The following is a 114,793-nucleotide window of genomic DNA, read 5'->3' as shown; positions in this document are numbered from 1 at the left end:
TCTTCAACCTGCCGGGCGGCCCGGTCCGCTTCGCGATCGGCGCCGAATACCGCAACGAGCGGGCGTTCTACGAGCAGGATCCGTTCGTCACCGGTGGCTACACCAATGGCGTTTCGATCCCGTCGTTCCGTCCGAAGCCCTTCGAGGTGAAGGAAGCCTATGGCGAAATCCAACTTCCGCTGCTGAAGGAAGTGCCTTTCGCCTATGAACTGACGCTCAGCGGCGCGGGTCGTGTCGCGAAGTATCAGGGCAATGTCGGTACGGTCTATTCGTACAACGCCGGCATCGACTATGCGCCGATCGAGGATGTCCGCTTCCGCGCCAACTACAGCCGCGCGGTTCGCGCCCCGAACGTTTCGGAAACGGCATTCCCGCTGGTTCCGAACTTCCAGACGATCACCGATCCCTGCAACCCGGGGCAGCGCGGTACGGGCATCCGTAACACCAACTGCACGGCCGCTCTGGGCGCGCAGCTGGGCCTGCTCACCGACGTCAACCAGTCGCTCGGCATCGTCAGCGGCAGCAACCCGAACCTGGTCGCGGAAACCTCGGATTCCTACACCTATGGCGTGGTCATCCAGCCGCGCTTCATCCCGGGTCTGAACCTGTCGGTCGACTATTACGACATCACGGTGGACGGCATCATCACGTCGCTGACGGCGCAGCAGATCCTCAACAGCTGCTATGACTCGGCGTCGCTCGACAATGTGTTCTGCCGTCAGTTCAGCCGCAACCTGACCAATGCTCCGGTCAATGGCGATCAGCCGGGTCGTATTGTGACCAACTCGCTGATCGTGGCGCCGTTGAACTTCGCCCGCCGCAAGCGCGAGGGTATCGACGTCAACCTGGCCTATCGCACGGCCCTGACCGACGATGTCAGCCTGAACACGAACCTGATCTACACGCACAATCTGGCGATCAGCAACTTTCAGGACTCGGTGAACCCGGACTTCGAGAACCGTCTTCTCGGCGAACTGGGCGATCCGAAGGACGAGTTCCGCTGGGACGTCGACCTGGGCGTTGGTCCGTTCACCTTCGGATACCGGATGCGCTACATCGGGCCGATGTACCTCAACACCTATGAGGATCTGAACGAACTGAATGGCCTTCCGCCGGCGAACATCGACTATGCCGATGTCGATAAATATCCGCGCGTCTTCTACCACGATCTGCGTTTCGAATGGGACGTCAACAAGTCGTCGGGCGGTCCGAACATCAACTTCTATGCTGGTGTCGACAACGTCCTCGACAAGATGCCGCCGTACGGTTCGACCGCAACGGGCGCGGGTAGCGCGATCTACGGCTTCCGTGGCCGCAGCTTCTATGCAGGTGCCCGCGCTCGCTTCTGATCGCTCAACCTGTCGCAGAATTCGGGGGACGAGAGCTTGCTCTCGTCCCCCATTTCTTAGGCAGGACGGAATGCAGCGCGCCGCGCCGACGGTCCGTTGCGCGATGCGGCTATGCCTTAACGATATCGCTGTGCGGCGCGAAGAGCCGCGCGGTTGGGGGAGCTAGCTCCACAGCCTCGCGAACCGGATGCCAAGTCCGGTCAGCAACTCATATTGCGACAAGCCGCTCCGCGTGGCCGCCGATGGCAGGTCGTAATCGAGCGCAAGCCAGTCGCCCTCGTCGATCGCGCCGGCGTCGCTGGCATCAAAGGCGATGAGGTCCATCGAAACGCGGCCGATCAGCGGCAGCGCATTTCCTTGCCATGACGCACCGCCGCCCGCCCCGGCGTGACAACGCAGATAGCCGTCGGCGTAGCCCATATTGGCGACCGCGACCCGGCTGTCGCGCGGCGCGGTCCAGGTCGCGCCATAGCCCACCGCTTCGCCCTTGCGCACCGTGCGTAGCTGCAGCACGCGCGTCTCGGGATAAACGACCTGGCGAATATGACCCTGCGCTTCGCCGCGCGGGGTGCCGCCGTAAAGCGCGATGCCGGGACGCGTCAGGTCGAACGCATAGTCGGAGCCCAGGCAGATGCCCGCGCTGTTGGCGAGACTGTATCGCTGTGCGGGAACAGCTTCCCGAATGGCTTGGAATGCCGCGAGTTGCCGCGCATTCTGGTCGCTGTCCTCGTCGGCCGACGCCAGATGGCTGAGCAGCGTTTCGATGGCAAGCCCGTCGAGCGCGCCGCCCAGCACCTCGTCGATGCGCAGGCCGAGGCGGTTCATTCCGGTATCGACCATCACATCGCACGGACGTCCCTCGCCCGCTTCGCGCCAGCGCGCGACCTGTTCGACGCTGTTCAGCACGGGGCGCACCGGGAGGGTGCGCGCCGCGACCATGTCGCTCGCCCCGACGCCGTGCAGCACCGACAGCGATACGCCTTCGGGCAAGGGCATCAATGCCGCCGCCTCGGCCCAGGTCGCGACGAAAAAGTCTCGGCAGCCCGCAGCGGTGAGGTGCTGCATTACGGCCCGCGCGCCAAGGCTGTAGCCGTCGGCCTTGATCGCGGCGCCGCACGCCGCGCCGCCGCTCTGGCCGGCCAGCCAGCGCCAGTTGGCGACGAGGGCATTGCTGTCGAGACGGAGGCGGAGCGGCGACGGGACGTGGATCATGCCCTGCCCCTATACAGCTTCGCGGGCTGCGCCAATGGGGTGATCAGCGGGGCGCCGGCTTGTCCCACTGCCCCTCGACCGGGTCCTTGAGCATGAAGGCGGTGACGAGAAAAGCGACGAGCACGACGCCCCAGGTGTACCACAGGCCCGAATAGGCATTGCCGGTCTTCGCGATGATGAAGCTCGCGATCAGCGGCAGAAAGCCGCCGAAATATCCGGTGCCGAGATGGTATGGGATCGACAGCGACGAGTAGCGGACGTGCGGCGGGAACATTTCGGACAGCAGCGCCGCGACGGGGCCATAGGTGAAACCCGACAGCGCGCTGAGGCCGAGCAAGGCGAGGAAGATCACGGCGATGCTGGCGATGCTCGGGATCTGCTTGGCGAAGTCATAACCCATCGCCTCGAGCGCGGGCTGCAGAAGCGCGGGATCTTCGCTCGCGACTTCGCGGTCGCCGATGCGGATCTTGACGCTGTCGAAGCCGCTATCGGTCTGCGCGACGGTATAGGGGACGCCGAGTTTGGTCAGTTCGCCAAGCGTGCGGCCGCATGCCGTTTCCTGTTTCTGCGCGAACGGGTCAAAGCTGCACTGCGACCCGGTGACGGTCACCGGCGCGCGTTCGGCGGCAGTAGACAGCGCGGGGTTGGCGACGCTGCCCATCAGCCAAAACAGCGGGAACAGCAGCACCAGCGTAACGCCATAACCCCAGACGATCGGTTTCTTGCGCCCGATGCGATCGGAGAGGCGCCCCGCCCAGATGAAGAAGCCCATGCCGACCGCGGCGGCGCAGCCGACGATGATTTCGGCGGCGGTGTCCTCGACCTTCATCGGCCCTTTGAGGAACGACAGGCCCGAGAACATCGCGGTGTACCAGATCACCGTCAGCCCCGCCGCGATGCCGAACAGCGCGATGAAGATGCGGCGCGGGTTGCCGGGGTAGGTGAAGCTTTCCTTGAGCGGATTCTTCGCCAGCTCGCCTTCCTGCTTCATCGCCTGGAACACCGGGCTTTCGGACAGTTTGAGGCGCATCCAGAGCGAAATGACAAGCAGGATGATCGAGAGGAGGAAGGGCACGCGCCAGCCCCAGCTTTCCCAGATGGCGTCGGGCATCAGCGCCTTGCAGCCGAGCACGACGATCAAGCTGAGCACGAACCCGCCAACGACGCTTGCCTGGATGAAGCTGGTGTAGAAACCGCGCTTTCCGGGCGGCGAATGTTCGGCGACATAGACCGCCGCACCGCCATATTCGCCGCCGAGCGCGAGCCCTTGCAGCACGCGGAGCAGGATGACGATGATCGGCGCGGCGATGCCGATGGTGGCGGCCGACGGGATCATCCCGACGCCCGCGGTCGCGATGCCCATCAGCGTGACGGTGACGAGGAAGGTGTATTTGCGTCCGAGGCGGTCGCCAAGGAAACCGAAGAGGACGGCGCCGAGCGGACGGAAACCGAAACCGACCGCGAACCCCGCCCAGACGAGCAGCGTTTCAAGCGTCGCATTGTCGCTGGGAAAGAAAGCCTTGCCGATGATCGCCGCGAGCGTGCCGTAGATGAAGAAATCATACCATTCGAACACCGTGCCCGCCGACGAGGCGGCGATGACCATGCGGATGTCCTTCGCGGTCGGTTCGTAAACGGCGCCGGGTCCGGCGGCGGCACTCTCGGTCATCAGGCTCTCCCCACCCCGTATTGCATGGGGCTTTCGCCCTTCTCTACCGGGCAAGCGCCGCCGCGCAAGCCTTCTTGGCGTAGCGTCATTCCGGTGGCAGGATGCGGTGATGCAGTTCATCGACCTTTCGATACCGATCACCAATGACGTCGTGTCCGACCCGCCGGTGATGCGCCCCAACATCACCTATATGACCCACGAAAATACGTGGGAGCAGATCGCGATGTTCTTCCCCGGGCTGACCCGAGAGGATTTGCCCGATGGCGAAGGCTGGGCGGTCGAGATGCTGTCGCTGAGCACGCACAACGGCACGCATATGGACGCGCCCTGGCATTATCATTCGACGACCGACAGCGGCGCGTCGCCCGCCCCGTCGATTGACGAAGCGCCGCTCGACCTCTTCTTCCGTCCCGGGGTGAAACTCGATTTTTCGGATCGGCCGCACGGCCATGTCGTGAGCGGCGGCGAGGTCGAGGCCGAGCTGGCGCGGATCGGGCATGTGCTCCAGCCGCTCGACATCGTGCTCGTCCAGTCGGGCGCACTCTATGGCACCGACAATTTTACCGATCAGGGCTGCGGCATGGGCGCCGAGGCGACGCTGTACCTGACGACACGCGGCGTGCAGGTCGTCGGCACCGATGCGTGGAGCTGGGACGCGCCGTTCAGCCACACCGCGCGGCGCTGGGCCGAAACGCGCGATCCGTCGATTATCTGGGAAGGCCATAAGGCGGGGCGCATCCGGCCCTATTACCAGATCGAGAAGCTGACCAATTTGGCCGCGATCCCCGCGACGGATTTTACCTTCAGCTGCTTTCCAGTGAAGATCGAACGCGCGAGCGCGGGATGGATCAGGGCGGTGGCGCTGATCGACTAAAGGTTCGTCGTCGCCAGCATCCACAACGTCCAGAGGCCGAGTATGAGCAATGTGCCAAAGGTCGCAGCGACGCCGACCTGGCGCCCTAGCGGCGCCTTCCCCGGCTCGGACGGCGTATAGAGCCCGATCACATGCGCGATGCGGCCGAAGAGGAAAATCGCGCCGATGACCATAAGCGCCATATGATTGGCGCGCGCCGTCTCCAGCAAGCCAAGCAGGATGATGGTGATCGGCGCATATTCGGCCAGATTGCCGTGGCTGCGGCTGGCGCTGATGAGCTTCGCGTCGCCGTGATCGCCGAACGCGGCTTTCAGGCGCAGCCGCTGGCGCACCGTATCGATCGCAGTCGCAAGCAGCAGCAGCGCGCAAATGGCGGCCACGAACGCGGTTACCGGTAAAGTCATGGTCCCTCTCCCCTGTTTCCCGCGCCCAGCCTAGCCGGTCGTTCGCCGGTTGGCTATTCGCGTGGCTTGTTGCCCAGCTTGGCCTCCAGAAATGCGAGGATGCGCGTCTCGACCGGCATGCGGCTGACGTCGCTACCCAGGCTGACCGCGCCCATCGGATAGAAGTGGCCGAAGCCCGGCACCCACGCGGTCTCGGCGGCGATGCCCTTGTCGGTCAGCGCCTTGACCGCGAAGCGCGTTCCCGCCTGGATGCCATCCAGATCGTTCTGACCGACGAAGAACAGCGCCGGCGGCATGCCCGGCTGGACGGTTTGGGACGGGTTATAGCCGCCGACGGCGCCCGACAGCGCGAACACGGCCTTGACCGGCGCGCCGATGCCATAAGCGGTGTTGAGCGCGGTGATCGCGCCCGCCGAAAAGCCGCCAAGCGCGATGCGGTCGGCATCGACGCCGTACTTGCCAGCGTGACCGCGGACAAATTCGGTCGCCATCGCCATATCTTCGGCGGCGGCGAGGATGCTGCGCCAATATTGGTCGCGCGCCTGATCGTCGAGCGGCGGCAAGCCCATCCGCTGGCGCACGATTTCGATGCGCGCGGTGGCGGCGGGTGACAGGTTCACCGACTTCGGGACGAGCTTCTTTTCGTCGACGGGTTTCGCGAGGCCGGGGTCCTCCGGCGTCAGCCGATAATCGATCGAAAAGCAGGCATAGCCATCGCGCGCGAAGCGGCGGCAATAATCGGCCATCGAACTGTCCTGCGCGCCATCCTCGGTAAAACGCTCCTCGCCCTTGTCGCCGCGATGGAAAGCGCCGCCGAACGCCATGATCACCGCGGGGCGGTTCGTGAGCGGCTTGCCGTCGGCGACGGGGCGATAGACATCGACGTGCAGGTCGCGGTCGCGCGGCCGAGCCTTCGAGGCGTCTATCGGGGCGCGGCCGTACACCACATTGCGCGAGAGCTGCACGTCATATTCGCGCGGCAGTTCGGCCTCGGCCGTCGCCGATACGGGCAGCAGCGTCGCGCAAGCAGCCGCAAAGAAGGCGGCTTTCAGTGGGTTCATCGTCCCTCTCCCCTGTTTCTTTGCACCAGCCTAGCGGCGAAATGGGGCTGAGCAACAGGCGAGACGATCAGAAGAGGCGCGACCCGTTCGGAACGGGGCGGTCGGGCGCGAACAGGATCACCGCGCCTTCCTCATCGGCGAAGCCGAGCGTCAGTACTTCGGACATGAACTTGCCGATCTGACGCGGCGGGAAGTTTACGACGGCGGCGACCTGCCGCCCCGCAAGCTCTTCCAGCGCATAGCGGTCGACGATCTGCGCGCTGCTCTTCTTCACTCCGATTGCGGGCCCGAAATCGATCTTCAGCTTGAACGCGGGCTTGCGCGCCTCGGGGAAGGGGTCGGCCTCGACGATTGTGCCGATGCGGATGTCGACGCGAAGGAAATCGTCGAAGGTGATTTCATTTGCGGCGCTCGCACCCGCATTGTGATTTACGTGCATTCCAAACCTCCGTCATTCCCGCGCAGGCGAGAATCCAGCTTATCCGTGCTTTAGCTGGATTCCCGCCTTCGCGGGAATGACGAAAGTGGTTATTCCATCTCCAAAATCACCGCGTCGACCGCGAGGCTGTCGCCCTGCGCGGCGTTGACCGTCTTCACCGTGCCCGATTTTTCGGCGCGAAGGATATTTTCCATCTTCATCGCCTCGACCGTTGCGAGCGGCTGGCCCGCCTCGACCTTGTCGCCCTCGCCGACGTGCAGCGTCACGAGCAGCCCCGGCATCGGACAGATGAGGAATTTCGACAGATCGGGCGGGATCTTTTCGATCATATGCGCGGTGAGCGGCGCGATATGCCACGGCAGCACGCGGACGTCGTGGATATGCCCGCGTGTCGTCATTTTCCAGCCGGTGCGCGTCTTCGCGACCTTTACCGCGAGCTCGGTTTCGTCGATCTCGGCGACGACGAGGCGATCGCCGGGCGTATATTCGAGCGCGATGTCGATCCGGTCGCCCTCGACCTTGATATGCTTCTCGCCGATCTTGACCTTGTATGCCGTGCCATCGATCGTGACCTGCCATTTGGCGGGCGGTTCGAGCCGGTCGCCAAGCTGCCCGTCGGTGCGGCGCGCGCGATCGGCTTCGGCGCTCGCCATGAAGCCCGCGATCGCCGCGAGCGCGCGCGTGATCGTCGCATCGGTCGGCGCGCCGTGGAAGCCTTCGGGATATTCCTCGGCGATGAAGCCCGTCGTCAGCTCGCCCGAGCGGAAGCGCGGGTGCTGCATGATCGCCGAGACGAAATCGATATTATGCCCGAGACCTTCGAGTTCGAACCGGTCGAGCGCCGCGATCTGCAGGTCGGCGGCCTCGTCGCGCGTCTTCCCCCACGTCACCAGCTTGGCGATCATCGGGTCGTAGAAGATCGACACTTCGCCGCCCTCCTCGACCCCGGCATCGACGCGCACGCCGTCGACGCCGCGCTCGTCGCCTTCCCACGCCGGAACGGGGGTGCGGTAGCGCACGAGGCGCCCGGTCGAGGGCAGAAAGCCGCGATAGGGATCTTCCGCATAGACGCGGTTCTCGATCGCCCAGCCGTCGATCTTGATGTCGTCCTGCGTCATCTCAAGCTTTTCGCCCGCGGCGACGCGTATCATCTGCTCGACGAGGTCGATGCCGGTGATTGCCTCGGTTACCGGATGCTCGACCTGCAGGCGCGTGTTCATTTCGAGAAAATAGAAGCTCTCGCCCGTCGGATCGGCGCCCGAGACGATCAGCTCGACCGTGCCCGCGCTGTAATAGCCGACCGCCTTCGACAGCGCGACGCACTGCTCGCCCATCGCCTTGCGCATCTTTTCGGTGACGAAGGGCGACGGCGCTTCCTCGACCACCTTCTGGTGGCGACGCTGGATGCTGCATTCGCGCTCGTTGAGGTAGAGGACATTGCCGTGCTGGTCGCCGAGGATCTGGATCTCGATATGGCGCGGGTTGAGGATGAATTTCTCGATGAAGACGCGGTCGTCGCCGAAGCTGTTGAGCCCCTCTCGCTTGGTCGCCTCGAAGCCCTCGCGGACGTCCTTTTCGTCATAGGCGAGGCGCATGCCCTTGCCGCCGCCGCCAGCCGACGCCTTCATCATCACCGGGTAGCCGATCTCGTTCGAAATCTCGACCGCATGCTCTGTGTCGCGGATTTCGCCGACGAAGCCGGGGACGACGTTGACGCCGGCTTCCTTCGCGAGCTTCTTCGACTCGATCTTGTCACCCATCGCGGCGATCGCGTTCACCGGCGGGCCGATGAAGGCGATATTTTCCTTCGCGAGCGCCTCGGCGAAGCTGGTGCGTTCGGAGAGGAAGCCATAGCCCGGATGCACCGCCTCGGCGCCCGTCTGCTTGCACGCGGCGATGATCTTGTCGGCGATCAGATAGGATTCGGACGCGGGTGACGGCCCGATATGCACCGCCTCGTCGGCCATCTGCACAAAGGGCGCACGCGCGTCGGCGTCCGAATAGACGGCAACGGTCGCGATGCCCATGCGCCGCGCGGTCTTGATGACGCGGCAGGCGATTTCACCGCGGTTGGCGATCAGGATTTTCTTGAACATGGCCCTCAATATTCCTCAATCAAATCTTTGAGTTGTTTGGTGCGCGCTTCGGTCAGTTGCGTCTGGCAACCGCTGATCACCATCGGCTCGGCCGAGCCGCCGCGCATCGTGTAGCCCTCGCTGGCGCATTGCTTGTCGCGGTACGTCAGCCACGCGCGCTGCGCGGCGAGCAGTGTGTCGAAATAGCCGGGGCGGTTGTCCTGCGTACGGTCGAAATCGGCATCGATGGCCTTCATGCGCGCCACGGTGATCTTCCACTGGGCGTTCATCGCGGCATCGGCGCGCTCGAATTCCTTGTAGGCGCAGGTGTTGAGCTCGAACTGCGCCATCGCGTTGTCGCAATCGATCTCGGGCTCCTGCGTGGCGGCCGCCAGTGCCAAGAGGGCGGAAAGGATCATTCCGCCGCTTCCATCTGCGCGCGCATCGGCTCTTCGCTCTCCATCGGGACGATCCCCAGCTTGGCGAACAGCGCCGCGTCGGCATTGTCGCCGCGGTTGCCGGTGGTGAGCAGCTTGTCGCCGGTGAAGATGCTGTTCGCACCCGCCATGAAGCAGAGCGCCTGCGTCGCCTCCGACATGCTCTCGCGCCCCGCCGACAGGCGGACCATCGATTTCGGCATCGTGATGCGCGCGACCGCGATCGTGCGGACGAATTCGATGTCGTCGATCTTGGCGAGCGGGGTGTCGGCGAGCATGTCGCCGAGCACGGTACCCTTCACCGGCACCAGCGCGTTGACCGGCACGCTTTCGGGATGGCGTTCGAGTGTCGCGAGCGCGTGGATGAAGCCGACGCGATCCTGCCGGTTCTCACCCAGCCCGACGATGCCGCCCGAGCAGACGTTGATCCCGGCGTTGCGGACCTCCTCGAGCGTGTCGAGGCGGTCCTGGAAGGTGCGGGTCGAGATGATATTCTCGTAATTCTCGGGGGAAGTGTCGATATTATGGTTGTAATAATCGAGCCCCGCGACCGCGAGCGTCTGCGCCTGTTCCTTGGTCAGCATGCCGAGCGTCATGCAGGTTTCCATACCCATCTGGCGCACGCCCTCGATCATCTCGACGATCGCGGGCATGTCGCGCTCCTTGGGGTTGCGCCAGGCGGCGCCCATGCAGAAGCGCTTCGAGCCCGAATCCTTCGCCTGCGCGGCGGATTGCAGCACCGCGCGGACGTCCATCAGCTTGGTGGCTTTCAGCCCGCTGTCGGCGCTCTTCGACTGCGAGCAATAGCCGCAATCCTCGACGCAGCCGCCGGTCTTGATGCTGAGCAGCGTGCAAAGCTGGACTTGCCCATGCGCATGATGGCGGCGGTGGACGCCCTGCGCCTCCCACATCAGTTCGTCGAACGGCAGGTCGAACAGTTCGGCGATTTCCTCGCGCGTCCAGTCGGTCCGCGGCTGATCGTCTTGCGTTGCAGGTTGGGAGAGGTTCATGGATCGTCGACCTTCTTTGATGTTATTTGCAGAAGCGCTCGAGCGCGGCGCCGTAAAATTCGATCGTCGGCGTTTCGCCGGACATGTCCTGATAATTGCCGTCGGCCCATGGCCGGCGATCGCCGTAGCTGATCGTCACCTGCCGCCCGGTTTCGGCGCCGCCATATTCGCCGACGCCGTAGAGCGTGAAGTCGATGTCGGCTTCGGGATCGTCGCAGTTGAGGCGGATCAGCCCCTTGTTCACATATTTATCGCTCGTCTCGAAATAGATGTCGCGCCAGGGGCCCTCGCTCTTTTCGAGGCGGCCGTTCCAGTCGGTGAAATAGACATCGTCGATCTGCTGCCGGTAGATGAACTCGACCGCGACATCCTTGCGATATTCGCTCGGGCGGCTCGCAGGCTCGGCGTGCGCAGCAATCGCCGCTACGGCGCCAAGTCCGGCGATCATCAGGCGAAACGATCGGTTCAAGCGGCATCCTCCAGCGGCGGCATATTGTGGCCGAGCAGGCGCAGCACGTCGGCGGCGCATTCGACCACGTTCGAGCCGGGCCCATAGATACCCTGCACGCCCGCGTCGCGGAGATACTGATAGTCCTGCGGCGGGATGACCCCGCCAGCGATCACCTTGATGTCGCCCCTGCCCGCTTCCTTGAGCTTGCCGATCAGTTCGGGGATCAAGGTCTTGTGGCCCGCGGCGAGGCTCGACGCGCCGACGACATCGACGCCGCTTTCGAGCGCGAGCACGACGGTTTCGTCGGGGGTCTGGAACAGCGGGCCGGAGACGACGTCGAAGCCCATGTCGCCGAACGCCGACGCGATGACGTTCGCGCCGCGGTCGTGCCCATCCTGCCCCATCTTGGCGACGAGCAATTTCGGTTTGCGCCCCATACGGCGCTCGACCGCCTTCACCCCGTCGAGCACCTGTTGCCAGCGATCGTCGCCTTCATAGGGCGCCGCATAGACGCCCTTCACCGGAGTCGGCTGGGTGCCGTACCGGTCGAAGCTTTCTTCCATCGCAGACGAGATTTCGCCGAGCGTCGCGCGGGCGCGGGCGGCTTCGACGGCGAGTGCGAGCAGGTTGTTCTCGATGCTCGAAGGCTGCGCCGCACCGTCGCGGAGCGCCTTGAGCGCCGCAGCACATGCCGCCTCGTCGCGGCTTGCTTTGATGCGGTTGATCCGCGCTATCTGCCCCTCGCGCACCTTGGCGTTGTCGACTTCGAGCGTTTCGAGCAGATCTTCGTCCTTCAGGCGATATTTGTTCACCCCGACGATCACATCGTCGCCGCGGTCGACGCGCGCCTGCCGGGCGGCAGCGGCGGTTTCGATCATTGCCTTGGGCCAGCCCGCGGCGACGGCCTTCGCCATGCCGCCTTCCTTCTCGACGCGCTCGATGATCTCCCACGCCTTGTCGACGAGTTCCTGCGTCAGCGCCTCGACATAGTAAGAGCCGCCGAGCGGGTCGACGACCTTGGTCATCCCGGTCTCTTCCTGGATGACGATCTGCGTGTTGCGCGCGATGCGGGCCGAGAAATCGGTCGGCAGCGCGATCGCTTCGTCGAGCGCGTTGGTGTGGAGCGACTGCGTCCCGCCGAGCATCGCCGCCATCGCCTCGATCGTCGTGCGCATGACGTTGTTGTACGGGTCCTGCTCGGTGAGCGAGACGCCCGAGGTCTGACAGTGGGTGCGCAGCATCTTGCTACGCTCGTCCTTGGCGCCGAGATTGGTCATCACGCGGTGCCAGAGCACGCGCGCCGCGCGGAGCTTCGCGATCTCCATGAAGAAGTTCATGCCGATCGCGAAGAAGAAGCTGAGGCGCCCCGCGAACTTGTCGATATCGAGGCCGCTCGCGACACCGTAGCGCACATATTCGGCGCCGTCGGCAATGGTGAAGGCAAGCTCCTGCACCTGCGTCGCGCCGGCTTCCTGCATATGGTAGCCGCTGATGGAGATGCTGTTGAACTTGGGCATCTCGCGGCTGGTGTAGCCGAAGATGTCCGAGATGATCCGCATGCTCGGCTCGGGGGGGTAGATATAGGTGTTGCGGACCATGAACTCCTTGAGGATGTCGTTCTGGATCGTCCCGTCGAGCAGCTTGCGATCGACGCCCTGCTCCTCGCCCGCGACGATGAAGAAGGCAAGGATCGGGATCACCGCGCCGTTCATCGTCATGCTGACCGACATCTGATCGAGCGGAATGCCGTCGAAGAGGATCTTCATATCCTCGACGCTGTCGATCGCGACGCCCGCCTTGCCGACGTCGCCGACGACGCGCGGGTGGTCGCTGTCATAGCCGCGGTGCGTCGCGAGGTCGAAAGCGACCGATAGGCCCTTCTGTCCCGCGGCGAGGTTGCGGCGATAGAAGGCGTTCGATTCCTCGGCGGTCGAGAAGCCCGCGTACTGCCGGATCGTCCACGGGCGGCCCGCATACATCGACGCGCGCACGCCGCGCGTGAAGGGCGCGAAACCGGGCAGGCCGGGGTCGGTCTGGACGTCCTCGGCCGTGTAAAGCGGCTTGACGTCGATGCCCTCGGGCGTCGCCCAGGTGAGGTCCTTGCCCTTCACTTCCTTGTCGGCGGCGGCGGTCCATTGGCCCAGCGTTGGCTTGTCGGTCATATGCAGTCTCTTGTCCCTAACCCCCTCTCCCCTTGCGGGAGAGGGTTGCGAAGACTTGGCGGCCAGCCGCCTAGTCGAAGCTGGGAGAGGGTGCGTGAGCCACCGGCTCGCAACCCGCACCTCTCCAAGTTCCGGTAGGGGACACGTCCCCAACCTTCATTCTCCTCTCCCGCAAGGGGAGAGGAGAATGTTCAATGCGCTTCCTTCGGCGTCTCCATAATCTCGGTCAGCACCCCGCCCATATCCTTGGGGTGGACGAAGAAGATCAGCGTCCCATGCGCCCCTATCCGCGGTTCGCCGAGGACGCGCTTGCCTTGTCCCTCGAACTCGGCCTTGGCGGCGTGGATGTCGGGCACTTCGCAACACAGATGATGCTGGCCTCCTGCGGGGTTCTTTTGCAGGAAAGCCGCGATCGACGCATTGCCCGGCAATGGTTCGATCAGCTCGATTTGTGTGCCGTTGAGGCCGCTGTCGGTGGGCGTATCGACGAAGCACACCTTGACGCCCTGCTCGGGCAGGTCGAACGGCTCATGGATCTGCGTCGCGCCCATCACGTCGCGGTAAAAGACGATGCTGTTGGCGATCGACGGCGTCGCGACGCCGACATGGTTGAGGCGTCCGAGTTTCATGTCACCACCTCGATCGGGAATTTGACGCTGTTGGCGATAAAGCATTGGTCATGCGCGTCGTGGTGCAGGCGTTCGAGCGTTGCGGCGTCGGGCGCCGCGCCCTGCCATTCGATATCGGGGGAAAGCTCGACCCCGGTTATCTGGACGCGCCCGTCGTCAGCCTTCGCCATCGTGCCCACCGCGGCATCGCGATAGGATTGAACGGCATAGCCCGCCTTGGCCGCGAGATAGAGGAAGGTCAGCATATGACAGCTCGACGCGGAGGCGACCAGCGCCTCTTCGGGGTCGACCGCGGCTTCGACCGACCAGGGCAGCGGCACGACATGCTTCGACGACGACGCCGGAACGCTCACATTCTCATCGAACGTCCAACGATGGCCACGGCCGTATTTGCCGCCCGGAACATCGTCGGTGGCCGACGCTTCCCATTCGATCAATGCGTGATATTTCGCCATTTTCCTATCCTCAGATCCGCCTTAACACCCCGGAACCTGGTCCTTGCCGACCAGTTCGTACTTGCCGTTCTTGAGCACATATTGCTGCTTGATCGCGCGTGTCCCCGTATAGGTGACGGTAAAGCTCTTGTCGGGAACGGCCGCGGTGATCTGCCCGTCGAAGCTCTGCTCCTTCTGGTTCAGACCGGCCCCCGAGCTCATGCCGTCGGTGAAGCTGCCGCGATCGACCGGTGCATCGGGTGCCAGCTCGGTCAACGTCGCGCTGCTGATCGCGCAGCCCTGCCACACGCCGCCGCCCGAGGTGACGAGATAGGGATTCTTGCCGAGCGCGTCGCTGAAGCCCCACGCGGTTGCCGCATTACCGACCGAGCCGACCGCACCGAGGTTCAGCCACTCGCCCTTGCGCTGCCAGCCCGACGGGCCGCCCTGCAGATAATGGATCGCGTTGATCCCGCCCTCGCTGTGCCCGGCTTCGTCGAGGCTGCCGAGGCTCAGCAGCACGCCGACCCGGTTCGGCAGCAGGTGGATGGCGGCGGGGCGGAATGTGTAAGTGCGCCCGTCGATCTCGCGCGCGGCCGTCGCTTCGGCCCCTTTCGGAAGTCCGAAAGCCGTCCGGAACGCGAGGCCGATCGTGCTGTTCTCTTCGCTGTCCAGCGTCACCGGAAAAGCGGGTTTCGGCTCGCCGACAGGGGTATCGGGATCGAACGCAAACGCCGCCGGCGAAGCCAGCAGGGCGGGAGCAATCAGAGCACCAAGAAGGAATTTACGCATCTTCAAACCTCTTTCGGAATCAAGGACATGGCGGCCATGTTCTAACCGCCTCCCGTCCTTGCCTCCAGTCCGGTATTTCTCATGTGCCGGGCATCACACACACGGATATTATCCGCGCCCCCGCGATCAGAGCGGAATATTGTCGTGCTTCTTCCACGGGTTTTCGAGTTGCTTGTTCCGGAGCTTGCGCAGACCCAGCGCGATCCGCTTGCGCGTATTGTGCGGGTGAATGACCTCGTCGATATAGCCGCGCGATGCCGCGACAAACGGGTTCGCGAAACGGTCCTCATATTCCTTCGTGCGCTGCGCGATCTTTTCGGGGTCGCCGATGTCGCTGCGGAAGATGATCTCGACCGCGCCCTTCGCGCCCATCACCGCGATCTCGGCGGTCGGCCAGGCATAGTTCAAATCGCCGCGCAGATGCTTCGACGCCATCACGTCGTACGCACCGCCATAGGCTTTGCGCGTGATCACCGTGATCTTCGGCACCGTCGCCTCGGCATAGGCGAAGAGCAATTTCGCGCCATGCTTGATGATGCCATTATATTCCTGCGCGGTCCCGGGCAGGAAGCCGGGGACGTCGACGAAGGTGATGATCGGGATTTCGAACGCGTCGCAGAAGCGGACAAAGCGCGCGGCTTTCTTGGACGAGTTGATGTCGAGCACGCCCGCGAGCACGAGCGGCTGGTTCGCGACGATGCCGATCGTGCGCCCTTCGATGCGTCCGAAGCCGCAGATGATGTTCGCGGCGTGCGCCGGCTGCACCTCGAAGAAATCGCCCTCGTCGACGGTCTTCCGGATCAGCTCGTGCATATCGTACGGCTGGTTCGCGTTCGGCGGGATCAGCGTGTCGAGGCTCGCCTCGGCGCGGTCATAGGGGTCGCTCGTCGGGCGCACCGGCACGCCGCTGCGGTTGTTCTCGGGCAGATAGTCGAAGAAATCGCGCGCCGCGAGCAGTGCCTCGATGTCATTCTCGAACGCGAGGTCGGCGACCGAGCTTTTGGTCGTGTGCGTGATCGCGCCGCCGAGCTCTTCCTGCGTCACGACCTCGTTGGTCACGGTCTTCACCACATCGGGGCCGGTGACGAACATGTACGAGCTGTCCTTCACCATGAAGATGAAGTCGGTCATCGCGGGCGAATAGACAGCGCCGCCCGCGCACGGCCCCATGATCAGGCTGATCTGCGGCACGACGCCCGATGCGAGTACGTTACGCTGGAACACTTCGGCATAGCCACCGAGCGAGGCGACGCCCTCCTGGATGCGCGCGCCGCCGCTGTCGTTGAGGCCGATGACGGGCGCGCCGACCTTCATCGCATTGTCCATCACCTTCATGATCTTCTCGGCGTGGCGCTCGGACAGCGAGCCGCCGAAGACGGTGAAATCCTGGCTGAAGACATAGACAAGGCGGCCGTTGATCGTGCCCGAACCGGTAACAACGCCGTCGCCCGGGACGATCTGGTCCTGCATGCCGAAATCGGTGCAATTATGCTCCACATAAGTGTCGAGCTCTTCGAACGAGCCTTCGTCGAGCAGCACGTCGAGCCGTTCGCGCGCGGTCAGCTTGCCCTTGCTGTGCTGTGCATCGATGCGTTTTTGCCCGCCACCCAGAGCGGCTGCGGCGCGGCGGCGTTCCATTTCGGCGATATTGGCGGACAAGGCGACTCTCCACTGGATTTGGAAGAGCGTCGTCTGCTCCGATTGCGCCGCCCACGCAAATGTGAATTTGCAAAGTTGTAAATTGATACTTTGCAAAGAGCCGTATATTGTCCGCTCATTCGTTTTAAGGGTGTCGAGACGTCGCAATACCCCTCCCTAAACCCCCGCGGCGGCTCGACACCCATCGCAATGGAGCGCATTTCGATGGCACGGCAGCGCATTTTTGCCGGAGCAAAGCTCCGCGAACTCCGCATCGCGCGGGGAGCCAAACAGGCCGATTTTGCGGGCGGGCTCGGCATTTCCATTTCGTACCTCAGCCAGATCGAGCATGATGACCGCCCGCTGACGCCGGCGCTGCTCGACCGGCTGCAAAAGCTGTTTCCGCTGGAATGGGAGGAAGTCGCGGCGGACGCCGGCGACCGCCGCGCGGGAGCGCTTCGCGAAGCTGCGGCGGACCCGCTCTTCGCGGCGTCGCCGCTCGCCCCCGAACAGCTCGAACGCGCCGCGCTGCAACAGCCGCAGCTCGCCGACCAGTTCGTCGCGCTCCACGCCGCCTATCGCCGCGCGGGGCAGCGATTGCAGATCATCGACGAGGCGCTGACCGGCGGCACCGCCGAGGGCAGCCGCCTGCCGTGGGAAGAGGTGCGCGACTGGTTCCACGACGCAGGCAATTATGTCGACAGCATCGACCGCGCGGCGGAGGCGCTGGCGGGCCAGCTGCGCGGGCGAGACCCCTCGCCGCCCGTCGAAACGATCGAGCGCCGGCTGCGCGATGCGCTCGGCATTTCGATCGTTTACGGCCAGACGCAGGCGCTGCGCGATTTCGACGCCACGATGCGGCATCTGGTGATCGATCCGTCGCTGCCCGCCGAAAGCCGGCGCTTCCAGCTCGCGCACCAGCTCGCCGCGCTCGCGCTGGTGAACGAGATTGCGGCGGTCGTCGAAGCATCGCCGCTGCGCACGGCGGCGGCGCGGCAACTGCTCCATGTCGGCCTTGCCAACTACGCCGCGGGCGCCGTTCTGATGCCCTATGCGCCCTTTCGCGCCAGCGCGCGCGCGGTGCGGCACGATATCGACCGTCTGCGGATGCAATATGGCGTGAGCTTCGAACAGGCGTGCCACCGCCTTTCGACGCTGCAGCGCCCCGGCGCGCGCGGCATCCCGATGTTCTTCTGCCGCGTCGACATGGCGGGCAATATCACCAAGCGGCATTCGGCGACGCGGCTGCAGTTCGCGCGCTTCGGCGGCGCCTGCCCGCTGTGGATCGTCCACGAAGCCGCGGCGATTCCCGACCGCATCCTGTTCCAGCTTGCCGAGACGCCCGATGGCCTGCGCTATGTGTCGATGGCGAAGGGGTTGGTGAAGCCGTCGGGCAGCTATGCGCGCAGCCCGCGCCGATACGCCGTCGCGCTCGGCTGCGAGGCGCAATATGCGGGCGATTTCGTCTATGCCGACGGGGTCGATGTCGCCGCGCCGCAGGCGGCAACGCGCATCGGCCTGTCGTGCCGCATCTGTCCGCGCGACGATTGTGACCAGCGTGCGTTCCCGCCGAGCGACCGGCCGATTTTGGTCGATCCGGATCGCAGGGACGTGGTGCCGTACCGGATCGGGTGATCTTCTCCCCTCCCGCTTGCGGGAGGGGTCGGGGGAGGGCCTGTTACAGTTCGCGCGGGGCAGACATGCCCTCCCCTAGCCCCTCCCATAAATGGGAGGGGGATTCTCAGACCTTCACGATCCCGCGCTCGATCAGACTATGCGCGGTCGCGAGGATCGCCTCCTCGGGCGGGCGCATCGTCCATCCCAATGTCTTCATCGCATGGCTGCTGTCGCCGCCGCGGACGTTGCCGAGTTCGGCGACGAGCTGCTTGAGTTCGGGGCGCACCAGCGCGAGCAGCTTGAGCAGCCAGTCGGGCATCTTCCGCTTCGGCACTTTTCGCGCCTGTTCGCCCAGGTTCGCGCGGAGCAGGTTCGCAACATCGATCATCTTCAGGAATGGACCCGAGCAGACGTAGCGTTCATCGCGCATATCGGGCGCGGTCAGCGCGCGATAGTGAAGGTCGGCGACGTCGCGGACGTCGATGATCCCGAAGCCGATGTCGGGGCACATCGGCACCTTGCCCTCGAGCAATTGCTTCACCAGCTCGATCGAGGTCGAAAGGTCGTCCGACAGCAACGGCCCGAACACCGCGGCGGGATTGACCGAGGCGAACTCCATGCCGCCGCCGTCCGCCCTCGCCCAGTCGCGCGCCGCGTGCTCGGCGACGGTCTTCGAGCGCGGATAGGGCATGACCTCGGGATTATCGAGATTGGTCCAGTCGGCTTCGCTATAGATGTCGCGGCCCTTGCCATGACCATAAGCGATCGCCGCCATCGATGAGGTCAGGACGAACCGCTTGACCCCAGCCGCTTTGGCGAAGCGCAATGCGCGGAGCGCGCCCTCGCGCGCCGGAACAATTAGCTCGTCGGCATGGTTCGGCACGTCGAGCGGAAAAGGCGACGCGACATGTGCGACATGGCTGCACCCTGCCATCGCCTCGGCCCAGCCAGCGTCGTTTTCGAGATCGGCGGCGAAGAAGTGCAGCCTCCCGTTGTCGACGCCCAGCCAGCCACGAACCTCGGCTTCGCGCTTCAGGCTGCGAACGGTCGTGTGGACGGTCCAGCCGTTTTCGATCAGCTGCCGGATCAGGAAGCCCGCGATATAGCCGCTGCCCCCAGTGACCAATGCCGTGCCCGTCATGCGCCCCTCCCCTCGCTCCTTATGCGGGGAAGATAGCGCATGCGGGTTGCGGGCCGAAACCTTATTTCAGCAGCACCAGTTCCTCAGCCATGCTCGGGTGGAGCGCGACGGTGGCGTCGAAATCGGCCTTGGTCAGCCCCGCCTTCACCGCGATCGCCGCCGCCTGCAGGATTTCGGGCGCGTCGGGGCCGATCATGTGCAGGCCGACGACCTGGTCGGTCGCGGCGTTGACGATCATCTTGTACAGCGCGCGCTCGTTGCGGCCCGCGAGGACATTCTTCATCGCGCGAAAATCGCTGGTGTAAACGCGGATCGAGCCGAGCTTGTTGCGCGCCTCGGCCTCGGTCATCCCGACCGCGCCGATCGGCGGATGGCTGAACACCGCGCTCGGGACATTGGCATAGTCGACGACGGTGGGCTTGCCGCCGAACACCGAGTCCGCAAACGCCTGCCCTTCGCGGATCGCCACCGGCGTCAGCTGGATGCGGTTGGTGACGTCGCCGACGGCATAGATGCTCGGCACCGACGACTGGTTGGTCTCGTCGACCTTGATCGCGCCATCCTTGTCGAGTTCGACGCCGACGTCTTCGAGGCCGAGCCCCTTGGTATTCGGCACGCGCCCCGCGGCAACGAGCACCGCGTCGGCCTGGATCGGATCGCTATTTTCCAGATGGACGGTCAGCGAACCGTCGTCATTCTTTTCGATCGACTGGAAGGGCGCGTTGAACTTGAACTCGATGCCCTTGGTCATCGAGATCTGAAGCAAGCGGTCGCGGATCTGCTCGTCATAGCCGCGCAGGATCGTGTCGCCGCGGTTGACGATCGTCACCTTGCTGCCGAATTCGTTGAAAATGCCGGCGAATTCGTTGGCGATGTAGCCGCCGCCCGCGATCACGACGCGCTTCGGCAGCGTTTCGAGGTGGAAGACCTCGTTCGACGTGATCGCATGTTCGCTGCCCGGGAATTCGGGGACGTGCGGCCAGCCGCCGGTCGCGATCAATATCCGCTCGGCGCTGATTTCCTGCCCGTCGGCGAGGCGGACCTTCTGCGGGCCGATCACGGTCGCGCGCGTCTTGAACAGCGTGACCTTATGGTTGTCGAGCGTCTGGCCGTAGAGGCCTTCGAGCCGATCGACCTCGGCGAGCACATTGTCGCGGAGGCGATTCCAGTCGAACTTGCAATCGGGGACGTCCCAGCCGAACTGGCGCGCGTCCTTCAGATCCTCGGCGAAATGCGCGCCGTAAACGAGCAGCTTCTTCGGCACGCAGCCGCGGATGACGCAGGTGCCGCCGACGCGATATTCCTCGGCCAGCGCGACGCGCGCGCCGTGCGAAGCGGCGATGCGCGAGGCGCGAACCCCGCCCGACCCGGCGCCGATGACAAACAGGTCGAAATCAAACTCGCTCATTCAAAACCCCTGATCCTTATGGTCGCGTGTAATTCGCGTCGGCGGCCTATGTGGTTACCCCGGCATGCGATGCCAATCGAATTTTGCGGTCACAGTGATGGAGCGGAGGGCTATTCGCCGCGCGCGGCCTTCATCAGCGCCTGCGTCGCGGCGTCGAATTCGACCGTGCCCTCGGCAAGCCCCTTCGCCATTTCCTTGCCCAGCTCGACCCCGAACTGGTCGAACGGGTTGATGCCGAGCAGCACGGCATTGGCGAACACCCGATGTTCGTAGAAGGCGATCAGCGCGCCGAGGCTGCGCGGCGTGACCTGGTCGAGCAGGATCGTCGTCGACGGACGGTCGCCCGGATAGTTGCGCGCGCCATCCTCGCTGGCGCGCCCCGTCATCAACGCCGCGCCCTGTGCGATGCAGTTGGCGACGAGCGTTTCGTGATGCGCATCGTCGAGCAGATGGTCGGGCTCGCGCGCGACGACGAACTCGACCGGGGTCAAGTGCGTGCCCTGATGCAGCAGCTGGAACACCGCATGCTGCGCGTCGGTGCCGACCCCGCCCCAGGTGATCGGCGCGCTTTCGCGGCCGACGGGCTGGCCGTCCAATGTAACCGACTTGCCGTTCGATTCCATTTCGAGCTGTTGCAGATAGTCGGGAAGCAGACGCAGCCGTTCGTCATAGGCAAAGACCGCGCGCGTCTGGCAGCCGAGGCGGTTCGCATAAATCTGGTCGGCGAAGGCGGCGAGCAGGCAGATATTGTCGGCGCCGTCGGCAAGGCGGAAATGGCGGTCCATCTCGGCAGCGCCCTCGAGCAGGTCGGCAAAAGCGTCCCAGCCGAGCGCGAGCGCGGCGGGAAAGCCGATCGACGACCAGAGCGAATAGCGCCCGCCGACGCTTTCGTTGAACGGCAGGATGCGCGTTTCGTCGATGCCCCACTCGATCGCGCGTTCGGGCTTTGCGGTCAGCGCGATGAAGCGGCCGAGCGGGTCGGTAACCCCGGCTTCTTCGAGCCAGAGCAGCGCCGAATTCGCGTTGAGCAGGGTTTCGGTTGTCGTGAAGGTTTTCGAAGCGACCGCGACCAAAGTATGTTCGGGGCTGAACCGGGCGAAGGCTTCGTCGAGCGCAGCGCCGTCGACGTTCGACACCACCGCGACGTCATAACGGTCGCTGTGGCGGCCGAGCGCGTCGATGAGCAGATCGGGGCCGAGCGCCGATCCGCCGATGCCGATGTGGAGCAGATGGCGGATCTCGCCGAACGCGCCGGCCTCGATCGCGTCGATCATCATCCGCATCCGCTGGTGCAGCGCCTGCGCGGCGTGGACCGACTCCGGCGCACCGTCGCCGCGTTCGGCGCTATGCTCGGCGGCGCGGTCTTCGGTCGGATTGGCGATGCCGCCCGAGAAGAGCGTCTTGCGCCGGCCCCCGAAATCCTGCGCATCGGCGAGGCCCGAGAGAATATCGACAGCCGCCGCATCGAGATGCGTCTTGGCAAAGTCGAAACGGATGTCGGCGACGCTCCGCACCAGCGCCTGCAGGCGCGTTTCGGGGTCGGTGGCGACCAGATCGGTCAGCTTCTGCGGCTGCCAGTTCGAAAGGGCCTGCCAGGCGTCGGATGCGGTTGTCATCGTCTATTGTCCTCGAAGGGGGAGTGAATCGCGGACTTTCTCTAAGCCCACGGCCACCCGCGCGCCAGTGTCGTCCACCGATATTTGCTTGACGTGGCAACCTATTCATCGCCAATGCGCGGCATGACCCAAGCCAGCTTTACCGCCGATGTCACGCCCCCGACCGGACCCGCGCCGTCGTCCCCGACCCCGGCACCGGTGTCCGCCAAGGAAGAGGCGGTCGACACCGTCCGCTTCCTCGCGCTGCTCGCGATCGCGGTGCTGATTTTCCGCAGCTTTTTCCTGTCGCCGTTCAATATCCCGTCGGAATCGATGCAGCCGCGGCTGCTGATCGGCGACTATCTGCTCGTGAACAAGATGGCTTATGGCTATTCGAAATACAGCCTGCCGTTCAGCGCGCCGCTGATCCCGGGCCGGATTTTCGCGCGCACGCCCGAACGCGGCGACGTCGTCGTGTTCAAGGCGCCGCCGGTCGCCGACAATGATTATATCAAGCGCGTGATCGGCCTGCCCGGCGACAGTGTTCAGGTGAAAGAGGGCATTGTCTGGCTGAACGGCAAGCCGCTGAAGCGCGAAGCCATCGCCGATTTCGTCATTCCGGTGACCCCGAACATGGTCGAAGCCTCGCGCATGACGGGCACCCTGCCCTGCTATTCGCCCGAGTTCGAGGAAGTCGCCGCCGACGGCCAGCGCCAGTGCCGCTACAAGCAGTTCAAGGAAACGCTGCCGAGCGGCAAAAGCTATAATATCCTCGACATCACGACGATCCCCGAGGACAATACCCCGCTTGTCGTCGTGCCTGCGGGCCATCTGTTCCTGATGGGCGACAACCGCGACCGCAGCGCCGACAGCCGTTTCCCCGCGATGGAAAATCAGGGCATCGGCCTCGTTCCTGAGGAAAACCTGGTCGGCCACGCACTGGTCGGCATGTTCTCGACCGACGGATCGGCGAGCTGGATCAACCCGATCAGCTGGTTCACCGCCGCGCGCTGGGGCCGCATCGGGGACGGTTTTTGAACGATCCGCTTAACACCGGGGCGCTCGCCGAGATCATCGGCTGCACCCCGGACGACCCGGCGCTCTACGATCTGGCGCTGACGCACGGCAGCACCGGGCGTGCCGATTATCAGCGGCTCGAATTCCTCGGCGACCGCGTGCTCGGGCTCGTCATCGCCTCCGAGCTCTACACGCGCTTTCCCTCGGCGAGCGAGGGCGAGATGTCGTCGCGCCTGCACGTGCTGGCATCGGGCGCGACCTGCGCCGCGATCGCGCAGCGGCTGAAGCTCACCGACCTCGTCCGCTTTGGCGCGCAGGCGCGGAGCGATGGCGGGCGTTACAGCGACAATATCGCCGCTGACGCGATCGAGGCGCTGATCGGCGCGATCTATCTCGACCAAGGCGCCGATGCCGCGCGCCGCTTCGTCCTCACCCACTGGGATGATATGATCGACGGGCAGCAGGAAGCACCCAAGCATCCCAAGGCGGCGCTTCAGGAATGGGCGCTGGCGCGCAAACGCCGCCCACCCGAATATGAAATCATCGCGCGCGAGGGCCCCGACCATGCGCCGCGCTTTCGCATCGCGGTCAGTATCGGCAAGCTCGCGCGTGCCGAAGCCGAGGGCGCCTCAAAACAAGCGGCCGAAAAAGCCGCGGCGGCGGCCTTGCTCGCCGAACTCGAAGGAATGAAGTTATGACCCACCGTTGCGGATTTGTCGCCGTCGTCGGCGCGCCCAACGCGGGCAAATCGACGATCGTCAACGCGCTCGTCGGCCAGAAGGTCGCGATCGTCAGCCCGAAGGCGCAGACGACGCGCACCCGCCTGATGGGCGTTGCGATGGACGGCGAAACGCAGATCGTGCTGATCGACACGCCGGGCATCTTCGCTCCGACGCGCCGGCTCGACCGCGCGATGGTCGCGGCGGCGTGGAACAGCCTCGACCAGGCCGAGGCGATCCTCGTGATGATCGACGCCGCGGCAAAGCTCGGCGAGCGCGCCGAGCGCGTGTTGCAAGGGATCGAGGGGCGGCCCGAAAAGAAGTTCCTCGTCCTCAACAAAGTCGACCTGACCAAGAAGGACAAATTGCTGACGATCGCGACGCAGCTCAACGAGCGCGTCAAATTCGACGAAACCTTCTTCATCTCGGCGAGCACCGGCGACGGCGTTCCCGAACTCAAGGCGACGCTGGCGGCGCTGATGCCCGAAGGCCACTGGCATTTTCCCGAGGACGAGGTCAGCGACGCGCCTGAGCGTATGCTCGCGGCCGAAATCACGCGCGAGCAGCTCTATCGCCAGCTCCACGAGGAACTGCCGTACCAGTCGACCGTCGAGACCGAGAAGTTCACGACGCGCCCCGACGGCAGTGCCGAAATCCACCAGCAAATCCTTGTCGCGCGTGACAACCAGCGCGCGATCATCCTCGGCCACAAGGGCGAGCGGATCAAGGAGATCGGTAGCAAGTCGCGCGCCGAGCTGACCGAGTTATTGGGGCGCAAGGTCCATCTGTTCCTGCACGTCAAGGTCAAGGCGAACTGGGACGAGGACCGCGGCGTCTATCGCGACATGGGGCTTGATTGGGTCGATTGACCCTTTTCTCGTCATTCCCGCGAATGCGGGAATCCCGCCTTTTCCTCGCGGTCGCCGAAACTTGATCCCCGCCTCAGCGAGGATGACGAACAGAGGAGTTAAATCCGCCGGCAGTCGTTCGGCGGCGGGTTGCCATCGAAGCGCGAGGTGATCCAGCCGATCGTTTCCTGCGAACTTTCGCGCGCGCTTGCCCCGTGATCGCCGGTCATGTCGATCCAGCGCAGCGGCGTTCCGCGCCGGCAGACCGATTTGGCGAACTTGCGCGTGACCGCCGGTGCGACGATCGTGTCGTTGCGGCTCTGCGCGATCAGCAGCGGTCCCGGCACGCGCGCGGGATCGACGCTGTTGGTGCGCGCGAAGGAGCCGAAGGGCTCGATCTGCGCGATATCCTTGTTCTTCGTTGCGCGGACGATGGTGAGGATGCCGAGGATGGTGCCGAGCTTCGGCTTCTTGTCGAAGCTCACGCAATTATTCTCGGCGAGCCGGTGAATGATGCCCTGGTTCGTACGGTTGGCGATCGAGTCGAGGGAAAAGCCGTAGAGCGTCGACCAGCTGTGCAGCGTGAAGGACAAGAGCAGCGCGCGCGCATTCTTGTCGCTGCCTTCGCGGAGATTGGCGGCGAGATCGGTTGGCGGGGCCGCCGCCGCGGTCGCGATGAGCCGCAAATCGGGGGCATAGGACCGCGCGGCGATTGCGGTCCAGAGCGCTGCATGGCCTCCCTGCGATTCACCCCAGACCGCAAAATCGGCGCCGGCAGCAGCGCCGGGGATTTCGCGCGCCGCACGCACGCCGTCGAGGACCGACTGCGCTGTGTCCGGGCCGACGAGGAACGGATGCATCGTCGGGTTGGCAAGGCCGATATAATCGGGCGCGACGACGACATAACCGCTGCGCACCGCATCGATCCCCGCGGTGGCGGCGAAGAAATTCGGGCTGAGCGAGGGCGCGCATTTCTCGGCGACGCCCCAGGCGCCGTGGGTCCAGGCGATCACGCGGCGCGGACGCGGCGGGATCGCCTCCATCGGCGCAGCGACAATGCCGGTAACGGCGAAGCGCGTCCCACTTCCGTTGGTGGTCCAATATTGCACGCGCCACGCCTGCACGCCCGGCGGCGCGTCGGTCATGGGCTGGGCGGAGATCAAATATCGGGAAGACTGCGCCGCGGCGGGCAACGAAAATACCGAGAATATGGTAAGCAGGGCGGCGGCAAGCAGGTGGCGCATGGACAGTCTCCCGGGTGACCACCGTAACACGGCTTGGCAGCGACGGGAACGCGGACTGTAACGTCCCCCAAAAATTCGTCATTCCCGCGAAAGCGGGAACCCAGCGAGCAACTGTTGCAGCTGGGTTCCCGCTTTCGCGGGAATGACGAGATAAAGGGGCGAACGCCTGTCCGCCGGCGTTATTCGGCCGCCTTCTTCTTCGCCGGAGCCTTCTTTGCAGGCGCTTTCTTGGCTGGGGCCTTCTTCGCCGCAGCCTTCTTTGGCGCTGCTTTCTTCTTGCCCTTCGCCGGCCCCTTTGCCGCGCGTGCGTCGATCAGCGCGATCGCCTCTTCGAGCGTCAGCGTCGCGGTGTCGGCGCTCTTGGGCAGCGTCGCGTTGGTCGTGCCGTCGGTGACATAGGGACCGAAGCGTCCTTCCATCAGCTTCATCTCGCCGCCGCTCGTCGGATGCGGGCCGAAGGTGTTGAGCGGTTCGGCCTTGGTGCGGCCGCGCCCGCCGCCGGCTGCCGCTTCGGCGATGCGGACGACCGCGGTGTTCATGCCGATGTCAAAGATTTCGGCGGTGCCGGTCAGCTTCGCATATTTGCCGTCGTGAAGCAGATAGGGGCCATAGCGCCCCAGCCCCGCCATGATCGGCTTGCCGCTTTCGGGGTGCACCCCGACCTCGCGCGGCAGGTTCAAGAGCCGGCTCGCATAATCGAGATCGAAATCCTCGCCCGGGATATCCTTCGGGATCGACGAGCGCTTTGCCTCCTTGCCGTCGCCGAGCTGGATATAGGGACCGAAACGCCCGCTGCGCTTGGTAACCTCCAGCCCGGACTCGGGGTCGGTGCCCATCGTCTCGGGGCCGGTATCGGCACCGTCACTGCCGCCCGGCTGCGCAAATTTCCGTGTATATTTGCAGTCGGGGTAATTGCTGCACGCGATGAACGGCCCGAACTTGCCGCCGCGCAGCGCCAGCTTGCCGGTGCCGCAATTGGGGCAGATGCGCGGGTCGCTGCCGTCGCCCTTGTCGGGGAAGAGATAGGGGCCGAGGAATTCGTCGAGCGCCGCGGTAATCTCCGACGGCTTCTGCTCCATCACCTCGCCGGTGCGCGGCTTAAAGTCGCGCCAGAAGCGTTCGAGCACCGCCTGCCACTGTGCGCGGCCGCCCGACACGTCGTCGAGCTCTTCCTCGAGCCCGGCGGTGTAATCATATTCGACATAGCGCGCAAAAAAGCGTTCGAGGAACGCCGTCAGCAACCGCCCGCTTTCTTCCGGAATGAAGCGATTCTTTTCGACCGTCACATAGGCGCGATCCTTCAGAACCTGCAGGATCGCCGCCCAGGTCGAAGGACGCCCAATCCCCAGCTCTTCCATCTTCTTGACCATGCTGGCTTCGGAATAGCGCGGCGGCGGCTGGGTTTCGTGGCTTTCGACCTCGACCCCCGTCTTCGCGGGTGCATCGCCCCTGGCCATGGCGGGCAGCAGGCGTGCGTCGTCATCGTCGTTGCTGTCGTCGCGGCCTTCGTCGTACAGCGCCAGAAAGCCGGGAAATTTGATGACCTGTCCGGTGGCGCGCATCATCGTTTTTCCGGTGCCGTCGGTCAGGTCGATGCTGGTCCGCTCCAACCGCGCCGAGGCCATCTGGCTCGCCATCGCGCGCTTCCAGATCAGCTCGTACAGCCGCGCATGATCGCCGCTGCCCGCCTTGTCTTTTGAAAAGTCGGTCGGACGGATCGCTTCGTGCGCCTCCTGGGCATTTTTTGCCTTGGTCTGATAGAGACGCGGCTTGTCAGGGACATAGCCGCCGTCATAGCGGTTCGCGATCGCGGCACGCGCCACGCTGATCGCGGCACCGTCCATCTGGACGCCGTCGGTTCGCATGTAAGTGATCGCGCCGTCTTCATAGAGTCCTTGCGCGACCCGCATCGTGTGGCTGGCGGAAAAACCCAGCTTGCGCGCGGCCTCCTGTTGCAGCGTCGACGTCGTGAAGGGCGGCGGCGGGTTGCGCGTGAGCGGCTTGGTCTCGACCGCATCGACCGTGAAATGCCCCGCCTTCACATCGGCTTCGGCGGCGCGCGCATCGGCTTCGCTGGTGATCGACAGCCGCTCGATCTTGTCGCCGCGCCATTGCGCAAGGCGCGCCTTGAACGGCGTGCCCGACATTTCGAACAGGCCGGTGATCGACCAATATTGCTGCGCAACAAAGGCTTCGATTTCGCGCTCGCGTTCGACGATCATGCGCAGCGTCACCGACTGGACGCGGCCCGCCGACTTGGCGCCGGGCAGCTTGCGCCACAGCACCGGCGACAGGGTGAAGCCGACGAGATAGTCGAGCGCGCGGCGGGCACGATAGGCGTCGATCAGATCGTCGTCGAGCGCGCGCGGCTGCGCCATCGCGGTGAGCACCGCATCCTTGGTGATCGCGTTGAAGGTGACGCGGTCGACCTCGGCGGGGAGCGCCTTTTTGCTGCGCAGCAATTCCTGCACGTGCCAGCTGATCGCTTCGCCCTCGCGATCAGGGTCAGTCGCGAGAATCAATCGGTCGGCGGTCTTCGCCGCGTCCTGGATTTCCTTCATCCGCTTCGTCTTGTCGGGATACAGCTGCCACTGCATCGCGAAGCCGTCGTCGGGATCGACCGACCCGTCCTTGGGCGGCAGGTCGCGGACATGGCCGTAGGACGCCAGCACTTTGAAATCGCGCCCCAGATATTTCTCGATCGTCTTCGCCTTTGCGGGCGATTCCACAATTACCAATTGCATGAAAAACCTTTAGTCCTAGCTGTCCCTTACGTACGTACGCGTGAGGGTGGCGCCGACGGGCGCCGCGTCAACCGAAAATTTCCTGTAACGTCGATGCCGGTTGCTCGATGTTCAAGAGCAGCGCCACCGCGGCCAGATAGCTCCCCACAATACCGATCGCCGCGGCCAGATTCGTCGCCACCAGCCACCCGAACCCATATTCAAACGCCAGAGCCGGCGCCGCGATCTCGACCGCCAACGGCGCCACCGATAGCGCGAACAGGATCAACCCGACGCCAAGCGCGGCGGGCCAATGCACCGCAAGCATATCCCAGCTCCGCTGCATCGCCGCGCGGCGGCCGCCCTCGTCGCGCACGAGCAACGCGCCGGCGAGATACCAGCGCGCAAAGACATAGAGCCCGGGCAATATCAGGAGGACGAGCCCCAACAACACGCCGAGCCCGACCAACAGGCCCTGCAAATAGACGCTCAGCGAATTGGCGGCCGACATGGCGGCGGCAATTCCAGCCTGCGCAAGGGCTTCGCGGGTGATCCAGACCTGAACGAAGGTGATGGCAATGCCATAGACAATCAGGATTCCGCTGCCGTTGCCACCCGTCCGCTCGATGGCAACATCCGACGCAACCCCCGCTGTCGCGGTTGCCAGCCAGGCAACCAAAACGGTGCCCGGCATGGCGACCGCCATATCCCATGTCCGCCGCAAAGTGGGGACGAGCAAACTCGCATCATATTGCATTTACCGACGTTCCCCCTTCGCCCGACTGCGTGCGAGGGTGGCGGGGATCGCTTGATTCCGTCAAGCCGGATTTTGCATCAACTGCCTGCCATTTGAAATCGGTGGGCAGGAGGCATTTGCCCGCGTCATATTTGCCGACGCTGCGGATGATTTCCCGATCGTCGGGTCATACGAGCGAAATCTTCGCTCCGGCATGGCGCTCGACGCGCCCCGCCAGCTCGAGTTCGAGCAGGACGAGCTGGACGGTCGCCGCCGCCTGCCCCGACTGCCGCACCAGCTCATCGACCGCGACGGGCGTCGGGCCGAGCAGGTCGATCAGCGACCGGCGTTCGCCCTCGCCGGCATCGATCGGCGCGGGCGCGGCGGCGTAACGCTGCACCGGTTCGCGGACCATGCGCGCGTCGATCGGCCCGACCGCTTCGAGCACATCGTCGACCGTCTGGATCAGCGTCGCGCCCTCGCGGATCAGCATGTTGCAGCCCTGCGCGCGCGGGTCGAGCGGCGAGCCCGGCACCGCCATCACCTCGCGGCCATAGTCGCCGGCTCGGCGCGCGGTGATCAGCGATCCCGACCGGGGCGCGGCTTCGATTACCACCGTGCCGTGCGCGATCCCCGCGATGATGCGGTTACGCGACGGGAAGTGACGCGCGAGCGGCTCGGTTCCGGGCGGCTGTTCGGCGATCAGCAATTGGTCGCTCGCGATCTTTTCCTGCAGCGCGGCGTTTTCGGGCGGAAAGGCGATGTCGATTCCGCTCGCGATGACGCCAACGGTCGATCCGCCGAGCGCGCCGATATGCGCGGCGGTGTCGACCCCGCGCGCCAGCCCGCTAATCACGGTCACGTCGCGCGCCGCCAGATCGGCGGCGAGCTGCCGCGCGAAGCGGCACGCGATCGCCGACGCATTGCGCGCGCCGACGATCGCGACGCACGGGCGCCGCAGCATCGCGGTATCGCCGCGCACGACGACGACGGGCGGCGCCCCCTCGACCTCGCGCAGCATCGGCGAATAATCATCCTCGTCGCTGAAGATATGGCGCGCGCCCAATTGGGCCACGCGCTCGATCTCACGCTCGGCGACCTCGACCGGTGCGATGCGCGCCTTCCCTGCCCCGCCGCGCAGGACGAGATCGGGCAGCGCATTGAGCGCGGCCTCGCCCGACCCGAAACGCAGCATCAACTGGTGCCAGCTGACCGGGCCGACATGCGGCGTGCGGATCAGCCGCAGCCGCGCCAGCCGTTCGGCGTCGGTCACGCTCCGCCGGCTCCTTTGGGGCCGTCTTTCTTTCCGCCGACCCGCGGCTCGGTCCCGGCGCGCAGCCGTGCGATATTTTCGCGGTGCCGCCACAATACGATCACCGCGAGACCGGCAAGGCCAATGGCATAGACCTGATGGCCGAAGGCGAGCGCGGCGATCGGTGCCGACACCGCGCCGAGTATCCCGCCGAGCGACGAGATGCGGAGCAACAGGACGGTGCCGAGCCACACGACGGCGAACACCAGCCCGATCGGCCAGGCGAGCGCGAGCGCAAGGCCCAGCAATGTCGCAACGCCCTTCCCGCCGCGGAATTTCAGCCACACGGGATAGCAATGGCCGATCATCGCCGCGGCGCCCGCGATCATCGCGGCATGGTCGCCGAGTTCGGGGACGAAATGGCGCGCGAGCAGCACCGCGACAGCGCCCTTTGCGCCGTCGAGGATCAGCGTCGCCGCCGCCAGCCCCTTGCGCCCGGTGCGCAACACATTGGTCGCCCCGATATTGCCCGACCCGATCTGGCGGAGGTCGCCCGCACCGAACAGGCGCGTCAGGATGACGCCGAACGGGATCGATCCCAACAGGTAGCCCGCGGCAATCAGCAAATATAAAGTCATGACGCTCCCCGCTCCGTTCGGCGCCAGTGTGGCGATGTTGGACGATGCAATCAACGGATTCGAACAAGTTGGCCGCCAAAACGGATTAACCCGTCGCCCCCGCGTTCGAGGGGCGACGGGAAGCAATTGAGCACCGCTCTTTGCGCTGCTAGGCGAAAGCCCATGAACGCTCCCGCGCCCGATGCCCCCATTCTCTTCTTCGACAGCGGCCTTGGCGGGCTCACCGTGCTGGGTCCAACCCGCGCGCTGCTTCCGACCGCGCCGTTCGTCTACGCCGCCGATTATGCCGGGCTGCCCTATGGCAAGAAGAGCAACGACGAACTCGCCGCGCGGGTGCCCGCGCTGCTCGGGCGACTCGTCGAACGCTATCAGCCACGGCTCGCGGTCATCGCGTGCAACACCGCTTCGACGATCGCGCTCGCCCATGTCCGCGCCGCACTCGACCTGCCGATCGTCGGGACGGTGCCCGCGATCAAGCCCGCCGCCGAGCTGACCAAAAGCGGCGTCATCGGCGTGCTCGGGACCGAGGCGACAGTACGCCAGCCCTATGTCGACGACCTCAGCGCCAAGTTTGCCGCCGGCAAGACCGTGCTGCGCCACGGGAGCCCCGGCCTCGTCACCGGCGCCGAGGCGAAGCTGCGCGGCGAGGCGGTCGATCCCCACGTGATCGCGCGCGCGATTGCGGGCCTGCGCGACCAGCCCGGCGGCGACCGGATCGACGTGATCGTCCTCGCCTGCACGCATTTTCCGTTGTTGCAGGACGAATTGCAGGCTGCGGCGGGGCCGGAAGTGACCCTGATTGATGGCGCCGCGGGCATCGCACGGCGCATCGCCTATCTGACCGAAGGCCAGCCGTGGCCCGCCGCGGCCGCCCCCGGTGTCGCGGTCTTTACCCGCAGCGACGACCACCCGCCCTCGCCGCTCGCCGCGCTGGCTCCCTATGGCATCGGCTCGATCGAGACGATCTGATAGGACAATTTGTCCCATAAGTTGCGAATCGTTCGCACTGGATTTCAGCCAGATTCGGCGTTATTGGCCCGCCTGTTAATAACCGCCGGAGGGAGCGGTTAAACAGCTGCATTAGCACCTGACTGCGGGGCTGAAACGTGAACTATAACGACATCTTCGCTCGGGCAATCGACCGGCTGCATGAAGAAGGACGCTACCGCGTCTTTATCGACATCCTGCGTAATCGCGGTGCTTTTCCGAACGCACGCTGCTTTGCCGGCCATAACGGGCCGAAGCCGATCACCGTGTGGTGCTCGAACGATTATCTCGCGATGGGCCAGCATCCCAAGGTCATCGAGGCGATGGAAGGCGCGCTGCACGACGTCGGCGCGGGTTCGGGCGGTACGCGCAACATCGGCGGCAATACGCACTACCATATCGACCTCGAGCACGAACTCGCCGACCTCCACGGCAAGGACGGCGCGCTGCTCTTCACCTCGGGCTATATCTCGAACGAAGCGACGCTCGGCACGCTCGGCAAGCTGCTCCCGAACTGCATCATCTATTCGGACGAACTCAACCACGCGTCGATGATCGCGGGCATCCGCAACTCGGGCTGCGAAAAGCGCGTGTGGCGGCACAACGACCTCGAACATCTCGAGGAACTGCTCGCCGCCGACGATCCCGAGGCGGCGAAGCTGATCGCGTTCGAAAGCGTCTATTCGATGGACGGCGACGTCGCCCCGATCCACGCGATCTGTGACCTCGCCGACAAATATAATGCGCTGACCTATTGCGACGAAGTCCATGCCGTCGGCATGTACGGCCCGCGCGGCGGCGGCATTTCGGACCGCGATGAAGCGGCCGATCGCATCACCATCATCGAGGGCACGCTCGGCAAGGCGTTCGGCGTGATGGGCGGCTATATCGCCGCCGACAAGAATATCATCGACGTGATCCGCAGCTATGCGCCGGGCTTCATCTTCACGACCAGCCTGTCGCCGGTGCTCGTCGCGGGTGTGCTCGCGAGCGTGCGCCACCTGAAGGCGTCGAGCGTCGAGCGCGACGCGCAGCAGGAAGCCGCGGCTTACCTCAAGCAATGCTTCCGCGACGCCGGCCTGCCGGTGATGGATTCGACGACGCACATCGTCCCGCTGATGGTCGGCGACCCGGTGCGCGCGAAGAAGATCAGCGATATCCTGCTCGCCGAATATGGCGTCTATGTGCAGCCGATCAATTTCCCGACCGTGCCGCGCGGCACCGAACGCCTGCGCTTCACCCCGGGGCCGGCGCATGACGAGGCGATGATGCGCGAGCTGACGAGCGCGCTGGTCGAGATCTGGGACCGCCTCGAACTGCAGCTTCAGAAGGCCGCGTGACGACGGCACCCGGTTTCGATGACGTCGTCGTCGGACGCCGCTCGATCCGCGGCTTCCTCGACAAGCCCGTACCCAAGACGCTGATCGCCGAGATCCTTGAGGTCGCGATGCGCGCGCCCTCCTCGTTCAATAACCAGTGCTGGAATTTCTCGGTCGTCACCGGCGCGCCGCTCGCGGCGATCCGGCGGGGCAACACCGAAGGCATTCTTGCTGGGAAGCCCGACAGCCGCGAATTTCGCCGCTTCGACGGCATCGCCGACGATCATCGCGGCCGCCAGATCGAGATCGCCAAGCAACTCTTTGGCGCAATGGGAATCGCGCGCGACGACAAGGATGCGCGGCAGGACTGGGTGCTGCGCGGTTTCCGCCAGTTCGACGCGCCGGTGAGCGTCGTCGTCACCTATGACCGCGTCCTGCTCGGTAGCGACATCGCGCCCTTCGATTGCGGTGCCGTCACCAACGCGCTGGTCAACGCCGCCTGGTCGCGCGGGCTCGGCTGCGTGATCAACAGCCAGGGCATCATGCAAAGCCCCGTCGTGCGCGAACATGCGCGCATCCCCGACGATCAGGTCATCATGATCTGCGTCGCGATGGGCTGGCCCGATGCCGATTTCCCGGCCAATGCGGTGGTATCGAACCGCAAGGGCGTCGATGACGCGGTGCGCTTCGTCGGTTTCGACGATTAGCGCCCCTTCGACAAGATCGGCATGACTCGATAGGGTGTGGGGCGAATCCCTCCCTGCTCGCGAAAGATTATCATGCCGACACAGCGTTATAGCTATACCGCCATCACGCTTCACTGGCTCATCGCACTGCTGCTGGCCTTCCAGATCGCGCTCGGCTGGGCGCTCGAGGGGAACAACAGCCCCGAATTGTTCGCGCGATACCAGTTGCACAAATCGATCGGCATCACGATCCTGCTGCTCAGCCTTGCGCGCCTTGCGGCGCGCCTGTTCACACCGCGCCCGCCCGCATCCGACGGCCCGGTATGGACGCGCGCGCTCGCCAGCACGGTCCACTGGCTTTTCTACCTGGTGATGATCCTCGGCCCCCTCACGGGGTGGCTGCTCGTCTCAACCGCGCGGGTTCAGGTGCCGACTTTGCTCTACGGCCTCATCCCCTGGCCACACCTGCCCGTTGGCCGGAGCTGGCACGAGCCCGCGGAATCGATCCACGGCGCGATGGCTTGGCTCGCGATCGGACTGTTCGCGCTCCATATCGCGGGTGCGCTGCGTCACCAGTGGCTGCTCGGCAAGCCCGAACTCCAACGAATGCTTCCCTTTGCGCGCGGCAAGGCCGCGGGGGTCGCCATCGGCGCGCTGGCGCTCGTCGGTGCTGCTTTTGTCGCGGGCCAGACGGTCTATCCCGAACGGCCCCGGCCCGCTGCCGAAAAAGCGGCGCCGCCTCCGGTCGCCACGCCAACCACATCGGCTACCGTTCCCGTAGCGAAGGATGACGAAACGACGGCGATCGAGGCGGCGGAGGAAGTGCCGGAGGATACAGCCCAGCCGCTCGCCGACTGGACGGTCGCGCCCGGCGGACGGCTCGGCTTTACGGCGCGTTGGAACGGCGAGGCGGTCGATGGCCGTTTCGATCGCTGGCGCGCCGCGATCCGTTTCAGCCCCGACGAGCTTGCCAAATCGACCATTCGCGTCACGGTCGACCTCGCTTCGGCCGACACCGGCGACGGCCAGCGCGACGATTCGCTGAAGAGCAGCGATTTCTTCGATGTCGTCGCGCACCCGAGCGCGGTCTTTGCCGCGCGCGACATCCGCCACCTTGGCGGGGACAAATATGAAGCGCGCGGCACGCTCGACCTGCGCGGCGCCAGCAAGCCCGCGACCCTGCGCTTCACGCTGCGTATCGACGGTGACCGCGCGCGTGTTTTCGGAACCGCGCGCATCGACCGCACTGCCTTCGGTGTCGGCCAGGGCGAATGGGCAGCAACCGACGCGATCGCCGCCGCGGTGGATATCGCCTTTTCCTTCAACGCGACGCGCCCGGCGTCCTGATCGATCAGGATGACGGGCGCTTCATGCCCCAGAAATGCGGGCCGCCGGGGACGTCCCACTCCACTTGCGTGATGAAGCCCAGCCGCTCGTAGAGAGGTACATTTTCGGGCGTCGCGGTCTCCAGCCAACAGGGCAGACCTTCGGCATCCGCAACAGCGGTCTGCGCGCGGATAATCCGCCCGCCATGCCCCTTGCCCTGATGCCCGGGGCGGACGCCGACATAATGGAGATACCAGAAGCGCCCCTTGGGCCGGTGGGCATCGATGCTGCCCTGCACCTTCAGCCCGCGCGGCAAGGCGGTGCCGAAGGTCGCAACGAGCGGGATCACGGTGCGCAGGAATTCGACTGTACCGCTATGCGCCTGTCCCGGTGTGCGCCAGAGCGCCGCCGCCTCGTCGTCCGGCGAGCGCAGCGCGATCCCGGCACGGGCGTCGGCAGGAACGAGGGTCCGAAACAGGCTGCGGAGCGCGCGGGCGCGATGATCGGGATCGGGCAAGATCCACGATAGCGCGGGGTCGGTCTGAAAGGCCTGCGCCAGCGTTTCGGCAATCGACGGCAGTTCGGCGACCCCCGCCGGCAAGATCATATCGGTCATTGCGCCTCCCCCAAATGAGAGGAGCAGCTGTTGCGCCGCTTGGCAAGGCTAGCGCGGGCGTTTGTCGAGCCGCAGCGCCCACGCATAGCCGCGATAAAGGCGCGTCACCGCGAGCCGCGCGCCGGCGTCGTTCGCAGCCTCGCGCGCGGCTTCGATCAACAGCGCGCGCGGCTCGACATGAAAGCGTGCGAGCCAGGCGAACAGCGCACCGCGGAACCAGTCGGGCATATCCTCCTGTTGCCCGAAATCGACAATGTGCAGCGATCCATAGGTCGACAGATGGCACATCGCTTCGCGGATCGCGCCTTGCCAGTCGGGGATCATCGACAGCGTATAGCTTTGAAAGATGCGGTCGAAACTAGCGGTGCGGAACAGCGCGTTCGGATCGAAACCCGTCGCGTCGGCCTGCGCCACGCTCACCCTTCGGGTCAGCCCCGCGTGGGCGATCGCGGCGCGCGCGGTCTTCAGCATTTCTTCCGAAATATCGATGCCATGGAATTTCGCGCCGGGCCAGCAGCGCGCCGCCGCGATCAGGTTGCGCCCGGTGCCGCAGCCGATTTCCAGCACATGCCCGCCGACCGGCGGCGTCAGCTCGTCGATCAACCGGTCGCGCCCCAGCAGATAATATTTGCGCGTCAGGTCATAGATATGCCGCTGACCGCGATAGACGCCGTCCATACGTGCGGCGTGACCCTCCCCCCCGGTCATGGCATCAGTCTTTCAGGATATAGAGATGGACCCCGCCATAAATGGCCGAACGATCGCGCCGCGTAAATGCAAGCGATTCAGCCGCGCGATAATCCCACCGCCGCAGCAGATCGTCGGGGAGCCGCCCGGGGAGCAACGTCGGTTCGGCAGCGGTACGGAAGAGAACGCGCGCGCCGGGACGCGCGGTGCGCGCGACCTCGCTCCACAGCGCGGTCAATTGCGCGTCGCTCATCCAGTCCTGCGCGTCGAGGAAGATATAGCGGTCGAAGCTCGCGGCGTCGGCGGCCGCCAGCATGTCGGTCATATTCGCATGCAGCATTGTGACCCGCTCGGCGCGCGCGCGGACGGCGGCATAATGGACTGCCTGCAAATAGGGCGGCAGCGACGCCGCTGCTCCCTTGCCATAGCCGCGGCCAAATGCCTGCCACGCGAAATAATTGTCCTCGAGCGGGAAGTCGCAGGTTAGTTTTTCGAGGCGTCCGCGCAGAACATCGGCCATCGGCTTTCCGTCGGCCAGCGTGTCATATTGGGCCGGCGGGATGCCGAGCCCGAACAGCGACGATCGCTGGTCGGTGACCCAACGAATGAACTTGCGGTCGAAGAAAGGCGCAAACTTCGTCTCGAAAATCGCGCGCTGTTCCTCGATCGTCCTGGCTTCGAGGAACTGGCGCGGATCGATGCGATGCATCCGCGCGACCAGATGGGCAAGCCCGATAAAGCTGCCGAGCAATCCGCGCTTGTAAAGCCCGTGCGCAAAGCCGTTGATCCGGCGCCGCCCGACGAGGTCGCGGCCCTCCCAATAGCGCCGGCTCACCTCGTCGAGATGCGGACGGACGAAGGCGCGATAGTCGGCGATGTTCCCGCTGCTGTCCGCGTCGGCAAAAAAGCGGCGAAGGCTGGCGTGATCGGGCAGCCGCTGGATCGCGACGCGTTTTAGATTGTTGAGGGCAACATGCGCGGTGTTGAGGTCGACCGCGACGATCTCCACCGGGTCGGCCGTCAGATAGGAAAAGACGTTGCAGCCCCCGCTCGCGATCGTAGCGATCCGGTTGCCCGGCGCGATCGCCAGCGCCTCCATGTCGACGACCGGGTCTTCCCAGATCTGTGCATAGACAAGGCCCTTGAACGCCAGCGCAAAAGCGCGGTCGAGCAGGCGTTGTTTCTGTTCGCCATCCTCGCGAACGACGGCGGCGACGATTTTGCGATTGGGTAGGCTGGCCATTCGAATGGGTTCCCCGGACAATGTTGATCCGGGGCCGCGCATGGCAGGCTTTCATGCGATTTCCGTGCCGGTTCGATGACAATCCGGCGACATGGGTGAAATTCTTTCCTCGTCATTCCCGCGAAGGCGGGAATCCCGCTTTTGTCGCATTAGCGGGATTCCCGCCTTCGCGGGAATGACGAAGATATGTTAGTCGCGGCAATAGCCTTCGCCGGTCTTGACGATCAGGCATTCCTTCTTGCCGAAGAGATTTTTGAGGCCGGTTTCGTCGCCGTTGCCGCGATGCAGACTCAGTTCCTCGGCGCCGCGCTTGAACTTGATGCCATGCTCGCTGTCCTCGCCGTCATAGGTCCCCTTTGTGTCGAGGTCCGACTGCATCTCCAGCGTATACTTGCCCGGTGCGGCGGGGGTGATCGTGGCGTACATGCCCTCGACCCCGGTCCATTTGCCCGCCCAGCTCGCAAAGCGATGCGGCGCGGTCGCGGGATCGGTCGCCTCGGCGCCTTCGGGCGGCATGGTTTCGACCGGAACCTCGGTGGTCGTGGCATCGGTCGGCGCAGGCGCGGGCGCCTCGGCCTTTTCGCAGCCCGCCAACAGCACCAGCGCCGCGGCGCTCGCCAAAATTACACTCTTCTGCATCATGCTTCTCCTTCCCCGTTCAAACGCTCGGGCGCGGATAAGTATCCGCGAGCCTATTCGGTGATAATCTCCGCGAACTTCAACGGGTCGACATTGCCGCCCGACAGCGTGACGAGCGTCGCGTCGGTCAGTGGCACCTTGCCCGCGAGTACCGCGGCGAGCGCGGCGGCGCCGCCAGGCTCGACGACGAGGTGCAGTTTCTCGAACACCGTCCGCATCGCATGGCGCACTTCGCTCCGCGTCACGACGACACCGCGCACGCCGCGCGCCTGCAGCACCGCGAAGTTGATCGGCCAAGTCTCGGGGGTCTGGAGCGCGTCGCACTCGGTCGGATAGGCCATATCCTCGACCGACAGGATTTCGCCGGCGGCAAGGCTGCGCGTCACATCATCCCAGCCCTCGGGCTCGACCGCGACGATCTCGGCATCGGGAAGCGCAAGCGCGAGCCCCGCCGACAGGCCGCCGCCACCGCAGCACGCAACGACCTTGTCGGGACCGCCAATCCCGCGCGCGGCCATCTGTGCCTTCGCTTCGGTCCCGGTGCTGCCCTGCCCCTCGATGATCCACGGGTCGCCATAGGCATGGACGAGCGTCCCGCCGCGCTGTTCGAGCAATTTCGCCGCGACCGCATCGCGCGATTCGGTGACGCGGTCGTAAAGCACGACCTCGGCGCCCAATTGGCGCGTCGCGGCGAGCTTCATCGCCGGCGCATTGCTCGGCATCACGATCGTCGCCTTGATCCCCAGCCGCTTGGCGGCCCAGGCGACGCCCTGCGCGTGATTGCCGCTCGACACGCCGACGACGCCCGCCGCCGCCTGTTCGGGCGTCAGGTCGGACAATCGGTGCCACGCGCCGCGGATCTTGAACGCGCCGACGGGCTGCAGGCATTCGGCCTTGCACCAGATGGTCTTGCCGTCGACTTCGAGCGGCAGCAGCGGCGTTTGCGGGAGCAATGCAGCGACTTTCGCCGCGGCGCGTTCGACCCCTGCAAGCGTGGGTGCGCGGTTCGGATCGAGCAGGGGATCGGGGCTTTGCTGTGTCATGGCTTCGTCCTATAGGGCCGGCCATACAAGACAAGCCACATAGCTAGGCGCAGGAGATTTTTCGATGAGCAAGGTTCTGGTGATCGGCGCAGGCGGCGTCGGTTCGGTCGCGGTGCACAAGATGGCGATGAACCCCGACATTTTTCCCGACATCACGCTGGCGAGCCGCCGCAAGTTCAAGTGCGATGCGATCGCCGACTCGGTGAAGGAACGCACCGGTGTCACGATCAAGACCGCCGAGGTCGACGCCGACCATATCGACGCGACCGCGGCGCTGATCCGCTCGATCGGCGCGACGCATGTCGTGAACCTCGCGCTCCCCTATCAGGACCTCACGATCATGGAGGCGTGCCTGTCAACCGGCGCGCATTATATGGACACCGCGAACTACGAACCGCGCGACGAGGCGAAGTTCGAATATCACTGGCAGTGGGCGTATCAGGACCGCTTCAAGGACGCCGGCCTGATGGCGCTGCTCGGCTCGGGCTTCGATCCCGGGGTGACGAGCGTCTTCACGACCTGGCTCAAGAAGCATCATTTCGACCGCATCGACACGCTTGACATCCTCGACTGCAACGGCGGCGACCACGGCCAGCATTTCGCGACCAACTTCAATCCCGAGATCAACATCCGCGAAGTCACCGCGGTCGCGCGTCACTGGGAAAATGGCGACTGGGTCGAAACCCCGCCGATGTCGGTGAAGCAGAAATTCGACTTCGAAGCGGTGGGCGAGAAGACGATGTACCTCATGTATCATGAGGAGATCGAAAGCCTCAAAACCCACCTGCCCGAAATCAAGCGCATCCGTTTCTGGATGACCTTTGGCGAAGCATATATCACCCACCTCACCGTGCTGCAGAATGTCGGCATGACGCGCATCGATCCGGTGATCTACGAAGGCCGCGAGATCGTCCCGCTGCAGTTCCTGAAGGCCGTCCTGCCCGAACCGTCGAGCCTCGGCGAGACGACCAAGGGCAAGACCAACATCGGCGTCATCGCGACCGGCCTTGGCAAGGACGGAAAGGAAAAGACGCTCTACCTCTACAATATCTGCGACCATGAGGACGCCTATGCCGAAACCGGCAATCAGGCGGTGAGCTACACCACGGGCGTGCCCGCGATGATCGGGGCGGCAATGATGGTCACCGGCACGTGGAGCGGCGACGGCGTGTTCAACATGGAGCAGATGGATCCCGATCCCTTTATGGAGATGCTGAACCAGCATGGCCTGCCGTGGCAGGTGAAGGAACTCGACGGTCCGCTGGATTTCTGATCGACCTTCCATTTTCGTCATTCCCGCGAAAGCGGGAACCCAGTAGCCACGGCGGAACTGGGTTCCCGCTTTCGCGGGAATGACGAGAGGTGGTTGATATGAAATTGCGAATTGCGGCGTTCGCGTTGCTTGCTGCTTTCGCCGCGCCTGCGGCGGCCCAACCCGACGACGCCTATGCCCCCGCCCGCGCGATCGTCGCCGACATCGGCAAGATCGTCACGCCGAACGGGGTACAGGAAACCTTCGAGGTCACGCTGGGCGGCGCGCGGCAGGTTGTGAACGTGCGCGGATCGGACCGCGACAATCCGATCCTGATTTTCGTCCATGGCGGCCCCGGCGCGGTCGAAATGCCTTTTGCGTGGGCGTTTCAGCGTCCGTGGGAAGATGTCTTCACGGTCGTGCAATATGACCAACGCGGTGCGGGGCGCAGCTATCCGCTCAACGATCCCACGACGCTCGCGCCGACGATGACGGTCGAGCGTTATCGCGACGATGCCATCGAGCTTATCGAACTGCTCAAGAAGCGCTACGCGAAGCGCAAGGTCGTGCTGATGGGTCACAGCTGGGGCTCGATTGTCGGCTTGTCGGTCGCGGTCAAACGCCCCGACCTGCTTCACGCCTATGTAGGCGTCGGCCAGGGCATCGATTTTCGCGAGGGCGAGAAGGCCGGCATGGCGTGGACGCGCGCCAAGGCGCTTGCGGCGGGCAACAAGGAAGCCGTCGCCGCGATCGACGCGCTCGCACCCTATCCGCAGGGCGACTTCACCATCGCCAAGGCGGATGGCTGGCGCAAATATGCGATCCCCTATGGCTCGCTGATCTACAACAAGCCCGATCTCAAATATTATTTCCAGACCCCGCGCCTTTCGCCCGAATATAGCGAGGCCGATCGTCAGGCGTGGGGCAAAGGCAGCGAGTTTTCGGTGACGACGCTCTGGCCGCGCCTCGCCGACGTCAGCTTCACGAAGGTGAAGAAGGTCGAGGTTCCGCTCGTCTTCCTGCTCGGACGGCACGACTATACGGTCCCTTCGCCGGTGGCGGCCCAGTGGTTCGGACAGGTCAAGGCACCCTCGAAGAAGCTCGTCTGGCTCGAGCATTCGGCGCATATGCCGATGGTCGAGGAGCCGGGGCATTTCTTCGCCGCGCTGCTCCGCGACGTACTGCCGCTGACGAAAGAAAAGAAATGACCGCCTATCTCGCGCCGATCGGCCTGTTGTTCGTATCGAACATCTTCATGACCTTCGCCTGGTATGGACAGCTCGGCGCCGTGTCGCGGCCGATCTGGCTCGCGGTGCTGATCGCATGGGGAATTGCCTTTTTCGAATATTGCCTCGTCGTGCCGGCGAACCGCATCGGTTACGGCGTTTACACCGCCGCCGAACTCAAGACCTTGCAGGAAGTGATCACACTGGTCATATTCGCCGGGTTCGCGGTCTTCTGGCTCGGTGAGAAGCTGACCTTGAACCACCTCGTCGGCTTCGGTTTGATTGCGGCGGGGGCGTTCTTCATCTTCAAGGGACCGATTGCGGTCTGACAGGAATATACAGCGACATGGAAACCCGTGCCGGCGACCCCGGAGCCTTTGCCCGCTTCGACCTGACCAGCGTGCCCTCTCCCGCCTTCGTCGTCGATGCCGCGAAAGTGCGCGCGAACCTGGCGGTGCTCCGCCATATCGGCGATGCGTCGGGCGCGCGCGTGCTTGCGGCGCTCAAGGCCTTTTCAATGTGGTCGCTTGGACCCGTGGTCGCCGAATATCTCGACGGCGTCTGCGCGTCGGGCCTCTACGAAGCCCGGCTCGGCCGCGGCGAATATGGCGGTGAAGTCGCGACTTATTGCGCCGGCTATAAGGAAGCCGACCTGCCCGAGATCGCGGCGCTGTCGGATCACCTCATCTTCAACTCGCCCGGTCAGATCGCGCGTTTCCGCCCGCTGCTCGACGAGCTTCGCGCCAAGGGTGTGACCTTCGACATTGGCCTGCGCATCAATCCGATGCACAGCGAGGGCGAGGTTGCCAAATACGACCCCGCCGCGCCGTGCAGCCGCCTCGGCTTCCCGGTGACCCAGCTGCTCCCCGAGCATATGGAGGGCATCGACGGCGTGCATATGCACAGCCTGTGCGAGCAGGATTTTCCGCCGCTCCAGCGGACATGGGAAGCCGTGCAGCCGATGCTGCGTCCCTTCTTCAACCAGCTCAAATGGATCAACTTCGGCGGCGGGCACCATGTCACGCGCGCCGACTATCAGGTCGACGATTTGATCGCCTTCCTGAAACAGGTTCGCGCATCGACCGACTGTGACGTGATGATCGAACCCGGCGAGGCGATCGCGCTCGACGCCGGCATTCTCGTGGGCGAAATACTCGACCTGTTCGACAATGGCATGCCGATCGGCATCACCGATATTTCTGCCACCTGTCACATGCCCGACGTGATCGAGGCCCCCTATCGCCCCGCGATGCTGAGCGAAGGCAGCGAAGGCATGCCGACACGCCTCGGCGGCCCGTCGTGCCTCGCAGGCGACGTCATCGGCGACTATCGTCTGCCCGGCGGCGCGCGCATCGGCCAGCGCTTCGCCTTCCTCGACCAGGCGCATTATTCGATGGTGAAGACCAACACCTTCAATGGCGTCCCGCTGCCGTCGATCTGGCTTTGGGACAGCGAAAGCGATAAGCTCCGGCTGATCCGCGAATTCGGTTACGAGGATTTCAAGACGCGGCTGGGTTAGCGACGAGCCGCGCGACGGCGGGAGTGGAGCGTTGGATCGACGGCATTTTCTGCGCGCCGGCGCGGGCGCGGCATTGGCACCCGCGATATGGGCCTGCGGCGAGGTGAACGACAATATGGTCCAGGCCGGCGCCCGTTACGAAATGCCGCTGGAATCGGAACCGCACGAGCGGACGCTGATGCAATGGCCGGTCAATCTGGACGTCTATGACCGCGCGTCGTTAAGGCGCGTACAGCGTGCCATCGCACGGATCGCCAACACGATCGTTCGCCATGAGCCCGTCGCGATGCTGGTGGCGAACGCCGATGCGGCGAGCGCACGCGCCCTGCTGGCCTGCGAGGTCGAACTTTGGGACATCCCGACCGACGACCTGTGGTGCCGCGATTCGGGACCGACCTTTGTTCGCGACGCTTCCGGCAAGCTTGCGGTCGCGCATATCCGGTTCAATGGCTGGGGCAACAAACAGCCGCATGCCAATGATGCCCGGATAGCGGGGCGCGTGGCCGAGCGGCTGGGAATGCCGCTGATCGAAACGGGACTTGTCGGGGAGCAGGGCGGGGTCGAACATGATGGCGCGGGAACGCTGCTCGCGCATGCAAGCTGCTGGGTGAATCCCAACCGCAACCCGATGAGCCAGGATGAGGTCGGCGAAAAGCTGCTCAAGGCGCTCGGCGGCGAGAAAATGATCTGGGCGCCCGGCATCGCGGGCAAGGACATCACCGACTATCATATCGACGCGCTGGCGCGGTTCGTCGGGCCAGGCAAGCTGCTGATCCAGTTGGGCGACGAAATCGACCCCGATGACCCATGGTCGGTGTCGGGGCACGAAACGCTGGAAATCCTGCTGCGGTCAACCGACGCGCGAGGGCAAAAGCTCGAAATTCTTCGCCTGCCCGATCCGGTCGACATCCGGTCGGCCGAGCCCGATTTTGTCGCCAGCTATGTCAATTATTACGTCTGCAACGGCGCGGTCATCGCGGCGCAGTTCGGCGACACGGCCGCGGACGGCCGCGCGCGCGAAATGCTGCAATCGCTCTATCCCGGGCGCACGATCGAGATGATCGAAATCGATGCGATCGGCGAATCGGGTGGAGGCATCCACTGCGCGACGCAGCAACAACCGAAAATCTGAGAGCGAATTCGGGAAGTCAAAACTCCGCTGCACCGATCTCCGCAAGCGCCTGATGGATATCGCTGACCACCACCGATCCCTCGCCCACCGATGACGCGACGCGCTTCACCGATCCCTTGCGCACGTCGCCGACGGCATAGATTCGCGGCCAGCTCGTCTCGAACCGGCTCGGCATGCGGTCGAGCGACCAGCCCGCCTTGACCAGTTCGAGCGGCGCGATGTCGGTGCCCGTCTTCACGAAGCCGCGCTCGTCGCACACCATTTCCTTGGGCAGCCAGGTCGTGTTCGGGCTCGCGCCGAGGAAGAGGAACAGGAAGCCGCAATCGCAATGCCCCTCGTCGCCCGTTTCGCGGCAGCGATAGGTCAGGCCGGCGAGCCGGTCCTCGCCGTGCAGCGCGATGACATCGGTCGACGGGATGATCTCGATATTCGGATGCTCTTCGAGCCGCTTGACGAGATATTCGGATATCGTCTCGCGCAGGCTCCCGCGGCGGAAGATGACATGGACCTTCTTCGCGACGCTCGCGAGATAGATCGCGCCCTGCCCCGCCGAATTGCCCGATCCGACGATCGTCACCTCGGCGTCGCTGCACAGCTGCGCTTCCATCGGCGTCGCACCATAATAGATGCCGCGGCCTTCATAAGATTCGATGCCGTCGATCGGCAGGCTCTGATATTTCGCGCCGCTCGCGACGACGACCGCGCGGCTGCGCAGCTTCCGCCCGTCGGCGAGGTGCAGGCAATAGGCGTCGCCGTCGCGATTGATCGACGCCGCGCGCACCGGCGATACCAGCCGCGCGCCAAATTTCTGCGCCTGCACCGTCGCGCGGCGCGCCAGCTCGTTGCCCGAAATCCCGGTCGGGAACCCGAGGTAGTTCTCGATCTTCGAAGAGGTCCCCGCCTGTCCGCCGGGCGCGAGCGAATCGAGCGCGATCACCGTCAGCCCTTCGGACGCGGCATAGACCGCCGCCGCGAGCCCGCCGGGACCGCTGCCGACCACGAGCACATCGGCGGTCGCGCCGTCGGGCAACAGGTCGAGCCCGAGCCCCGCCGCGAGCTGTTCGGGTGTCGGCTGGATCAGCACGTCGGCAGCGCCGAGGATGGCTACCGGAAGCTGGTCTTCGCTCAACCCGCGCTCCGCCAGCAGATGCGCGGCGACGGGGCCGTCGGCGGGGTCGAACCAGCGATGCGCGACGCCATGCTTCATCAGTAGGTCGCGCAGCGCATAGACGCTGCGGTCCATCGCTGCGCCGATCACGATCGTCACTGCAAAGCCGCGATGCTTGCTGAACTCGCGCCGCGCCGACAGCACGCGAACGAAAATGTCCGAATAATGGCTGTTGCCCGCGATCAGGCGCTGGAAATCGGTGTGGGCGATGCGGATGATCTCGCCGTCGGCGCCCATCTCGACGCGCGACAAATGCCGTTGCCCGGTCAGCACCGACAGGTCGCCCGCGAATTGCCCATGCTCCATCCAGCCGACGCGCTTGCGGCCTTCGTCGGTCGACGCAAAGATGTCGGTGTGTCCCGACAGGGTGATGATGCAATCGGGCGCCATCGCGCCTTCCTCGACAATCAGATCGCCCGCTTTGTGCGATTCGACCGTGCCGAATGCCGCCAGTTCCTCAAGTTCCGCGTCGGTGAAGTTATGATTGACGTCGGCGCGGGAGACCATGCTAGCGAATCCTCTACTTTTCTGACCCGTCACCCCGGCGAAGGCCGGGGTCTCGACGATGCGACATTACGCGATGTTGAGATCCCGGCCTTCGCCGGGATGACGGAAAGCCTTAGCCGCGTCGCTTGGCTTTGTCTCGCATTCGCGCGGTTTGGCGCACGCCCGCCCCGGTTCGCCCTTCATGTTACCGCGCTATTACAAAATTGCGCGATAGGGTCTTTACAGGGGGGACCCCCCTGCATATATCGCCCTCCGCTGCCCCAGGGGGACTTCCAATAACCGCAAGGCAGCCTTTGTGTTGAACGTTATTTTTGGGGGTCCCTTGAGTTGCACCAGCATCATAGCGCCCACGGGCTGATTCAGGCACTTTCGCCGATCGAACCTGTTACGCTTGTCCGCCCGCACGCCGCGCGGCGCGCAGCGCGTTTCTTCATCGAGCGTTTTCCCGGCACGACCATGTATGCGGTCAAGGCGAATCCGTCGCCCGACCTGCTGCGCGTGCTGTGGGATTCGGGTGTCACGCATTATGACGTCGCCTCGATCGCCGAGGTCCGGCTCGTTGCGCGCACGCTGCCGCAAGCGACGCTCTGCTTCATGCATCCGGTAAAGGCCGAGGAAGCGATTTCCGAAGCCTATTGGAAGCATGGCGTGCGCACATTTTCGCTCGACACGCTCGACGAACTCGAAAAGATCGTCCGTGCAACCGAAGGCGCGGCCGACCTGAACCTGCTCGTTCGCCTCCGCGTTTCGTCCGACCATTCGAAGCTCAGCCTCGCCGCCAAGTTCGGCGCCGAGGCCGACGAGGTCGTCGAACTGCTGATGGCGACCCGCCAGGCGGCCGATGCGCTCGGCATCTGCTTCCATGTCGGCAGCCAGGCGATGACCCCGCACGCTTATGCGCAGGCGATGGAACGCGTCCGCGCGGCGATCGTCGCGGCGTCGGTTACCGTCGACATCATCGATGTCGGCGGCGGTTTCCCGTCGTCTTATCCGGGCATGGAACCCCCGCCGCTCGACGCCTATTTCGACACGATCCACCGCAGCTTCGAAAGCCTGCCGATCAGCTATTCGGCGGAACTCTGGTGCGAACCGGGCCGTGCGCTGTCGGCCGAGTATAGCTCGCTGATCGTGCGTGTCGAAAAGCGCCGCGGCGACGAGCTCTACATCAACGACGGCGCCTATGGCGCGCTGTTCGACGCCGCGCATGTCGGCTGGCGCTTCCCGGTGTCGCTGCAGCGTGACGGCGAAAGCGACGCCGAGATGGTGCCGTTCAGCTTCTATGGCCCGACGTGTGACGACCTCGACCATATGGCTGGGCCTTTCTTCCTGCCCGCCGACATCAAGGCGGGCGATTTCATCGAGATCGGCATGCTCGGCGCCTATGGCTGCGCGATGCGCACCAAGTTCAACGGCTTCGGCGCCGACGAAACCCATGTCGTCAGCGACGAACCGATGGTCAGCCTCTACACCGGCGAAGTCGAGCAGGAACGTCGCAGCGCGACGGTGACCAAGCTGTTCTGACGAACGGCCACACGAAAAACCGGGGCCGGCGCAGCGATGTGACCGGCCCTTTTCCTTTTGAACCAAGTCGCTAGATTGCGCGGCGCATGCAGCCCTTCCATCATCTCCTCGCCAATAATCTGGTCGCCAACATCACCAATTTCACGGTGTGGTTCGCGCTGACCTTCTGGACCTTTCTCGAAACGCAGTCGGTGTTCGCGACGGGAATGATCGCGGGCATCTATCTCGTCCTGACGTCCGCGCTCGGCATCTGGTTCGGCAGCCTCGTCGACCATCATGGCAAGCGTAACATGATGATCGTGTCGAGCATGGCCTCGCTGCTTCTCTACGCCGCCGCTCTCGGCGGCTATGCGCTCGATCCCGCGATCCGGGCGGCCGAGGTGCAGAGCCTCGCTTTCTGGCTTTTCATCCTCGTTTCGATGTTCGCCGTGATCGCCGGCAACATCCGCATGATCGCGCTGCCGACGCTCGTGACCTTGCTGGTGCCCGAGGACCGGCGCGACAAGGCGAACGGGCTCGTCGGGATGGTGAGCGGGATCGGTTTCCTCACGACCTCGGCGATCAGCGGCTTCCTCGTCGCGTGGGGCGGGATGGTCGCGACGCTCGTCTTTGCGATCGCGCTTTCGCTGCTTGCCGCGATTGACCTGCTCTTCGTCCATATCGACGAGCCGCGCGAAGCGGAAGAACATGCCGAACCGCGCCGTATCGACCTTGCCGGCACCTTCCGCATCGTGCTGGGCATTCCCGGCCTGTTCGCGCTGATCCTCTTTTCCGCCTTCAACAATTTGCTCGGCGGCGTCTTCATGGCGCTGATGGACGCATACGGCCTGTCGCTGATGAAGGTCGAGGCATGGGGGTTGCTGTGGGCAGTGACATCGAGCGCCTTCATCCTCAGCGGCGCGCTCATATCGCGGACGGGGCTCGGCACCAACCCGGTGCGAACCCTGCTTCTTGTCAATCTCATCACCTGGGCGGTGGCGGCGGTCTTCACCATCCAGTCGTCGATCATCCTGCTGACGATCGGCTGTTTCATCTGGATGTTCTTCGGCCCCTATGCCGAGGCGGCCGAACAGACGACGCTGCAAAAGGTCGTGCCGTTCGAGCGGCAGGGCCGCGTTTTCGGCTTCGCGCAGTCGGTCGAACTCGCCGCCTCGCCGCTCACCGCCTTCCTGATCGCGCCGCTGACGCAGTTCGTGTTCGTGCCCTTCATGACCGACGGCGCGGGCGCGCAGGCGATCGGCGACTGGTACGGACGCGGTCCCGAGCGCGGGATCGCGATCGTCTTCACCATCGCCGGGCTGCTGGGCTTGATCCTCACGATGATCGCCTTGCGTTCGCGCTCTTATCGCAAGATTTCGGCCGCCTATGCTGCCGGAAATGGCAGTGGTGAAACGGCGCCCGCTGCGGCGTAAGGAAAATCGCGGAAGCCTCTTCCGTTTTACTTTGCAATCATTCTATCCTGCGCGCCGGAAGAGGAGGAGCTATGCCTATGCTGTCGGGGATCCGGATCGTCGACCTCACCACGGTCATCTTCGGACCCTATGCGACGCAGATGCTCGCCGACCTCGGCGCCGAGGTGATCAAGGTCGAAACGCCGGGGACGGGCGATATCTCGCGCTATCTTGGCAGCGGGGTTCCCGACCCGACGATGGGGTCGATCCACCTGACGGTGAACCGGGGGAAGCGATCGATCGCGCTCGACCTCAAGAAGCCCGAGGATGCCGCGACGCTGCGCGATCTGATCGCGACCGCCGATGTGTTCTTTCACAATGTCCGTGGGCGAGCGATCGCGCGCCTCGGCTTCGACTATGAAGGCTGCAAGGCCATCAAACCCGACATTATTTACGTCCATGGCACGGGCTTCGGACAGGACGGGCCCTATGCCGATCTTCAGGCGTATGACGACGTCATCCAGGCGGCAACGGGGACAACCAGCCTTCTCCCGCGCGTCGACGGAAACCCCAGCCCGCGCTATTTCCCCTCGCTCATCGCCGACAAGATCGCCGGCCAGTTCGGCGCGCAGGCGATCCTCGCCGCGCTCGTTCACAAATTCCGGACTGGCGAAGGCCAGCAAGTCGAAGTGCCGATGTTCGAGTGCTTCGCGTCGTTCATGCTCGTCGAGCATCTCCGCGACGCGACACTCGATCCGCCGATCGGGCCCGCGGGTTATCCGCGCCAGCTCGACCCGACGCGCCAGCCCTTCCCGACCAGCGACGGCCATCTCGCGATCGTCCCCTATACGCCCGAATCAACCGTCCGGCTGATGGCGCTGCTCGGGAGCGCCGACCTGCTCGAAACGCCCGAATATGCGGCGGCGAAAGCGAAGGGCCAGCACATGCCGGTCATCTATAGCGAAATCGCGCGCAAGACCCCGGCGAAGACCAGCGCCGAGTGGCTCGAACTTTTCGCCGCGAACGACATTCCCGCAATGGCCGCGCGCGACCTTCAGGATATCAGGGAGGATCCGCATTTCGTTGCGACGGGTTTTTTCCGCCACCGCACGCATCCCGATGTCGGCGCCTTCCACGAAATGCAGCCGCCGGTGAAATATGGCGCGATGCCGCCGCGCGATATGGGCTTCGCGCCGCGCGTCGACGGCGACGGAAAGGCGATCCGGGCCGAACTCGATCGCTGAACTTCGCCGGTTGCAATGTCCGCGCCGCGCCCTAGCATCGCGGCCAAACGGACGCCGCCAAAGGAATAAGGGGGAACCAGAATGCCTGAAAATCTGCTCGCGCCCGGCGCGGTGCTCGCGCTGTGGACGCTCGTCATGCTCGGCTGGGCCGGGGTGACGCGCTTCCTGGGATTTTCCAAGGTTGGTATCGACCTGAAAGCCGCGCCGCCGGGTGGGCGCGGGGTCGATCTGGAGGGGGTGTTGCCGCCGCTCACCAACTGGAAATCGCATAATTACACGCATCTGTGCGAACAGCCGACGATCTTCTACGCCATCATCATCTTCCTGCACCTGTCGGGCGGCAGCACCGACCTCACGCTCGGGCTGGCGTGGGCCTATGTCGTGCTGCGGATCGTCCACAGTTTCTGGCAGTCGACGGTCAATCGCGTGCCGGTGCGTTTTGTCATTTTCACGCTCGCAACGCTGTGCCTCTTCGCACTGGCATTGCTGGCGGTGATCGCCACTTTGGGTTGAGGGGGAGAGACGATGGAAAACAACGCGATACTAGGGCCGGTCGCGACGCTCGCGCTCTGGTCGATGGTCATGTGGGTGTGGATGTACGCGACGCGTATCCCCGCGATGAGCCGCGCGAAGATCGATATTCCGAACCTGACCGGCGGTACAGGGGGCAATCTGGAGGGCGTACTGCCGCCCGAGGTCCAGTGGAAGGCGCACAACTATAATCATCTGATGGAACAGCCGACGGTCTTCTACGCCGTCGCGCTGGCGCTCGCGATCGGCGGCATGGGCGGCGGGCTCAACGCGCAGATTGCCTGGACCTATGTGGGCCTGCGCATCGTTCATAGCCTGATCCAGGTCACGGTTAACCGGGTGCTATGGCGCTTCGCCGTCTTCGTGCTGGCGAGCCTCGCGCTACTCGCCCTGTGCGTACACGCCTTCATCGGTTTCGTACTGCATTGAGCAAAACCCTTCCCTGAAAGGGAGGGGGACTATTTCGAAAATCTCGCGGCCAGTTCCACGTGGGTCGACCAGCGGAACTGGCCGACGGGCTGCACCCAATCGAGCGTGTAGCCGCCTTCGATCAGTGTTTTCGCGTCACGCGCGAAACTCGCCGGATTGCAGCTGACATAGGCGATCACCGGCGCCGCCGAGGCCGCCAGCTGCTTCACCTGCTCCTCCGCCCCCGCGCGCGGCGGGTCAAGGATGATCGCACCGAAGCGGTTCAGCTCGGCGGGAATGAGCGGGCGGCGGAACAGGTCACGATGCTCGGTCGCGACGAGCGCCCGCGCGCGATTTGCCGCTCCCGTCAGCGCCGCGATCGCATCGCGCGCGCCTTCGGCGGCATAGACCTTGCGTCCTTCCTGTACCGACAGCGCAAAGGTTCCGACGCCCGCGAACAGGTCGGCCACCGCGGCGGCATCACCGATCGCTTTGGTAACCGCTTCGATCAGGGTGGCCTGCCCCGCACTCGTCGGCTGCAGAAAGGCAAACGGCGGCACTTCGACCGTCACGTCACCAAAGCGCATCGTCGGCGGCTCGGGCTGCCACAGGATCTCGAGCCCGTCACCCTGATCGATCGCAAAGCGCGCCAATTTATGCGCGCCCGCGAAATCCTGCAGCGCCATCGCGGCATCGAGCCCCTCGGCCTTCACGCCTTCGAGTATCAGCTCGACGCCCTGATCGAGCATCTGCAGCTTGACCTTCACCGGGCGCCGCGGCTGCGCGATCATCACCAGCAGGTCGCGCACCGGCGCGATCAGCGCAAAGAGTTCGGGGAGCAGCAGCGGGCACATCCGCATGTCGACGATCTGGTTGCTCTGCGCGGCGTTGAAGCCGATCGCGACCTGCTTGCCGGTACGAAGCGCAGTCAGGACAGCGCGGCGGCGGCTTTGCTCGGGTGATAGCACGGCGGGCAAGACCTGAATGCCCGTCACTTCCTGCCCTTCCAGCCCGCCTACCACGCGGTCGCGAACGAAGTCGGCGAGCGCGGGTTCGGCGACATGCTGCAACTGGCAGCCGCCGCATTTGCCGAAATGACGGCACATGGGATCGGTGCGGTTCGGTCCCGGAATGATGATCCCGTCGTCGCGGATGCGGTCGCCCGGCACGCCGCCCGCCACATGGCGGCCGTCGCCCGTCACGCCATCGCCGCGCGCGGCAATGCGCTCGATCAGCGCAGCTTCAGTCATTTCATTCCCTAACCAGATCGTCGGCGACAAGGCCGGGGCCTATACGCGCGGCCTGCGCAATATGCCAGCCCACCGCCGCGACCGCCGCATCGAACGCATCGCCGCCGCGCGCGAGCATCGCACCGCACGCCCCCGCGAGCACATCGCCCGTCCCCGCCGTCGCGAGCCAGGGGCTGCCCGGCCAGGCGGCGGCGACGCGACCATCGGGCGCGGCGACGATGGTGTCGGCGCCCTTGTAGATCACCACCGCCTGCGTCCGCACCGCGGCCGCCTTCGCGCGGTCGATCTTGCTGCCGTAAAGCTGCGGGAAAGCGCGCGCGAACTCGCCCTCATGCGGGGTCAGGATCGCCTTGCGCGGCGTTTCGGACAGGCGCGGCAGCGCGGCATCGATCGCGGCCGCGTCGAGCACCAGCGGCTTGCCCGAATCGAGCGCCGCCTCGACATCGAACAGCAATTCGTCGCCCGCCGGAAACCCGGGTCCGATCACGACCGCGCCGACGCGCGGATCGTCGAGCCGCTCGCCGAATTTTTCGTCGCTTTCGGTAATGATCGCCGACAACGGCGCGCGCTGGGCGCCGTCGAGCACGACATAGCCTGCGCCCGCGCGCAGCGCCGCCGCCGCGGTCAGTCCGGCGGCGCCGCGCATCGGCCCGGCGAAGACAAGCACCATGCCGCGCGTGAATTTGTGCGCCGTCACATCGGGCTTGGCCGTCTGCGGCGCGGGCAAGCTGCGCATCGCCTTGCTCGCCGATATGCCGATGGGTGCGAGCAAGACGCGTCCGCACCCCGGCGCGGTCGGCAGCAGGACATGCGCGGGCTTGAGCGCCCCCAGCGCCAGCGTCACATCGGCGGCGAGCGGCGGCATCCAGTCTTCGGCGCCATCGCTCTCCACCCCGCTCGGAAGGTCGACCGCCAATATGCGCCGGTCGGAAAAATGCCGGAGGATTATGGCCAGCCCGTCCGGGATCGGCCGCGACAGCCCGACGCCGAACAGCGCGTCGACGATCAAAGGCGCAGACGCAAGACGGCCGTTCAGCGGCTCGACCGGCCCGCTCCACCCTGCCCGCGCAGCCTTCGCCAGATCGGTTGCCGGCTCGGCCAGCGCCGCGACGCGCACGGCGGCACCGCGCGCCGCGAGCAAGCGCGCCGCGACATAGCCGTCGCCGCCATTATTGCCGGGGCCGCACAGGATCAGGATAGGGGCCCCCGCCGCCATTCGCCATGCGGTATCCGCGACTGCCGCGCCCGCAAGCTCCATCAATTCGGTGAGCGATGTGCCCTGGATCGCGCACGCTGCCTCGGCCTCGCGCATCGCCTTGGCGGTCAGGATCGGGGCATCGGCGGGAACGGACATGAGGCGTGCCCTATCACGATCGCGCGAAAGCGCCTACTTCGCGCCGCCCGTATTGGCAGGCAGGCGATAGCGGTCGTTGTCGATCGCGACCTCGATCACATTATCGCCGACGATGCTCACTTTCGCGGGTTCCGCGCCGTCGGCGGACACCACGCCGCGTCCGTCGGTGGTGATCTGCAGGCGGCGATAGCCGACGTTGCTGCGCCCAACGACGAGCACCGCCCCGCCCTCGCCGCTCATCTCCTCGACGGTGCAGGTGCGGTTGAACAATTTGGCGCCCTCGAGCGCGCATTCGATGCGGCCGTTTTCGGCGGCCTCGCGCGACCCGCGCGCTTCGGCTTCGGCAAGATCGCTGTTGTCCGACGTGCGATTGCAGCCCGTGAGGGCAACCAGTGCCAGCAATGCCCCCCCGAGTTTTCTCATCCCTTGCCCTTCAGCTGCGACAGGTCGCGCACCGCGCCGCGCGCGGCACTCGTCGTCATCGCGGCATAGGCTTGAAGTGCTACCGAAACCTTGCGCGGGCGCGGCTTGGCGGGCTGCCAGGCGGCATCGCCCTTCGCTTCCATCGCCGCGCGGCGCTCGGCGAGCACATTGTCGGCGACCATCAGGTTGATCGTGCGCTTCGGAATATCGATCTCGATCAGGTCGCCATTCTCGACCAGCCCGATCGTTCCGCCCTCGGCGGCTTCGGGTGAAGCGTGGCCGATCGACAATCCCGACGTGCCACCCGAAAAGCGCCCGTCGGTGACCAGAGCGCACGCGGCGCCCAGCCCCTTCGATTTCAGATAGCTCGTCGGATAGAGCATTTCCTGCATGCCCGGCCCGCCCTTTGGCCCTTCGTAGCGGATGACGACGACATCGCCCGCCTCGACCTGCCCCATCAGGATGCCCGCAACCGCTGCGTCCTGGCTTTCATAAACCTTCGCCGGGCCCGTGAATTTCAGGATGCTCTCGTCGACGCCCGCGGTCTTCACGATGCAGCCGTCGCGCGCGATATTGCCCGACAGCACCGCGAGCCCGCCGTCCTGGCTGAAGGCATGCTCGGCCGAGCGGATCACGCCCGCTTCACGGTCGAGATCGAGCGAGTCCCAGCGCCGCTCCTGGCTGAACGCCACCTGCGTCGGCACGCCGCCGGGCGCAGCCATGAAGAATTTCTGCACCTCGGGGTCGTTGGTGCGCGAGATGTCCCATTTGTTGAGCGCATCGCCCAGCGTCGCGCTGTGCACCGTCGGCAGATGCGCATGGAGCAGCCCCGCGCGCTCAAGCTGGCCGAGGATCGCCATGATCCCGCCGGCGCGGTGGACATCCTCCATATGGACGTCCGATTTGGCGGGGGCGACCTTCGACAGGCACGGCACGCGCCGCGAGAGCCGGTCGATGTCGGTCATCGTAAAATCGACCCCCGCCTCGAACGCTGCGGCGAGCAGATGGAGCACCGTGTTGGTCGACCCGCCCATCGCGATATCGAGGCTCATCGCATTTTCGAACGCCTCGAAGGTCGCGATATTGCGCGGCAGCACGCTGTCATCGTCCTGCTCATAATGGCGCTTGCACATCTCGACGACGATCCGCCCGGCGCGCAGGAACAGCTCCTTGCGGTCGGCGTGCGTTGCCAGCGTCGAGCCATTGCCCGGCAGTGAAAGGCCCAGCGCTTCGGTCAGGCAATTCATCGAATTGGCGGTGAACATGCCCGAGCATGAGCCGCACGTCGGACACGCCGCGCGCTCGATCTCGTCGACCTCGGCATCGGTATATTTCTCGTCGGCAGCGGCGACCATCGCATCGACCAGGTCGAGCGCGACCTCCTTGCCCTTGATCACGACCTTGCCGGCTTCCATCGGCCCGCCCGACACGAACACGACCGGGATATTGATCCTGAGGGCGGCCATCAGCATGCCCGGCGTGATCTTGTCGCAGTTCGAAATGCACACCATCGCGTCGGCGCAATGCGCGTTGACCATATATTCGACCGAATCCGCAATCAGGTCGCGCGACGGCAGCGAATAGAGCATGCCGTCATGCCCCATCGCGATGCCGTCATCGACCGCGATCGTGTTGAATTCCTTGGCAACCCCGCCCGACGCCTCGATCTCACGCGCGACCATCTGACCGAGATCTTTCAGGTGGACGTGGCCGGGCACAAACTGCGTGAAGCTGTTGACCACCGCGATGATCGGCTTGCCGAAGTCGCTGTCCTTCATCCCTGTCGCGCGCCAGAGGCCGCGGGCACCGGCCATATTGCGGCCGTGGGTGGTGGTGCGCGAACGATATGAAGGCATTTCAAACAGTCCTGATAATTTTATTTCAAAAATAAGCGAAGAGACGCGCCTCTACACGCCTATTTGGCCAGATTCAATGCAACTTTGCTGCACATGCGAGAAAGCCGTTCGGCAAACAGCGTCTGCCCCGCCGCATCGCCGACCAGATCCTGCCGCATCTCGATCCCGACATAGGGAATCCCATTGCCCTCGGCATGGCGGTTCATCGTCGCGTTGAGCAGCTTGCCCGAATAGGGCTGCTGGTCGCCGACGATCATGCCTTCGGCTTCCAAGGCCGCAATTGCCGCCGCCGCAAGCCGGTCGTCCTCATTATAGAGCACCCCGACGTGCCACGGGCGCGCCTGATCGGGATGTGCGGCAAGCGATGGCGTGAAGCTGTGTAGCGACAGGATCATCGCCGGGCGCTGCGCGGCGATCGTCGCGGCGATATGGTCGTGATAGGGCCGGAAAAAGCGCGCGAGCCGCGCCTCGCGCGCCGCATCGCCCAGCGCATTGCCCGGCACCGCATGCCCGTCGCTGGCGATCGGAAGCACCCCGGGCGCATCCTCTTCGCGATTGCAGTCGACGACGAGCCGCGACACGCCGCCTAGGATCGCCGCATCGACCGCGCCGCTTTCGACGAGCAGCGCCGCAACCTCGGCAACACCGATGTCGATCGCAATATGATTGCTCAGCAGCGCGGGATCGATGCCGAGATCGACGTCGCCCGGCACAAAGGCCGAGGCATGGTCGGCGATCAGCAGGATGCCGCCCGCACGTGCTTCGCCGATCTGCCGCCACGCTTCGCTCATCGCAATGTCCCCGCCATCGACCACCAGCCCGGATGCCGTTCTGCCAGTATGGCGGCTGCGGTATCGCGCTCGGCCGCCGCTTCGAACAGCGCAAAACAGGTCGCGCCCGACCCCGACATGCGCGTCAGCCACGGGCGCAGTCCGCCAAGTTCGAGCAAGATGTCGGCAATCGCCGGGCATTGCGCGATCGCCGGACGCTGCAGATCGTTGCGCGCGCTGAACAACCCGGCGCGCAGGTCGGCACCGGTAAATAGCGGCCCGCGATCGATCCCGTCCCACGCTGCAAAAACCGGCCCCGTCGCGACTGGCTGGCGCGGATTGACCAGCAGCACCGGCGTTCCGCCAAGCCGCAACTCGGGCACGGCGCTCAATTCTTCCCCGACGCCGACACCCAGACAGGTCGTGCTCGCGACACAGGCGGCGATATCGGCGCCGAGCGGGCCGACGAGCCGCGCCAGCGCCGTATCGCCCAGCTCGGGCAGGAAATGCGTCCGGATCAGCCGCGCCATCGCCGCAGCGTCCGCCGACCCGCCGCCGATCCCCGCCGCGACCGGCAGTTTCTTGGTCAACGTCACCGCAAGCTGCGGCACCCGCTCCGCACCATAGCGTTCGCGCAGCAACGCCAGCACCTGCATCACCAGATTCTCGCCGCCCGTGCTCAATCCCTCGGCGAATTCACCGTCGATCGTCAGCGCATCACTATCGGCGAACTCGGCGGTGATCGCGTCGCCGTCGTCGACGAAAGCGAACAAGGTCTCGATCGCATGGTAGCCATCGGCCCGGCGCCCACGGACGTGGAGCGCGAGGTTGATCTTGGCCCAGCCCGTCTCGCGAAACGCGGTCACGGTGCGGTGGTTGCGGGGGTCAGCCCGTCGCGCAGCTTCGCCTCCAGTCGCGTCGCCATTTCGGCTTCGGCGAGCAGCGCGGCGGCGCGCCAATTGTAGCGCGCCTGAAACTTCTGCCCCGCCTTCCAATAGGCGTCACCCAGATGCTCGACGATCACGGCATTCCCGGGTTCGCCGAGCTGCGCCTTTTCGAGCAGCTTCACCGCGTCGTCGGTACGACCGGTCAGGAAATAGGCCCAGCCGAGTGAGTCGGCGATGCTCGCATTCTGCGGTTCCTGCGCCCACGCCGCCTCGATCCGCGCGAGCGACTGCTTCACATCCTTGCGCCGTTCCAGCGCCGAATAACCTGCGAAATTGAGGATCGATGCATCATCGGGCCGCAGTGCGACCGCCTTTTCCATCAAAGGCGCCGCCGCATCCCACCGCCCCGCCTGCAGCAACAGTTCGGCGCGGGCGATCAGCAACGTGCCACGGAGCATATTGTCGCCCCCGCTGTTCCCCAGCGAAGCTTCGAGGCGCTCATAGGCGCGTGCCGCCGCCGCCGGATCACCCGATCGGCGCGCGATATCGGCAAGACGGACGAGCATGCTGCGCGCGTCATTATCCTTCGCAGCGGCCTCAGCCAGCTTGGCCGCACCGGGCAGGTCGCCGGCATCGGCCATCAATTCGGCGCGCCGCATTGCGAGAACCGGCGGGAGCGGTGCTCGCACGGTTTCGAGCAGCGCCATGGCATCGCCCCGCTGGCCATTGCGATCGAGCGCCTCGACGAGCGTCGTCCGCACCGCCAGATCCTCCGCGTTGAGCCAATAGGCGGCGCGCGCGAACAGCAGCGGCAGCTTGGCGCTGCCCCCCGGCGTGCGGGCCAGACCATCGGCGAGCAGGCCAAGCCATTGCGCTACACCCGCCTGCGGCGTCGAGACGGGCTGATCGGGTAGCAACAGCATCGGGTCCTCACGCTGTCCCGACGCGAGCGCGATCCGCCCGCGCAGCCGCTGCGCCGTATCCTGTTGCCCCGCCTTGTCGAGCGTTGCCGCCACGCGCAGCCCGACGAGTTGGCTGGTCCGGTCGGTCAAGGTTATGCCGTCGGTCAGCGTCGCCGCCTCGCCGACCCGCTTGGTCGCGATCTGAACGAGCGCGACCTGTAGCGTCAGCGCCGGTTCGGGACGCGTGCGGCTGTTCACTGCAAGCAAATGCTGTTCAGGCATTTTTTCGCGGGAACCGACATCGATCCAGGCGTTCACCGTGGGCAGGATCAACCGCCCGATCGTGTCGGCCCCCGCCTTGTCGATCCGGCCCGCCGCATAATCGCGCGCGGTCTTCCAGTCCGACCGGCGCATCGCGTCGACCATCAGCACGAGCTGTGCGTCGAAGCGGCGGTCGCCCGTCGTCCATAGGCGCAGCGCCGCGGCGCGTGCTGCCTCCAAATCGCCCGCCTCGATCGCCTGTTCGAGCATCCGTCCGCGCAGGCCCGGCAGGTCGGGCGCGACGCTCGAAACCGCGGTCAGCGCCGACAGCGCGGCAGCGGGCTCGCCGCCTTCCTCCGCGAGCCGCGCCCGCACCAGCGCGTTCAAGGCCGCGCCATTGTCGTCGACGGCATGCGCCGGAACCGCCGCCGCAATCGCGGCGACGATCAGAAAGAAGCGCGCGTGCTTACATGTTCGGGTAATTGGGGCCTCCGCCGCCTTCGGGGGTGACCCAGTTGATATTCTGGGTCGGGTCCTTGATATCGCACGTCTTGCAATGGACGCAATTCTGCGCGTTGATCACGAATTTGGGATCGCCCTCGGCCTCGCCGACAATCTCATAGACGCCTGCCGGACAATAACGCTGCGCAGGCTCGTCATAGAGCGGCAGGTTGTACGCGACCGGAATCGACGGATCCTTGAGCTGAAGGTGGACCGGCTGGTCTTCCTCATGGTTGGTGTTCGAGACGAACACCGACGACAGACGGTCGAAAGTCAGCACGCCGTCGGGCTTGGGATAATCGGGTTTCGGCATGATGTCGGCCCGGTACAGGCTCTCATTGTCCGGATGATGCTTCATCGTGAAGGGGACTTTGATCTTCAGCGTTTCGAGCCACATCGTGATACCCGACAGGAGCGTCCCCGCCAAATCGCCATATTTTTCGACGAGCGGCAATACGTTGCGGACGACACTGAGCTCTTTCTTCACCCAGCTGTCGTCAAAGGCGGCCTGGTAGGCGTCGAGCGTGTCGCTGCTCCGACCCGCGTTTACTGCGGCGAACGCCGCCTCGGCCGCCATCATGCCCGACTTCATCGCGGTATGCGTCCCCTTGATGCGAGGGACGTTGAGGAAGCCCGCGGTGTCGCCGATCAAAGCGCCGCCCGGGAAGGCAAGCTTGGGCACCGACTGCAGCCCGCCATCGCTGATCGCGCGCGCGCCATAGGAGACGCGCTTGCCGCCCTTCAGGATTTTCGCGATCTCGGGGTGCGTCTTCCACTTCTGCATCTCCTGGAACGGGGAGATATGCGGATTGCGATAGTTGAGCCAGGTCACGAAACCGAGTGCGACCTGTCCGTTCGCCTGATGATAGAGGAAACCGCCGCCATTGGCGTTTTCGTCGAGCGGCCAGCCCTGCGTGTGGATCACGCGGCCCTCGGCGTGGTTCTCGGGCTTGATGTCCCAGAGTTCCTTGACGCCAAGGCCATAGACCTGCGGCTCGCAATCGGCGTCGAGCGCGAACTGCGGCTTGATCATCTTGGTCAGATGCCCGCGCACGCCCTCGGCGAAGAAGGTGTATTTCGCATGGAGTTCGAGGCCGGGGGCATAGTCGCCCTTATGGCTGCCGTCGCGCGCAACGCCCATGTCGCCTGTCGCGACGCCTTTGACCGAACCATCCTCATTGTAGAGGATCTCGGCGGCGGGGAAGCCGGGGAAGATTTCGACGCCAAGACCTTCGGCCTGTTCGGCGAGCCAGCGGCAAAGATTGCCGAGGCTGCCGGTATAGGTGCCCTTGTTGTGCATGAAGCCGGGCGAGATGAATTCGGGAAGCGCGAATTTTTTCGCCTTCGTCAGCACCCAATGCTGGTTGTCGTTCACGGGAACTTCGGCAAGCGGACAGCCCTGCGTGCGCCATTCGGGAAGCAGTTCGTCGAGCGATTTGGGATCGATCACCGCCCCCGAGAGGATGTGCGCGCCGACCTCGGACCCCTTTTCGAGGATGCACACCGACAATTCACTGCCCGCGTCATTCGCCAATTGTTTGAGGCGGATCGCCGCCGAAAGCCCCGCCGGCCCTGCGCCGACGATGACCACGTCATAGGGCATCGATTCCCGTTCGCTCACCGCAAATACCTTTCTGCCGTCCCCGCGCGGGATCATTCATCGTGTCCCGCGCTCATTCTGTCACGAAATGCGATGCCCGCCAATTGACGCGTCCGTCAACTGCCTGTTTGAAACAAATTCATGGGTGGGCAAAATTCAGCCTTGATGGCGGAAAGCTATAGCGACTGGTGGTCGCTGGCGGGCGTCGACATGCTTGTCGGTGAGGAACCGGCGGGCTGGCTTGCCATGCCGCCGGCAAATGACGCTGCGGCGCCCAAGCCGAAACGAGCCATAAACGCCGAACCCGAACTGCCCCCGCTCCCCGCCGCGCTCCAGCGACAGGAAGCGCCCGAGGTGGCTGAAGCCAAGGGTCCGGTCGTGTTCCCGGAGGATTGGGACGAATTTCAAAGCTGGCTTGCGACGAGCGACGATGTGCCGGGCAGCCAGTGGGACGCGCGCCGCGTGCTTCCGGTCGGCGATGCAGGCGCACCGCTGATGCTGCTCACCGCCTGGCCCGAAATCGACGATCAGCGCGACGGCACGCTCTTCGCGGGGCCGGCGGGCAAGCTGCTCGACGCGATGCTGCAGGCGATCGGCAGGGCGCGCGGCGATTGTTATGTCGCCAGCCTCGCGGTCACGCGTCCTGCGGGCGGGCGCTGCGACGGCGAAGAGGCGGCCGAGCTCGACCGGCTGCTCTGGCATCACCTGCGGCTCGCGAAACCGGGACGTTTGCTGCTGATCGGCGGCGACATCGTCCGCATGGCCGCCGGCCTGCCGCTGCCCGATGCGCGCGGAAAGTTACTCAATATTAACCAAGATGGCGGCAAGATGGAGGCCGTAGCAGTCGCCCATCCCGCGATGTTGCTGGCTCGGCCCGCGCAGAAAGCGGCGGCATGGGATAGCCTGAAACTGTTCAACCGGGGACGTTGACGGATGCAGAATATGACCAAAACCCTGATTTCATGCGCCGTTCTGGCGATCTCCCTTGGCTCCGCACCGGCGTTCGCCGCCGATGCCGGCAATCGCGATCTCGCGTCGGCGCCGCAGACGGTGCCCGACATCTTGTCGTCGAAACAGAAGCAGCTCTACACGCAGGTGCTGACCGCGATCCGCAGCGAGCGCTGGGCGGAAGCCAAATCGCTGCTCGATGGCGCGGACAATGGCCCGCTGGGTGATTTCCTGCGCGCCGAGCTACTCACCGCGGCGAACAGCCCGCGCGCCGAAGTCAGCGACATCATGCCGATCCTTTCGCGATCGCCTTTCCTGCCGCAGGCCGAACAGCTTGGCCGGCTGGCGACGCGGCGCGGTGCAACCGACCTTCCGGCGCTGCCGTCGCAGTCGCGGCTCGCCTGGTCAGGCAGCGCCCCGCGCCGTCTTGGCGCCGATGCGATCAGCGGTGACCCCGCGGCGGCCGCGCTCGCCCGCTCGATTCCGGACCGGATCAAAAATGACGATCCCGCGGGCGCCGAAGCACTGCTCAACGCCGTCGGCGACCAGCTGAGCCCCGAGGCGCGCAACGAATGGCGGCAGAAGGTCGCCTGGTCCTATTATATCGAGAATGACGACGCCAACGCGCTCCGCCTCGCCAGCGAGTGCAGCGAGGGTCAGGGCGCCTGGTCGACGCAAGGCGCGTGGGTCAAGGGACTCGCTGCGTGGCGCACCCGCGACTATCGGACCGCGCTGACCGCGTTCGACCGCGTCGCGAAGGAGGCACCCGACAGCGAACTGCGCGCCGCGGCCTATTATTGGGCCGCGCGTGCTGCCGTCGCCGCGGGCGAACCCGCGTCGGTCCAGTCGCGCCTCCGCGCTGCTGCTGCCAACGAGGAGACCTTCTACGGTCTGCTCGCGGTCGAAACGCTGGGCGTCGAAGTGAACCGCCAGCGCGAGAATGTCCGCGCCGACCGCAGCGCCTGGCGCGCACTCGAAGATCTGCCCAATGTCCGCGCCGCAATGGCATTCGCCGAGATTGGTGAGGATAAATATGCCGGGGCGCTGCTCCGCCATCAGGCGCTGATCGGCGACGTGCGGCAGCATGAACAATTGCTCGCGATGGCGGGCGCGCTCAGCTTGCCCGAGACGCAGCTCTATCTTGCACACAACACGCCGCAGGGCCGCAAGCCTGCCGCCCAAGCCCGCTATCCGCAGCCGAAATGGGAGCCGAACGGCGGCTGGCGCGTCGATCCGGCGCTGGTCTTTGCCCACACGCTCCAGGAATCACGCTTCCAACGCGGCGTCGTGAGCCCGGCGGGCGCTACCGGGCTGATGCAGGTGCGCCCCGGCACTGCGCGCGATATCGTGCGTTGGGAAGGCGCAGTCGCGGCACTGGGCGACCTCAAGACGCCCGCGGTGAACATGGATCTCGGCCAGCGTTATCTGCAATATCTCAGCCGCGATCCTGCGACGGGCGGCCAACTGCCCAAGGTTATCGCCGCCTACAACGCCGGTCCAGCGCCCGTCGCGCGTTGGCAGACCGAAATCCGCGATAACGGCGACCCGCTGCTCTACATGGAATCGATCCCCTATTGGGAGACGCGCGGCTATGTCGGCATCGTGCTGCGCAATTACTGGATGTACGAGGCGCAGCAGGGCAAGCCGTCGGTCAGCCGCGCCGCGCTTGCGCAGGGCAAATGGCCGCGCTTCCCCGACGGCAAGGACCGCACGCGCCTGACCTACGCCGGCGGCGGTCTTGCGAATGCCGATTGACGAGAGTCTCGCCTTCAAGCCCGTCCGCATCGCGCTGCTGACGATATCGGACAGCCGCAGTGCTGCGGATGATCGGTCGGGCGACAAGCTCGAGTTATTGCTGACCGGCGCAGGGCATATTCTTGCCGCGCGCGCGATCATCAAGGACGAGACCGACCTGATCGTCTCGCGCCTCCATAACTGGATCGACGACACGCAGGTCGATGTCGTGATCACCACTGGCGGCACGGGGCTGACAGGACGCGACGTCACGCCCGAGGCGCTGCACCGGCTAGACGGCAAGGACATTCCCGGATTCGGCGAGCTGTTCCGCTGGCTCAGCTATCAGACGATCGGCACTTCGACGATCCAATCGCGCGCCTGCGCCGTCGTCGCGCGCGGCACTTATATCTTCGCGCTCCCCGGTTCGACCGGCGCGGTGACCGACGCATGGGAAGGCATTTTGTCGACGCAGCTCGACAGCCGCCACAAGCCCTGCAATTTTGTCGAACTGATGCCGCGGCTGACCGAGTAACCGTCGCCCCCGCGAAGGCGGGGGCCGCTGGTGACGCAGCGCAAGGCCGATAGCGGCCCCGGCCTTCGCGGGGGCGATGAGAATGTTCTTTATTTGTTCTCACCGGGCGCGTAGTTTGGCCCGATGGAATCGCCCAAACCCCTCCCCCCGATCGCGGGCCGCGGCGCGCCGACCAATTTGCGGCCGACGCGCACCGGATCGGCCGAGCGCGTTCTCGACGGCGACTGGCTCGACGCAGCGGAGGAGATCGACGGCGACGCCCCGCCGCTGCGCACGACGGTCACGGTCGAGCACCCGAAAACGATCATTTCGCGTAACAAGTCACCCGACATCAGCTTCGACCGCTCGATCAATCCCTATCGCGGCTGCGAACATGGCTGCATCTATTGCTTCGCGCGCCCGACTCATGCGTTTCACGACCTGTCACCGGGGCTCGATTTCGAAAGCAAACTCTTCGCCAAACCCGACGCCGCAAAGCTGCTGCGCGCCGAACTGGCAAAGCGTGGGTATACGCCGGCGCCGCTGGCGATCGGCACCAACACCGACGGCTACCAGCCGATCGAGCGCGACTGGGGCATCACCCGTTCGATCGTCGAAGTTCTTGCCGAAACGCGCCACCCGCTGATCATCACCACCAAGTCCGACCGCGTCCTGCGCGATATCGACTTGCTCGCCGACATGGCGCGCGACAATCTGATTGGGGTCGCGGTGTCGGTGACGACGCTCGACCCTGCCATCGCGCGCACGCTCGAACCCCGCGCACCGCACCCGCGCCGCCGCCTTGCCGCGATCCGCAAGCTGATCGATGCGGGCGTGCCGACGCAGGTCAATATCTCGCCGATCATCCCCGCGATCACCGACCACGAGATTGAGGCCATTATGAAGGCCGCCGCCGAAGCAGGCGCGATCCGTGTGTCCTATATATTGATGCGCCTGCCCTTCGAGGTGGCGCCCTTGTTCCGCGCCTGGCTCGCGGCGCACTATCCCGACCGCGCCGACAAGGTGATGCATATGGTGCAGGACATCCGCGGCGGCCGCGACAATGATCCCGATTTCTTCACGCGGATGCGGGGCCACGGCGTCTGGGCCCAGCTCATCCGCACCCGCGTCAAACGCGCCGCCCGCGAACATGGCATGGACCGGAGCTTCCCCCCGATCCGCAGCGACCTGTTCAGGCCACCCGAGCGCGACGGGCAGATGGAGCTGTTCTAGCAGAAACAATCGTCGCCCCTGCGAAGGCAGGGGCCGCTGTGGTCATGGAGCTGATTTTGATGGGACGCGCCTATGTCTACATCATGACCAATAAGCCGATGGGCATCCTCTATATCGGCGTAACAGCCGATCTCCCTGCCCGCATCTTTATGCATCGATCAGGGACCGGCTCGGATTTTTGCAAGAAATGGGATCTGACGCGCTTGGTCTATGCCGAGCCATTCGGTCGGATCGACGAAGCTATCGTCCGCGAAAAAGCCCTGAAGAAGTGGAAACGCGGATGGAAGCTTCGGCTGATCTCGGAGGCCAATCCCGAATGGGCCGACCTTTTTGAACACATCAACGGCTGAGCGATGCCGACAGCGGCCCCTGCCTTCGCAAGGGGCGACGCCTTTTACGTCGCGCGCTGGATCATGCCCCCACCAGCGACTTCAGCTTGTAATCCTTATAATCGTCGCGGATCTGGCGTTTCAAAATCTTGCCCGTCGCCGTGTGCGGCAGTTCGTCGACAAAGACGATCTCGTCGGGCAGCCACCATTTGGCGACCTTGTCCTTCAGATAATCGACGATCGCCGCCTCGCTCACCTCGGACCCCGGCTTTTTGACGATCAACAGGATCGGCCGCTCGTCCCATTTCGGGTGATAGACGCCGACCGCTGCCGCCTCCTGCACCCCGGGCGCACCGACCGCAGCATTTTCGAGTTCGATCGAGCTGATCCACTCGCCGCCCGACTTGATCACATCCTTGGCGCGGTCGGTGATCTGCATGACGCCGTCGGGGTGCAGCACCGCGACATCGCCGGTGTCGAACCAGCCGTCGCCATCGGCGGCGTCAACATCGGCCTTGAAATAACGCTGGATGATCCACGGTCCGCGGCACTGTAGCCGCCCGCTGGTCACTCCGTCGCGCGGCAAGTCCTTGTCCTCGTCGTCGACGATGCGCAGCTCGACCCCGAACGGCGGGCAGCCCTGGCGGCACACGATGTCGACCTGTTCGTCAAAGCTCAGCTCGTCCCAGTTCCACGGCCGCTTGCCCATCGTCCCGATCGGGCTGGTTTCGGTCATCCCCCACGCATGACCGACCGCGATTCCCGCCCGCATGAAGCGTTCGATCATCGCGCGCGGCGCCGCCGATCCGCCGATGATCACGCGTTCGAGCTTGCCGTAACCGATGCCGGTCGCATCCATATGCGCGAACATCGCGATCCACACCGTCGGTACACCGGCGCTGTGGGTGACCCCCTCGTCGTGCATCAGGTCGCACAGCACCTGCGCATCATTGGTCGCCGAGAACACCAGCTTGGCGCCGACCGTCGCGGCGGCAAAGGGCACGCCCCAGCTGTTGGCGTGGAACATCGGCACGATCGGCAGAATCACGCTGCGATTCGACAGGCCGAATACGTCGGGCTGGATCTCGGTGATCGCATGGATGACGTTCGAGCGATGCTCGTAGAGCACGCCCTTGGGATTGCCCGTCGTCCCGCTCGTATAGCAAAGACCGACCGGATCGCGCTCGTCGAGCTGCACCCATTCGAAGCTGCCGTCCTCGGCGTCGATCAGGTCGCGGTACGAGAGATAGCCTTCGCGCGCCGGTGCATCGAACAGGATGAAATGCTCGACTGTTGGCAACTGCGGGCGCAGCCGCTCGACGATCGGCAGGAACATCGCGTCGAACAGCAACACACGGTCATCGGCATCGTTGACGATATAGACGAGCTGCTCGTCGAACAGCCGGGGGTTCACTGTATGAAGCACCCCGCCCATCCCCGCGCTGCCGTACCAGCTGACGAGATGATGGCCATGGTTCATCGCGAGCGTCGCGATGCGGTCGCCCTTGTTCATCCCCAACCGCGTCATCGCCGCGGCGAAACGGCGCGCATCCGTCCCGACCTCGCCCCACGTCGTGCGTGTCACGCTGCCATCGGCCCAGCGCGACACGATCTCGCGGTTCGCATGTTCGCGCGCGGCATGGTCGATCAGGCTGGTGACCAGCAGCGGCTGGCTCTGCATTCCGGACATCAGGCATTCCTCTCATTTCTTTGCCCTAGGGATAAGGCGAGGAATGCGGTTTACGCAAGCGTCAACGGATCGGCCGGCGCGAAAACTGCGACGCGATCAGCCGGGAAGCCCGCCGATCTTTGGAACCGTTTCCAGATCGGCGTCCCATCCGGCGCGGCTGTCACAACAGATATGCGCGGTCGGCCGGATATCGATCGCGCTGTCGATGCTTCCGGCCGGGACGACGAGCATCGCTCCCTGCATCACTTCGCGCGGCAACCCCGACCCGCATTCGGTGCAGAAGTCTCTTTGATGGCGGGTCGCAGGAAGGTGATAGGATTTCACCTTGTCCTCTCCCGACAACCAGCTGAGCTTTGCCGTTGCCGAGAACAGGTTTGCGCCATGCGCCGACCCGCTACCCTTGCGACATCGCGAACAATGGCAAAGATAGAAGGCGTGAAATTCGCCGACAATCTCGAAACTGACCGCACCGCAAAGACATGCGCCGGCAATCGTTCGGGTCATTCCGTACCTCCTGTTTCATGCTGGATGGTTACCGAAGGAGCGCGGCGACCGTGGATCGCTAACGCGCCCGAAAATCCTTGGGAGTGAACAGCGACAGCGTCACGTCGCTGACACCCGCGACCGTTTCGAACCGCGCGACGAGATCAGGACCCAGCGCGAAACCGCGGCCGAGGTTGATGCGAAGTTCGTCGCCGGTGTCGGGATCCTCGGTCAGAACGAACACGCGGCCGCGCGCATCGTCGCGCCGCTCGAGCAGGCGCGCCATCTCCGCGATCGCATCGGGCAATGCGACGCGGCATGTCAGTTCCAGCGCCGCGGTCGCCGCCATTTCGGCCAGCGGCTGCGCGCCGCGTACCGTGACGCGCGGCGTTTCTTCGCCCTCGAGCAGGTCGAGCTCGACCGACAGGATCGCGCAGCCGCCGTCGGCCGCGAGTGCTTCCAATATCTTGCCGGCCTGTTCGTCGAAACAACTCGACTGGAATTGCCCGCTGCGGTCGGAAAGCGTCAGGTTGAGGAAACGATTGCCGCGCTGCGACACGCGCGGCCGCGCGCTTTCGACCATGCCCGCCATCGTCATCGGAATGCGCGTACCCGGCGTCATTTCGACATTGGCGCAGATGTCGCCATAGGACCGCGCGCCGCGCGCCGCGACGATCGCCTCATATTGCTCGACTGGATGCGATGAGAAATAGAAGCCGAAGGCGTCCTTCTCGCGCGTCATGCGTTCAGCGAGCGTCCACGGCTCGGCGGCGGGCAGCTGCAACGCCGGTGCGATCGCGATATCGCCGCCGAACAGGCCGCCCTGACCCGTCGAGCGTTCGTGCGCCGAGCTGTTCGCGCAGGCGAGCAGGCTTTCGGCGCCGGCAAAGGCGCGCGGACGATCGGGCTCGATGGGGTCGAACGCCCCCGCCCCCGCCAGCGCCTCGATCTGGCGCCGGTTGAGCAGCTTGGGATCGATGCGGCTCGCGAAATCGTCGAGCGACGCAAAATCGCCCTTGGCGCGCTCGGCGACCAGCGCTTCCATCGCCTTTTCGCCCACGCCCTTGAGCGCGCCGAGCGCGTAACGGACCGTCAGCCCATCGTCGTCGCGGCCGACCGAGAAATCGGCCTCGCTGTCGTTGACCGACGGCGGCGCGATTCCGACGTCGAGGCGCCGCATATCGTCGATGAAGATCGACAATTTGTCGGTCTGATGGCTATCGAACGACATCGATGCCGCGAAGAATTCGTGCGGATAATGCGCCTTCAGCCACGCGGTCTGGTACGACAGCAGCGCATAGGCGGCGGCGTGGCTCTTGTTGAAGCCATAGCCCGCGAACTTGTCGATCAAGTCGAACAGCTCGTTCGCCGCCTTGGGAGCGATCTGGTTATGCTCGCCGCAGCCCTTCACAAAGGTCTCGCGCTGCGCGTCCATTTCGGCCTGGACCTTCTTGCCCATCGCGCGGCGCAGCAGGTCGGCGCCGCCGAGACTGTAGCCCGCCAGGATCTGCGCCGCCTGCATCACCTGTTCCTGATAGACGAAAATGCCATAGGTTTCGGCAAGGATGCCTTCGAGCAGCGGGTGCGGATAGGCGATCGCCTCGCGCCCGTTCTTACGCGCGCCGAACAGCGGGATATTGTCCATCGGACCAGGACGGTAGAGCGCGACGAGCGCGATGATGTCGCCGAAATTGGTCGGTTTCACCGCCGACAGCGTGCGCCGCATGCCTTCGGATTCCAGCTGGAACACCCCGACCGTCTCGCCGCGCTGGAGCAGCTCGTAAACCGCGGTATCGTCCCACGCCAGCGTGTCGAGATCGACGTCGATCCCGCGCAGCGCGAGCAGGCGTCGCGCCTCCTTGAGCACCGACAAAGTCTTGAGCCCGAGGAAGTCGAATTTTACCAGCCCCGCGCTCTCGACATATTTCATGTCGAACTGTGTCACCGGCATGTCCGAACGCGGATCGCGATAGAGCGGGACGAGCTGGTCGAGCGGGCGGTCGCCGATCACAACACCCGCGGCATGGGTAGAGCTGTGCCGCGGCAGGCCTTCCAATTGGCGCGCCATATCGAACAGGCGCCGCACCCCGTCGTCCTGCTTATATTCGGTCATCAGCTCGGCGACGCCGTTCAGCGCGCGTTCGAGCGTCCAGGGGTCGGTCGGATGGTTCGGGACCAGCTTCGCGAGCCGGTCGACCTGGCCATAGCTCATCTGGAGCACGCGCCCGGTGTCCTTGAGCACCGCGCGCGCCTTCAGCTTACCGAAGGTGATGATCTGCGCCACCGTGTCCCGGCCATATTTCTCCTGCACATAGCGGATCACTTCGCCCCGCCGCGTTTCGCAGAAGTCGATGTCGAAGTCGGGCATCGACACGCGTTCGGGATTGAGGAAGCGTTCGAAGAGCAGGCCGAGCTTCAGTGGATCGAGGTCGGTGATCGTCAGCGCCCAGGCGACAACGCTGCCCGCGCCCGAGCCGCGCCCCGGACCCACCGGAATGTCGTGATTTTTCGCCCATTTGATGAAGTCGGCAACGATCAGGAAGTAGCCGGGGAAGCCCATTTGGACGATGACGCCAACCTCGAAATCGAGCCGTGCGATATAGGCGTTTCGTTCGTCTTCGCCGAGGTCGGGATAGAGCGCGAGCCGTGCCTCCAGCCCCGCGCGCGCATCCTGTGCAAGCTGCGCCGCCTCGCCCTCGCGGTCGCCCGCGAGGCTTGGCAGGATCGGCGCGCGCTTCGGCGCCATGAACGCGCAGCGCTGCGCGACGACCAAACTGTTGCGGATTGCCTCGGGCAGGTCCGAGAAGGCGTCTTCCATCGCTTCGGCGGGTTTCAGCCAGGCTTCGGGGCTCGAAACGCGCCGGTCCTCGCTCTCGACATAGGCCGACTGCGCGATACACAGCATCGCGTCGTGCGCGGGATGGAAGTTCGGTTCGACGAAATTCGCCGGGTTCGTCGCAACGATCGGCAGCGCGCGCGCATAGGCCAGATCGATCAGCGCCGCTTCGGCCGCGACCTCGGTCGCATCGCCGCGCCGCGAGAGTTCGATATAGAGCCGCCCGCCGAACAGCGCTTCCAGTTGTTCGACATAATCGTCGGCCGCGCTCTTCTGCTCGCCCGCGAGCAATCGCGCGAGCGCACCCTCGCCGCCGCCGGTGAGGCAGATCAGCCCGTCGGTCCTGCCCGCGATGTCGGACAGCAGCACATGCGGGTCCTGCTCGACCGGACGGCCGAGATGCGCCGCCGACACGAGCGCGCATAGATTGTCATATCCGGCATTGTCCTGCGCATAGAGCGCGAGCCAGTCGATGATCGGAGCGCCGTTCGCGAGGCGCTGTCCGGGGCGTGCGACGCTCAGCAGCGTGCCGACGATCGGCTGCACCCCCGCCGCCTTGCACGCCTCGCCAAATGCCATGACGCCGTAAAGCCCGTTGCGATCGGCGACCGCGATCGCCGGAAACCCGCGTTCGCGGGCCGCCTTGGCGATCAACTTGGGCTCGATCGCCCCTTCGAGCATCGTGTAGCTGGAAAAGACGCGAAGGGGGACAAAGGGGCTGAAGGCCATCGAATGACGCTACAGTGACAGCACCGATTCTGCCAAGGCTTAACCCAGCAGTTCCTCAATCTCTTTGCGCAATTGTTCGGGCTTCGTCGTCGGCGCGTGGCGCGACACCGTCTTGCCATCGCGACCAACCAGGAATTTGGTGAAATTCCACTTGATCCCGCTGCCGAGGAGACCGGTCTTTTCCTTCTTCAGATGCTTGAAGATCGGATCGGCGTCGTCGCCATTGACGTCAATCTTGGCCATCAAAGGAAAGCTGACATCATAGGTCAGCGAACAGAAATTCGCGATTTCCGCCGCATCGCCGGGCTCCTGCGCGCCGAACTGGTTGCACGGAAAGGCAAGGATCTCGAGCCCGCGGTCCTTATAGTCGCGGTAGAGCTCTTCCAGCCCCTCATATTGCGGGGTGAAGCCGCATTTCGACGCGGTGTTGACGATCAGCAGCACCTTGCCGCGATAGTCCGCCAGCGATTGCGTGCCGCCGCCGGGCAGCTTCGCCGAAAGATCGTATAATGCCATAGTCCGTCCCCTTCTGACCAATCCGTTCGTGTCGAGCGAAGTCGAGACACCCCTCAGCTTGGCGCTTGATCGATGGGCATCTCGACTTCGCTCGATGCGAACGGAAACTGGGTCTGTAATAGCTCTGACGAGCCTACGCCTCGATCCGCCCATCGTGCAAGCGCAGCACGCGGTCCATCCGCGCCGCGAGCCGCTCGTTGTGCGTCGCGACCAGCGCCGCCGAGCCATGGTCGCGCACGAGCTTGACGAACTGGTCGAACACTCGATCGGCCGTCGCTTCGTCGAGATTGCCCGTCGGCTCGTCGGCGAGCACGAGCAGAGGCCGGTTGGCCAGCGCGCGCGCCACCGCGACGCGCTGCTGCTCGCCGCCCGACAGCTTGCTCGGCTTGTGATGCAGCCGCTCGGCCAATCCCAGTCGCCCGAGCAGGTCCGCCGCGCGTTCTTCGGCCTCGGCCTGTCCCGCGCCGCGGATCAGCTGCGGCAGGATCACATTCTCGATCGCGTTGAAATCGGGGAGCAAATGGTGAAATTGATAGACGAAGCCGATCTTCTCGCGCCGCGTCTTCGTTCGCTCTCCCTGATCGTATCGCGTCACGTCATGGCCATCGATGCTGATCGTCCCGTCGAACCCGCCTTCGAGCAGGCCCACGGCCTGCAGCATCGTTGACTTGCCCGATCCCGACGGCCCGAGCAGCGCGACGATTTCGCCGCGTTTCAGATGGGCATCGACCCCGCGCAGCACGTCGATGGTGACGTCGCCCTGCGTGAAGCTGCGCTTCAGTGCGTGAAGCTCCAGAACCTTGTCACTCATAACGCAGCACCTGCACGGGGTCGGTATTGGCGGCTTTATATGCAGGATACAGCGTCGCGAGGAAGCTGAAGACGATCACCATGATGACGATCGCTGTAATCTCGAACGGATCGGGCTTCGACGGCAGTTCGGTAAGGAAGCGGATCGACGGATCCCACAGGGGCTGGCCGGTCAGGAACTCGACCCCGCGCAGCACGCCCTGGCGGAAATAGAGCAGCGAGAAACCGACGATCATCCCGGCGATCGTTCCCGCAACACCGATCGAAAGCCCTATCGCCATGAAGATACGCATCACCGCGTCGCGCGGCGCGCCCATCGTGCGCAATATCGCCATGTCACGCGTCTTTGCGCGCACGAGCATGATCAGCGACGAGACGATGTTGAATGCGGCGACGAGGATGATCAGCGACAGGATCACGAACATCGCGACGCGCTCGATCGACAGCGCCTCGAACAGGCTCGCGTTCATCGAACGCCAGTCGGACACGACCGCCTGCGCCGCGACCTTTTCGGCGAGCGGCCGCAATATTTCGCCGACCTTGTCGGGATCGCTGGTCTTCACCTCGATCATGCCGACCTGGTCGCCGGTCAGCAGAAGCAATTGGGCATCCTCCATCGGCATGACGACATAGGCCTTGTCGAAATCATAGACGCCGATCTCGAAAATCGCGGTGATCCGATAGCTGATCTCGCGTGGCACGGTGCCGAAAGGGGTCGAGCGCCCCTGCGGGTTGATGATCGTCAGGTTCGACCCGACAGTCGCGCCGAGATTGCGCGCCAGTTCGCTGCCGATTGCGATATTGCCCGTACCGGGGGTCAGCGTATCGAGACTGCCTTGCAGCACCTTACCATTCAGTGTTTCGTTGTTGCGGATGTCGGGCACCAGCATGCCGCGCACCAATATCCCTTCGACGCGCCCGCTGAAGCTTCCGAGCAGGGGCTGCTCGATCAGCGGCGTCGCCGAAACGACGCCCGGCGTCGCCTTCGCCTGTTTCAGCACATCCTGCCAGTCGTCGAGCCGCCCGCCAAAGCCCTGCACGACCGCATGGCCGTTGAGGCCGACGATCTTGTCGAACAGGTCGCTGCGCACCCCGTTCATCACGCTCATCACGATCACCAGCGCTGCGACGCCGAGCATGACGGCTGTGAAGCTGAACGCCGCCGCGACGAAGATGAACCCTTCGCCGCGCTGCGGAAGCATATAGCGTTTGAAGATGGTGCGTTCGTACGGACGCAGGATCATGGAGCGATGTGCCTTTGCGGCGCATGAGGAATGACACGCATAGCGCCGCTTTAGGCAGCCCTGCCACCGCTGGCAATGGTCGCCGGCATGGCGTCAAACCGCAAATGATTTGCTGAATGTGTTGCCGATAGGTCACAGCGCCCGGCAAAAGCAGGACCAACTGCCCGTCAGAGAGTGACAAAGCCCCCCCGCGGACCTACCCACGCTGCTTCTGGTTCAACGCGGCCCAAAGGCCCGGCTCCAGGGAGTGCAGGCCTTTCGCCAGGCCTGCAACAAAGGGGGATGGCGAGTGTTCGTCACAGGCGCCCGGGTTTCGCAAAGCGAGGCCCGGGCGTTGTGATTCCGGGCCGATCATAACGAGCTCCAACATTCGTCATTCCCGCGAAAGCGGGAACCCAGTTGTGACGCTGGCTCGCTAGGTTCCCGCTTTCGCGGGAATGACGAGCGTTTGTTACCCCTCGCTCTCGCTGATATCCTCCAGCATATCGGCATCGAGCACGCGCACGCGCCCCTGCTCGAGCGAAATCACACCCGATTCCTCCCAGCTCTTGAGCTGGCGGTTGATATGCTCGCGGCTCATCCCGGCAAAATTGCCGAGTTCGGTCTGGCTGAGTTCGACACGCTGCGATGCCTCGACATCCTTGCGAATCAGGCGCTTGAGGTAACGCGCAAGCCGCGGTCCCGACGCGTAAGCCCGGTCGCTTTCGATCGTCTGATCGGCGGTGCGCAACCGCCGTGCGAGCTGCTGCATCAGCGACCAGGCGAATTCGGGATGGCTCGCGGCGAAATCCTTGAGCGCATTGCGGCCAAGCTGGAGCGCGCTCCCGGCGCTCGTCGCGGTCACCGATGCGGTGCGCTCGCCGCCGTCGAGCAGCGCGATCTCGCCCAATATCGCGCCGGGTTCGGCATAGGCGAGCACGATTTCGCGCCCGCCCGAGGTCAGCATCGACACACGCGCGGTGCCTTCGGTCAGGATCAGCATCATGTCGCCCGGGTCGCCCTGGACGAGCAATTCCTTGCCCTTGACGAAATTGACCTGCACCGCGCGGCTGGCGATTTCGGCCCAATCTTCGACCGAGAGCCCGGAAAAGATGCTGTCGGGGCCCTGCAACTCGGCGAGTCTCGCGTGATCCATGCCCCTACACCCCTTTTTCCCGGCGCTAGACCAGCCGGCTCTGCTTCACCGCCGCTTCGATGAAACCCGCGAACAAGGGATGCGGATCGAACGGCTTCGACTTGAGTTCCGGATGGAACTGCACCCCGATAAACCACGGATGGTCCGGGCGCTCAACGATTTCCGGCAGCATGCCGTCGGGCGACATGCCCGAAAAGACGAGACCGCCCTTCTCCAGGCTTTCGCGATAGGCGTTATTGACCTCGTAGCGGTGGCGATGGCGCTCGCTGATGTCGTTCGCGCCATAGACGCTCGCGACATGGCTGTTCGGCGACAGTTTCGCCTCATAGGCGCCCAGCCGCATCGTGCCGCCCAGATCGGTGTCGGCGCCGCGCTTCTGCAAGCCTTCGTCGCTCATCCATTCGGTGATCATCCCGACGACGGGCTCGTCGGTCGGGCCGAATTCGGTGCTCGACGCGTCGGCGATGCCGCTCGTGTTTCGCGCGCCCTCGATGCACGCCATCTGCATGCCGAGGCAGATGCCGAAGAAGGGCACATTGCGTTCGCGCGCGAAGCGGACGCTCGAAATCTTGCCTTCGGACCCGCGTTCGCCGAAGCCGCCCGGGACGAGAATGCCGTGCATCGGTTCGAGATTGGCGGCGAGATCCTCGTCGCGCTCGAACATTTCGGCGTCGAGCCAGCGGATGTTGACCTTGACGCGGTGCGCCATGCCACCGTGGACCAGTGCTTCGTTGAGCGACTTATACGCGTCGGGCAGCGACACATATTTGCCGACGACGCCGATCGTGACTTCGCCTTCGGGGTGCTGCTTGCGGTCCATGATGTCGTACCAGCGCGACAGATCGGGCGCGGGCGCGTCGTGGATGCCGAACGCGCGCAAAACCTCAGTGTCCAGCCCTTCGCCATGGTACTGGACCGGGACCGAATAGATGCTGTCGGCGTCGAGCGCCGGGATCACCGCTTCCTTGCGGACGTTGCAGAAGAGCGCGATTTTCGCGCGTTCGCTCTCGGGCAGCGGCTTTTCGCAGCGACAGAGCAGGATGTCGGGCTGGACGCCGAGCGACGCGAGTTCGCGCACGCTGTGCTGCGTCGGCTTGGTTTTCAGTTCGCCCGCGGCCGCGATGTAAGGCACCAGCGTGACATGGACCGAGATCGCGTTTTCGCGTCCCTCTTCATTCTTGAGCTGGCGGATCGCCTCGATGAAGGGCAGCGATTCGATATCGCCGACCGTCCCGCCGATCTCGCACAGCACGAAATCGAGGTCGTCGATCTCGGCGCGCGCAAATTCCTTGATCGCGTCGGTGACGTGCGGGACGACCTGCACCGTCGCGCCCAGATAGTCGCCGCGGCGCTCCTTGGCGATGATGCCCTGATAGATGCGGCCCGAGGTGACATTGTCGCTCTGCCGCGCAGCAACGCCGGTAAAGCGCTCATAATGGCCAAGGTCGAGGTCGGTTTCGGCGCCGTCGTCGGTCACATAGACCTCGCCGTGCTGATAGGGCGACATCGTGCCCGGATCGACGTTCAGATAGGGATCGAACTTCCGGATACGGACGCGATAGCCCCGCGCCTGCAACAAGGCCGCGAGGCTAGCCGCCATCAAACCTTTGCCAAGCGAGGAGACCACGCCGCCGGTGATAAAAATGAACCGCGCCATGGGAGGAAAGACTTACTCAACGGGAGGGGGACGGCGCAAGCCGTCGAATCGCATCCGGCGGAAATATTTTCCGCCGGGCGGGTTACAGGTGGAGGCCGAAGCCGCCGGTTATTTCTTGGCGGGTGGTGCCTGCGCCGGTGCCGGTGCGGCTTCCTGGCTCGATGCCGCTGCAGCTGCGGCCGCCAGCGGATCGTCACTCGCAACCGCGGGCGCCGTTCCAGCGGGGGCAGGCTGCGCCGGAGCGGTCAGTGACGAAGCCGGAGCCGCGCCGCTCGTCTGCGCCGTTTTCGACAGCGAGGTGTCGATCGTCGAGCCGCTGCGACCAACCGAGGCCATCGCCGCCAGCACGATCGACAGCGCGACAAAGGCGGTCGCAAGGACCGTCGTCGCACGGGTCATGAAATCCGCCGCACCGCGCGCCGAAAGCAGGCCCGCGGGGCTGCCGCCGACGCCCAGACCGCCACCTTCCGACTTCTGCATCAAAATGACGCCGATCATCACCGCAGCGACGAGCGCCTGCAGGACGAGGATGAAGGTGAAGAGACTGGACATCATATTTTCCCGAACTTGCGCGACCTCAAACGGACCGCGCCCGCGGCGCACATAGAGACGAAGCGGCTTCGCTTCAACCCATACGTCGCCTCAGAAATAATCCGTCGCCCCCGCGAAGGCGGGGGCCGCCATCGACCTTGAGCAAGGTTGCCGGCGGCCCCCGCCTTCGCGGGGGCGACGAATAATGGTCAACCCGGGATTGTCGCCGCCGCCGCGACGATCGGCACGAACTTCGCCGCGGTCAGGCTCGCTCCACCGACCAGCGCCCCATCGACATCACCGGCATCGAGCAATTCGGCGGCGTTCTCGCCATTGACCGACCCGCCGTACAATATGCGCATATCCTCCGCCGCACCGCCGAACCGCGCCGCGAGCGCGCCGCGGATCGCGCCGTGCATCGCCGCGACATCGGCGACCGTCGGCACAAGCCCGGTCCCGATCGCCCAGATCGGTTCATAAGCGATGGCCAGCCGGTGCGGATCGAAGCTTTCCGGCACCGATCCAGCGATCTGCGCGAGGACATAGTCGATCGCGCCGCCCGATTCGCGGACCTCGCGCGGTTCGCCGACGCACAGGATGACCGACAAGCCGGCGGCAAGGCCGGCTTCGGCCTTGGCGCGCACATCGTCGTCGCTCTCGGCGAAACCTTCGCGGCGCTCACTATGCCCGACGATCACAACGCTCGCGCCGATGTCGGCGAGCATCTCCGCCGCGACCGATCCGGTGAAGGCGCCTGACGTAGCACTGTGGCAATCCTGTCCGCCGACCGCCTTGCCCGGCACAGCGGCGACCATGGCGCCGATCAGCGTGAAGGGCGGGCAGATCGCTACATCGACGACGGCATGCTCGTCCGCCGCGGCGAAGATCGCCTGCGCTTCGCCGATTGCCGCCGAAAGCCCGTTCATCTTCCAGTTGCCGACCACATATTTGCGCCGCGTCATTTGTCTGCGTCTCCCTCTATTCGAACCTTGCCCTCGCCCTAGCGGCGCATAGGCGCGATAGGCAAGCCGCGTCGCGCACAGGCGATAAAGCCCCTTTCCGGCCTTGATGCGGCCCCGCCTCCCGCCTAAAGCAGCGCGCAATCGCGCGTGACCTGCGCCCTGCCGGAAAGAATGCCCGCTCCATGATTACCGCTATCCGCGCCATGTTTGCCTCGACGATCGGCAAATTCCTTGCCCTCGGCTTCGTCGTCCTCGTCGGCCTCGCCTTCGCGCTGGGCGATGTGACGGGCAATTCGAGTTTCGGCGGGCTCGGCGGCGCCAACGTCGCCAAGGTCGGCAGCGAACAGATCGGCGTCGGCGAACTGCGCGACCGGGCGCGTCAGGCTTATGACCAGGCGCGCCAGCGCCAGCCGGGCCTGACGATGGCAGCGTTCGTCGAAGGCGGCGGGCTCGACCAGGTCCTCGATCAACTCGTCGAAGGCAGCGCGTTCGACCAGTTCGCAACCGGCATGGGGTTCAGCGTCAGCAAGCGGCTGATCGACGGGCGCATCGCCGATCTGCCCGCCTTTGCCGGCGTGTCGGGCAAGTTCGACCAGAAGGTCTTCGAGAATTTCCTGCGCCAGAACGGCCTCACCGAAACCCAGCTTCGCCGCGACCTGCGCCAGCAACTCCTGATCGAACAGCTCGCCGCACCGATCGCCATGATGCCGCGGATCGCGCCGGGCATGGCGCAGCCCTACGCCGCGCTTTTGATGGAACAGCGGCGCGGGCAAGCGACCTTCATTCCGGCGAGCCCCTTCGCGCCGACCGCCGATCCCGGCGACGCCGCGCTGAAGACATATCTGTCGCAGAACAAGGCCAAGTTCACCGTCCCCGAACGCCGCGTGGTCCAGTACGCGCTGTTCGATCGCGCCGCGGTGCCGGTTCCCGCGGTCACCGACGCCGAAATCGCCAAGGTCTATAAGGACAATGCCGCGCAATATACCGCGAGCGAGACGCGCCGCTTTGCGCAGGTGATCGTGCCCGATCAGGCGGCGGCGACCGCGCTGGCCGCCAAGGTTCGCGGCGGCACCCCGCTCGCTGCCGCGGCGCAGGCCGCGGGCCTCTCGGCTTCGACCACCGGCGACCTCACCCAGTCGGCCTATGCCGCAACGAGCAGCGCCGCGGCGGCCAAGGCTGCCTTCTCCGCCAAGCCCGGCGACCTGATCGGCCCGACGCAGACCGGCCTCGGCTGGACCGTCGCGCGCGTCGAGGATGTGACCGCGAAGCCCGCGCGCAGCCTCGCCGACGCCAGCGCCGAGATTCGCACCGAGCTTGCCAAGAACAAGGCGAACGAGGCGATCGTCGATTATTATAACGCGATCCAGGATGCCGTGAACGGCGGCGCGTCGGTCGAGGAAATCGCCGCCGACCGCAAACTCCAGCTGGTCGAAACGCCCGCGATCCTGCCCAGCGGCCGCGCCCCCGCCCAGCCCGCTTTCGTCCCCGCGCCCGAACTGGCGCCGCTCGTCGCGCAGGCTTTCCAGGCCGCCGGCGAAGGTGAAGGCCATATCGCGACGCTCGTCGAGAACGAGAAATTCGCGGTCTATGCGGTGAAGTCGATCACCGCCGCCGCGCCGCCGCCGTTCGCGCAGATCCGCGCCGACCTGCTCAGCGAATGGCGTTTTGCCGAGGGGCAGAAGGTTGCCCGCGGCAAGGCGCGCGCGATCGTCAAGGCAGTCGAAGCCGGCAAGAGCCTGAACGAAGCCGTCGCCGCCGCCGGCCCCAACATCGGCAATGTCCAGACGATCGGTGGTCGCCGTGCCGAACTCGGTGCTGGCGGCAAGCCCGTTCCGCCCGAGCTCGCGCTGCTCTTCTCGATGGCGAAGAACAGCGTCAAGACGCTCGAAATCCCCGGCAACCGCGGCTGGATGGTGATCGCGCTCAATGACGTTCAGCGGCCCGATCCGAAGTCGATCGAACCCGCACGCGTCGCCGCGATCGCGCAGCCGCTCGCACCCGCCTTCGGCAACGAGCTGATCGAGCAGCTCGCCGCCGAAGCCAAGCGCCGCGTCGGCGTGACGATCAACAAGGATCTCGTGAACCAGCTGCGCGCCGAGCTGACCGGCACCGCGCCGGTCTCCGAATAAGGGTGAGTCTCGAGGGAAGAGCCGCCGCGCTCGAAGCGCTGGCGCAGGGCCGCGGCGCGGTCGTCTGGCAGCGGCTGATCGCCGACATCGAAACCCCCGTTTCGGCAGCGCTCAAGCTGATCGAGCCCGGGCGCGGCGACTGGGTGCTCGAATCGGTCGAAAGCGGCGAGACGCGCGGGCGCTACAGCCTGCTCGGGCTCGATCCCGACCTGATGTTCGAGGTTACCGGAGACGCTGCGCGGATCAACCGCGACTGGCGCACCGACCGCGACGCGTTCGAACCGCTCGCCACCCCCGCGCTCCAGGCGCTGCGCGATCTCGTCGCCGAATGCCGCTTCGACGTTCCCGAAGGACTGCCCAAGGCGCTCGCGACGCTCGTCGGCTTCTTCGCCTATGAAACGATCGGCCTCGTCGAGCGCATCCCGCGCGCGCCGGGGGCGGGCCTCGGCCTGCCCGATATGGTGTTCGTGCGGCCGACGGTCATCCTGGTGTTCGATCGCCTCGCCGACGAACTCTTCCTGATCGCGCCGATCTGGCCCGATGCCGAGGCGCCGATCGACCGGATGATCGACGCCGCGCAGGACCGCCTCGACACCATCGCCGCGCGCCTGTCGAGCGTCACCGCGCACGCCGAGCGCGCGTCGACCGGCGCGCTGCCGACCGACATCGCCGCGAACCCCGCGACCACGCCCGCGCATTTCGCGCGGATGGTCGCGACCGCGAAGGACTATATCGCCGCGGGCGATATCTTTCAGGTCGTGCTGTCGCAGCGTTTCTCGACGCCGTTCGACCTGCCGCCCTTCGATCTCTATCGCGCGCTCCGCCGCATCAACCCCTCGCCCTTCCTCTATTTCCTCGACCTCCCCGGCTTCGCGCTGATCGGTTCGTCGCCCGAGATTCTCGTGCGAGTGAGGGACGGCGAAATCACCATCCGCCCGATCGCGGGCACCCGCCCGCGCGGACGCACCAGCGCCGAGGACGCCGAGAACCGCGAGAGTCTGCTGGCCGACCCCAAGGAACGCGCCGAGCATCTGATGCTGCTCGACCTCGGCCGCAACGACGTCGGCCGCGCCGCGATCGGCGGGACCGTCACCGTAACCGACAGCTACACCGTCGAATTCTACAGCCACGTCATGCACATCGTCTCGAACGTCATCGGCCGCATCGCGCCCGACAAGGACGCGATCGACGCGCTGTTCGCGGGTTTTCCCGCGGGCACCGTCAGCGGCGCGCCCAAGGTCCGCGCGTGCCAGATCATCGCCGAACTCGAAGCCGATGCACGCGGGCCTTACGCGGGCGGCGTCGGTTATTTCGCGCCCGACGGCAATATGGACAGCTGCATCGTGCTGCGCACCGCAATCGTCAAGGACGGCGAAATGCATGTGCAGGCGGGAGCAGGCATCGTCGCCGACAGCGATCCCGCCTATGAACAGCGCGAGTGCGAGGCGAAGGCGGGTGCGCTGTTCGCGGCGGCGCGCGAGGCGGTGAAGCTGGCGGGTACGCCGGGGTACGGGCAATAGCTTGACGGGTACCGAGCGGACGCTAGCGTCCGGCCATGCATAAATATCTTGCCCCGCTCGCCCTGCTGCTCGTCGGCCCTGTCCCCGCTCACGCCCAGGCCGTCGAGGGTGCTGTCGAAGGCGATGCAATCCTCAAGGATTTCGCCTTCGCCAACGGCGAAAAGCTGCCCGAGCTCAAGATCCACTATACGACGCTCGGCACGCCGCAGCGCGATGCCAAGGGCGATGTCACCAACGCCGTGATGATCCTCCACGGCACGGGCGGCACAGGAAAGCAATTCTTCCAGCCGCAATTTGCAAGCGAGCTTTTCGGCCCCGGCCAGCCGCTCGACACGACGAAATATTACGTCATCCTGCCCGACAATATCGGCCACGGCGGCTCGTCGAAGCCGAGCGACGGGATGCGCATGAAATTCCCGCGCTACGACTATAATGATATGGTCAGCGCCCAGCACCGGATGCTCACCGAAAAGCTCGGCGTGAAAAAGCTGAAGCTCATCCTCGGCACCTCGATGGGCTGCATGCACGGCTTTGTTTGGGGCGAGACCTGGCCCGATTTTGCCGAAAAGCTCGCGCCCTTCGCGTGCCTGCCCGTCGAGATCGCGGGCCAGAACCGCATGTGGCGCACGCTGTCGATCGATGCGATCAAGGCCGATCCGCTGTGGAAGGAGGGCAATTACACCGATCCACCCGCAGCGGGCCTGCGCACCGCGGCCTCGCTCAGCATGATCGCGGGCGCCAATCCCTACGCGCTGCAGGCGCAATATCCGACGCGCGAAGCGGCCGAGAAATACAAGGATGAGGCGTTCGCCCGCACCTATGGCCGCAACGATGCGAACGATACGATCTACCAGCTCGACAGTTCGCGGACTTACAACCCCTGGCCGAACCTCGAAAAGATCAAGGTGCCGGTACTCTGGATCAATTCGGCCGACGATTTCATCAACCCACCCGCCTATGGCATTACCGAAAAGGCGGCGGCGCGGCTGAAGACGACGAAGTTCATCCTGATCGCGGCAACCCCCGAAACCAAGGGCCACAGCACCCACACCTGGGCGAAATTCTGGAAGGACGATCTTGCGAAACTAATGGCCCAATAGGTCCCTTTTTTCCGTCATCCCCGCGAAGGCGGGGATCCCGCTATTGATGCGCGGACGAAGCCGGGAAGGAAGCGGGATTCCCGCCTTCGCGGGAATGACGAAGGAAGAGTTGAACCGTCAAAAGCTTCTTGTTCTTTCCCCACCGCTCCAAAATCGTTACGGCCCGACCCATGATCCTCGTCATCGACAATTATGACAGCTTCACCTTCAACCTCGTTCACTATCTGATCGAGTTGGGGGTCGACGTGCGCGTCGAACGCAACGACGCGCTGACCGCGCCGCAAGCGCTCGCCACCGGCGCCGACGCGATCCTGATATCGCCCGGTCCCTGCACGCCGAACGAAGCGGGAATCAGCCTCGACCTCGTCGCGGCCTGTGCCGAAGCGCGTCGCCCGCTGCTCGGCGTGTGCCTCGGCCACCAAGCGATCGGCCAGCATTTCGGCGGCACCGTCCAGCGCGGCCATTTGATGCACGGCAAGACCTCGCCCGTCTGTCACGACAACAGCGGGCTCTACGCCGGCCTGCCCTCGCCGTTTCAGGCCACACGCTACCACAGCCTCGAGGTCGTCGACATTCCCGCAAGCCTCGTGATCAACGCGACCAGCGACGACGGCGCGGTCATGGGCTTCCGCCATGTAGACCTCCCGATCCACGGCGTCCAGTTCCACCCCGAAAGCATCGCGACCGAACATGGCCATGCGATGCTCGCCAATTTCCTGAAAATTGCGGGGTTGCCGGTCGGCGAACGGAAAGCCGCATGAGCCGTTTCGGTCCGTTTCCCGATCCCGCCGGCCTGCTCGAACATGACGAGGCCGCCGATGCCTTTGCGACGATGCTCGACGGCGGTGCCAGCGACGAGAATATCGTCGAATTCCTCACCGCGCTCTCCGACCGCGGCGAAACGATGGTCGAAATCGCCGCCGCCGCGCAGGCGATGCGCGACCGGCTGATTCCGATCGATGCTCCTGCCGGCGCGATCGACGTCTGCGGCACCGGCGGTGACGGCCATCATACGCTCAACGTCTCGACCGCCGTGTCGATCGTCGTAGCGGCGTGCGAGGTTCCGGTCGCAAAGCACGGAAATCGTGCGGCTTCCTCAAAGTCGGGCGCGGCCGATACGCTGGAGGCGCTCGGGCTCGATATGGAGCGCGCCGACAGGCAGGCCCAGGAACAGCTCGCCGACCTCGGCATCTGCTTCCTCTTTGCCGGAACGCGGCATCCGGCGATGAAGCGCATCATGCCGATCCGCAAGGCGATCGGACGCCGGACGATCTTCAACCTGATGGGGCCGCTCGCCAACCCGGCGCGCGTCACCCGCCAGCTCGTCGGCATCGCGCGTCCCGCCTACGTCCCCGTCTATGCCGAGGCGCTGCACCGGCTCGGCACCGAGCATTCACGCGTCATTTCGGGCGACGAGGGGCTCGACGAACTCTCGCTCGCGGGCGGCAACGAGGTCGCGGTGGTCTTGCCCGAGGGCGTGCGCATGCAGCGCAGCGTGGCCGCCGATGCGGGGCTTCCGACGCGTTCGCTCGACGAAATCCGCGGCGGCGACGCCGAATATAATGCCAAGGCGCTGCGCCGTCTGCTCGAAGGCGAGCCCGGCGCCTATCGCGACGCGGTGCTTTATAACGCCGCCGAAGCGCTCATCGTCGCGGGTGTGGCCGACACACAGCTCGAAGGCGTGGAGGAAGCCGCCGAGGCGATCGACAAAGGTCTTGCCAACGCGCTGCTCAATTGCTGGATCGCCTATAAATGAACAAGCTCACCCAAATTCTCGAAACCAAGGCCGGTGAAGTCGCCGAGCGCCGCGCCGCGCGCTCCTTGGCCGACCTCGATGCGATCGACGCAGGCCCGGTGCGCGGCTTCGCCGCCGCATTGCAGGCAAAGATCGATGCGGGCGACTTCGGCCTGATCGCCGAAGTGAAGAAGGCTTCGCCTTCCAAGGGACTGATAAGGGAGGATTTTGACCCTGCCTATCATGCGCGCGCGTATGCGGCGGGTGGGGCGGCGTGCCTCTCCGTCCTCACCGACGCCCCCTATTTTCAGGGGCATGAGGATTATCTGATCGCAGCGCGCGCTGCCTGTCCGCTCCCCGCGCTCCGCAAGGATTTTATGGTCGATCCCTGGCAGGTCGCCGAAGCGCGCGCGATCGGCGCCGACGCGATCCTGATCATCGTCGCCGCGCTCGACGACGGCGCGATGCGCGAGATCGAGGCCGCAGCGATCGAGCGCGGGATGGACGTGCTCGTCGAGGTGCATGACGAGGCCGAACTCGACCGCGCGCTGACCCGGCTCCAGTCGCGCTTGATCGGCGTGAACAACCGCGATCTCCGCACCTTCGAAACCGACCTCGCCGTTACCGAACGCCTTGCAAAGCTGGTCCCGCCGGGCACCCTGCTCGTCGGCGAAAGCGGCATCGCGAGCCATGCCGACTGCGAAAGATTGGCGGAGAGCGGCGTCCGTGCCTTCCTTGTTGGCGAAAGCTTGATGCGCCAGGATGACGTCACGGCGGCAACGCGCCAGCTGCTGACGGGCGCCGCGGCGTGACGCGGCCGACGCACCTCGACGAAAGCGGGGCTGCGTCGATGGTCGATGTCGGCGCCAAACCGGCGACGCAGCGTCGCGCGGTCGCCGGTGGGCGGATCACCATGTCGCCGTCCGCGCTCGACGCGATCCGCAGCGGCAATGTGCCGAAGGGCGATATACTCTCGACCGCTCGCATCGCCGGGATCATGGCCGCAAAACGCACCGCCGACCTCATCCCGCTTTGCCATCCGCTCGCGTTGACCAAGGTCGGCATCGATTTCGCGTGGGAAGACAGCGGTATATCGGTCACTGCTACCACGCAGACGACGGGCCCAACCGGGGTCGAGATGGAAGCGCTCACCGCGGCGTCGGTCGCGCTGCTCACGCTCTACGACATGGCAAAGGCGCTCGACCGCGCGATGAACGTCGGCGACATCCGCCTGCTCGAAAAGAGCGGCGGGCGCTCGGGCGACTGGCGCGCCGAATGAGCGGGCTGCTTCCCGTCGAGGAAGCGCAGGCCCGGCTGCTCGCGCTGCGCGCACCACTCACCAGCGAAAATATCGCCTTTTCCGAATCGCTTGGCCGTTATCTTTCAAGCGATGTCATCGCTGTGCGCGACCAGCCCGCCGCGCCGCTGTCGGCGATGGACGGCTATGCGATCCGTTTCGACGATCTGCCCGGGCCATGGTCGGTCATCGGTGAGGCGGCCGCCGGGACCGCACCCGACCGCATTGTGAAAGCCGGCGAGGCGATGCGGATTTTCACCGGCGCGATGCTTCCTGACGGCGCCGACACGGTGATCGTCCAGGAAGACGTCACCCGCGACGGCGCGCGGCTAACCCTGAGGGGCGATGGTCCCGGCACGCGCGGCCGCCACATTCGCGCACGCGCCGCCGATTTCGCCGCGGGCGATTGCCTGCTGCCGGCGGGCACGCGCCTGACCCCGGGCGCCATCGCCGCGGCGGCGATGAGCGGTGCGGGCCAGCTTGCCGTCGGCCGCCGTCCGCGCGTCGCGATCCTCACCACCGGCGACGAACTCGTCCAGCCGGGACACCCGCTCGCCCCCGGCCAGATTCCCGACAGCAACGGCGCGATGCTCGCCGCGATGCTCGTCGGCGAGGTTGCCGAAACGATCCTGCCGCACCATCTCCGCGACGACCGCGCGACACTTGCAAAAATTCTCAAGGAGTTGGCGCGACGTCACGACGTCATCGTCACCGTCGGCGGCGCCTCGGTCGGCGATCACGACCATGTCCGCGGCGCTCTCGAAGACGCCGGCGGCCAGCTCGATTTCTGGAAGATCGCGATGCGACCCGGCAAACCGCTGATCGCCGGGACGATTGGCGACGCGACCCTGCTTGGCCTGCCCGGCAATCCGTCGTCGGCCTACGTCACCGCGACATTGTTCCTCCTCCCGCTCGTCCGCCACCTTGCCGGCGCGCGCGATCCTTTTCCCGCCGTGCACCGGGCGCCGCTCGCCGCGGCGCTGGCCGCGGGTGGGACGCGCCGCGACTATCTTCGCGCGCGACTCGAGGGCGGACAGCTGACTCCGCGCTTCGGGCAGGAAAGCGGGCTCACGCTGCCGCTTGCATCGGCCAATGCCTTGTTGATCCGCGACATTGGCGCGGCGGCGCGCGCGGCAGGCGACATGGCGGACTATATCGTCATCGCTTGACAAGTTCCGCTTTGTTCCACTATCGTTCTCAATATGTCCGGAACTGGCATCATGGAGAACGACCGATGTTGACCGCAAAGCAGCATGAGCTGCTCCACTTCATCCAGGAACGTCTCGACACGAGCGGCATCTCGCCCTCGTTCGAGGAGATGAAGGAGGCGCTGGGCCTGAAGTCGAAATCGGGCATACATCGCCTGATAAGCGCCTTGGAAGAAAGGGGCTTTCTCCGCCGCCTGCCCAACCGCGCACGCGCGCTCGAGGTGCTCAAGGTGCCCGAGGCCGCGAAAGCCACGACGCCGGTACGTGAAAATGTCGTCCCGCTCCGCAAGGCGCCCCCGGCACTCAAGCCGATCGCGGCCAACGACATCATCGAGGTTCCGCTGCACGGCAAGATCGCAGCAGGCGTCCCGATCGAGGCGTTCGAGGATCACAACAATCTCGCTGTTCCCGCCGCGTTGCTCGGTTCGGGCGAACATTATGCGCTCGAAGTGTCGGGCGACTCGATGGTCGAGGCGGGCATTTTCGACGGCGATTATGCGCTGATCCAGAAAGCCAGCACCGCGCGCGAGGGCGATATCGTCGTCGCGCTGGTCGACGGGCAGGACGCAACGCTCAAATATTTCCGCCGCGAAGGGCAGATGATCCGCCTCGACCCGGCGAACGCTGCCTATGAACCGCAGCGCTACCCCGCCGACCGCGTCATCGTGCAAGGGCGCCTGTCGGGATTGCTTCGTCGTTACCACTAAGCTGCTGCGGCAAGCGCCAAGGATGCCCGTCGCCCGCTTTGAGCGTGGCGACGGCTTCGGGTTTTTCGCCCAGATAGAGCGCCAGCCCGCCGCTTGTCGCGAGGCTGTCGCGATCGATCGTCATCCAGCGCCCCGCGCACTCGTGCGGTAACCAGCGGTCGCTGATCACGACGTCGGCGGCTGCGCAGGCCGCCGCCATTTCCGCACCCTCGATCCGATCGCGGCCACGCGAGGCGAGGATGATGCGCCGCGCAGCGCCCTCGCCCTGGTTCCAGCGGCAGAAATCGCGATTGCACTCGACATGATCGAGTTCGGTGAGGGCGGCGAGCGGAGCATCGACCCCGGCGGCTTCGGCCATGCTGTCGCGCACATAGTCGCCCGCCTTGTCGCGGAGCAGCGCATAGCTGCCACCGGGCATCGCGGCGGCGATATGGCGGCCGTCGCCGGTGACAAGCAGGTCGGGGCGCGGCTGGACAAGCAGCGCCGCCATGCCGATCGCCAGCGGCACCGCGCCGATGCGGCGCCACCCTGTCTTCCAAAGCAGCAACCAAAGCCCTCCGAATACCGCCAAGGCAAAACCCCAGCGCGGAAAGCTCGGCATCATGGCGACCGCACCCGGCGCATCGGCGACACCGTGCGCCAACCCGATCAGTGCGAGCAGAGCCTGTTCGGTAATCCACCAGAAGGGCGCGCCGAGCCCCACGCTGTCGAACAGCAAGGCGAGCGCCTCGGCGGGCATGATGACAAAGGTTGTCAGCGGTATCGCGACCACATTGGCGAGCGCGCCGTACAGCCCCGCCTTGTGGAAATGGAACAGCGCGATCGGCGCGAGCGCGACTTCGACGACAAGGCCGGTAAGGAGCAATCCCGCCACGCCGCGTCCCAAGCGGATCACCATTGCCTCATCCCGCCGGGCGAGGAAGGCGTGCATCGGCCGACTTTCATGCAGCGCAATGATCGCGGTGACCGCTGCAAAGCTCAGCTGGAAGCTTGGCCCGGCGAGCGACTCGGGGCGCCAGATCAATACGATCAACGCGCCCGCGGCCACCAGCCGCAGCGTCAGCGCCTCACGGCCCATAAGAAAAGCGATGAGCACGAGCAGCGCGGCGATGAACGAGCGCAGGGTCGGTACCTCGGCCCCGGCAAGCAACGTATAGTCGCCGCCGGCGAGCGCCCCGGCGGCCGCGGCGAGGGGCAGGACATAGCCCGCCAGTGCGAGCCTCCGGCTGAGCGCGAGGAGCCGCATCGTGAGCAACATCGCAAAACCGACCACGGCGGTCACATGCAACCCGCTGATCGACAGGAGATGCGCCAGTCCGCTGCGGCGCATGGCCTCCTCGTCCGCTTCGCTGATAGCGCCGCGATCGCCTGTCACCAGCGCCGCAGCAATGCCTCCTGGAGATCCGTCGATCTGGTCGTGGATATGCGCGCTAAGCCGCGCTCGCAGCGGCGGGGTTACGGCGCCTTTCGCCGGTACGCGCGAAACTTCGCCCAGCACTGTCCCGACGGCCCCGATCCGGTCGAACCAAGCTCGCTGCGCAAAATCATATCCGCCCGGCAGGCTCGCGGTCGGTGGCGGCATCAGACGCGCCCTGACCCCAATCGTTTCGCCGTCGGTAAGGGTTGCCGCCTGCTCGCTGCGCAGGGTCAATCGCACGCGCGGCGGCAGGTCGGAACGGTTCTGCGGCAGAGCGAGAATGCGAATTTGGCCCTTGGCGGGCAGCGGCTCGGCGCGCTCGACGATCGCGGAAAATTCGGTCACCACCGGTCCCGCCAGAACCGGCGCCGCGACCCAGACGGCGCGTGTCCAGATGAGCAGCACGCCCGCCGCCATCACGCTGCAACCCACGACAACAACCCGTCCGAGGCGGCCTTGCCAGCCGATCAGCAGCCCCCCGCACAAGCCGCCCGCGAGCAAGAGCAACAACCCGATCCAGTGCGCCTTGGCGGGTAGCGCAAACCAGGCAGCAATACCGGCGCCGAGCGCGACCGGCAGCCAGAGCCCGATCCGTTCGCGCTCCGCCTCCAGCCGCGTTTCGAGCGCGTTACCCGCACCGCGCCGGATACTTGTCCAGCGCGCGGCAATGGGCGTTTGAAGCTGCCTTGTCGCCATGCTAGGGGCTCCCCCGATCCCCGCCCAGAAGAGCGGCAAATTGAGTGAAAGAGGCCATAGTGGCAACCGAAAACCAAACCAAAGTGGCAGAAGCGAATCCCGAGGCAAGCGGCGCCGACGTGGTGACGCGTTTTGCGCCCTCGCCGACCGGTTTCCTGCACATCGGCGGCGCGCGCACCGCCTTGTTCAACTGGCTGTTCGCGCGGCATCATGGCGGGAAATTCCTGCTTCGCGTCGAGGATACCGATCGTGCGCGTTCGACCGACGCGGCGATCGACGCGATCATCGACGGGATGCAGTGGCTCGACCTCGACTGGGATGGCGAGACGGTGTTCCAGTTCGCGCGCGCGCCGCGCCATGCCGAGGTTGCGGCGGAACTGCTCGCGAAAGGCGAAGCCTATCGCTGCTACCTGACGCAGGACGAACTCGCCGCGATGCGCGCCGAGGCGCAGGAAAAGCGCCTGCCCTTCCGCGTCCGCAGCCCGTGGCGTGATCGGAACGACGGCGATCCGTCGGTGCCGCATGTCATCCGCCTGCGTGCGCCGCAGGATGGCGCGGCAACCATCGCCGACAAGGTTCAGGGCGATGTCACCGTCCAGAACGCCGAACTCGACGATTTTGTCCTGCTGCGCAGCGATGGAACCCCGACCTATATGCTCAGCGTCGTCGTCGACGATAATGATATGGGCGTGACGCACGTTATCCGGGGCGACGACCACCTCAACAACGCCTTCCGCCAGCTCGCACTGATCCGCTCGATGAACTGGCGCGAGCCGGTCTATGCGCATGTTCCGCTTATTCACGGCGCCGACGGCGCGAAGCTGTCGAAACGCCATGGGGCGCTCGGGGTCGACGCGTATCGCGATGAAATGGGCTATCTGCCCGAAGCGGTGAACAATTACCTCCTCCGCCTCGGCTGGGGACATGGCGACAATGAAATCATCAGCCGCGAACAGGCGACCGAATGGTTCGACCTCGCGCACGTCGGCCGCTCGCCGTCGCGTTTCGATTTCAAAAAGCTCGAGAATCTGAACGGCCATTATCTCCGCGAGGCCGGCGATGCCCGGCTCGCCGATCTGGTGGCGCCGCGGGTCGAAAAGCTGGTCGGCCGCGCGCTGGACGGCGCCGATCGCGAACTGCTGACGCGCGCAATGGAGTCGCTGAAACCCCGCGCCAAGACGCTCGACGAAATCGCCGATGGCGCAATTTTCCTGTTCCAACCCGACCCGTTGCCGGTGGACGAAAAGGCGGCCGAGGTGCTAAGGGCCTCGCCCGAAGGCCTGCTTGCCGCGGTGACAGAGCGGCTGCGCGGGCTGAACGACTGGACGATAGAAGAGCTGGATGCGGCCGTGCGCGCCGAAGCCGAAGCCGCCGAACTGGGGCTCGGAAAACTCGCGCAACCCCTACGCGCTGCACTAACCGGCCGAACCATTTCCCCAGGAATTTTCGACGTGCTGCTGTTGCTCGGACGAGATGTCAGTCTGGCCCGACTTGACGCAGCGCAACATTATCCGGCAGGGGCGTAGCCACTCTCTCTCCCCGCTGTCAGTACAGGGAACAAAATATGACCGACACCGCGAAAATCACGCTGGGCGACACGACCGTCGACAGCCCTGTCCTGTCGGGCACCGTCGGCCCCGACGTCGTCGATATCCGCAAATTCTACGCCCAGACCGGCGCCTTCACTTACGATCCCGGCTTCACCTCGACCGCGAGCTGCGAATCGCAGATCACCTATATCGATGGCGACGAGGGCGTGCTGCTCCACCGCGGTTATGCGATCGGCGATCTCGCCGAACATTCGAGCTTCATGGAAACCTGCTATCTGCTGCTCAACGGCGAACTGCCGAATGCGCAGGAACTGGCCGATTTCGACACGACGATCACGCGCCACACGATGCTGCACGAACAGCTCGCGACCTTCTATCGCGGTTTTCGCCGCGACGCGCACCCGATGGCCGTCATGTGCGGCGTCGTCGGCGCGCTCAGCGCTTTTTATCACGACTCGACCGAGATCCACGATCCGCACCAGCGGATGATCGCCAGCCACCGCCTGATCGCAAAAATGCCGACGATCGCCGCGATGGCTTACAAATATTCGGTCGGCCAGCCCTTCGTCTATCCCGACAATTCGCTGAGCTATACCGGCAATTTCCTGCGCATGACCTTCGGCGTGCCCGCGGAGCCCTATGAGGTGAACCCGGTCGTCGAACGCGCGCTCGACCGCATCTTCATCCTCCACGCCGATCACGAACAGAATGCGTCGACCTCGACCGTCCGCCTCGCCGGCTCGTCGGGCGCCAATCCCTTCGCGTGCATCGCGGCGGGCATCGCCTGCCTGTGGGGCCCCGCGCATGGCGGTGCAAACGAAGCCGCGCTCAACATGCTGCGCGAAATCGGCCGCCCGGAACGCATTCCCGAATATATCGCGCGCGCGAAGGACAAGGACGATCCGTTCCGCCTGATGGGCTTCGGTCACCGCGTCTATAAAAACTACGATCCGCGCGCGACCGTGATGCAGAAGACGGTGCGCGAAGTGTTCGAAGCACTGAAGGTCAACGACCCCGTCTTCGAAGTCGCGTTGCAGCTTGAGGAAATGGCGCTCAACGATCCCTATTTCATCGAGAAGAAGCTTTTCCCGAACGTCGACTTCTATTCGGGCGTGATCCTGTCGGCGATCGGTTTCCCGACGACGATGTTCACCGCGCTCTTCGCGCTCGCCCGCACCGTCGGCTGGGTCGCGCAGTGGAACGAAATGATTTCAGACCCCGCGCAGAAGATCGGCCGCCCGCGTCAGCTCTACACTGGCGCGGCGCATCGTCCGTTCGTCCCGGTGGACAAGCGTTAAGCGCTCAAAGATCGGAAATTTCGAGCGGCGGCGCAGGCGACTGTGCCGCCGTTTCGATTCAGGCGTCGCGCGCCGGCAGGCTCAGCGTAAAGCGCGCGCCCTGGCCCGGCGCACTATCGACGGTCAGTTCGCCGTCCATCGCGCGCGCCAGGCGGCGGGCGATATAGAGGCCGAGGCCCGAACCGCCGCTGTCGGTGCGGCCGAGCCGCTCGAACTTCTCGAACACCACGGCCTGCTGCTCGGCGTCGATCCCCTGCCCCTGGTCGGCGACGGTAACCATCGCGCGGTCGCCTTCGCGGTCGACGCGGATCCAGATTTGCGAGTTGTCGGGTGAATAGCGGATGGCATTGCCGAGCAGGTTGAGCAGCACCTGCAAAACGCGGCGAAACTCGCCGGTGGCCGGCGCCCGGTCGTCGGTGCGCGGCGCATCGATGCGGATGCCCTTTTCCTCGGCCTTCATGCCGAGCAGGCCGACCGCGCGGCGCGCGAGATCCCCCAGGTCGATTTCGTCGCGCGCGGCCTTGAACCCGGGCCGCTCGATATTCTGAAGATCGGCCAGATCGTCGACGAGGCCCAGCAGATGGCGCCCCGCATGCGCAATATCGCCGGCATAGCGCGCATAATCGGCGCGGATCGGGCCGTCGAACTGTCCCGAAATCGTCTCCGCCGTCGCGATGATGCGGCTCAGCGGGCCGCGCAGCGCGCCATCGATGCGGCGGCCGAACTGCGGATCGGACAGCGGGAGCGATCCGAACGCCGGATCGACGAGCGCCCCGCCCCCCTTCGGTTCGGCGGGCACCTGATCTTCGGCGACGACCGCAAGCCCACGAAAACCCGTGAAACGCCCCGTGGCGTCGAACAAGGCTTCGCCCGACAAAGTCATCGCGATCCCCGCCGCCTGCACGCGCTGGCTTTCAAAGCGCGACTGGCGCGCGAGCGCGCGCAACACAGGAAAACGCCCGTCTTCGTCGGGCTGGAGCTCGAACAATTCCGACAGCGAGCGGCCTTCCCAACCGCCCGGAATGGCGGGCGCATCGGGCGCGGCGTGCAGCGCTACCAGGCGCAGCTGTTGGTCGCATTCCCACGTCCAGCTTTGCGGTACGGCGGCGCTGTCGGCAATCACAGGCACCTGCGGCTGCATCACCGGGCGTGTACGCCAGTCGCTGATCTCGAGACTCGCGCCGTCGGCATCGGGCGTGATGCGGACGAGCGCGTGGATGTCGCTATGGTCGTCGGCGGCGTATAGGGGCCGGCTGATGTCGCGCTGAAGCCGCTGTGCCAGCGCGACGAGCCGCGCGAGATGCGGCAGCGCGAGCGGCTTATCGAGCCCCGCGCCCGCACGCTGCTGCAGACGCAACAACGGCGTATCGGCGCTGACCAGCGCCCCCGACCGGTCGACCCGGCCCCGGATGATGCGCTCACTCACCGTCGTTCACATCGCTCACCGCCCGCGCGGGCAGCATAACCAGCGACGCCTCGAGTGGCGCCAGCACCGCGTGATCGAGACGCAGCGGAGCGAGCAGCGAAGGCAGCGCGGCGGTTTCGGCTGTCAGGAGCGTGATCGCCATGTCGTCATAGGCGCGGCGGTGCGCCGACGCGGCGAGAGCGATCAGCGTCGGCCAATTGTGGCGTGCGATCGCCGCGGCCGCCGCGGCGGGCAATGCAGCACCCAAAACCTCGTAATAGGCATGTCCGGCGTCCGCCATACCGGTTTCGTCGGCCTGCCGTTCGATCGCGATGCGGACCGCATCGCCCAGATCGGCGGCCCGTCGCTTGTCGCCGCTCACCTCGGCCAGCCGCCACGCGGCGATATCGAGCAACAGCGCGCGGAAAGTTTCGCCGTCGAGATCGGCGATCGCAAGCGCGGGATTGCCCAGCGCGTCGAAGCGGCGGCGGTCGGCGATCTGCAGCGCGAGATAAGCGCGGTCGATATCGGACAGCGGCACGCTCTCCGCTGGCGCATCGGCGTGGGCTGTTTCGGGTTCGGACAGAACCGGCGGCGGGCTGGTTCGTTGCCCCGATTGCTCGCGCCAGCGATGCTCCTCGGCGCGCGCGAAACAAACGCCCGCCAGCCGCGCGGCGCATGGCAATCCGCCGCGCAGCCACTCGTTCCACAGGAGGCCCGGATCGATACGGGGATCGAGCCTTGCCGCGACATCGACGACCAGTCGGCGCGCGACGCCCAAGGACAGCGCGCGCTGCTCCTCGGTGAGCCGCCCGGCAGCCGGCGCGGCCAGATAGCCCGCCAGTTCGCGCAGGCGCGCAGACAGCGTCGGCGACGGCGTCTCGGTGCCGGGAGAGGAGACGGATTCACTCATGCGTATCCGCCAATAACAGCATAGCGTTAATAGGCGTTAAACCTTCAAACGCATATGTTTTAACGTGTTTCCGGGCGCCGCGCGAGGCGCAGCCAGAGCAGGATCTGGAACAGCGCGAGCAGAGGCAGGATCGCAAACATCAGCGGTGCGAAGCCGAACAACAGCGCGGGGGCGAGCATGATCCACGCCTGATCGGCGTCGGGAAGCAGCCAATGGAATCGCCGGCGCTCGCCCGAATCCTCGTAAAGCCAGCGCGCGAGCAGGATCGTCGCGGCGAGGCACGGCGCCATCGCGGCCTCCGAAAACAGCGGCATTTTGTGCTCCGGACCGGCGAGCGACAGGAGCCACGGGAAAATGGCGAGCAGCACCCAGGCAAAGGTGCGGATCACCTCGCGGGTCCGGTCCTGCGCCGCGCTTTCGGCGCGAAAGGCCGACAGGAAGCGCATCGCGGCCAGGCCAAGCCCGCCGAAGATCGCCACCAAAGCGCCTGCGGCGGCAAGCCCGGTCGCCGCCAGCAACCCAACGATCACCCACAGCAACGCGGTGACATAGGGCAGATAGCGTGCGGTGGCGGGCGATTTGACCAGCAAGGGTCCGACAAGCCGGATCAGCGGCATCATGATCGCCGAACGGCCGAGCCCCATGCCGCCATATTCGACCTGTTGCAGGCTCGACTGCTCGATCAGCGCCGCGGTGGGGCGATCGGCGACGATCGCGATCTCGCCCTGTTCGAACAGCGCGGGCTCGCAATAGAGCCGCCGCGCGCCCGATTGCACCGCGAGGCGCAGCAGCGTCAGCATCATGTCCCATTCGCCGGGCATCGCGGCGAGTTCGGCGACCATCGGCTCCGAAATGCACGCAAGTCCGCCCCAGCGGCGGGTCGCGTCGATGCGCTCGAACCCCTGCGTCAGCGGGGTATCGCCGGTGACGAGGATCGCCGGCGACCCGGGCCGGGCGATCGCCGCATAATGCGTCCCGCCCGCACGCAGGCCGTCGGCGACCAGGATGATACGGTCGTCGGGCTCGACCAGCCCCATCAGGTCTGCGGCGGCCCGGACCGCGGTCACCTTCAGTCCGCGGCGGCGGATACGGTCGCACGTCGTCAGCAATTCGGCCGGGACCGCGCCGACCGCTACCGCGATATGCGTCACGCCGACGTCGGAAAGGCGCGCCGCCTGCCGCTCGATCAGCGTCTCGCCCGCCACGGTGACGAGCGCGCGGAGCGACCCGTCGGCCAGCGTTTCGGAAGCGCCGACCAGCGCAATCAGGGCCATCGGCGCCGGGGTTTCTCTGCAGCGGTCATCGGCGCGCAGCTTTAGGGACGACGAAGCGATTGGCAAGCCCCGCGATGGAGCCCGATGACGTCACGCCTTCACCCCATTTTTTCGCACGTTACGCGCCATTTCTGCGCGCAAAAAAATAGCGAAAAAATGACCGAATCGCTGGCCTTTCCACCCACCATCGGCTAGGAAAAAATCATCTCCCGAAAAGCAGAAAAAAGGCCGGGTCTTGACCGAAGAAAATACGCCTACGCCGCCGTCCGAGGATGGCGTTTCGCCGATCAACATCGTCGACGAAATGAAGACGTCATACCTCGATTACGCGATGAGCGTGATCGTCAGCCGCGCGCTCCCCGACGTGCGCGACGGGCTGAAGCCGGTGCATCGCCGCATCCTTTACGCGGCGCAGGAAGGCGGCTTCATCCCGGGCCGCCCGTACAAGAAATCGGCGAAGATCGTCGGCGACGTGATGGGTAACTATCACCCGCACGGCGACAGCGCGATCTACGACGCGCTCGCGCGCATGACGCAGGACTGGTCGCTGCGCGTGCCGCTGATCGACGGTCAGGGCAATTTCGGCTCGATGGACCCCGATCCGCCAGCATCGATGCGTTACACCGAAGCGCGCCTCGCCAAGACCGCGATGGTGCTGCTGAACGATCTCGACAAGGATACGGTCGACTTCCAGCCCAACTATGACGCGAGCCGCGAAGAGCCCACCGTGCTTCCGGCGCGCTTCCCGAACCTGCTCGTTAACGGCGCCGGCGGCATCGCGGTCGGCATGGCGACCAATATCCCGCCGCACAACCTCGGTGAAATCATCGACGCGACGCTCGCGATGATCGACCGACAACTCGAAGGTGGCGAACCCGTCACGCTCGAGGGGTTGATGGCGATCGTCCCCGGTCCCGATTTCCCGACCGGCGCGATGATGCTCGGCCAGGGCGGCGCGCGCAACGCCTATGCCACGGGCCGTGGTTCAATCATGATGCGCGCGACGCACATCATCGAGGAAGGCCGGAACGACCGCCAATCGATTGTTCTGACGTCGATTCCTTTCCAGGTCGGCAAGTCGGGCCTCGTCGAGAAGATCGCCGAAGCGGCGCGCGACAAGCGCATCGAGGGTGTCGCCGACATTCGTGACGAATCGAACCGCGAGGGCGTGCGCGTCGTCATCGAGCTGAAGCGCGACGCGACCGCCGAGGTCGTGCTCAATCAGCTCTGGCGCCACACCCCGGCGCAGTCGAGCTTCCCCGCGAACATGCTCGCGATCCGCGGCGGCCGCCCCGAAATGATGGGGCTGAAGGACATATTGTCGGCCTTCATCACCTTCCGCGAGGAAGTGATCACCCGCCGCTGCAAGTTCGAACTCGCGAAGGCGCGCGACCGCGCGCATATCTTGCTCGGCCTCGTCGTCGCGGTCAGCAATCTCGACGAAGTCGTCCGCATTATCCGCGGCTCGAACTCGCCCGCCGCCGCCCGCGAAGCGCTGCTCTTGCGCGAATGGCCGATCGGTGAAATCGCGCCATACATCCGCCTGGTCGAAGCGATCGAGGGCGAGATGGAGGAAAGCGCCACTTATCGCCTTTCCGAAGTACAGGTGAAGGCGATCCTCGACCTGCGCCTCCACCGCCTGACCGCGCTCGGCCGCGATGAAATTGGCAAGGAACTCGGTGAGTTGGCGACCGAGATTGAGGAACTGCTTTCGATCCTCGCCGACCGCGTCAAACTCTATGGCGTGATGCGCGAAGAGCTTGTTGCGGTGCGTGAAGAATTCGCGACGCCGCGCCGCACGCTGCTCGCCCCCGCCGCCGACGGCATCGACGACGAGGATCTGATCGAGCGCGAGGAGATGGTCGTCACCGTCACCCTCGACGGCTATATCAAGCGCACCCCGCTCGACACCTTCCGCGCCCAGCGCCGCGGCGGCAAGGGCCGCGCCGGCATGGCGACGAAGGATGAGGATGTCGTCACCGAATTGTTCGTCACCTCGACGCACACGCCGGTGCTCTTCTTCTCGACCGCGGGCAAGGTGTACCGCATGAAGGTATGGCGCCTGCCCGAAGGCGGGCCCGCGACGCGCGGCCGCCCGATGATCAACCTGCTGCCGCTTGCACAGGGCGAGACGATCTCGACCGTGCTGCCGCTTCCCGAGGACGAGGCCGAATGGGGCAAGCTGCACGTCATGTTCGCAACCGCGAAGGGCAGCGTGCGTCGTAACAGCATGGACGCGTTCACCAATGTGCCCTCGAACGGCAAGATCGCGATGAAGTTCGAGGGCGAGGATGAGGATGATCGCCTGATCGGCGTCGCCCTGCTCGACGAAAGCGACGATGTGCTGCTCGCGACGCGCCAGGGCAAGGCGATCCGCTTCGCCGGCGACGACGTGCGCGAATTCCAGAGCCGCAATTCGACCGGTGTGCGCGGCATGCGCCTCGCCGAGGGCGACGAGGTGATCTCGCTCTCGATCCTGCACCGCGTCGGCACCACCGGCGACGAGCGCGAAGCCTATCTGCGCGCCGCACCGTGGAAAGATAATGAAAATGAACCGACGCTCGATGGCGAGCGCATGGCCGAGCTGGCCGCGCGCGAACAGTTCATCCTGACCATCTGTGCCAACGGCTATGGCAAGCTCTCGTCCGCCTATGAATATCGGCGCACGGGCCGCGGCGGTCAGGGCATCACCAATATCGATAATATCGCGCGCAACGGCCTGGTCGTCGCCAGCTTCCCCGCAACCAAGGTGCATCAGCTGATGCTGGTGACCGATCAGGCGAAGCTGATCCGTATGGGCCTCGATTCGATGCGCGTCATCGGCCGCGGGTCGGCGGGCGTACGCCTGTTCGACGTCGCCAAGGACGAGCATGTCGTCTCGGCGGCGCTCATCGAGGAAAGCGACGAGGAAGAGGTCGAAGGCACCGAAGGCGAAGCAACGCCCGAGGCCGAGACCCCGACCGAGACGGCGCCCGAATGACCGCTGCGACGGCCTTCAAGGTGCTGACCCAGCAGCAATGGGCCGATTTCGAGCGCGAACGCGTGTTTCGCGGCGCTCCGGTGGATATCGCCGATGGCTATATCCACCTGTCGACCGCGGAGCAGCTTGAAACGACGATCGCCAAATATTTCGCCGGGCAAAGCTGCCTGATGATCGCCGAGGTGGACCTGACCTGCCTCGGCGACGCGATCCGCTGGGAGCCGGCGCGTGGCGGCGAACTGTTCCCGCACATTTACGCGGAGCTGCCGATCCACGCGGTCGTGGGGTTGCAGAAACGCGACCAATAATCGCCGCCCCCGCGAAGAGGGACGACTGCTAACACGCGAGCGAGGCCTTTTTAATCGAACGCTCGTCGGCGTTGGTCGCATCTTGCTTCGCGCACGGAAATACTCCTACCATTGTCGGGCTTTGCACCGTCCGTGCATGGGGGAGATAGAAGATGCGCCTCGTCTTGATTGCCGCCCTGCTGGCCTCGGCCGCATCCGGTCCGGTTTATGCGCATGAAACGGCAGCACCGGTGGCGCAATCGAAGCCCGTCCCCAAGGAACAGCTGCTGAAGCCGCCCGCCGACGCGGTGCAATATGTGGTCGTGTCCGAAGCCGGCCAGCATGGCAGCCAGTGGCGCTGGCAGATGCCCGACGGCCGCACCGCCTATCGCTGGTCGCAGGAACTGCGCGGCTGGATCACCGAGATGGATCAGGTGACGACCTTCGGCCCCGGCGGGGCGATCGAGGCACTCACCGTCCGCGGCGTCACGACGTCGGGCGACGCCGCCGAGGAGTTTCGCATCGCGAATGGCCGCGCAACCTGGAAAACGGCGAATGACTCGGGCGAAGCAACTGCCGGTGGCTGGTACATCCCAGCCGGCGGGGTCGGCATCGCGAATGCCCCGTTGATGGACGCGCTCGCCGCGGCGGGCGACGCCGGGCTGAATTTCCTGCCGGGCGGCAAGGGTCGGATGACTTTCGGCCCGACACAGGTGATCCAGGGGCCCGGCGGTCCCAAGAAGGTCCAGCTCGCCTTCGTCAGCGGTATCCTGCCCTCGCCGCTTCCCGTCTGGCTCGACGAGAACAAGCGTTATTTCGCCGACATCAGCTACATATCGGTGATCCCGGCGGGATATGAGGGGGCGCTGAAACAGCTGCGCAACGCACAGGAAGCGGCGACCGCCGAAGCCGTCGCCGGCATCGCCAAGCGCTTCCTTTCCCCCGCCGCAAAAGCCCCCGTGCTCTTCGACAATGTCCAGTTGTTCGACGCCGACAAGGGCGTGTTTCTTCCCGCTCGCGCGGTGCTCGCGCAGGGCGGCAAGATTGCCGCCATCGGCGCGGCGGGATCGCTGAAGGCACCGGCGGGGGCACAGATCATCGACGGGCGCGGCAAGACGCTGGTGCCGGGCATCTGGGACAGCCATCTTCACATCGGCGACGATTGGGACGTACTCTCGAACATGGCCAACGGGATCACCAGCTTCCGCAGCCCCGGGACGACCTTCGACCGTGCGGTCGAGGCGACCAGGCGCCGCGCCGACGGCAGCCTGCTGATGGGCGAGCCCTTCATCTCGGTCATCATCGACAAGAAGGATCCGCTGGCCGCGCAGGGCGCCGAGGTGGTCAGCAGCGCCGAGGAGGCCATCGCTGCGGTGCGGCGCGTCAAGGCCGCGGGCCTGTGGGGCGTCAAATTCTACACCTCGATGAATCCGGCGTGGATCGCGCCCGCCGCCGCCGAGGCACACAAGCTCGGCCTCCACGTCCACGGCCATGTCCCCGCGACGATGAAGCCCAGCGAAGCCGTCGCCGCGGGCTATGACGAACTCACCCATCTCAATTTCGTGGTGATGGAATCGATGCCGCGCGAAGTGATCGACAAGGCGAACACGCGGCAACGCGTGGAAGGACCCGCACGCTATTTCAAGGATGTCGATCTCGACGGACCCGTGATGTCGCGTTTCATCGCCGACCTTGCCGCCAAGAAAACGCTCGTCGATCCGACGATCGTTATCTTCGAAGGCATGCTGACGCAGGACGGCGGGAAACCCCAACCCGCCTACGCCCCCTATATGGGCATCATCTCCCCCGTCCTCGAACGCTCGGTGTTCACCGCCGGCGGTTATCCGCTGGTCGAAGGGCTGACGCGCGACGATTACCGCAAGAGCTATGCGAAAATGGTCCAGTTGGTCGGAAAGCTGCACAAGGCGGGCGTGCCCATCGTCGCCGGCACCGACGGCTGGGGGATCGAGCTGATCCGCGAACTCGAAATCTACCAGCAGGCCGGCTTCAGCCCCGCCGAAGCCATCCAGAGCGCCACCATCGTCCCCGCGCGCGTCGTGGGCGCCGACAAGCGCACCGGCTCGATCGCGGTGGGCAAGGAAGCCGATCTGGTTTTAGTCGACGGCGACCCCTCGACCGACCTCGGCGCGCTCCGCCGCGTGGTGACGGTCGTGAGCGACGGATATGTGATGGACGCAAACGAACTGCGGAAAGCCGCGGGTTACAGCGGCACGCCGAAGTAGCGGTTGACCGCTATCGACGCCCGAACCCAAATCAGCGCTGCCGGGCCTTCCACGCACGAACCGCCGCCATCGTCTTTTCGACATGCGCCTGCGGCTTGCTGTCGGTGTAGCTCAGCAGGATCGTTCCGTTCGGCGCTATGACATAGGATGTCCGGTTGGAGAGCGTCGTACCGTCGGGGCGCTGCATCGTTGAATCATATTTCGCGGCGATCTTCGCCCCCGGATCGGCGGCGACGGCGAATTTGTCGCGGCATTCGGATTTGGAAAATTCCGCGACGCGCTCGATGTTACCGGCGGTGACGCCAACGACGCGGGCGCCCAGCCGGTTGAAGTCGTCGCTCGATTCGGCAAACAGGTGCGCTTCCATCGTACACCCCGGCGTAAAGGCAGCAGGGAAGAAATAGAGCACGACGGGTCCCTTCTTCAGCGTCTGCTTCAATGACAGGACGAAGGGTTTGCCACCCTGCGCAGCGTTCAGGGTGAAGTCGGGCGCCTTCGCGCCCTGCTTGAGGGCAGCAATGCCCTGCGCCGGAATAGCCGCGAGCGACAGGCCAAGGCCAAACGACATCGCAATCTTCATCACGGTTTTCATCTGCGGTTCTCCAGCTTGGACATAGCGCATGTCCATATTCGCCGGCATGGGGCAAGATCGCGGCGCCGGATCAAGATGATGAAAAAAAGTGGCGGCGTCTACATCGATCGTCCGCGCTGCGCGGCCGCACCATGAGCGGCCTGCCCGCGACTGGCCAATTTAGCCTTGGCCGTGCGACGCCAATCGCGTTACCGATGATTCTGAAAATAACAGAGAAAGGGGTCCGGTGCGGCTATCACGACGGGAATTCTCATGGGCGTTGGGGGCCAGCCTGGTTGCGGCACCGGCGGCACGCGCGGCGATCCAGAGCGGCACGGGCGACGCGGCGCTCACCGCCTTTCTCGACGCGGCCTTCGAGGCCGAGCTGGCGCTCGATCCCGAACAGCTGACCCAGCTCGGCCGCAAGGAACAGCAGGACCGGCTCACGGACCCCAGCGATGCGGCGGCGACGGCGCGGCTCAAGTGGCGCCGGGATAATGTTGCCGCGATGAAGCGGCAATTCGATCGCGCGAAACTCGGCGAGGACGCGCGGGTCTCCTACGACATGTGGGTGCTCGAGCTCGAGCGCGCCGAGGCGTCGACGAAATGGCGCGGGCATAATTACATCTTCGACCGCAACGGGCCGCATACCGGTCTGCCCAATTTCCTGATCAACCAGCACCGCGTCGACACGACGGCCGATATGGAGGCCTATATCGCGCGGGTCACCGCGCTCGGCCCGACGCTCGACGCCTATCTCGAACGCGCCAAGGCGTCGGCGGCGAAGGGCGTGCGCATGCCCGGCTTCGCCTATGACCAGTCGATCGAACTCGTCGGGCGTCTTATCGCCGGGGCGCCGTTCGGCGCTGGTGCGGACAATGCGCTGTTCGCCGATGCCAAGACGAAGGCGACCGGCCTCGTGACCGCCGGAAAGATCGACACCGCCGCGGCCGATCGCTACATCGCGCAGGCGGCCGCGGCGATGACCGGGTCGATGAAGCCCGCTTACGACCGGCTGCGCGCATGGCTCACCGCCGACCGGTCCAAGGCGTCGGCCGAGCCGCGGGGCGCGGGGTCGCTCCCTGATGGCGTGGCTTATTATAACGCGATGCTGCGCCTTCAAACGACGACCGACATGACCGCCGACGAAATCCACGCGCTCGGCCTGTCCGAAGTCGCGCGCATCCGCGCCGAGATGGAGGCGCTGAAGGCGAAGATCGGATTTGAAGGAAAGCTCGAGGATTTCTTTGTCTTCCTGCGCAGCGACGACCGCTTCTATGTCGCGAATGACGACGCGGGCCGCGCGATCTATCTCAAGAAGTCGGAGGATTATCTCGCCGGCATGCGCGCGCGGCTGCCCGAACAATTCGGGCGGCTGCCCAAGGCCGACCTGATCGTCAAGCGCGTCGAGGCGTTTCGCGAGGAACCGGGCGGCGCGGCGCATTATTCGCCCGCGGCGCTCGACGGGTCACGGCCGGGCATCTTCTATGTCCATCTCGCGGACACGCGCGCGACGCCGACCTATGAAATCGAAGGCACCGTCTACCACGAAGGCCACCCCGGCCATCATATGCAGATCGCGCTCGCGCAGGAAATGACCGGTACGCCCGAGTTCCGGAAGAATTATTTCTACGGCGCCTATGGCGAGGGCTGGGCGCTCTATGTCGAACGGCTTGCGAAGGAGATGGGTTTCTACACCGATCCCTACAGCGATTTCGGACGGCTGGGTCGCGAGATCTGGCGCGCCATACGCCTGGTGGTCGACACGGGAATCCACGCCAAGGGATGGAGCGAGGCGGAGGCGCTGGCCTTTTACACCGCCAATTCGCCGCAGCCGATCGCCAAGATCCGCTCCGAAATTCGCCGCTATTTCGTCACCCCGGGTCAGGCGACCTCGTACAAGGTCGGCATGCAGCACATCCTCGCGCTGCGCGACCGGGCGCGGACGGCACTGGGCCCACGATACGACCAGCGCATGTTTCACGAGATCATCCTCGGCCGGGGCTCGGTGCCGCTGCCGGTGCTCGAAGCGCAGATCGACCGCTGGATCGCCGCGCCCGATTGACCCCGCGCCCCGATCGGCGCAGCATCTGACGATGACGCTCATCATCACTCCCAGCGGTCAGGCGTGCGGCGCGCGCGTGACCGGCGTCGACCTGACGCAGCCGCTCACGCCCGAAACCATTGCCGAAATCCGTTCGGCGTGGCTCGACCATCATGTCCTGGCCTTTCCCGATCAGAAGATGAGCGAGGACGATCTTGAGCGTTTCACCGGCTATTTCGGCGGCTTCGGCGACGATCCGTTCATCCGCCCGATCCCGGGCCACGAGCATATCATCGCGGTGAAACGAAAGGCCGACGAGACCGCACCGCTCTTCGCCGAGAACTGGCACAGCGACTGGAGCTTTCAGGCGCGGCCGCCCGCGGGCACCTGCCTGTTCGGCATCACCATCCCGCCCGTCGGCGGCAACACCGAATTTTCGAACCAGCACGCCGCGCTCGACGCGATGCCCGCCGACCTTCGCGCGCGAATCGAGGGGCTGCAGGCGATCCACAGCGCCCGCGCCGGCTACGCCCCCTCGGGTATGTACGGAGCGAACGACAAGGATCGGAGCATGGACATACGCTCGGGTGAAGAGGCGCTCGATACGCAGCTTCACCCGTTCGTCCGCGCACATCCGGAAACGGGTCGCCCCGGCCTGTTCGGCTGCGCGGGCTATATCATCGGCTTCGACGGCCTCGACGATAGCGAAGGTCTGCCGCTCCTGTACGAAATGATCCAGTGGCAGGGGCGCGAGGAATTTCGGTACAGCCACATATGGGAACCCGACATGCTGATCATGTGGGACAATCGCTCGGTCCTCCACCGCGCGACCGGGGGCTACGACGGCTACGACCGCCTGCTGCACCGTACGACGATAGCCGCGTGGGACGGATAGAGAAACTTCGGCGATAGCCCATGCGTTGCTTGCCGCAGAAGGAGCAACATCATGACTCTCGCCCCCAACACCCTCGTTCTTGTCGCCGATGGCCGAAAAGCCCTGTTTCTGCGCAATCAAGGCGACGCGCGGCAGATCGATCTGCGCACCACGTCACATCAGGAACGCGACGATCGCAAGGATAGCGACATCAAGACCGATGCCTCGGGCCAATCGCCCGCCCCCGCCGGGACCGGCCTTAGCGGCGGCACGATGGGCGAACCCGATTTCCACCAGCAGGAGGAAGATCGCTTCGCACGCGACCTCGCCGAAAAGATCAACGCGATGGCGCTCGCGGGCAAGTTCGACGCGCTGGTCGTGATCGCGCCCGCGCGCACGATGGGCGAACTGCGCCCGCTCTGGCACAAGGAGGTGAGCGCGCGCCTCGTCGGCGAGCATGTCAAGGCCATGACCGACCGCCCGGTTTCGGACATCGAGGCGCTGCTCGTCGGCGAAGCGGCGCCGCCTTCCTGATCAGCCGCGCGCTTCCTTCGCGAGGGTGCCCACCACGCCCCATGCGATCAACGCCTGCCCCGCGAAATAGAGCGGCCAGACGAGCCACATCGTCACGTCCTTGGACAGCACCGCGCCCTCGCCCGCAAAGATGAAGAGATCGCTGGCCAGGAACATCATCGCGCCCATCCCGGTGCGATAGCGCGGAAAGCGGCTGGTCCATGCGGCCGCCGCCATTGCGGCGACGAACAGCGAATAGACGGCGGCGTGCCACCAGCCCGGCGCGGGGCTCAGCATAGCCCAGACGATCACCAGCGTGGCGGGCATGGTCAACCAGCCCAGCAGGCGCTGCGACGGCGTCGTCTGCGCGCGCCGGTTCATCAGATAGAGCGTGATCGCGATGATATGTCCGACCACGAACGCCACCGCCCCGACCTCAAGCCCCTTCGCATCGAGCAGGTAATCGCCGAGCGCGCCGAAACCCAGGACGGCCGCGATCAGCCAGCCGTTCTTGTCGCGTGCATTCGCCGCCGCCCAAACCGCCAGCAAGCCGACGCCGCTCGTCTTCCACGCCCAGATCGCCGGCCCGTCGAGCCGCAGATAGACCGCAGCGAAAAAGCTGATCCCGCCGGCCAGTGCCAACAGCCACAACCAGCGCGCGCGATCCCAGCCTTGCTCCCCGCTCATCATCCGTCCCTTTGCATCTTGTCTTCAACGGGCCTAGTGCGCGGCGGATCAAGTGCAAGTCAACGGCCAAGGTTAACTGGAAAGCGCGTAAATGAGCTACGACATTCACATCATCGGCGGCGGCCTCGCCGGATCCGAAGCCGCGTGGCAGCTCGCCGAGGCGGGTTTTCGCGTGCGTTTATCGGAGATGCGTGGCGGCGGCGACATGACCCCGGCGCATCAGGGCGACGCACTCGCCGAAATGGTCTGCTCGAACAGCTTTCGCAGCGACGATGGCGACAGCAACGCGGTCGGCCTGCTCCACCGCGAAATGCGCACGCTCGGCTCGATCATCATGCGCGAGGCCGATGTCCACAAGGTGCCCGCAGGATCGGCGCTCGCGGTCGATCGTGACCTTTTCTCGGGCGGTGTCACGCACGCGCTCGAAAATCACCCGAACGTCACCATCGTACGCGAACGCATCGATACGCTGCCGTCAGAAGGCCTGACGATCGTCGCCACGGGCCCGCTTACCGCCGCCGGCCTCGCCTCGAGTATCGGCACCGCGACGGGCAAGGATGCCCTCGCCTTCTTCGACGCGATCGCGCCGATCGTCTACCGCGACAGCATCGACATGGATGTCGCGTGGATGGCGAGCCGCTGGGACAAGGTCGGCCCGATCGGCGACGGCAAGGACTATATCAACTGCCCGATGGACAAGGATCAGTATCACGCCTTCGTCCAGGGGCTCGTCGATGGCGACAAGACCGAGTTCAAGGATTGGGAAAAGGACACCCCCTATTTCGAAGGCTGTATGCCGATCGAAGTGATGGCCGAACGCGGCCCCGAAACCTTGCGCTTCGGCCCCATGAAAGGCGTCGGTCTCGACAATCCGCGCACCGGGCGCTGGCCCTATGCGGTCGTCCAGCTGCGTCAGGACAATGCGCTCGGCACGCTGTGGAACATGGTCGGTTTCCAGACCAAGCTGAAGCACGCCGCGCAGGTCGAATTGTTCCGGACGATTCCGGGGCTTGAAAAGGCCGAGTTCGCGCGCCTCGGCGGCCTCCACCGGAACAGCTTCATCCGCTCGCCCGAATTGCTCGACGCGCAGCTCCGCCTCAAATCGGCGCCGCACATCCGCTTCGCGGGGCAGATCACCGGCTGCGAAGGCTATGTCGAAAGCGCGGCCATCGGCCTGATCGCCGCGCGCTTTGCCGCCGCGGAACTCGCCGGACGCGACCTCGCACCGCCGCCGCCCGAAACCGCACTCGGTGCGCTGCTTGGCCACATCACCGGCGGCGCTGATGCCGCGAGCTACCAGCCGATGAACGTTAATTTCGGCCTCTTCCCGCCACTTGCCGAGGATGTGCGCAAAAAGGACCGCAAGCTCGGCTATACCGCGCGCGCCGGTGCTTCACTCGCGACGTGGATCGAGCAGGCCGACGGGGTCGCTGCCTAGCAACTACACTTCGGTTTCGCCGCCTGCTTTGGCGCCGTCGTCGAAAACTCCGCGCGCGTCAGATCGCCCGACTTGTCGCCATCGGCGCCCGCAAAACGCTGCCCCGTCGCCGTGGCCCATTCCTCGAAGGTCAGCAGATTATTGCCGTCCTTATCGAGCTTGCGGAACGCCGCGGTGCGCGACGACATCAGCTCGACGCGGCTGATCCGGTCGTTGCGGTCGCGGTCGAAGCGGTTGAAACGCCGCTCTTCGCGCGACGCCTCCTTGGCGGCGGGCAGCGCCGGCGGCGCGGGCCCGCGCTTGGGTGCCCCCGCTGCCACGACCGGAATCGCCGGCAAGGCGGGCGGCGGATCGGGCAGCACCTCTTCCTCTGCAATCTGCGTATAGCCCTTCCACATGAAGAGCCCGCCGGTCAGCAACAGCGCGCTCGCGACGCCGCCAATCAGAAAACGGGAAACTGCCATACGCCCCTCCGCGCCGGTTGATCGGGGATTGCTATCACGGCGGCGCGGAAAACGACAATAAACGCCGCCATTATGGCCACGAATTTTAATCGGCAAACTTGTTCAAAATCCCCTCAATAATTGCTACATTCGATCAATGCACAATTACCTCCCCTCGTTGAAACAGATGCAATATCTCGTCGCATTGCACGAACACGGCCATTTCGGCCGCGCCGCCGACGGCTGCAACGTCACCCAGTCGACGCTGTCGGCGGGCATCCGCGAGCTTGAAACGCTGCTTGGCCAGACGCTCGTCGAACGCACCCGCCGCGTCGTCCGCTTCACCGGGCTCGGCAACGCGATCGTCGAAAAGGCGCACCGCGTGCTGCGCGAGGCCGAGGAACTCGCCGACATGGCCGCCGCCGCCGCCGCGCCGCTCGTCGGCGAACTCAGGATGAGCGTCATTCCGACGATCGCCCCCTTCCTCCTCCCCGGCCTGCTGCCGCGGCTCCGCAAGGAGCGCCCGTCGCTCAAGCTGTTCCTGCGCGAAGAACCGAGCGCGCAGGCGTGCGAATCGCTGCACCACGGCACCGTCGATTGCGTCCTGCTCGCGCTCCCCTACGCGTGCGGCGACGTCGAAGCCGAGAATTTGTTCGACGACGCTTTGTTCGTCGCTTTCCCGGGCGACCAGTCGGAGGATCTGCCCGCGATGGTCAGCGCCGACCAGATCGATCCCGCGCAGATGCTGATGCTCGAGGACGGCCATTGCCTGAAAGACCACGTCCTCGCCGCGTGCAACCGCCCCGAACTACGCGCCGGCGCCCGGATGATGGGAACCTCGCTCCACACGCTGGTGCAGATGGTCGACAATGGCCTTGGCATCACGATGCTGCCGCAAATGGCTATCGAGGCGGGCATCCTCGACCACACCGACATCGACACCCGCCCGCTCGATTCGGAGCATGACTGGCGTACGATCGCGCTGGTGTGGCGCAAGGGAAGCCCGCGCGCCGAGGAATTCCGGATGCTCGCGGACATTTTTCGCAAACATCAGGCGGATTAAAACCAACCAAACCCGTTCGCATCGAGCGCAGTCGAGATGCCCCTCGGCCGCGCGCTATCCGATGGGTGTCTCGACTTCGCTCGACGCGAACGGAAATTGAAGTCAACTCCAGCGATCCGCGCGCGCGTTATCGCCTTCGCGCGGTTCGACCCACTGAACGCGCCCGTCGGCAAAACTCTCGCGCTTCCACAGCATGACGTCGGTTTTCAGCCGGTCGATCAGAAACTCGCACGCCGCCAGCGCCTCGGCGCGGTGCGGACTGCTGGCGAGGATGAACACGATCGTCTCGCCCGGCACCATCGCGCCGACGCGGTGGATCAAGGTCAGCGCCGAAAGGTGCCAGCGATCAGCTGCGGCGTGCGCCAGATCGGCCAGCCCCGCCCCGGTCATCGCGGGATGATGGTCGAGGAACAGCTCGGTCAGGTCGCCGTCACCGCGCACCCGCCCGATAAAACTGGCGCTCGCGCCATGCCCGCCCGCGTCGTGCAGGTCGAGTTCGGCGGCGATGTCGATCGCCGCCGGCTGGACCGCCACGCGGATCATCCGCCCGTCACCGGCGGAAACAGCGCGACCTCGCGCGCCCCGGCAAGCGGCGCGTCGAGGCCCATCATCACGCCGTCGATTGCGGCGCGGATAAGCTGCGGTTCGGCAAAAGCGATTTGCCCGCGCGCATCGCGCGCTGCAAGCCATGCAACCAGGCTGCTCACATTGCTTACGCTAGCGGGGAGGTCGACCGTCTCATCGGCCACTCCCATGCGTTCGCGCACCCAGGCGAAATAGGCGATCTCCAGCGGCATCCGATGTTCAATCCATATGCTTCAGGCCGACGCGCAGATAGTCCCAGCCGGTGATCAGCGTCAGCACCGCGGCGCCCCACAAGGAGGCAAGCCCGACGGTCTTGATCCACGCCATTTGCGGCAGCGCCCCCGCCAGGATCAGCGCCCCGAACGCGACCAGCTGGAACGTCGTCTTCCATTTGGCGAGCTGCGTCACCGGCATCGACACCTGCAGCGTCGCGAGGAATTCGCGGAGGCCCGATACGATGATTTCGCGCAGCAGGATCATCAGCGCGGCGATGACATGATAGCCCGAAATGTCGCGGGTGAAAACCAGCAGCAGGATCACCGCCGCGATCATGATCTTGTCGGCGATCGGGTCGAGAAAAGCCCCCAGCCGCGACACGATGCCGCGTGAGCGTGCAACATAGCCGTCAAAATAATCGGTAATGCCCATCAGGCAGTACAGGCCAAAGGCGAGCGCATAGTCGATCGGCTTCGGCTGGTGCGACCCTTCGACCACCCCCGGCCACAGCAGGAACAGCAGGATCGGCACCGCCAGGATACGCGACAATGTCAGGATGTTGGGAAGGCTGAGCATGATCGCTGTCGGCATGTCCTTCAAATGGGCTTTGACCCCGAATGCCCTAACCGATAAGCCCCCCCGGCGACAACCGAATTGCCTGAGGCGGCAGCCGGTGTTGACATGTCGGGCTGTAAAAATGGATTTTCAATGACCGGTTCCTTTGCGCTGCTGAAACAACGCAGGTTCCTTCCGCTCTTTGTCACGCAGCTCCTCGGCGCCTTCAACGACAATCTGTTCAAGAACGCGATGGTGCTGTTCGTCGTTTACGGCGTATTCAACGACGAAGCGTCCGAAACATTGTTCAGCGCGGTCGCGACCGGCCTGTTCATCCTGCCCTTCTTCCTGCTCTCGGCGCTCGCCGGACAGCTCGCCGACACGCGCGACAAGGCGCGGATCATCCGTATCGTCAAATTCTGCGAAATATTGATCATGCTCGTCGGCGGCGCCGGGCTGGTCCTCGCGTGGCTGGGTTTCGCGGTCCATTTGATCGCGATCCCCCTGATGATGCTCGCGTTGTTCGCCATGGGCATCCACTCGACTTTCTTCGGCCCGATCAAATATGCGATCCTGCCGCAGCATCTGAAAAGCGACGAAGTGCTCGCAGGGACGGGGCTGGTCGAGGCCGGAACCTATATCGCGATCCTCGCCGGCACGATCCTGGCCGGGGTCATCGATGTCGAATGGGCCGCACTCGGCGTCGTGCTGGTCGCCGCGCTCGGTTACTGGACCGGTCGAAAGGTGCCCCCGGCGCCGCCCGAACATGAAGAAACCGGCATCGACTGGCACATCGTCCGCTCGTCGATCACGCTCGTTCGCGGTACGATGCACATCCCGCGCCTCTATCTCGCGATCCTGTCGATCAGCTTTTTCTGGACGATCGGCGCGGTGCTGTTCATCCAGTTCCCGCCGCTGGTGAAGAATATCCTGCACGCCGACAAGAGTGTCGCCAGCCTGTTCCTCGCGATCTTCTCGATCGGCATCGCGATCGGCTCGGTCGCGGTGAACCGATTGCTGAAGGGGCAGGTTTCGGCGCGCTACAGCCCCGCCAGCGTTATCGTCATGGGCGTATTCGTCGTCGCCTTCTATTGGGTCTGCCGCAACTGGGAACATGATCCGTCGGGCGCGATGTACGGTATCAGCGGATTTTTGAACCATGCCGACGTCTACCCCCTGCTCGCCAGCCTGCTCGGCATCGCGATCAGCGGCGGCATGTTTGTCGTGCCGCTCTACGCCTTCCTGACAACGACCGTGCCCAAGGACCAGACTGCACGCACCGTCGCCGCGAACAATATCGTTAATTCGGGCGCGATGGTCGCGGGATCGCTGCTCGCGATGGGCCTGGGATTCGCCGGCGTCGGCGTCGTCGACCAGTTGCTGATGAGCGCCGCGATGTGTCTGGTGTCGGCGTGGCTCGCGCAGAAGCTGCACCGCGCCTGCGATTGATCGAATTCAGAGCAGGAACATCATCGTCGCGGTGAAGAAGATCGCGAAGCTCTGAAGAAATAGACGGAAATCATTGGCTGAAAAGATTGTGACGGGCTCGCGATGGGCTGCGAGCGCGGCGCGGAGCTCGCCCTGCCAGTCCGCCGGCGCGCTGAGCCGCGCGATGACCAGCTGCCGCTTGCCATGATCGCGAACGCGGCCGCGAATGTCGATCTGATCGCTCGAGTCCATGCAGGGAAGCTAGGGCCATGTTAACGAGTCGATAAGGTTAAAAGAGAGTTAACGCGGCGCCGTCCCGCACTGGCACGCTTTTCGGGATTCGCCCTAACGCGCGGGCATCGGTCGAACGCGGATCTGGCGGCCGTCTTTCGCTCCGCTCTGGAATGGCTTGCACCTTGTCGGCTTCATGCGCGGCCCCAGGCACAGCCGCACCTCGTTCAGCCATCCCTGCCGGTCGACCGACACGGCGATCATCGGCGCGGCCACGCCCGGATTGACAGCGGAAAAAGCGCGGCGGACGCTGGCGGCGGTTTGCGGTTTGGCGGCGAGCGCCTTCATGTCGGGAAAGCGGACGGCGCGGAACAGGATTTCGGCCGAGCGAAAATAGGCCGCGGGGTTCGGGCTCATGCAGGTGCCGTGCTTCGCCCATTCGTGCTGGAGCAGCTGCGCCGACGGCGTCATGCACATATGCTTTTTCAGCACCGGCTGCGGCACGATCTTCGCCGGGCGGCACCATTGCGGGTAGCCCGGGCTATCGGTTTCGGGCCACAGCCCGTGCAACACCCAGCCGAAACGGTCATTCGCGCCCGAACATTGAAAGCGGTCGCGCGCATCGCGCGGATTGCGAACATCGGCGCAATGCTGCGGCGACCAGCTCATACTGAGCAGATAGCCGGTGATTGCTGGATTGCGGACAGGTTCGCCGCGCTTGGGCTGTTCAAGGCGCGGAACCGGAATCCGGTCGGGAATGCTGCATGCCAGAGCTTGTGCCTGCGCCGCGACCGGCATCAACGCCAGCGCGGCGGCGCTAAGCCAGCGCAAAATCGAGCCCGATGTCCGCAGCCGGCGCCGACTGGGTCAGCCGTCCGACCGAGGCATAGGTCACGCCGGTTTCGCCGATTGCGCGGATCGTATCGAGTCGTACGCCGCCCGACGCTTCAGTCGGCACCTTGCCGCCGACCAGCGCGACACATTCGCGAAGCTCGGCAAGATCCATATTGTCGAGCAGCAGGTGCGTCGCTCCGGCGCTCAGCGCGGGCTCGACCTGCGCGACGCGATCGACCTCGACGATGATGTCCGCGATTCCCGCGGCAACCGCGCGGCGCACGGCTTCCTCGACCGATCCCGCAACCGCGACATGATTGTCCTTGATCATCGCCGCGTCCCACAAGCCCATGCGGTGGTTGGTCGCGCCGCCCATCC

General features: G+C 65.2%; 104 protein-coding genes (2 of these 104 cut by a window edge). 45 read left to right on the top strand and 59 right to left on the bottom strand.

Translation table 11 applies throughout. The features are described 5' to 3' along the window. Window positions 1-1,349: the final stretch of a TonB-dependent receptor domain-containing protein gene (locus tag ATE70_RS14345; protein ID WP_058538558.1), read on the top strand. The gene continues 1,861 nt to the left of window position 1, outside the view; the window shows 1,349 of its 3,210 coding nt (coding positions 1,862-3,210); the start codon falls outside the window, past its left edge; it ends in the stop codon at window positions 1,347-1,349. Window positions 1,350-1,511: 162 nt separating this feature from the next. Here ATE70_RS14345 and alr read toward each other — a convergent pair whose 3' ends face one another. Both alr and ATE70_RS14335 read right to left on the bottom strand, forming a co-directional pair. Then, the gene (gene alr, locus ATE70_RS14340) at window positions 1,512-2,561 is read right to left on the bottom strand and encodes an alanine racemase (protein ID WP_058538557.1); all 1,050 of its coding nucleotides are present in this window, start codon (window positions 2,559-2,561) and stop codon (window positions 1,512-1,514) included. Window positions 2,562-2,604: 43 nt separating this feature from the next. Further along, complete coding sequence (locus ATE70_RS14335; RefSeq protein WP_058538556.1) at window positions 2,605-4,230, bottom strand: MFS transporter; 1,626 nt, start codon at window positions 4,228-4,230, stop codon at window positions 2,605-2,607. A 109-nt stretch (window positions 4,231-4,339) separates the two neighbouring features. Between ATE70_RS14335 and ATE70_RS14330 the strand changes: the two genes are divergently transcribed. After that, window positions 4,340-5,104: a cyclase family protein gene (locus ATE70_RS14330; RefSeq protein ID WP_058538555.1), complete on the top strand. Its 765-nt coding sequence runs from the start codon at window positions 4,340-4,342 to the stop codon at window positions 5,102-5,104. On the opposite strand, the gene ATE70_RS14325 is transcribed toward ATE70_RS14330, so the two are convergent. The 12 genes from ATE70_RS14325 to ATE70_RS14270 all read right to left on the bottom strand — a co-directional run bounded on the left by ATE70_RS14325 (window position 5,101) and on the right by ATE70_RS14270 (window position 16,657). Beyond that, the gene (locus ATE70_RS14325) at window positions 5,101-5,508 is read right to left on the bottom strand and encodes an MAPEG family protein (protein ID WP_058538554.1); all 408 of its coding nucleotides are present in this window, start codon (window positions 5,506-5,508) and stop codon (window positions 5,101-5,103) included. The genes ATE70_RS14330 and ATE70_RS14325 overlap by 4 nt on opposite strands. A 53-nt stretch (window positions 5,509-5,561) precedes the next feature. Next, entirely contained in the window at window positions 5,562-6,569 is a 1,008-nt protein-coding gene (locus ATE70_RS14320; RefSeq protein ID WP_058538553.1) for an alpha/beta hydrolase, read from the bottom strand. Between the two features lie 67 nt (window positions 6,570-6,636). Continuing rightward, window positions 6,637-7,008 (bottom strand): tRNA-binding protein, encoded by a 372-nt coding sequence (locus tag ATE70_RS14315; protein ID WP_058538552.1) that lies wholly within the window; start codon window positions 7,006-7,008, stop codon window positions 6,637-6,639. Window positions 7,009-7,097: 89 nt separating this feature from the next. Further along, window positions 7,098-9,104: an acetyl-CoA carboxylase biotin carboxylase subunit gene (locus ATE70_RS14310; protein WP_058538551.1), complete on the bottom strand. Its 2,007-nt coding sequence runs from the start codon at window positions 9,102-9,104 to the stop codon at window positions 7,098-7,100. A gap of 5 nt (window positions 9,105-9,109) precedes the next feature. After that, window positions 9,110-9,484, bottom strand: a complete 375-nt coding sequence (locus tag ATE70_RS14305) for a lysozyme inhibitor LprI family protein (RefSeq protein WP_231733438.1) — start codon at window positions 9,482-9,484, stop codon at window positions 9,110-9,112. A gap of 14 nt (window positions 9,485-9,498) precedes the next feature. Beyond that, complete coding sequence (gene bioB, locus ATE70_RS14300; RefSeq protein WP_058538549.1) at window positions 9,499-10,530, bottom strand: biotin synthase BioB; 1,032 nt, start codon at window positions 10,528-10,530, stop codon at window positions 9,499-9,501. A gap of 22 nt (window positions 10,531-10,552) precedes the next feature. After that, window positions 10,553-10,999: a hypothetical protein gene (locus ATE70_RS14295; protein WP_058538548.1), complete on the bottom strand. Its 447-nt coding sequence runs from the start codon at window positions 10,997-10,999 to the stop codon at window positions 10,553-10,555. Next, on the bottom strand, window positions 10,996-13,143 hold the full coding sequence (scpA, locus tag ATE70_RS14290; RefSeq protein ID WP_058538547.1) for a methylmalonyl-CoA mutase: 2,148 nt from the start codon (window positions 13,141-13,143) through the stop codon (window positions 10,996-10,998). The genes ATE70_RS14295 and scpA overlap by 4 nt, the downstream gene beginning before the upstream one ends. 191 nt (window positions 13,144-13,334) lie before the next feature. Further along, entirely contained in the window at window positions 13,335-13,772 is a 438-nt protein-coding gene (gene mce / locus ATE70_RS14285) for a methylmalonyl-CoA epimerase (RefSeq protein ID WP_058538546.1), read from the bottom strand. Beyond that, complete coding sequence (locus tag ATE70_RS14280; protein WP_058538545.1) at window positions 13,769-14,227, bottom strand: OsmC family protein; 459 nt, start codon at window positions 14,225-14,227, stop codon at window positions 13,769-13,771. The genes mce and ATE70_RS14280 overlap by 4 nt, the downstream gene beginning before the upstream one ends. Window positions 14,228-14,248: 21 nt before the next feature. Beyond that, window positions 14,249-14,998 (bottom strand): hypothetical protein, encoded by a 750-nt coding sequence (locus ATE70_RS14275; protein ID WP_058801136.1) that lies wholly within the window; start codon window positions 14,996-14,998, stop codon window positions 14,249-14,251. 126 nt (window positions 14,999-15,124) lie between these two features. Further along, window positions 15,125-16,657: an acyl-CoA carboxylase subunit beta gene (locus ATE70_RS14270; RefSeq protein ID WP_058538543.1), complete on the bottom strand. Its 1,533-nt coding sequence runs from the start codon at window positions 16,655-16,657 to the stop codon at window positions 15,125-15,127. Window positions 16,658-16,861: 204 nt separating this feature from the next. Between ATE70_RS14270 and ATE70_RS14265 the strand changes: the two genes are divergently transcribed. Beyond that, complete coding sequence (locus ATE70_RS14265; protein ID WP_058538625.1) at window positions 16,862-18,271, top strand: helix-turn-helix domain-containing protein; 1,410 nt, start codon at window positions 16,862-16,864, stop codon at window positions 18,269-18,271. A gap of 106 nt (window positions 18,272-18,377) precedes the next feature. On the opposite strand, the gene ATE70_RS14260 is transcribed toward ATE70_RS14265, so the two are convergent. From ATE70_RS14260 to pgi, 3 genes are all read right to left on the bottom strand, one after another. After that, a complete protein-coding gene (locus ATE70_RS14260; protein ID WP_058538542.1) occupies window positions 18,378-19,394 on the bottom strand; it encodes an NAD-dependent epimerase/dehydratase family protein in 1,017 nt (338 codons plus the stop codon). Between the two features lie 61 nt (window positions 19,395-19,455). Further along, a complete protein-coding gene (gene gor, locus ATE70_RS14255; RefSeq protein WP_058538541.1) occupies window positions 19,456-20,802 on the bottom strand; it encodes a glutathione-disulfide reductase in 1,347 nt (448 codons plus the stop codon). Between the two features lie 110 nt (window positions 20,803-20,912). Next, on the bottom strand, window positions 20,913-22,418 hold the full coding sequence (gene pgi, locus ATE70_RS14250) for a glucose-6-phosphate isomerase (RefSeq protein ID WP_058538540.1): 1,506 nt from the start codon (window positions 22,416-22,418) through the stop codon (window positions 20,913-20,915). Window positions 22,419-22,616: 198 nt separating this feature from the next. On the opposite strand from pgi, the gene lepB reads away from it, so the two are divergent. From lepB to era, 3 genes are read left to right on the top strand one after another with little or no spacing between them, the layout of a single operon-like run. Continuing rightward, window positions 22,617-23,435: a signal peptidase I gene (gene lepB, locus ATE70_RS14245; RefSeq protein ID WP_058538624.1), complete on the top strand. Its 819-nt coding sequence runs from the start codon at window positions 22,617-22,619 to the stop codon at window positions 23,433-23,435. Next, complete coding sequence (gene rnc / locus ATE70_RS14240; protein ID WP_058538539.1) at window positions 23,432-24,112, top strand: ribonuclease III; 681 nt, start codon at window positions 23,432-23,434, stop codon at window positions 24,110-24,112. Before lepB ends, rnc begins: the two co-directional genes overlap by 4 nt. Next, on the top strand, window positions 24,109-25,002 hold the full coding sequence (gene era / locus ATE70_RS14235; RefSeq protein ID WP_056374665.1) for a GTPase Era: 894 nt from the start codon (window positions 24,109-24,111) through the stop codon (window positions 25,000-25,002). The genes rnc and era overlap by 4 nt, the downstream gene beginning before the upstream one ends. 98 nt (window positions 25,003-25,100) lie before the next feature. Here era and ATE70_RS14230 read toward each other — a convergent pair whose 3' ends face one another. The 5 genes from ATE70_RS14230 to plsY form a co-directional block, all read right to left on the bottom strand. Beyond that, window positions 25,101-26,126, bottom strand: a complete 1,026-nt coding sequence (locus ATE70_RS14230; RefSeq protein WP_058540038.1) for a lipase family protein — start codon at window positions 26,124-26,126, stop codon at window positions 25,101-25,103. A 278-nt stretch (window positions 26,127-26,404) separates the two neighbouring features. Next, entirely contained in the window at window positions 26,405-28,969 is a 2,565-nt protein-coding gene (gene topA / locus ATE70_RS14225) for a type I DNA topoisomerase (protein ID WP_058538537.1), read from the bottom strand. 67 nt (window positions 28,970-29,036) lie between these two features. Then, window positions 29,037-29,705: a hypothetical protein gene (locus ATE70_RS14220; protein ID WP_058801137.1), complete on the bottom strand. Its 669-nt coding sequence runs from the start codon at window positions 29,703-29,705 to the stop codon at window positions 29,037-29,039. Between the two features lie 166 nt (window positions 29,706-29,871). Then, window positions 29,872-30,957, bottom strand: a complete 1,086-nt coding sequence (gene dprA, locus ATE70_RS14215) for a DNA-processing protein DprA (protein WP_058538535.1) — start codon at window positions 30,955-30,957, stop codon at window positions 29,872-29,874. Next, entirely contained in the window at window positions 30,954-31,574 is a 621-nt protein-coding gene (gene plsY / locus ATE70_RS14210) for a glycerol-3-phosphate 1-O-acyltransferase PlsY (RefSeq protein WP_058538534.1), read from the bottom strand. The genes dprA and plsY overlap by 4 nt, the downstream gene beginning before the upstream one ends. 162 nt (window positions 31,575-31,736) lie before the next feature. Between plsY and murI the strand changes: the two genes are divergently transcribed. The 4 genes from murI to ATE70_RS14190 all read left to right on the top strand — a co-directional run bounded on the left by murI (window position 31,737) and on the right by ATE70_RS14190 (window position 35,913). Next, window positions 31,737-32,543: a glutamate racemase gene (murI, locus tag ATE70_RS14205; RefSeq protein ID WP_058538533.1), complete on the top strand. Its 807-nt coding sequence runs from the start codon at window positions 31,737-31,739 to the stop codon at window positions 32,541-32,543. Between the two features lie 137 nt (window positions 32,544-32,680). After that, window positions 32,681-33,901 carry a 5-aminolevulinate synthase gene (gene hemA, locus ATE70_RS14200; protein ID WP_058538532.1) on the top strand — a complete coding sequence of 407 codons (1,221 nt, stop codon included), beginning with the start codon at window positions 32,681-32,683 and terminating at the stop codon, window positions 33,899-33,901. Beyond that, entirely contained in the window at window positions 33,898-34,587 is a 690-nt protein-coding gene (locus tag ATE70_RS14195; protein ID WP_058538531.1) for a nitroreductase family protein, read from the top strand. The genes hemA and ATE70_RS14195 overlap by 4 nt, the downstream gene beginning before the upstream one ends. A 72-nt stretch (window positions 34,588-34,659) precedes the next feature. Then, window positions 34,660-35,913, top strand: coding sequence for a YceI family protein (locus tag ATE70_RS14190; protein WP_058538530.1), 1,254 nt, complete (start codon window positions 34,660-34,662; stop codon window positions 35,911-35,913). A gap of 4 nt (window positions 35,914-35,917) precedes the next feature. On the opposite strand, the gene ATE70_RS14185 is transcribed toward ATE70_RS14190, so the two are convergent. The 5 genes from ATE70_RS14185 to ATE70_RS14165 all read right to left on the bottom strand — a co-directional run bounded on the left by ATE70_RS14185 (window position 35,918) and on the right by ATE70_RS14165 (window position 40,120). After that, window positions 35,918-36,508 carry a GNAT family N-acetyltransferase gene (locus tag ATE70_RS14185; RefSeq protein WP_058538529.1) on the bottom strand — a complete coding sequence of 197 codons (591 nt, stop codon included), beginning with the start codon at window positions 36,506-36,508 and terminating at the stop codon, window positions 35,918-35,920. A 48-nt stretch (window positions 36,509-36,556) separates the two neighbouring features. After that, on the bottom strand, window positions 36,557-37,216 hold the full coding sequence (locus ATE70_RS14180; protein WP_058538528.1) for a class I SAM-dependent methyltransferase: 660 nt from the start codon (window positions 37,214-37,216) through the stop codon (window positions 36,557-36,559). Between the two features lie 4 nt (window positions 37,217-37,220). Continuing rightward, window positions 37,221-38,438, bottom strand: coding sequence for a DUF3419 family protein (locus ATE70_RS14175; protein WP_058538527.1), 1,218 nt, complete (start codon window positions 38,436-38,438; stop codon window positions 37,221-37,223). 189 nt (window positions 38,439-38,627) lie between these two features. Continuing rightward, complete coding sequence (locus ATE70_RS14170; protein ID WP_231732697.1) at window positions 38,628-39,080, bottom strand: hypothetical protein; 453 nt, start codon at window positions 39,078-39,080, stop codon at window positions 38,628-38,630. A gap of 50 nt (window positions 39,081-39,130) precedes the next feature. Beyond that, the gene (locus tag ATE70_RS14165; RefSeq protein ID WP_058538526.1) at window positions 39,131-40,120 is read right to left on the bottom strand and encodes a threonine ammonia-lyase; all 990 of its coding nucleotides are present in this window, start codon (window positions 40,118-40,120) and stop codon (window positions 39,131-39,133) included. Window positions 40,121-40,184: 64 nt separating this feature from the next. Between ATE70_RS14165 and ATE70_RS14160 the strand changes: the two genes are divergently transcribed. From ATE70_RS14160 to ATE70_RS14140, 5 genes are all read left to right on the top strand, one after another. Continuing rightward, the gene (locus tag ATE70_RS14160) at window positions 40,185-41,393 is read left to right on the top strand and encodes a saccharopine dehydrogenase family protein (RefSeq protein WP_058538525.1); all 1,209 of its coding nucleotides are present in this window, start codon (window positions 40,185-40,187) and stop codon (window positions 41,391-41,393) included. Between the two features lie 98 nt (window positions 41,394-41,491). After that, window positions 41,492-42,580, top strand: coding sequence for an alpha/beta fold hydrolase (locus ATE70_RS14155; RefSeq protein WP_058538524.1), 1,089 nt, complete (start codon window positions 41,492-41,494; stop codon window positions 42,578-42,580). Beyond that, window positions 42,577-42,927 carry a DMT family protein gene (locus ATE70_RS14150; protein ID WP_056374698.1) on the top strand — a complete coding sequence of 117 codons (351 nt, stop codon included), beginning with the start codon at window positions 42,577-42,579 and terminating at the stop codon, window positions 42,925-42,927. Before ATE70_RS14155 ends, ATE70_RS14150 begins: the two co-directional genes overlap by 4 nt. A gap of 17 nt (window positions 42,928-42,944) precedes the next feature. Continuing rightward, window positions 42,945-44,117, top strand: coding sequence for a carboxynorspermidine decarboxylase (locus tag ATE70_RS14145; protein ID WP_058538523.1), 1,173 nt, complete (start codon window positions 42,945-42,947; stop codon window positions 44,115-44,117). Window positions 44,118-44,148: 31 nt separating this feature from the next. Next, entirely contained in the window at window positions 44,149-45,249 is a 1,101-nt protein-coding gene (locus ATE70_RS14140) for an agmatine deiminase family protein (RefSeq protein ID WP_058538522.1), read from the top strand. Window positions 45,250-45,265: 16 nt separating this feature from the next. Here the strand turns inward: ATE70_RS14140 and ATE70_RS14135 are convergent, their stop codons facing one another. Further along, window positions 45,266-46,924, bottom strand: coding sequence for an FAD-dependent oxidoreductase (locus ATE70_RS14135; protein ID WP_058538521.1), 1,659 nt, complete (start codon window positions 46,922-46,924; stop codon window positions 45,266-45,268). Between the two features lie 327 nt (window positions 46,925-47,251). Here ATE70_RS14135 and ATE70_RS14130 point away from each other — a divergent pair, with 327 nt between their 5' ends. The 5 genes from ATE70_RS14130 (at window position 47,252) to ATE70_RS14110 (ending at window position 52,040) form a co-directional block, all read left to right on the top strand. Continuing rightward, complete coding sequence (locus ATE70_RS14130; protein ID WP_058538520.1) at window positions 47,252-48,445, top strand: type III PLP-dependent enzyme; 1,194 nt, start codon at window positions 47,252-47,254, stop codon at window positions 48,443-48,445. Between the two features lie 86 nt (window positions 48,446-48,531). Further along, complete coding sequence (locus ATE70_RS14125; protein WP_058538519.1) at window positions 48,532-49,857, top strand: MFS transporter; 1,326 nt, start codon at window positions 48,532-48,534, stop codon at window positions 49,855-49,857. A gap of 77 nt (window positions 49,858-49,934) precedes the next feature. Beyond that, entirely contained in the window at window positions 49,935-51,080 is a 1,146-nt protein-coding gene (locus tag ATE70_RS14120; RefSeq protein ID WP_231740074.1) for a CaiB/BaiF CoA transferase family protein, read from the top strand. Between the two features lie 81 nt (window positions 51,081-51,161). Next, the gene (locus tag ATE70_RS14115; protein ID WP_058538517.1) at window positions 51,162-51,593 is read left to right on the top strand and encodes an MAPEG family protein; all 432 of its coding nucleotides are present in this window, start codon (window positions 51,162-51,164) and stop codon (window positions 51,591-51,593) included. A 12-nt stretch (window positions 51,594-51,605) separates the two neighbouring features. Beyond that, window positions 51,606-52,040: an MAPEG family protein gene (locus ATE70_RS14110; RefSeq protein WP_058538516.1), complete on the top strand. Its 435-nt coding sequence runs from the start codon at window positions 51,606-51,608 to the stop codon at window positions 52,038-52,040. Between the two features lie 29 nt (window positions 52,041-52,069). On the opposite strand, the gene ATE70_RS14105 is transcribed toward ATE70_RS14110, so the two are convergent. The 8 genes from ATE70_RS14105 to ATE70_RS14070 form a co-directional block, all read right to left on the bottom strand. Continuing rightward, the gene (locus tag ATE70_RS14105; protein WP_058538515.1) at window positions 52,070-53,269 is read right to left on the bottom strand and encodes a class I SAM-dependent RNA methyltransferase; all 1,200 of its coding nucleotides are present in this window, start codon (window positions 53,267-53,269) and stop codon (window positions 52,070-52,072) included. Window position 53,270: 1 nt separating this feature from the next. Continuing rightward, a complete protein-coding gene (locus ATE70_RS14100) occupies window positions 53,271-54,623 on the bottom strand; it encodes a bifunctional ADP-dependent NAD(P)H-hydrate dehydratase/NAD(P)H-hydrate epimerase (protein ID WP_058538514.1) in 1,353 nt (450 codons plus the stop codon). 33 nt (window positions 54,624-54,656) lie between these two features. Continuing rightward, a complete protein-coding gene (locus ATE70_RS14095; protein ID WP_058538513.1) occupies window positions 54,657-55,046 on the bottom strand; it encodes a hypothetical protein in 390 nt (129 codons plus the stop codon). After that, window positions 55,043-56,902: a dihydroxy-acid dehydratase gene (gene ilvD / locus ATE70_RS14090; RefSeq protein WP_058538512.1), complete on the bottom strand. Its 1,860-nt coding sequence runs from the start codon at window positions 56,900-56,902 to the stop codon at window positions 55,043-55,045. Before ilvD ends, ATE70_RS14095 begins: the two co-directional genes overlap by 4 nt. Before the next feature lie 59 nt (window positions 56,903-56,961). After that, window positions 56,962-57,693 carry an N-formylglutamate amidohydrolase gene (locus ATE70_RS14085; protein ID WP_058538511.1) on the bottom strand — a complete coding sequence of 244 codons (732 nt, stop codon included), beginning with the start codon at window positions 57,691-57,693 and terminating at the stop codon, window positions 56,962-56,964. Next, window positions 57,690-58,538 carry a 4-(cytidine 5'-diphospho)-2-C-methyl-D-erythritol kinase gene (locus ATE70_RS14080; protein WP_058538510.1) on the bottom strand — a complete coding sequence of 283 codons (849 nt, stop codon included), beginning with the start codon at window positions 58,536-58,538 and terminating at the stop codon, window positions 57,690-57,692. The genes ATE70_RS14085 and ATE70_RS14080 overlap by 4 nt, the downstream gene beginning before the upstream one ends. After that, window positions 58,535-60,109 (bottom strand): tetratricopeptide repeat protein, encoded by a 1,575-nt coding sequence (locus ATE70_RS14075; RefSeq protein WP_231732696.1) that lies wholly within the window; start codon window positions 60,107-60,109, stop codon window positions 58,535-58,537. The genes ATE70_RS14080 and ATE70_RS14075 overlap by 4 nt, the downstream gene beginning before the upstream one ends. A gap of 79 nt (window positions 60,110-60,188) precedes the next feature. Further along, a complete protein-coding gene (locus ATE70_RS14070) occupies window positions 60,189-61,844 on the bottom strand; it encodes an electron transfer flavoprotein-ubiquinone oxidoreductase (RefSeq protein ID WP_058538621.1) in 1,656 nt (551 codons plus the stop codon). Window positions 61,845-61,988: 144 nt separating this feature from the next. On the opposite strand from ATE70_RS14070, the gene ATE70_RS14065 reads away from it, so the two are divergent. The 5 genes from ATE70_RS14065 (at window position 61,989) to ATE70_RS14045 (ending at window position 66,602) form a co-directional block, all read left to right on the top strand. After that, window positions 61,989-62,753, top strand: a complete 765-nt coding sequence (locus tag ATE70_RS14065) for a uracil-DNA glycosylase family protein (protein WP_231732695.1) — start codon at window positions 61,989-61,991, stop codon at window positions 62,751-62,753. 12 nt (window positions 62,754-62,765) lie between these two features. Continuing rightward, a complete protein-coding gene (locus tag ATE70_RS14060; RefSeq protein WP_058538620.1) occupies window positions 62,766-64,526 on the top strand; it encodes a lytic transglycosylase domain-containing protein in 1,761 nt (586 codons plus the stop codon). Then, window positions 64,516-65,040, top strand: a complete 525-nt coding sequence (gene moaB / locus ATE70_RS14055) for a molybdenum cofactor biosynthesis protein B (RefSeq protein ID WP_058538508.1) — start codon at window positions 64,516-64,518, stop codon at window positions 65,038-65,040. Before ATE70_RS14060 ends, moaB begins: the two co-directional genes overlap by 11 nt. Before the next feature lie 123 nt (window positions 65,041-65,163). Continuing rightward, complete coding sequence (locus ATE70_RS14050; RefSeq protein ID WP_058538507.1) at window positions 65,164-66,252, top strand: PA0069 family radical SAM protein; 1,089 nt, start codon at window positions 65,164-65,166, stop codon at window positions 66,250-66,252. Between the two features lie 44 nt (window positions 66,253-66,296). Next, window positions 66,297-66,602 carry a GIY-YIG nuclease family protein gene (locus ATE70_RS14045; RefSeq protein ID WP_082639760.1) on the top strand — a complete coding sequence of 102 codons (306 nt, stop codon included), beginning with the start codon at window positions 66,297-66,299 and terminating at the stop codon, window positions 66,600-66,602. A 61-nt stretch (window positions 66,603-66,663) separates the two neighbouring features. Here the strand turns inward: ATE70_RS14045 and ATE70_RS14040 are convergent, their stop codons facing one another. The 10 genes from ATE70_RS14040 to tpiA all read right to left on the bottom strand — a co-directional run bounded on the left by ATE70_RS14040 (window position 66,664) and on the right by tpiA (window position 79,174). After that, window positions 66,664-68,262: a long-chain fatty acid--CoA ligase gene (locus tag ATE70_RS14040; RefSeq protein ID WP_082639761.1), complete on the bottom strand. Its 1,599-nt coding sequence runs from the start codon at window positions 68,260-68,262 to the stop codon at window positions 66,664-66,666. A 105-nt stretch (window positions 68,263-68,367) separates the two neighbouring features. After that, on the bottom strand, window positions 68,368-68,775 hold the full coding sequence (locus tag ATE70_RS14035; RefSeq protein ID WP_058538505.1) for a GFA family protein: 408 nt from the start codon (window positions 68,773-68,775) through the stop codon (window positions 68,368-68,370). 58 nt (window positions 68,776-68,833) lie between these two features. Beyond that, window positions 68,834-72,319, bottom strand: a complete 3,486-nt coding sequence (gene dnaE, locus ATE70_RS14030; protein ID WP_058538504.1) for a DNA polymerase III subunit alpha — start codon at window positions 72,317-72,319, stop codon at window positions 68,834-68,836. Between the two features lie 39 nt (window positions 72,320-72,358). Next, complete coding sequence (locus ATE70_RS14025; RefSeq protein ID WP_058538503.1) at window positions 72,359-72,835, bottom strand: glutathione peroxidase; 477 nt, start codon at window positions 72,833-72,835, stop codon at window positions 72,359-72,361. Window positions 72,836-72,968: 133 nt separating this feature from the next. Continuing rightward, window positions 72,969-73,646 (bottom strand): ABC transporter ATP-binding protein, encoded by a 678-nt coding sequence (locus tag ATE70_RS14020; RefSeq protein WP_058538502.1) that lies wholly within the window; start codon window positions 73,644-73,646, stop codon window positions 72,969-72,971. Then, entirely contained in the window at window positions 73,639-74,889 is a 1,251-nt protein-coding gene (locus tag ATE70_RS14015) for a lipoprotein-releasing ABC transporter permease subunit (protein WP_058538501.1), read from the bottom strand. Before ATE70_RS14015 ends, ATE70_RS14020 begins: the two co-directional genes overlap by 8 nt. 451 nt (window positions 74,890-75,340) lie before the next feature. Further along, window positions 75,341-76,024: a Crp/Fnr family transcriptional regulator gene (locus tag ATE70_RS14010; RefSeq protein ID WP_037515365.1), complete on the bottom strand. Its 684-nt coding sequence runs from the start codon at window positions 76,022-76,024 to the stop codon at window positions 75,341-75,343. A 25-nt stretch (window positions 76,025-76,049) separates the two neighbouring features. Next, window positions 76,050-77,681, bottom strand: coding sequence for a CTP synthase (locus tag ATE70_RS14005; RefSeq protein ID WP_058538500.1), 1,632 nt, complete (start codon window positions 77,679-77,681; stop codon window positions 76,050-76,052). A gap of 108 nt (window positions 77,682-77,789) precedes the next feature. Then, window positions 77,790-78,236 (bottom strand): preprotein translocase subunit SecG, encoded by a 447-nt coding sequence (secG, locus tag ATE70_RS14000; protein WP_058538499.1) that lies wholly within the window; start codon window positions 78,234-78,236, stop codon window positions 77,790-77,792. A gap of 185 nt (window positions 78,237-78,421) precedes the next feature. Next, entirely contained in the window at window positions 78,422-79,174 is a 753-nt protein-coding gene (tpiA, locus tag ATE70_RS13995; RefSeq protein ID WP_058538498.1) for a triose-phosphate isomerase, read from the bottom strand. Window positions 79,175-79,356: 182 nt separating this feature from the next. Between tpiA and ATE70_RS13990 the strand changes: the two genes are divergently transcribed. The 9 genes from ATE70_RS13990 to lexA all read left to right on the top strand — a co-directional run bounded on the left by ATE70_RS13990 (window position 79,357) and on the right by lexA (window position 88,870). Then, window positions 79,357-81,303: a peptidylprolyl isomerase gene (locus ATE70_RS13990; RefSeq protein WP_082639762.1), complete on the top strand. Its 1,947-nt coding sequence runs from the start codon at window positions 79,357-79,359 to the stop codon at window positions 81,301-81,303. A 2-nt stretch (window positions 81,304-81,305) separates the two neighbouring features. Continuing rightward, window positions 81,306-82,823, top strand: coding sequence for an anthranilate synthase component I family protein (locus ATE70_RS13985; RefSeq protein ID WP_058538496.1), 1,518 nt, complete (start codon window positions 81,306-81,308; stop codon window positions 82,821-82,823). A 35-nt stretch (window positions 82,824-82,858) separates the two neighbouring features. Next, complete coding sequence (locus ATE70_RS13980; protein WP_058538495.1) at window positions 82,859-83,923, top strand: alpha/beta fold hydrolase; 1,065 nt, start codon at window positions 82,859-82,861, stop codon at window positions 83,921-83,923. 170 nt (window positions 83,924-84,093) lie between these two features. Further along, window positions 84,094-84,684 carry an anthranilate synthase component II gene (locus ATE70_RS13975; RefSeq protein ID WP_058538494.1) on the top strand — a complete coding sequence of 197 codons (591 nt, stop codon included), beginning with the start codon at window positions 84,094-84,096 and terminating at the stop codon, window positions 84,682-84,684. Beyond that, window positions 84,681-85,679: an anthranilate phosphoribosyltransferase gene (gene trpD / locus ATE70_RS13970; protein WP_058538493.1), complete on the top strand. Its 999-nt coding sequence runs from the start codon at window positions 84,681-84,683 to the stop codon at window positions 85,677-85,679. Before ATE70_RS13975 ends, trpD begins: the two co-directional genes overlap by 4 nt. Continuing rightward, window positions 85,676-86,470: an indole-3-glycerol phosphate synthase TrpC gene (gene trpC / locus ATE70_RS13965; RefSeq protein WP_058538492.1), complete on the top strand. Its 795-nt coding sequence runs from the start codon at window positions 85,676-85,678 to the stop codon at window positions 86,468-86,470. The genes trpD and trpC overlap by 4 nt, the downstream gene beginning before the upstream one ends. Beyond that, complete coding sequence (moaC, locus tag ATE70_RS13960; protein ID WP_058538491.1) at window positions 86,467-86,937, top strand: cyclic pyranopterin monophosphate synthase MoaC; 471 nt, start codon at window positions 86,467-86,469, stop codon at window positions 86,935-86,937. The genes trpC and moaC overlap by 4 nt, the downstream gene beginning before the upstream one ends. Then, on the top strand, window positions 86,934-88,124 hold the full coding sequence (locus ATE70_RS13955) for a molybdopterin molybdotransferase MoeA (protein WP_058538490.1): 1,191 nt from the start codon (window positions 86,934-86,936) through the stop codon (window positions 88,122-88,124). Before moaC ends, ATE70_RS13955 begins: the two co-directional genes overlap by 4 nt. A gap of 65 nt (window positions 88,125-88,189) precedes the next feature. Beyond that, entirely contained in the window at window positions 88,190-88,870 is a 681-nt protein-coding gene (gene lexA, locus ATE70_RS13950) for a transcriptional repressor LexA (protein WP_058538489.1), read from the top strand. On the opposite strand, the gene ATE70_RS13945 is transcribed toward lexA, so the two are convergent. Next, window positions 88,824-90,983, bottom strand: coding sequence for a ComEC/Rec2 family competence protein (locus tag ATE70_RS13945; protein ID WP_058538488.1), 2,160 nt, complete (start codon window positions 90,981-90,983; stop codon window positions 88,824-88,826). The two genes, lexA and ATE70_RS13945, sit on opposite strands and share 47 nt — an antisense overlap. Before the next feature lie 59 nt (window positions 90,984-91,042). Here ATE70_RS13945 and gltX point away from each other — a divergent pair, with 59 nt between their 5' ends. Next, the gene (gene gltX / locus ATE70_RS13940; protein ID WP_058538487.1) at window positions 91,043-92,509 is read left to right on the top strand and encodes a glutamate--tRNA ligase; all 1,467 of its coding nucleotides are present in this window, start codon (window positions 91,043-91,045) and stop codon (window positions 92,507-92,509) included. Between the two features lie 38 nt (window positions 92,510-92,547). Then, window positions 92,548-93,831: a citrate synthase gene (locus ATE70_RS13935; RefSeq protein WP_058538486.1), complete on the top strand. Its 1,284-nt coding sequence runs from the start codon at window positions 92,548-92,550 to the stop codon at window positions 93,829-93,831. 58 nt (window positions 93,832-93,889) lie between these two features. On the opposite strand, the gene ATE70_RS13930 is transcribed toward ATE70_RS13935, so the two are convergent. From ATE70_RS13930 to ATE70_RS13920, 3 genes are read right to left on the bottom strand one after another with little or no spacing between them, the layout of a single operon-like run. After that, window positions 93,890-95,257: a sensor histidine kinase gene (locus ATE70_RS13930; RefSeq protein WP_058538485.1), complete on the bottom strand. Its 1,368-nt coding sequence runs from the start codon at window positions 95,255-95,257 to the stop codon at window positions 93,890-93,892. Continuing rightward, complete coding sequence (locus tag ATE70_RS13925; RefSeq protein ID WP_058538484.1) at window positions 95,250-96,149, bottom strand: hypothetical protein; 900 nt, start codon at window positions 96,147-96,149, stop codon at window positions 95,250-95,252. The genes ATE70_RS13930 and ATE70_RS13925 overlap by 8 nt, the downstream gene beginning before the upstream one ends. Window positions 96,150-96,208: 59 nt before the next feature. Next, window positions 96,209-97,423, bottom strand: a complete 1,215-nt coding sequence (locus tag ATE70_RS13920; RefSeq protein WP_058538483.1) for a hypothetical protein — start codon at window positions 97,421-97,423, stop codon at window positions 96,209-96,211. Between the two features lie 304 nt (window positions 97,424-97,727). Here ATE70_RS13920 and gyrA point away from each other — a divergent pair, with 304 nt between their 5' ends. From gyrA to ATE70_RS13905, 3 genes are all read left to right on the top strand, one after another. Beyond that, window positions 97,728-100,403 (top strand): DNA gyrase subunit A, encoded by a 2,676-nt coding sequence (gene gyrA / locus ATE70_RS13915; protein ID WP_231732702.1) that lies wholly within the window; start codon window positions 97,728-97,730, stop codon window positions 100,401-100,403. Further along, window positions 100,400-100,711, top strand: coding sequence for a DUF952 domain-containing protein (locus tag ATE70_RS13910; RefSeq protein ID WP_058538481.1), 312 nt, complete (start codon window positions 100,400-100,402; stop codon window positions 100,709-100,711). The genes gyrA and ATE70_RS13910 overlap by 4 nt, the downstream gene beginning before the upstream one ends. Window positions 100,712-100,863: 152 nt before the next feature. After that, window positions 100,864-102,933 carry an amidohydrolase family protein gene (locus ATE70_RS13905; RefSeq protein ID WP_058538480.1) on the top strand — a complete coding sequence of 690 codons (2,070 nt, stop codon included), beginning with the start codon at window positions 100,864-100,866 and terminating at the stop codon, window positions 102,931-102,933. Between the two features lie 31 nt (window positions 102,934-102,964). Here ATE70_RS13905 and ATE70_RS13900 read toward each other — a convergent pair whose 3' ends face one another. Beyond that, the gene (locus ATE70_RS13900) at window positions 102,965-103,525 is read right to left on the bottom strand and encodes a peroxiredoxin (RefSeq protein ID WP_058538618.1); all 561 of its coding nucleotides are present in this window, start codon (window positions 103,523-103,525) and stop codon (window positions 102,965-102,967) included. A 259-nt stretch (window positions 103,526-103,784) separates the two neighbouring features. Here ATE70_RS13900 and ATE70_RS13895 point away from each other — a divergent pair, with 259 nt between their 5' ends. From ATE70_RS13895 to ATE70_RS13885, 3 genes are read left to right on the top strand one after another with little or no spacing between them, the layout of a single operon-like run. Then, a complete protein-coding gene (locus ATE70_RS13895; protein WP_197411459.1) occupies window positions 103,785-105,569 on the top strand; it encodes a DUF885 domain-containing protein in 1,785 nt (594 codons plus the stop codon). 31 nt (window positions 105,570-105,600) lie between these two features. Next, window positions 105,601-106,443: a TauD/TfdA dioxygenase family protein gene (locus ATE70_RS13890; protein WP_058538478.1), complete on the top strand. Its 843-nt coding sequence runs from the start codon at window positions 105,601-105,603 to the stop codon at window positions 106,441-106,443. A 51-nt stretch (window positions 106,444-106,494) separates the two neighbouring features. Then, on the top strand, window positions 106,495-106,956 hold the full coding sequence (locus ATE70_RS13885) for a host attachment family protein (protein ID WP_058538477.1): 462 nt from the start codon (window positions 106,495-106,497) through the stop codon (window positions 106,954-106,956). On the opposite strand, the gene ATE70_RS13880 is transcribed toward ATE70_RS13885, so the two are convergent. Continuing rightward, window positions 106,957-107,622, bottom strand: a complete 666-nt coding sequence (locus ATE70_RS13880) for a lysoplasmalogenase (protein ID WP_058538617.1) — start codon at window positions 107,620-107,622, stop codon at window positions 106,957-106,959. It abuts the gene before it with no gap. Between the two features lie 91 nt (window positions 107,623-107,713). On the opposite strand from ATE70_RS13880, the gene trmFO reads away from it, so the two are divergent. After that, window positions 107,714-109,060 (top strand): methylenetetrahydrofolate--tRNA-(uracil(54)-C(5))-methyltransferase (FADH(2)-oxidizing) TrmFO, encoded by a 1,347-nt coding sequence (gene trmFO / locus ATE70_RS13875; RefSeq protein ID WP_058538476.1) that lies wholly within the window; start codon window positions 107,714-107,716, stop codon window positions 109,058-109,060. On the opposite strand, the gene ATE70_RS13870 is transcribed toward trmFO, so the two are convergent. Next, window positions 109,057-109,524 (bottom strand): hypothetical protein, encoded by a 468-nt coding sequence (locus ATE70_RS13870; RefSeq protein ID WP_058538475.1) that lies wholly within the window; start codon window positions 109,522-109,524, stop codon window positions 109,057-109,059. The genes trmFO and ATE70_RS13870 overlap by 4 nt on opposite strands. Window positions 109,525-109,660: 136 nt before the next feature. On the opposite strand from ATE70_RS13870, the gene ATE70_RS13865 reads away from it, so the two are divergent. Beyond that, window positions 109,661-110,566 (top strand): hydrogen peroxide-inducible genes activator, encoded by a 906-nt coding sequence (locus ATE70_RS13865; protein WP_058538474.1) that lies wholly within the window; start codon window positions 109,661-109,663, stop codon window positions 110,564-110,566. A gap of 102 nt (window positions 110,567-110,668) precedes the next feature. Here the strand turns inward: ATE70_RS13865 and ATE70_RS13860 are convergent, their stop codons facing one another. Genes ATE70_RS13860 through pgsA form a run of 3 tightly spaced genes read right to left on the bottom strand, consistent with a single transcriptional unit; the run spans window position 110,669 to window position 111,943 of the window. Continuing rightward, window positions 110,669-111,109, bottom strand: coding sequence for a molybdenum cofactor biosynthesis protein MoaE (locus ATE70_RS13860; RefSeq protein ID WP_058538473.1), 441 nt, complete (start codon window positions 111,107-111,109; stop codon window positions 110,669-110,671). Beyond that, on the bottom strand, window positions 111,106-111,363 hold the full coding sequence (moaD, locus tag ATE70_RS13855) for a molybdopterin converting factor subunit 1 (RefSeq protein WP_156419623.1): 258 nt from the start codon (window positions 111,361-111,363) through the stop codon (window positions 111,106-111,108). The genes ATE70_RS13860 and moaD overlap by 4 nt, the downstream gene beginning before the upstream one ends. A gap of 7 nt (window positions 111,364-111,370) precedes the next feature. Beyond that, window positions 111,371-111,943: a CDP-diacylglycerol--glycerol-3-phosphate 3-phosphatidyltransferase gene (pgsA, locus tag ATE70_RS13850; RefSeq protein ID WP_037515508.1), complete on the bottom strand. Its 573-nt coding sequence runs from the start codon at window positions 111,941-111,943 to the stop codon at window positions 111,371-111,373. A 132-nt stretch (window positions 111,944-112,075) separates the two neighbouring features. Between pgsA and ATE70_RS13845 the strand changes: the two genes are divergently transcribed. Further along, complete coding sequence (locus ATE70_RS13845; protein WP_058538472.1) at window positions 112,076-113,371, top strand: MFS transporter; 1,296 nt, start codon at window positions 112,076-112,078, stop codon at window positions 113,369-113,371. Between the two features lie 6 nt (window positions 113,372-113,377). Here the strand turns inward: ATE70_RS13845 and ATE70_RS13840 are convergent, their stop codons facing one another. The 3 genes from ATE70_RS13840 to nadC all read right to left on the bottom strand — a co-directional run. Next, window positions 113,378-113,602: a hypothetical protein gene (locus ATE70_RS13840; protein WP_058538471.1), complete on the bottom strand. Its 225-nt coding sequence runs from the start codon at window positions 113,600-113,602 to the stop codon at window positions 113,378-113,380. Window positions 113,603-113,695: 93 nt separating this feature from the next. Further along, window positions 113,696-114,412, bottom strand: a complete 717-nt coding sequence (locus tag ATE70_RS13835; protein WP_058538470.1) for a ribonuclease T2 family protein — start codon at window positions 114,410-114,412, stop codon at window positions 113,696-113,698. Further along, window positions 114,399-114,793, bottom strand: partial view of a carboxylating nicotinate-nucleotide diphosphorylase gene (gene nadC, locus ATE70_RS13830; RefSeq protein ID WP_058538469.1) — the end only. The gene runs 454 nt beyond the window's last position; the window shows 395 of its 849 coding nt (coding positions 455-849); its start codon lies beyond the right edge, outside the window; it ends in the stop codon at window positions 114,399-114,401. Before nadC ends, ATE70_RS13835 begins: the two co-directional genes overlap by 14 nt.

The sequence above is a fragment of the Sphingopyxis sp. H053 genome (genome assembly GCF_001468225.1).
GTDB lineage: Bacteria > Pseudomonadota > Alphaproteobacteria > Sphingomonadales > Sphingomonadaceae > Sphingopyxis.
The sequence above is the reverse complement of the archived record's forward strand: the minus strand, read 5'-3'. Positions and strand labels throughout refer to the sequence as shown.

What these genes read in the sequence shown, in the direction of transcription:
- ATE70_RS14275 (WP_058801136.1), bottom strand. Translation starts at nt 14,998, where the DNA reads ATGCGTAAATTCCTTCTTGGTGCTCTGATTGCTCCCGCCCTGCTGGCT.
- ATE70_RS14120 (WP_231740074.1), top strand. Translation starts at nt 49,935, where the DNA reads ATGCTGTCGGGGATCCGGATCGTCGACCTCACCACGGTCATCTTCGGA.
- scpA (WP_058538547.1), bottom strand. Translation starts at nt 13,143, where the DNA reads ATGACCGACAAGCCAACGCTGGGCCAATGGACCGCCGCCGCCGACAAG.
- ATE70_RS14105 (WP_058538515.1), bottom strand. Translation starts at nt 53,269, where the DNA reads ATGACTGAAGCTGCGCTGATCGAGCGCATTGCCGCGCGCGGCGATGGC.
- ATE70_RS14170 (WP_231732697.1), bottom strand. Translation starts at nt 39,080, where the DNA reads ATGATGCAGAAGAGTGTAATTTTGGCGAGCGCCGCGGCGCTGGTGCTG.
- ATE70_RS14155 (WP_058538524.1), top strand. Translation starts at nt 41,492, where the DNA reads ATGAAATTGCGAATTGCGGCGTTCGCGTTGCTTGCTGCTTTCGCCGCG.
- ATE70_RS14065 (WP_231732695.1), top strand. Translation starts at nt 61,989, where the DNA reads ATGGCGGAAAGCTATAGCGACTGGTGGTCGCTGGCGGGCGTCGACATG.
- moaB (WP_058538508.1), top strand. Translation starts at nt 64,516, where the DNA reads ATGCCGATTGACGAGAGTCTCGCCTTCAAGCCCGTCCGCATCGCGCTG.
- ATE70_RS13925 (WP_058538484.1), bottom strand. Translation starts at nt 96,149, where the DNA reads ATGAGTGAATCCGTCTCCTCTCCCGGCACCGAGACGCCGTCGCCGACG.
- bioB (WP_058538549.1), bottom strand. Translation starts at nt 10,530, where the DNA reads ATGAACCTCTCCCAACCTGCAACGCAAGACGATCAGCCGCGGACCGAC.
- ATE70_RS13935 (WP_058538486.1), top strand. Translation starts at nt 92,548, where the DNA reads ATGACCGACACCGCGAAAATCACGCTGGGCGACACGACCGTCGACAGC.
- ATE70_RS14230 (WP_058540038.1), bottom strand. Translation starts at nt 26,126, where the DNA reads ATGACCGACGCGCCGCCGGGCGTGCAGGCGTGGCGCGTGCAATATTGG.
- ATE70_RS14145 (WP_058538523.1), top strand. Translation starts at nt 42,945, where the DNA reads ATGGAAACCCGTGCCGGCGACCCCGGAGCCTTTGCCCGCTTCGACCTG.
- ATE70_RS14335 (WP_058538556.1), bottom strand. Translation starts at nt 4,230, where the DNA reads ATGACCGAGAGTGCCGCCGCCGGACCCGGCGCCGTTTACGAACCGACC.
- ATE70_RS13900 (WP_058538618.1), bottom strand. Translation starts at nt 103,525, where the DNA reads ATGAAAACCGTGATGAAGATTGCGATGTCGTTTGGCCTTGGCCTGTCG.
- pgsA (WP_037515508.1), bottom strand. Translation starts at nt 111,943, where the DNA reads ATGCTCAGCCTTCCCAACATCCTGACATTGTCGCGTATCCTGGCGGTG.
- ATE70_RS14325 (WP_058538554.1), bottom strand. Translation starts at nt 5,508, where the DNA reads ATGACTTTACCGGTAACCGCGTTCGTGGCCGCCATTTGCGCGCTGCTG.
- ATE70_RS14005 (WP_058538500.1), bottom strand. Translation starts at nt 77,681, where the DNA reads ATGGCGCGGTTCATTTTTATCACCGGCGGCGTGGTCTCCTCGCTTGGC.
- ATE70_RS13920 (WP_058538483.1), bottom strand. Translation starts at nt 97,423, where the DNA reads ATGGCCCTGATTGCGCTGGTCGGCGCTTCCGAAACGCTGGCCGACGGG.
- ATE70_RS14265 (WP_058538625.1), top strand. Translation starts at nt 16,862, where the DNA reads ATGGCACGGCAGCGCATTTTTGCCGGAGCAAAGCTCCGCGAACTCCGC.
- ATE70_RS13885 (WP_058538477.1), top strand. Translation starts at nt 106,495, where the DNA reads ATGACTCTCGCCCCCAACACCCTCGTTCTTGTCGCCGATGGCCGAAAA.
- ATE70_RS14040 (WP_082639761.1), bottom strand. Translation starts at nt 68,262, where the DNA reads ATGCAGAGCCAGCCGCTGCTGGTCACCAGCCTGATCGACCATGCCGCG.
- ATE70_RS13840 (WP_058538471.1), bottom strand. Translation starts at nt 113,602, where the DNA reads ATGGACTCGAGCGATCAGATCGACATTCGCGGCCGCGTTCGCGATCAT.
- trpD (WP_058538493.1), top strand. Translation starts at nt 84,681, where the DNA reads ATGAGCCGTTTCGGTCCGTTTCCCGATCCCGCCGGCCTGCTCGAACAT.
- ATE70_RS14100 (WP_058538514.1), bottom strand. Translation starts at nt 54,623, where the DNA reads ATGTCCGTTCCCGCCGATGCCCCGATCCTGACCGCCAAGGCGATGCGC.
- ATE70_RS13865 (WP_058538474.1), top strand. Translation starts at nt 109,661, where the DNA reads ATGCACAATTACCTCCCCTCGTTGAAACAGATGCAATATCTCGTCGCA.
- ATE70_RS13955 (WP_058538490.1), top strand. Translation starts at nt 86,934, where the DNA reads ATGAGCGGGCTGCTTCCCGTCGAGGAAGCGCAGGCCCGGCTGCTCGCG.
- ATE70_RS14015 (WP_058538501.1), bottom strand. Translation starts at nt 74,889, where the DNA reads ATGATCCTGCGTCCGTACGAACGCACCATCTTCAAACGCTATATGCTT.
- ATE70_RS13990 (WP_082639762.1), top strand. Translation starts at nt 79,357, where the DNA reads ATGATTACCGCTATCCGCGCCATGTTTGCCTCGACGATCGGCAAATTC.
- ATE70_RS14060 (WP_058538620.1), top strand. Translation starts at nt 62,766, where the DNA reads ATGACCAAAACCCTGATTTCATGCGCCGTTCTGGCGATCTCCCTTGGC.
- ATE70_RS14085 (WP_058538511.1), bottom strand. Translation starts at nt 57,693, where the DNA reads ATGAGCGAAGCGTGGCGGCAGATCGGCGAAGCACGTGCGGGCGGCATC.
- ATE70_RS13975 (WP_058538494.1), top strand. Translation starts at nt 84,094, where the DNA reads ATGATCCTCGTCATCGACAATTATGACAGCTTCACCTTCAACCTCGTT.
- moaD (WP_156419623.1), bottom strand. Translation starts at nt 111,363, where the DNA reads ATGCCGCTGGAGATCGCCTATTTCGCCTGGGTGCGCGAACGCATGGGA.
- ATE70_RS14035 (WP_058538505.1), bottom strand. Translation starts at nt 68,775, where the DNA reads ATGACCCGAACGATTGCCGGCGCATGTCTTTGCGGTGCGGTCAGTTTC.
- gor (WP_058538541.1), bottom strand. Translation starts at nt 20,802, where the DNA reads ATGAGCGAGTTTGATTTCGACCTGTTTGTCATCGGCGCCGGGTCGGGC.
- plsY (WP_058538534.1), bottom strand. Translation starts at nt 31,574, where the DNA reads ATGACTTTATATTTGCTGATTGCCGCGGGCTACCTGTTGGGATCGATC.
- topA (WP_058538537.1), bottom strand. Translation starts at nt 28,969, where the DNA reads ATGCAATTGGTAATTGTGGAATCGCCCGCAAAGGCGAAGACGATCGAG.
- ATE70_RS13910 (WP_058538481.1), top strand. Translation starts at nt 100,400, where the DNA reads ATGACCGCTGCGACGGCCTTCAAGGTGCTGACCCAGCAGCAATGGGCC.
- ilvD (WP_058538512.1), bottom strand. Translation starts at nt 56,902, where the DNA reads ATGCCTTCATATCGTTCGCGCACCACCACCCACGGCCGCAATATGGCC.
- ATE70_RS14280 (WP_058538545.1), bottom strand. Translation starts at nt 14,227, where the DNA reads ATGGCGAAATATCACGCATTGATCGAATGGGAAGCGTCGGCCACCGAC.
- ATE70_RS14010 (WP_037515365.1), bottom strand. Translation starts at nt 76,024, where the DNA reads ATGGATCACGCGAGACTCGCCGAGTTGCAGGGCCCCGACAGCATCTTT.
- ATE70_RS14050 (WP_058538507.1), top strand. Translation starts at nt 65,164, where the DNA reads ATGGAATCGCCCAAACCCCTCCCCCCGATCGCGGGCCGCGGCGCGCCG.
- ATE70_RS13880 (WP_058538617.1), bottom strand. Translation starts at nt 107,622, where the DNA reads ATGAGCGGGGAGCAAGGCTGGGATCGCGCGCGCTGGTTGTGGCTGTTG.
- ATE70_RS14180 (WP_058538528.1), bottom strand. Translation starts at nt 37,216, where the DNA reads ATGACCGGGGGGGAGGGTCACGCCGCACGTATGGACGGCGTCTATCGC.
- ATE70_RS14220 (WP_058801137.1), bottom strand. Translation starts at nt 29,705, where the DNA reads ATGCAATATGATGCGAGTTTGCTCGTCCCCACTTTGCGGCGGACATGG.
- era (WP_056374665.1), top strand. Translation starts at nt 24,109, where the DNA reads ATGACCCACCGTTGCGGATTTGTCGCCGTCGTCGGCGCGCCCAACGCG.
- ATE70_RS14330 (WP_058538555.1), top strand. Translation starts at nt 4,340, where the DNA reads ATGCAGTTCATCGACCTTTCGATACCGATCACCAATGACGTCGTGTCC.
- secG (WP_058538499.1), bottom strand. Translation starts at nt 78,236, where the DNA reads ATGATGTCCAGTCTCTTCACCTTCATCCTCGTCCTGCAGGCGCTCGTC.
- mce (WP_058538546.1), bottom strand. Translation starts at nt 13,772, where the DNA reads ATGAAACTCGGACGCCTCAACCATGTCGGCGTCGCGACGCCGTCGATC.
- ATE70_RS14185 (WP_058538529.1), bottom strand. Translation starts at nt 36,508, where the DNA reads ATGACCGATATGATCTTGCCGGCGGGGGTCGCCGAACTGCCGTCGATT.
- ATE70_RS14150 (WP_056374698.1), top strand. Translation starts at nt 42,577, where the DNA reads ATGACCGCCTATCTCGCGCCGATCGGCCTGTTGTTCGTATCGAACATC.
- ATE70_RS14310 (WP_058538551.1), bottom strand. Translation starts at nt 9,104, where the DNA reads ATGTTCAAGAAAATCCTGATCGCCAACCGCGGTGAAATCGCCTGCCGC.
- ATE70_RS14025 (WP_058538503.1), bottom strand. Translation starts at nt 72,835, where the DNA reads ATGGCATTATACGATCTTTCGGCGAAGCTGCCCGGCGGCGGCACGCAA.
- ATE70_RS14160 (WP_058538525.1), top strand. Translation starts at nt 40,185, where the DNA reads ATGAGCAAGGTTCTGGTGATCGGCGCAGGCGGCGTCGGTTCGGTCGCG.
- ATE70_RS13905 (WP_058538480.1), top strand. Translation starts at nt 100,864, where the DNA reads ATGCGCCTCGTCTTGATTGCCGCCCTGCTGGCCTCGGCCGCATCCGGT.
- ATE70_RS13890 (WP_058538478.1), top strand. Translation starts at nt 105,601, where the DNA reads ATGACGCTCATCATCACTCCCAGCGGTCAGGCGTGCGGCGCGCGCGTG.
- tpiA (WP_058538498.1), bottom strand. Translation starts at nt 79,174, where the DNA reads ATGACGCGGCGCAAATATGTGGTCGGCAACTGGAAGATGAACGGGCTT.
- ATE70_RS14315 (WP_058538552.1), bottom strand. Translation starts at nt 7,008, where the DNA reads ATGCACGTAAATCACAATGCGGGTGCGAGCGCCGCAAATGAAATCACC.
- ATE70_RS13870 (WP_058538475.1), bottom strand. Translation starts at nt 109,524, where the DNA reads ATGGCAGTTTCCCGTTTTCTGATTGGCGGCGTCGCGAGCGCGCTGTTG.
- alr (WP_058538557.1), bottom strand. Translation starts at nt 2,561, where the DNA reads ATGATCCACGTCCCGTCGCCGCTCCGCCTCCGTCTCGACAGCAATGCC.
- ATE70_RS14045 (WP_082639760.1), top strand. Translation starts at nt 66,297, where the DNA reads ATGGAGCTGATTTTGATGGGACGCGCCTATGTCTACATCATGACCAAT.
- ATE70_RS14190 (WP_058538530.1), top strand. Translation starts at nt 34,660, where the DNA reads ATGCCGACACAGCGTTATAGCTATACCGCCATCACGCTTCACTGGCTC.
- lexA (WP_058538489.1), top strand. Translation starts at nt 88,190, where the DNA reads ATGTTGACCGCAAAGCAGCATGAGCTGCTCCACTTCATCCAGGAACGT.
- ATE70_RS13845 (WP_058538472.1), top strand. Translation starts at nt 112,076, where the DNA reads ATGACCGGTTCCTTTGCGCTGCTGAAACAACGCAGGTTCCTTCCGCTC.
- ATE70_RS14095 (WP_058538513.1), bottom strand. Translation starts at nt 55,046, where the DNA reads ATGAGAAAACTCGGGGGGGCATTGCTGGCACTGGTTGCCCTCACGGGC.
- ATE70_RS14165 (WP_058538526.1), bottom strand. Translation starts at nt 40,120, where the DNA reads ATGACACAGCAAAGCCCCGATCCCCTGCTCGATCCGAACCGCGCACCC.
- ATE70_RS14110 (WP_058538516.1), top strand. Translation starts at nt 51,606, where the DNA reads ATGGAAAACAACGCGATACTAGGGCCGGTCGCGACGCTCGCGCTCTGG.
- gyrA (WP_231732702.1), top strand. Translation starts at nt 97,728, where the DNA reads ATGAAGACGTCATACCTCGATTACGCGATGAGCGTGATCGTCAGCCGC.
- ATE70_RS14175 (WP_058538527.1), bottom strand. Translation starts at nt 38,438, where the DNA reads ATGGCCAGCCTACCCAATCGCAAAATCGTCGCCGCCGTCGTTCGCGAG.
- ATE70_RS14320 (WP_058538553.1), bottom strand. Translation starts at nt 6,569, where the DNA reads ATGAACCCACTGAAAGCCGCCTTCTTTGCGGCTGCTTGCGCGACGCTG.
- ATE70_RS14135 (WP_058538521.1), bottom strand. Translation starts at nt 46,924, where the DNA reads ATGGTCTCCCGCGCCGACGTCAATCATAACTTCACCGACGCGGAACTT.
- dnaE (WP_058538504.1), bottom strand. Translation starts at nt 72,319, where the DNA reads ATGGCCTTCAGCCCCTTTGTCCCCCTTCGCGTCTTTTCCAGCTACACG.
- ATE70_RS13945 (WP_058538488.1), bottom strand. Translation starts at nt 90,983, where the DNA reads ATGGCGACAAGGCAGCTTCAAACGCCCATTGCCGCGCGCTGGACAAGT.
- ATE70_RS14020 (WP_058538502.1), bottom strand. Translation starts at nt 73,646, where the DNA reads ATGAGTGACAAGGTTCTGGAGCTTCACGCACTGAAGCGCAGCTTCACG.
- pgi (WP_058538540.1), bottom strand. Translation starts at nt 22,418, where the DNA reads ATGACAACCGCATCCGACGCCTGGCAGGCCCTTTCGAACTGGCAGCCG.
- trpC (WP_058538492.1), top strand. Translation starts at nt 85,676, where the DNA reads ATGAACAAGCTCACCCAAATTCTCGAAACCAAGGCCGGTGAAGTCGCC.
- ATE70_RS14260 (WP_058538542.1), bottom strand. Translation starts at nt 19,394, where the DNA reads ATGACGGGCACGGCATTGGTCACTGGGGGCAGCGGCTATATCGCGGGC.
- murI (WP_058538533.1), top strand. Translation starts at nt 31,737, where the DNA reads ATGAACGCTCCCGCGCCCGATGCCCCCATTCTCTTCTTCGACAGCGGC.
- trmFO (WP_058538476.1), top strand. Translation starts at nt 107,714, where the DNA reads ATGAGCTACGACATTCACATCATCGGCGGCGGCCTCGCCGGATCCGAA.
- ATE70_RS13860 (WP_058538473.1), bottom strand. Translation starts at nt 111,109, where the DNA reads ATGATCCGCGTGGCGGTCCAGCCGGCGGCGATCGACATCGCCGCCGAA.
- ATE70_RS14125 (WP_058538519.1), top strand. Translation starts at nt 48,532, where the DNA reads ATGCAGCCCTTCCATCATCTCCTCGCCAATAATCTGGTCGCCAACATC.
- ATE70_RS14115 (WP_058538517.1), top strand. Translation starts at nt 51,162, where the DNA reads ATGCCTGAAAATCTGCTCGCGCCCGGCGCGGTGCTCGCGCTGTGGACG.
- ATE70_RS13980 (WP_058538495.1), top strand. Translation starts at nt 82,859, where the DNA reads ATGCATAAATATCTTGCCCCGCTCGCCCTGCTGCTCGTCGGCCCTGTC.